The following is a 115,343-nucleotide window of genomic DNA, read 5'->3' as shown; positions in this document are numbered from 1 at the left end:
GAGAAGTCAGACTCCTGATTGCTGGGGAGGTATTGCAGGACTTCTGGTTCCAGAATGTAGGTGCCGGTGTTGACAGTATCGGAGAAAATTTCGCTAGAAGAAGGCTTTTCTAAAAACCGACGAATTCTCTGTTTTTCATCTGTAATTACTACGCCAAATTCAATCGGGTTAGGAACTTGGGTTAAAATCAGGGTTGCTTTTGACTTCTGTTTTTTGTGAAATTCAATTGCTTGGGTTAAATCAAAATCAGTAATGCTGTCGCCGCTAATGACTAAAAAGGTTTCATCTAGTAACTCAGCAATGTTCTTGACGCAACCAGCCGTACCTAAAGGCTGGTCTTCTTCAATCGCATAGGTGATCTGCACTCCAAAGTCGCTGCCGTCCTGGAAGTAGTCTCGCATGACATCAGGGAGATAGTGCAGAGTGGCAATAACCTCTGTAATCTGATGCCGCTTGAGCAGATTGATAATGTGTTCTGCAATCGGTCGATTCAGAATCGGCACCATCGGTTTGGGAAGATCGCACGTCAGCGGTCTCAGCCGCGTTCCCGAACCGCCAGCCATCAGCACTGCTCGCATAAGTCCTCCTGATTCTTTGTTATGGTACGGGCGTGACCTTGATGATTTGAGTTGACCTAAGTCTTGTCTTTTAGTCTCCTATACCCTTGAAATTTAAGGTATCCCTCATAAGATTAGAGTGCAGCCTTGACTCTGGGCAAATCCTTTGAGGCTTTCATTTTAAAGCAGATGTTAAATTTAGCGGCGACTCCCTAATTATCTCGTTGATTGCTGGTATCTGCTGGCTCCTCGCTCCAGAAAATTGCTTTTGTTACATCTTGAGGGTGCAGCTACAACTCAACCTCGGATAGGTTAGAACTGAATCAATGCTACTTTGCCGTGTAGCCGGAATCAATTGCGTAGTCTAGCTTACACTTGAGAGATGAAGCAGAATGTTCTAATCTTCTGGAACTGCCCAAGGTGGATGTCTCAAACAGTGTTGGAAAGATTAACAGTTGCTGGTGGCGACAAAAATGCAGTCAGTTTTAATGGGTTAATGAGGATTGTTTGAATGGGTACGTTATTAGGCTTATTATTTCTAGGGGCTTATGGATACGGCGGATGGAGATTCTGGAAGGGGTTCCGCCGAACGAATTTCAGCCAAGGTCGGCTTGTTCTGGCTCTCTTATGGCCTGCTTTGATAATTGGCAATAAATCCTATCGTCAGAACTTTAGAAAAGCACTCAAGGGATAGAAGAAGGATAAAGGGTGAGGGATGAATCAGAAACAATGAATTCTTCATCCTTTGAGCAACGCCTGTGGCTAATTGGGGGCACTCAGGAGAGTGCTGAGTTAGCAAAAGCGATCGCTCGTTTCCATCTACCCTGCATTGTTACTGTCACTACAGAAGCCGCTAGAACGCTGTATCCATCAATACCCTCCTTGCAAGTTTGGGTGGGCTATCTGGATGCAGCGCAGTTGGATTGGTTTTTAAAAGAGCAGGGAATTGTGGCGATTTTGGATGCGTCTCATCCCTATGCGGCGGAGATTTCCAAGATAGCGATCGCAACTGCCCAAAAGGAACAGATTCCCTATCTCCGCTACGAGCGTCCGGTTATTGATGCAAGCTTACAGAAGCAGCTGGTAATAGAGCTAGATAGTTTCGACACGCTTTTATCTGGAGACTACTTACAAGGGCAACGGGTGCTACTGACAATTGGTTATCGAAGCTTGTCCCGGTTCCGTCCTTGGCAAGAAAAGTCTACTTTATTTGCCCGAATTCTTCCTTCCGTAACAGCGCTGGAAGCAGCTTTACAATCAGGGTTTGCACCCGATAAACTGATTGCGATTCGCCCCCCCATCTCTACTGAATTGGAAACGGCACTTTGGCGTCAGTGGGACATTTCCCTGGTGGTGACGAAAGCATCGGGAACTGCTGGGGGAGAGGAGATCAAGCGCAGAGTTTCCGCAGAGTTAGGCATTCCTTTAGTTGCGATCGCCCGTCCAGAAGTTGCGTATCCGCAGCAAACCAGCGACTTGAAAACAGCGCTAGAGTTCTGCCAAGACATCTTTCGTCGAGTTTAGTCCGCCACAATCTTACCGAGCGTGAATCAAGCGACAATTAAAGAATGCTAGAACTACACTGCCACACCACTTACTCAGACGGCACCCTCACACCCAGCGAACTCGTTAACGCGGCGATGAGTGCCGGAGTCCGCGCCCTTGCCATTACCGATCACGATACGATGAATGGCTGGGATGAGGCGTTTGCTGCTGCCAAACTGCATAACCTGGAAATTGTCCCTGGATTGGAACTCAGTACCGTTCACAATAACTGTTCCTTACATATTTTGGGCTTTTACCCGGATGAACAGAAGCTGCGGGAACCTTTGGGCGATCGCCTAGAAGGACGGAAACGGCGATCGCAACAAATGATCGCTAAATTGGCAGAATTAGGCTACCCGATTCAGTTACCTGAATTAGGCGAAGGCATGGCACCAGGGCGTCCTCATATTGCGACTGCCCTCGTAAAAGCAGGTTATTTTCAGTCATCGCGGGAAGCTTTCGATCGTCTGCTGGGGGATGATAAACCAGCTTATGTGCATTACGAGAAATTCTCGATTGTTGAAGGGATTGCCATGTTACGTTCTTGCGGTGCCGTGCCTGTGTGGGCGCATCCCTACCTGTTCCGAGGCGGTGATGTTGCGGAAGTGCTGAAAGAATTGGTTGCTGCTGGGTTAATGGGCGTTGAGGTTTATCATCCCAACCACAGCGCCAAAGAAATTCAAAATCTCAAAAAGTTGTGCGCTGAATATGGCTTACTGATGACAGGCGGCAGCGATTATCATGGCCCCAGTCCCGATCCAAAAACTCCAGATCGCAGTACGCTGAATATGCTTCAGGTACCGTTAGATTTGCTTGAACCCATCAAACAAGCGGCGGCAAGTTTACGTTAATTTCTAATCGCTAATGTCACCCGAAACAATTAGCGATTACCCATTCCTTATTACCAATTACCAATGGCAAGTGCCATCCTGCAAGACTTTCTCAACGACTTGCACACCAAGTACAAGTCAATTCATGAAGGTGTATTGGCAAACTATATCCCGGAACTCGCCAAGGCAAATCCGGATTGGTTCGGGATATGTATTGTTACCGTGGATGGTCAAGTTTATGAAATCGGCGATTGGGAACAGTTGTTCACCCTTCAGTCGATTTCCAAAGCATTTGTATACGGAATGGCGCTGGAAGATCATGGGCGCGATTACGTTGTAAAAAGGGTGGGAGTGGAACCCACTGGCGATGCTTTTAACTCCATTATTAAGCTGGATGAATCCTCAAAGCGACCCTATAACCCAATGGTAAATGCGGGAGCGATCGCTACCACCAGTTTAATTAAAGGAGTGGGACCAACTGAGCGCTTAAACCGGATGCTGGATATGTTTCAGCGTTACGTTGGACACAACCTATTTATTGATATGTCCGTGTTCATGTCAGAGCGAACGACCGGGCATCGCAACCGAGCAATGGCGCATCTGATGCTCAATTTTGGCATGATCGACGCGAAAATTGACGAGGCACTGGATTTGTACTTTCAGCAGTGTTCTTTGATGGTGAATTGCCGCGATTTGGCAGTGATGGCAGCGACTCTCGCGAACAACGGCATGAACCCGATCACCCAGGAGCGTGCGGTTGATTCCCGTTATATCAGAGATATTTTGACAGTCATGTACACTTGCGGGATGTATGACTTTGCCGGAGAGTGGGCGTATAAAGTGGGTCTTCCCGCTAAAAGTGGAGTATCGGGCGGACTGATTGTGGTTGTGCCACAGCAAATGGGCATTGCAATTTTTTCACCCCCGCTAGACTCGCACGGCAGCAGCGTCAGGGGAATAAAGGTGTCTGAGGAACTATCAGAGAAGTTTGGGTTACATTTATTTGACTTGCAAACAGATAGATCCCGTTTGCTGGATACTTTGTGCAACAAGCAAGAAACTGAATCTGAATAGAACCGCCGCCATGAGCCTGGAGATAAATTCCACACCCAGAAGCAATATCAAGCTAAATTAAACTGACTGAGTGAGCGTTGAACCCGTTTTGACGGGTTACGAGCTTTCAGCCCAAACTTTAGTTTAGAGCCTTAGTTTAAGACTGAAATCAGTGCCATTCAACTGAACCTGAATAGCACCTATCTTTAGCCGAAATTCCGTAGCCTGAACCCTTGAAACGAAACCCAGCACCCCTTAGATTCCGCTGTCTTAGCTTAAAAGAGTAGCTTCTTGCGACGCATCAATCGCTTTAATTGCTTTGGTTTCCGAGGATTCTATACTCGAACCGTAGAGGTCTACAAATCTTTGAAAGAGCCACATTGTTTCATGATTTGAAACCCTATTTAAGCTGACCAACCGCTGTATATTTCTTTCAGCTAGTTTCTGTAGGTAAGGCAAATCTTCAAAGAGTGTCAAACAAGAGGCAAAATGCAAGATAAATTGCAATAAAGGTCTGGGCCACTCTAAGTCACTGTAAATGTCTACGAGGAACTTATGTTCGGTGTCGCTGAGCGGAATGGCATTGAAAATTACAACGATCCTTTTGCCATTGTAAACCGGAATGCTGAGTTCAACCGTATAGGGACTATGCAATGTTAAGTCCACTTCAACGATTGGTTGTCTCCAAATTCTTAAAGGATTGATTGGAGAATCTAAAACAGTTTGAAATTTCACCATTCCACCGATGGCTGTAGGCTGGAAATGACTCACATTAATAACCCGTAAATTATTCAGGCTAAAGTTGTGAATACTTTCCAGATGTTTTAAATTTAATAAATGATAGATTTGGCAGACGTAGGGAAAAGGTAGAATATATTCCTGCCCTATCATATGCTGATGCTGCTCTTGCAATTCAAGCATTCTATCTTGAACTGTAGATAAATATCCTTCATCTTGGTAAGGATTTGCATCGCCTTGGTAGTTTTGGATTGTGCCTAAACTATCGCCCGTTAAGTTTTGATCGGGTCTTAAGTACAGCCAACTTAGGAAGAAAAAAGAAGCTGTAAATAAGTGGATAACTTCTATTACTGATAAATAGCCATCAGCAAAGGAAGCAACCGTTCTATCGGTGAGTCCGAATAGCCAAGAGGGAATTCCAAATACCCAAATTCCATTCTTGAAGTTGGTGATAAATAGAGAAATCTCTAGGTATTGATTATTGTTTATGAGTTTAAAATCAGTGTTTTGAAGAATATTGCTAGACATAATAATTCAAAAGATTGAGATTTTTCTATTGATTTATGCTTGGCTTTAGCACTCCTAATGGTGCTTGGAAGCTTGTATAGAAGCGATCGCATTTGGGATCGTCTACTTCATCAAGTGCCAATGGCACTCGATACCCTCTGGAAAAACCCTCCGAATGCCACCTGTCTTAAACCTGCTTTTGCCTTGAGGTTGGCTTTAAAAGCAACCAACTTACAAAGAAAAACGTCGCCGTGCCTAGTTGCGCGATGTCAATGACAGAAAGATATCCATCTGATAATGAAGCAATACTTCTATCGGTAATCCCAAATAGCCAGAAGGAAATACCGAAGAACCATAGACCAATTTTGAAGTTTGCTAAGAAATTAGCAGCTTCTGTTGGTTGCTGGTTATTCATCTTTTCAGCCCTTTTTCTAAAAATACTGAATGGTCATCTAGCGATTAAAGGGCTTGAGGACTTTTGATAACTCCTGACATTCCCCTTGACACTTCTATGTTAAAAAATGTTTCTTTTACTTGCCATGCGTCCAAAGAGGGAGTTGTTAAAATACCAGAGAAATCGACAAAAGGCAAGAAAATGTATATTAAACTACTAAAAAAGCTATAACCTCGACAGCATAGAGGTTTAGTAGCCTTTAAGTCAGACAAAAAAAGCAGGAAAACTGAGTTTGAAGGGAAACAGGGAGATTCGTTGATAAAATCCTTGAGGACGTGATGCCGGTTTGTCGGTGTGAAGCTGAATGGCGATCGCAATTGATTTTGGAACTAGCAATACGGTTATCGCTCGCTGGAATCCAGCCCTCCAGCAACCAGAAACCGTGAGTTTACCTGGGTTATCGGTCATCGCTGGGCAGAATCCCCCCCTAATTCCCAGTTTGCTCTATGTTGAGGATGCGGCACTCTCGACGGTGGTGGTGGGGCAAGCTGTACGCGATCGCGGTCTCGACCTCACTAGCGATGCCCGCTTTTTCCGCAGCTTTAAACGAGGAATTGGGGCTGATATTCAAGGATTCCTCCCAGAATTAGATGGGCAGTTCGTTACTTTTGAGCAAGTCGGACAATGGTTCCTCAACCAGCTGATTGAGAAACTCCATACCGTTACCCCAGATGTAGGACAGTCTCTGGTATTAACGGTGCCAGTAGACAGCTTTGAAGCTTACCGCAAGTGGCTGGGGCAGGTATGCCAAACTCTTCCAGTAGAACAAGTGCGGATGTTGGATGAACCGACAGCCGCCGCTTTGGGCTATGGAATGAAAGATGGGGGTGTGGTGCTGGTGGTAGATTTTGGCGGCGGGACGCTGGATCTTTCCCTGGTGCGGCTGGATATGACAGAAACTCAGAAGCCACTGGGTTTTATTCTCAAATGGGGAAAAAAACAGCTAGCTGAAAAGTCCGGACAGAAGGCAAAAACTGCAAGGGTATTAGCGAAAGCTGGACAAAATTTAGGCGGTTCGGATCTGGACAACTGGGTTGTTGATTATTTTGCCAAAACTCAGGGATTGAAGCCGACCCCTTTGACGACACGACTGGCAGAACGGTTAAAGATTCAGTTATCTGTGCAAACCGAGGCGAACGAGGTTTATTTTAATGATGAAACTTTTGAGAGTTACGAATTAGAACTCAATCGCGATCGCTTTGAAGCCATCCTCACAGAACACCAATTTTTTGCTCGCTTAGACGAGTCAATGACTCAAGTGTTGCAGCAAGCGCGTCGGCAAGGCATCGAAGTGTCAGATATTGATGCTGTCTTATTAGTGGGCGGGACTGTACAAATCCCCGCCGTACAGACGTGGGTGCAGCAATACTTTGACTCCAGCAAAATTCGTTGCGATCGCCCGTTTGAAGCGATCGCGCAAGGTGCCCTGCAACTGAGTCAAGGCGTCGAACTGCAAGATTTTCTCTACCACAGCTATGGCATCCGCTACTGGGATCGCCGGAATAACCGCCACAACTGGCATCAACTGATTAATTCAGGTCAAGCTTACCCGATGAGCCAACCTGTGGAATTAGTTCTAGGTGCTTCGGTGGAAAACCAACCCAGCATTGAATTAATTGTCGGAGAATTAGGTGCTGAAACAGGTGGAACTGAAGTGTATTTCGATGGCGATCGCTTAATTACCCGTCGTCTGGGCAGCGACCAGACATCGGTACAACCCCTCAACGACCGCCAGGGTGCCCGTACCATTGCCAATTTGACACCACCAGGGTACCCAGGAAGCGATCGCATTAAACTTATGTTTCGCGTCGATCGCGATCGCTTCCTGCGAATCACCGTTGAAGACCTGCTGACCAATCAAACTTTATTGGACAATCAGCCGGTCGTTGAGCTGAGCTAGGTTTGATCCGGTTAATTACCCGCAATTAAGAAGAAACCCACCACCAACAGAGCGATCGCCTTTTGCTCCCGCTCCCACTCCGGCTCCGGCTCCCCTCCCGGAAAAGCGGGGAGGGGTTGGGGGTGGGGTTCTTTGATGACGCATTTGATATTACCCGTTACCCCTTAACGACGGACAACCACCTTTGTGCCATGTGAGGCGAAGCTGTACAACTTGCGAGCTTGAGCGACTGGCACATTGACGCAGCCGTGGCTAACTGGCGTGCCAAAGCGGTTATGCCAGTAAGCTCCATGAATGGCATAGCCGCCAGAGTAGTACATCGTGTAGGGTACATTAGGAACGTTGTAGTCTCTTCCTCGCATCCGAGCCGTGCGATGCTTTGATTGAATCCTGAAAGTCCCGACGCGAGTGGGAGTGGAGCGCTTACCACTGGAAATTCGGACAGAATAAACCCGTCTTCCACCTTCCCAGGCAATTAACCGTTGCTTTGAAAGGTTTACTTCAATCCAGCGCCGTTGCGATCGCCGAGCGCGAAGACTGTTACTGGCGACTCTTGTACGACGAACCCTGTTGCTGGCGACTCTTCTACGAACGCGAGCCTTGTTGCTGGCAATTCTTCTGCCTCGGCGAACCCTGTTGCTGGCGGCTGTTCTCCGAACTCGGATGCGCTTCCGCATGGCTCTGCGCGATCGCACTGATCTTCTCGTCGATGGCTGTTCGGCTGTCTCCCTTGCCCTGACTGACTTTGATGCTGACAGAGCGGGCGTTGACCAAGAAAACAAAGTCGCAAAGATCAGGGCAATACTTGCCCAGAAGGTTCCAGAACGACGTAACCAAGCAAAGCAAATTTGGCTTTTAATGACACACCTCACTTTCGGGTCTAGGAAAGTAGCTAAGGTTAGGTTTCCCTATCTGATAGTTAGCTAAAACCATCTTTAGATAGATTTTGGGAATCTATTCCAGATTTTTCCATAAAAGAGGGTTCTAGAGCCAAAAAAACTATTTATTTTTATTTACTTTCCTTCTTACTTATGGACAACGACGGGCGTCCCCACCGCAGCCCAGTTAAATAGCCATTTAGAATGATTAACGGCTACATTGATGCAACCGTGGCTAACGGGAGTTCCAAACCGGCGATGCCAATAAGCACCGTGGATGGCATAACCACCGTGGTAATACATCGTGTAAGGAACATTCGGAACATCATAATCAGCCCCGCGCATCCTGGCAGACCGATGCTTAGATTTAATCGCAAACGTGCCGGTGCGAGTGGGGGTTGAACGTTTGCCGGTAGAAACAACCACTGCATAGACGGGTTTTCCACCTTCCCAGGCAACCAGTCGTTGCTTGGACAGGTCAATCTGAATCCAGCGTTGATCGGATTGTTGCAATTCCTGCATTTTTGCAGCCACAATCGGCTGCTTTGTTTGAGCGATCGCGGGTGCGAAAGCAGCATCCAAAGCCGTAAGCGCCACCACCGCCCCAGCAAAAAATGCAACTGGGCGATGCAGCAAAGTAGCAGAAATGATGCTTTTCATGGCAAATCATCTCACTCGGTGGATCGGTTAGAAAAATTCAGCGAAAAGCTCTGATTAGCTGCTAGGAGCAACTAATGTCGGTCTTTTATTAGCTCAATCGTAACTCAGCTTGTCGGGTCATTCACCAATTGCATCAGAGTTTGAGCGCGTTTGGCGATCGCCTCCCATCCAGAGGACGAGGCATTGGCTTCCCAGTTTTGAGGAAATAAACTGCCGGAAAGTCCGACCGCGATCGCTCCAGCCGCGAGAAAGGCTTTAGCATTTTCTACCGTGACCCCCCCAGTCGGAATTAAGGGAATATGTCCTAATGGCCCTTGCAGACTTTTGATGTAGCTGGCACCGCCTACCGCTTGGACGGGGAACACTTTGACACAACTGGCACCGGCTTGCCACGCGGTGACAATTTCCGTTGGAGACAGCGCCCCCGGCACCATCGGCACGCCGCTATCCATTGCTATCTGAATTAAGATTGGGTCAACGTGGGGAGTAAAGACGAACTGGGCACCGGCAGCGATCGCGTCTTTAAGCTGTTCCCGATTTAATACAGTGCCCGTGCCAATCGTACACGCGGGTAATTGCGATCGCAAATTACCAATCAATTCTGCTGGGTTGTCGCTATTCCAAGTAATTTCAATCAACTGCATTCCCCCAGACGCAACCGCATGAGCCATTTGGCGACCCAGCTCCATCTGCGGTGCGCGAATGACTGCGATCGCACGGTGCTTTTGCACCTGCTTGAACCACGACTGATTATACATCCTCATTTTCTACCGTTAGGCAGATTAATTTTTGAACTTCTTGGATACTATTAGCTATTTCTGATTTAATTTTTACTTGTTTTTCAGCCCTTAGGAATACGCATTTGTTTATCTTAACTTGCTCTTAATTAATATTTCTTAATATTTCTAGCTATCAGTTACTGCCTAAAAAACTCAAGCTCAACCACCAAGTTACATTTTCAATAACTCAAGTTTAAATATTGAAATCCTTCGATTTAATTTTTGCAGGAGTTACTTAACGCGAGTTAATTCAGTCGCTAGGGAGATGGAAACACTTAATAAAATTAATAAAATCGCAAATATAGAAATAATTTTGAGGAAACAAAATCATGCCTCTTTTAAAACTCACTGACTTTGATCCAAACTACAGCGAGACGTTTGAAGGAGATGACCTTCATGGAATGGGGGTCTATTCAGAAAGTAGTACCGACGATAAAATTGGAACTGTTAGCGATGTTCTAGTTGATGAAGAAGGTCATTTTCGGTATTTAGTTGTTGACCTAGGCTTTTGGATTTTTGGCAAAAAAGTTTTACTACCAATTGGTCGTTCGCGAATCGATTACAACACGGATCGGGTTTACGCAATTGGCATGACCAGAGAGCAAGCAGAAGCTTTACCAGAGTTCAACGAAGCTACCAGGACTGATTACGACTATGAAGAACGGGTAAGAGGCGTTTATCGCACTCCCTCTACTGGAGCCTCTGCTACCTCTGCTAACGTTGATGCAGCACCTGTTGTTGATACCTCCTATGCAGCGGCTACGCCTAACATTGACGCTTACGATCGGAGTACCTACAACTATCAGCAAGAGCCGAATTTGTACGGACTGAACGATCGGGATCATCAAACTCTCAGACTGTACCAAGAGCGGTTGATTGCTAACAAAACTCGCGTTAAAACCGGGGAAGTTACGGTTGGTAAGCACATTGAAACCGAAACTGCACGAGTGTCAGTACCAGTTGAAAAAGAGCGAGTGGTGATTGAGCGAGTTACTCCAGCAGATGCTGGAACAGCCGTAACTCCTGGCGAAGCTGATTTCCGCGAAGGGGAAGTTGCCCGCGTGGAAATCTACGAAGAAACTCCTGACATTCACAAAGAAGCTTTTGTGCGTGAGGAAGTCAGAGTTAAGAAAGTTGTAGATCACGAAACAGTTGACGCAGAAGAAACGATTCGTCGTGAAGAGTTAGATGTGAATACGGACGGGAAAGCTACTATTAACCGCCCTACTAACTTACCTTCTGATCGGATTTAAGAAGCCCTCCAACGAGCGATTAAGTCACCGATGATTTAAGCGAGTAAAAACCATGCAGGCAGGGCAAATTATTAGCTCTGCCTGCACCTTTAGAGGTAGGGTTTTCCTACCACTAACTTGCACCTGATAACCTAATTTAGAAAGTCTTCATGTTTCTCAAAAACAAACAAACCGGCGATTTGATAGAAGTTCTCGATATTGAGGAGCTGTTCAACCCTAATAATGATGCAATTTCTGGGCGAGATCAAGCAGGGCAGGAGGAACAGGAAAAAGCTTCTTTTGAGAAGAAAGAATTAATTTTTCCTTCTGGAGAAAGCCTACCTCGCTGTTGGATGGATGCCAACTATACAACCACCTAATTTTCAATAAAACGCTTAAGCATTATCGGGTGTTTATTCGTCAAGTCTTGCTAGAAACTTTTGAGTTTAGGAAAAGGGCTGCAAATTTTGAAATGGCGGATATGGGATTGTATTACCATTGTCTTTTGTCGGTTGGGTAACGATTAGTCACACAACGCAATCGAAAATTCGTTACTAACAAAGCGAATATGCTCCTGGTAAAGATCCCCTTTCGCCATGCCTAATCCAAAATCTAAACTTCAAACTGGGATGATGACTTGCTTGTTATCTATATAAACACCCGTTCATAAATGGAATAAAAAATCGAATTTTGCTTCAAGATCGTTTAGGAAGTTTTTAAAATGAACCATCAAATGCTAGCACAAGGGCAAGGAGCAAGGCGAAACGATGTCAGAATTAATGTCTTGCTAAATAAATTGCAAAGTAAACTTAAATCTTTTGCAGTCAGAGATCGGGAAAATTTGCTGTTAGGAAAGGTGAAGGATGTAAATCTCGATTCAGACCGTCAGCTAAACTTAGTGATATCTCAAGAAGGGCTAAATCAAAATGCCCCATTATTTCTCATCCGAAGCAAGCATATCCAGCAGGTGGACTCGTCTACAAAAACTCTGTTTGTAGACATTAGCAAAGCGGAAACCCAGTATTTGCCTGAATATGTACCCTTAGAAAAAACAACGAATGTAGAGCCTTTAGAAACTTCACCAATCTCAACGAAAGCTGAGTGGGAAGTAACAGATGCCTCAACTGCTTCTTTCATAGCAACGCCAGATGAATTAAATAATCACCCAGAAGAACTGGAGCAAACTAGTATGCCAGAGGATGCTTCTAATACTTTTAGTACAGAGTCAGAAGTTGTCGAGGAAGAAATCTTCCGGTTGTTAGAAGAACGATTAGTCATTGACAGCAACAAACATAAAGTCGGTGAAGTTATCGTTCGCAAAGAAATCGAAACGCGCATGGTAGAGGTGCCAGTCCGCCGCGAAATTCTAATTGTTGAACAAATCAGCCCCGAACACAAACAGCTTGCAGAAATTGATTTAGGACAAGGAGAAATTCCTGGTCTTGAGCTGATTGAAGCAGCTATCGGCGCTAAATCTACAAGTATCGACGCTAAAACTACAAGTTTAGATACTCAGCCAACAGTTAGAGGTGAGTTTGATTCACCGAGAACAGCAAGTCGAATTTTAGATGCGATCGCGCATCAGCGTGGGCATGGGTGTGCCAAAGTCCGAGTGGAAATCATTCTAGAAGACGCAGAACATCAGGCAACTTACCAGGAATGGTTTGATCGCTGTTCAATCAAGCCATCGTCAAATGGAAAGTAACCCGGTTGAGATATAAAGTTTGAGACAAGTGCCTGGAGATTGGAAACGTGGTACTTGGGTGATAGGGAACTGCTAACTGGGAGCATCCCAATGCATCATGCGCCTCCACCCTGAAGGGTGGAGGCTTGCGAGGACAACGGCTGCCGAGAACAGACTAAGAATTTTAGCCTGCTCCCGGCAAACTTCGTTTATGTAGCCCCACGCTAGAAACGTGGGGGCGTATCTCAGCAATACAGGGCATGCTCGCTTGTAACATTCCCAATCTCCGATCGCAAACGCGATCGCCTACTCTTTTTGATTGCTCTACAACAGCTCCTTCCTTGCCCCCGAACTTCACAGAGATGGGGGAATTTTTTCCATTTGGTCTGCTATTTTGTTGTGCGTGCAAGAAGATAGGGAGGCTTTTATCGTTTTGCTTTGTACCTCGGTAAGGAATCAAGAGAACAATTCTCAGCCTACAAGGACTTGGCTGGAAATCGGAATTAATTAATTAAAGGGTAAAAAAGTTTGAGCAGGAAAGGCGAAAGTTATAAACTCTGTTTACCTTTATCCTCGATCCCTCAGTATTTATCCTGAATTCTTTAAGCTTTATTCCGACCTGTTATCGAGGACATTTTTGCTAATTGGCAGCTTTAATCTCTGGAAATTATAACCAAAACCGGCTGATTTCGCAGTGATCCCAAAGAAATTACAAAATTAATGAAGAAGTGATCTAATTTACCCATTCTCAGCCTCGCCATCGCTAGACTAAAGCTACAAAAGGAGAAAAAGCTATGGTTACAGCAGCGGCAGAAAGGTCATTGCACTTATCCAAAGAGCGATCGCTAATTCTCTGGTTCGATGAAGTTGGAATTATCGATATCCCTTTGGTAGGCGGAAAAAATGCTTCCTTAGGGGAAATGATTCAGCAGTTAACCCGCCAGGGAGTCAATGTTCCCAACGGGTTTGCCACAACGGCGTATGCTTACCGCTATTTCATTCAATCAGCGGGATTAGAAGACAAGCTGCGATCGCTCTTTTCTGACTTGGATGTTGAAGACCTCGACAACCTGCGGGAACGCGGAAAAAAGGCACGAGCATTGTTAATGCATACGCCTTTCCCTGAGGAACTACGGACAGCAATTACCGCAGCTTACCAACAGATGTGCAAGCTTTATGGCTCTGACATGGATGTAGCTGTTCGCTCCTCTGCCACTGCTGAAGATTTGCCCGATGCTAGTTTTGCGGGTCAACAAGAAACCTTCCTAAACGTTCAAACCGCTCCAGGAGTTTTGGCAGCTTGTCATCGATGCTTTGCCTCCCTATTTACCGACCGTGCGATTTCTTACCGCCACATCAAGAACTTCGACCATTTTGATGTTGCGCTTTCCGTCGGCGTGCAAAAAATGGTACGTTCGGATTTAGCCTCCTCTGGTGTCATGTTCTCGATTGATACCGAAACCGGCTTTAAAAATGCCGCCTTAATTACAGCCGCTTACGGATTAGGGGAAAATGTAGTTCAAGGGGCAGTCAACCCTGATGAATATTTGGTTTTCAAGCCCACTTTAAAAGATGGATTCCGCCCAATTATTGACAAACGACTGGGCAGCAAAGAATTCAAATTAGTGTGCGATCAGGGAGGCTGCAAAATCACTAAGAATGAGCGAGTTCCCGTAAGCGAGCAACGGAAATTTGCCCTCAACGATGACGAAATTTTGCAACTCGCCGAGTGGGCTTGCTTGATTGAAAATCATTACAGCGATGTCCACGGCAAGGATATGCCGATGGATATTGAGTGGGCAAAAGATGGCGTTACTAATGAGCTTTTTATCGTCCAAGCTCGCCCAGAAACAGTGCAATCGCAAAAGAGTAAAACAGTTCTGCGTAGCTATCATCTGGTAGGAGGGCAGCAGGCGGTACCTTTACTAACAGGGCGTAGCGTTGGAGAGGCAATCGGGCAGGGCAAAGCCAGGGTAATTCTCGATGCGAACAAAATTGATTTGTTCCAAGCCGGGGAAGTTTTAGTCACTGATAAAACTGACCCTGATTGGGAACCAATCATGAAAAAAGCTAGCGCGATTATTACGAATAAAGGGGGGCGTACCTGTCACGCGGCAATTATTGCCAGAGAAATGGGAATTCCAGCCATTGTGGGTTGCGGAAATGGTACAGATATTTTAAAAACAGGTCAAGAAATTACGGTTTCTTGTTCTGAGGGAGAAGAAGGACGGGTTTATTCCGGATTATTACCCTACGAAGTTCAAGAAATTCCGCTGGAGAACCTACCCCGCACTCGCACTAAAATTATGATGAATGTAGGCAATCCTGAAGAAGCATTTAGCCTCTCAGCGATTCCTAATGATGGGGTAGGATTAGCTAGGCTGGAATTCATCATTGCTAATCACATCAAAGCCCATCCTTTAGCTTTGATTTCTTACGACAAATTGGAGGATGTAGAAGCTAAAGAAAAAATTGCGGAAATGACGGTAGCTTATGAACACAAACCTCAATATTTTGTGGATAAGTTAGCTCAAGGAGCCGCCAGAATTGCCGCTGCTTTCTATCCCAATCCGGTAGTAGTGCGAATGAGCGATTTCAAGAGTAATGAATACGCCAATCTTTTGGGAGGCAGGCAATTTGAACCCAAAGAAGAAAACCCAATGCTTAGCTGGCGAGGGGCGTCTCGTTACTATGATGAAAACTATCGCGATGCTTTTGCTTTAGAGTGCCAAGCCTTGAAGCGGGTGCGAGATGAAATGGGTTTAACAAATGTTATCCCGATGATTCCTTTCTGCCGCACTCCCGAAGAAGGGCGCAAGGTGTTAGCAGAGATGGCGAAGCATGGCTTGGAACAAGGCAAAAACGGTTTGCAAGTTTACGTGATGTGCGAGTTGCCCAGTAACGTAATTATGGCTGAAGAATTTGCCGAAGTTTTTGATGGTTTCTCCATCGGTTCTAACGACTTAACGCAGCTAACGTTAGGTTTAGATCGGGATTCTGCGTTAGTGGCGCATATTTTTGACGAACGTAACGAAGCAGTGAAGCGGATGGTGAAGATGGCGATCGCTGCCGCTAAGAAAACTAATCGCAAAATCGGTATCTGCGGTCAAGCGCCCAGCGACTACCCGGAATTTGCTCGATTCTTGGTAGAACTGGGGATTGATTCGATCAGTTTAAACCCGGATTCTGTACTGAAGACGCTGTTGATGGTGGCGGAAGTTGAAGGGGTTTAACTCAATCGTTGCAACGACTGAACGTCAAGAAACCCGTTTTCCCCAAGAAAACGGGTTTTTCATGTAGCTGGAAATAAGTAAGCTGATAAGAATGCTCTCCTGCCACAATCTCTTTATGAAAAAATACTCATTTACCCAATTCTGCACTTGGTCGCTGTTTATTTTCCTCCTCTGTGCCTTGCCTGCTTATTCCCAAACAATCTCCAGCCCTCAAACGCAGCAAAGCTATACTGCACCCGAAGTTTTGCAACAACTTGCAAAGGTAAACGTCATTTATTTAGGGGAAACCCACGATAGCCCTGAAGATCACCAAGCTCAACTGGAGATAATTCAGGAACTCTATCGGCGAAATCGGAAAATTGCCATTGCAATGGAGATGTTCCAGCGTCCCTATCAAGGCGTACTCGATCGCTATCTGGCGGGGAAGATAACAGAAACTCAGCTAATCGAACAAAGCGAATATAAAAAACGCTGGGGTTTTTCTTGGGAATATTACGCCCCAATTTTGGGTTTTGCTAAGGAAAAGAAACTGCCTGTCTTAGCCTTAAATACTCCCAGCGAAGTCACCCGCAAAGTTGCCCGACAAGGATTAGCAAGCCTGACAGCCGCGGAACGGCGCTATATTCCACCAGATGCCGAAATCCGTACCGATAATCCTGAATATCGCCAAATGGTACAACAGGCTTTTCAACAACATCAAGTCGCCGGTCATGGTTCCAGCGCCAACTTTGAGCGATTTTTCACTGCCCAAGTGCTGTGGGATGAAACAATGGCAGATGCGATCGCGCAGTTTCTAAAAACCCATCCAGATTATCAAGTCGTCGTGCTGGCTGGACAAGCTCATATAGTCTACGGCTATGGAATTCCCAGCCGTGTTGCTCGACGCTTGGGCAATAAAATAATCCAGCGATCGATTCTACTCAATCCTACGGTAGAAGAGCCTGCACAAACTGATAAAGCGATCGCTGATTACTTTTGGGTAACAGTACCAGACAAGTGACTGAGCAATAAGTTATAAACGAATAAATTAAAGCTCTCTCTATGGATAGATTCTTAATCACAGCCATTCTAATAGCGATTCCTACATTTATTTACATCCGCATCGTGATTAGCATCGATCGGTTTGAGAAAGAACCGACACGCTACCTGATTGCGGCATTTTTGTGGGGGGCGCTGCCAGCAGTGGTGGGTGGCATCATTGTGCAATTAATTCTAAACGTACCCATCCAACTGATATTTGGTGCAGAAAGTCTTGGGGGTCAATTCATCACCACGGCTGTCAATGCACCCGTCACCGAAGAAATCCTCAAAGGCGCTGCTGTAGCAATTATTTACCTGTGGTATCGCAGAGAATTTGATGGCTGGGTAGATGGGATTGTCTATGGGGCGATGGCGGGTTTCGGATTTGCCTATGTAGAAAATATCCTCTACTTGCAGGGTACAAAGACGTGGGAAGAATGGGGACATCTGCTGCTGCTACGTGTCATTGTCTTGGGCTTCATGCACGGCTTTTGGACAGCCCTCACCGGCATCGGTTTTGGTTTGGCACGCCATCGCCATAACCTGTTTACGAAAATACTGCTAATCTCTGGCGGGTTGATTGCGGCGATGAGTGCCCATTTAATCCACAATGGCGCACTGATTTTAGCAAAAGCCAGCGGTGGTGCGACCCTAGCGATCGCTTTGTGGAATTACGGGTTCCTGGCAGCTTTAATGATTGTTTTAGGGTTTGTCGCTGCCGATCGCGATCGCAAAATGCTTAAAACATACCTTAGCGACGAAGTTCCAACTGTAATTTCATCTGCCGACTACGAAGCACTCTGTAAAAGGCGTTCCAACACCCTCGCGCGGTTGCGCGTAGCACCCAAACAACAACGCGCTTTCATTCAAACCGCAGCCGAGTTGGCTCAAAAGAAATTTCAATTATTTAAAATGGGCGAAGAAAGCGGTAACAGTACCGAAATCGCCCTACTCCGCAAACAATTAAAACAATTCAGAAATTAACGCCCTGTGCAACTTTTTCTTAGTTCTCAATTTATCTAGGATTGGGAGCTAAGAAATGTTTTAGATATCAATCAACGCTGCATTAGCAAAAACGGTCTCCAGAGACTTATGGGTAGCAGGCATTTCTACACTTGATATTGTTAATTTTCTTTACTTGCTGGGTATTTTTTATCAGCTTTGCTCTGAATTTATAATAGAAAATTCCTGCGCCTTCTCACTAGGAACCAAAGTCCAGCCTGTCCGGATTAACTTTTGGTAAGTTGCCCAACCCCTAGAAATTCCTGGTTCGCGGTAGTCGGGTACAGCGTATTGCGGAAAGGCTGTGTAAGGTCGCCAGGGTTCATTGGGTTGATTTTGCAAATACAAAATCTTCTCATCATCCGTCGCAGACTTAGGCAACCAGGACATTTGTTTAGGCATCAGAAAACTCCTTTCTCAAAAAAAGGGGTGAACCCTTGAGCAGATTTTCTTAGGGTAAATGCTTGGAGGAAGCTTCCTTTAACAATAGCTGTCTATACAGCTCAACTAAGAGTTGCTAAGACGGCTCAAAGTCGCTCGACTTGATTTGACCGGAAAATCTCTTAGGATGAACTGCTGCTCCAAGTAAAGTTGGATTTATTAATCGTTTACAATAACATACCTCTAAAGAACTCACAAAATTTTTGCTCCAATCAAGCTCGCGCAATGTAGTTATAAAACTTATCACTTTTTTCTTGACAATTTATGCAAAATAGCTAGTAGAAACTGGTAACTTAGCCTAGTTGTATATAGCGCCAATTGTGGAATAAGTTGTCTAGTAGCATTCATTCTTAACTCAACATCAATGCGATCGCTTTGACGCCGAACCGATTGAGACAAATTCTTCACGCCACTCCCCCAAGGTCTTTGACCTATGGCTATAATTACTTTTGCTCAAAGGTCGTTGCCAGTCGCTTTTTTTGGGGAACATTGTCTCGGTAGCACAGTTGAGTCTTAGCCAATCGGGTGAATTCCCTTTGACTTAGCTCTCGCATCAGCAAATGCGGCAATGCACTTAATCGGTGTAAATATATAACAAGCAAGATGTATTCAGTAAAATATGAAACATAAAATTGATATGAAGTTATGAAAAAACCGCGTAGATGATTGCCAAATTCGCAAAAACGGGAACGTGTAACCCTTCTGAAACTCTATAGGATCTATATAGGCTCTAATAAATCTAGGCACAAAACCATGCCTGGGGAATCGGACAAAATGCCCGACTGATGCTGGTCTGTCGGTAGTAAGTCCTTGTTCAAGGAGAAAGTTATAGCATATCAAAGTAAGCAAATGTCTTTTAGGGAAAAGAAGATTGCGATCGCACAACCTATGTCGGTATACGCGGCATCCGCTGCCTTGAAGATGGAAGAAGCGGGAAAATGGTGAGCGTAGCTTCTTAAAGGTCTTCTACAGTCCAGAAAACTTGTGAGCGATCGCATTCGTAACTGAAGAAGATAGAAGAAGCTAATCGTAGCACTGTACTTTGCAACGCGGCTAGTTATGATGAGCAGATTAAAACGCAGAATGTCTAGAGAGTTTGATATGCGGCTTAAAGCACAAACTCTAAAGCTTCTCAAAGCCAAAGAAGCGTTGCAAGCTGCATTAACCCGGTGTCAGCAAACAGAGGCGAAGTTGCACGAAGCTGATGAAGAGTTGGAAAAGCGCGTCAGAAACCAGACTGCGGAACTGGCGCAAGCTAACGAACAATTGCAACATGAAATCAATCAGCGCCAACAAACTGAGGCACTGCTGCGCCAAAACGAACAGATGTATCGGCGAGTTCTGGATGCGACGGGTGAAGGCATTTGGATAATCGATGCTGAGGGAAAAACGACATACGTTAACCCGCAAACCGCCGAAATGCTCGGCTATTCAAGTGAGGAAATCCTGGGTCGTCCTGCATTTGATTTCCTCTTTGAGGAAGACCTTGCTGAAGCACACTCGTATTACCAGCGGATGCAGCAAGGAACCCAAGAACAGCATGAGTGGCGTTGGCGTTGCAAAAACGATCGAGAGTTGTGGGTATTCGCTAGAACCAGTCCCCTCTTTGGCGAAAATGGTCAATTTCAGGGTGCGATCGGCATATTCACCGATATCAGCAACCGTAGGCAAGTGCAAGAGGCACGCACAGAAAGCGACAGGTTCTTCCAGGCAACATTTAACCAAGCTGCTGTTGGCATCGCTCACGTCAGCATCGACGGGCAGTGGTTACTGGTTAATCAAAAACTCTGCGATATTGTGGGTTACACGCCAGAGGAACTGCGAGAGCGCACTTTTCAGGATATTACTCACCCCGACGATTTGAATGCGGATCTTGAACACGTCCGCCAAATGTTGGCGTCAGAGATTCAGACCTATTCCATCGAGAAGCGCTCCATCCGCAAAGATGGTTCTCAAGTTTGGATTAATTTAACTGTGTCGCTGGTACGCGAACCAACGGGTGAGCCGAAGTATTTCATTTCGGTTATTGAAAATATTGACGAACGTAAGCGAGCTGAACAGGCATTAGAACAATCGTTAAAGGAATTATCAGACATCAAGTTTGCTTTAGATAAAGCGGCGATCGCAGTAGCAACTGACGAGAAGGGAACGATTAACTATGTTAATGATAAGTTTTGTCAAATCTCTAAATATGCCAGAGAAGAATTGATTGGACAAAGTCATCGTTTGATCAATTCTGGATTCCATTCAAAAGAATTCTTTCAAAATCTTTGGGCAACGATTTCTGACGGAAAAATTTGGCAAGGGGAAATTAAAAATAGAGCGAAGGATGGCACTTGTTACTGGGTCGATACTACGATTGTGCCGTTTCTAAATGACCAAGGAAAACCGTTCCAATATTTAGCAATTCGATTCGATATCACGAAACGCAAGCAAGCAGAAGAGGCACTGCAACAAAGTGAGGAGCGATTGAGACTAGCTCTGGAAGCTGCACAAATGGGCATTTGGGACTGGAACATCCTCACGAATCAAGTGACCTGGACTGACAACAATGAAAAGCTATTTGGTCTGGCTCCAGGTAGCTTTGAGAAAACCTATGACGCCTTCTTTGGATACATTCATCTGGAAGACCGCGAATCCGTACAGCAAGCAGCAATTCGTGCCTTGGAAGAAAATCAGGGCTACGAACAGGAATTTCGCATTGTCTGGCCTGATGGCAGCATTCGTTGGATGATGATAAAAAGCCAGTTGCTGTGCAACGAAACGGGCAGAGCGGTGCGGATGATTGGCACTACTCTGGATATTACCAAACAGAAGCTCGCACAATCCGCCTTAACGCAACAGACTGAGCGACAGCGATTGGTAGCAGCGATCGCTCAACGCATTCGCCAATCTTTAGACTTAGACGAGATTCTCAATACAACCGTCATTGAAGTCCGAGAATTGCTCCAGACCGACCGGGTAATCGTTTACCGTTTCCAGCCAGACTGGAGTGGAGTCGTGATGATGGAATCGGTCGGTTCTGGGTGTAAGTCTCTCCAGGGAAGCACCATCTCAAAACCACTAGGAGACATTTATGTCCAGCGCCACCAACAAGGGGAAATCACCGCGATAGAAGATATTCATACCGCACATTTAGATAAATATCATTTTGACCTACTGGCTGAGATTCAAGTCAGAGCGACTTTGATAGTCCCGATTTTGCAAAGAGGCAGGGACGAAATCTTCACCGTCGCGGAAAATACGGGAGCAAATGCGGTGTTTTGCACCACTTCCCCTACGCCTATTCTGTGGGGGTTGCTTTGTGTCCATGAGTGTTCGCAACCCCGACAGTGGCAGCAATTAGAAATTGACTTACTGACTTCATTGGCGAATCAGTTAGCGATCGCCATTGAGCAAGCGGCACTGTTTAAGCAGGTGCAACAGATGAACTCGAATCTGGAACGCCAAGTGCAAAAACGTACTACCCAGTTGCAAAAAGCACTCGGCTTTGATGCGGTGCTGAAACGCATCACAGACAAAGTCCGCGATAGTCTGGACGAAAGCCAAATTTTGCAAGCAGCGGTTAGGGAGTTGGCACTCTCTTTCAACATGAGCAGCTGCCATGCTTCGCTCTACAACTTGGAACAAGAAACTGCCACGATTTGCTACGAATACGCCGCCTCAATGCCTTCCTCGAAGGGTCGCGTCTTGCAAATGGCTTCTTTTCCGGAAATTTATCGACCCCTCCGGCAAGGGAAGCATTTTCAATTGTGTTCCTTCTCTGGCAACTCTATCCACGGTCAGGCATCGATGTTAGCTTGTCCGATGTTCGACGATCAAGGAGTCCTGGGGGATTTGTGGTTATTCCATCACCCAGATTATACGTTTAACAATCTGGAGATTCGGCTGGTCAAACAGGTAGCCAATCAATGCGCGATCGCCATTCGTCAAGCCCGACTTTATCAAACATCCCTTGCCCAAGTGCAGGAACTGGAGAAACTCAATCAACTCAAAGATGACTTCCTCAGCACGGTTTCCCACGAATTGCGGACTCCTATCGCCAATATGAAAATGGCGATCCAAATGCTCAAGGTTTCTCCGACAGGCGATCGCTCTCAGCGCTATCTACAAATATTGCAAACAGAGTGCAACCGAGAAACTGAGCTAATCAATGACCTTCTAGACTTGCAACGGCTAGCAGCTGCGTCTTATCCCAGCTTTCTTGCCACGGCAATCGATCTACCAGAGTGGTTGCCGAATATTATTGAATCATTTCGCTCCCGCATACAGGAACGCGAACAAATCTTACAGGTTGATATTCCCTCAGACTTGCCCACCCTAGTCTCGGAATTAGCCAGCATGGAGCGGATTTTGACAGAGTTGCTCAATAATGCGTGCAAGTATACCCCACCGGGAGAACGCATTACAGTAACAGTTCGTGCCGCTTCAGCAATGATGCAAATCAAGGTGAGCAACTCTGGGGTCGAGATTCCGCCTGAAGAGCTACCCCGCATTTTTGACAAGTTTTACCGCATTCCCCGTGCCGATCGCTGGAAGCAGGGCGGAACTGGTTTAGGATTAGCGCTGGTGCAGAAACTCACCCAACATTTAGGCGGCATTCTTCGAGTCAGGAGTGCTTCTGAAGAGATAACGTTTACTTTAGAGTTACCGCTGACGCATTCAATGCCTGGTAATGGGTAATCTGTCCGGTTTCCATAATAAAAGAACCCCACCCCGCTTGCGAGGAGGGGAGCCGGAGCCGCAGGAGATGGCGGGGTGGGGTTCCGGAGAATTACGGCGAATTAGCCAGATTTGACATAGCGGATAATGGAATACCTCTCACCAATTAGCTATTTGCCGAATTGTTGTGATTTGCTGGGCATATTCTGCATCATCTAAAACAGGTTTTGCATCCTCAAATGCGATCGCGCTTGCAAGATCGATCCACGACTTGCAACCTCCATATTCCGGGCGGTAAGCGATAATCTGCGCTTGAGTCAGTTTGTAAGTGCGTAGTAGCAGCACATAAATCGGCTGACGCGGCTTCCATTTGAGGCGATCGCTGACAAATTGCTCGTTCCAAATATGGTACGGTAGCAGCCCTCTCACCGCTGATTCTTCACTCACAGGCAAAATATCAGTAATTTCAGCCCAAGCACCGATTCGGATGGTTTCTGGATGCCAACCGGAGGCGACGGGTTGCACCAGATTGGAATATTCCGCTTTCAGCAAATCGGGCTGTTGATGTTCATAAGTCGGGTAGAGCAAAACTTCTGTTTCGGCAACGGTGAAGCGGTTGTTTTCCTCGCGGATGCCGCCTTTGCGTAGCAGCATAATCGTTTTGCCTTGTTCTAAGGCATCGACAGCAACCGCCCATTCTTTGAGGGCGTGAGGTGTGGTTTTCGTGGTCGTCGTAGATTGCATAAGTCTCGGATATTCTAATTCCAGGCTAACAGCGACCACACGACAGGTCAGTTAACATCGTTACTTTGATGCTGATTTGATGTTGAAAATCAACCAAGCGATCGCATCCCCTTCCCCCAAGTGTTGCCTAATATGAAGACAGAAGCCGATAAACCAGGATTGACGCATGGAAAAACGACACTTAGGCACTTCTGACATTCAAATCTCTCCGATTGTCATGGGTACATGGCAAGCTGGCAAAAGGATGTGGGTGGGAATTGAAGACGCCGACACGATAAAAGCAATCCGGGTGGCATTTGATGCCGGTATCACTACAGTTGACACCGCTGAAGTTTACGGCGAGGGGCATTCTGAGCAGATTGTCGCCCAAGCGCTATCAGACGTGCGCGACCAAGCGGTTTATGCAACCAAGGTGTTTGCCAATCATCTCAAGTATGACCAAGTGATTGAAGCGTGCGATCGCTCTCTCAAAAACCTAAAAACCGACTATATCGACCTATACCAAATTCACTGGCCCTCTGGGGTGTTCAAAAGCGAAATAGTCCCCATTGAAGAAACCATGAGCGCCCTCAACCATCTGAAGGAACAAGGTAAAATTCGGGCAATTGGCGTTTCTAATTTCTCCCGCGCCCAATTGGAAGAAGCCGCCCAGTATGGACGCATTGATAGTTTGCAACCGCCGTATTCCCTATTTTGGCGTTGGGTGGAGAAGGATGCCATGCCTTACTGCGTTGAAAACAAGATTTCAATTCTGGCTTATTCGTCTCTCGCTCAAGGATTATTAACTGGAAAATTCGGCTCCGATCATCAATTCGATCCAGCGGATAATCGTGCGAAAAATAAGCTTTTTCAAGGGGAGAACTACCAACGCGCCCAGCAAGCTTTGGATAAACTGCGTCCGATTGCCGAAAGCCATCAGTGTAGTCTTGCTCAACTAGCATTGGCGTGGTTAATTGCCCAACCGCAAACGAATGCGATCGCGGGTGCGAGAAATACCCAACAAGTCGTAGACAACGCTAAGGCGGATGATATTAAACTATCGACTGATGAATTGCAGGAAATTGATGCAATTGGGCGGATTGTCACCGATCGTCTAGACGATAGCCCCGTCATGTGGAATTGGTGATCGGAACGCAGAGAATTTTTCGCATCAGAATTTTAGGGAGTCAGCCGTGAAAGTGCTGTATCGGGATGAGCCAACAGTAGCGATCGCGGTGGCTTTCTCCTATTTTCTCTTATTTAATTAGCAGATTTAAAAATAGAAAATTGCTTTTGGCGAACCATCACCTTATTTTTCTTACGGTAATAATTCGTAACTGCTGGCGCGAATCGTGTATCTCTATTGAAGAGATAGCGTTTCTGGTTAAATTATGGCAAGTTACCGCTCTGCTTTTTGGGTCAATAGTTTCTCTTTCCTAGCAGTTATTGCTTTAATTGTCTATACCCAATTCTTGGGTTCTCCAGCAGGAATACTATTCGAGCCGCCGCGTGCCCCAGCCGATCCAAATGCGGGTTTGTTAACTCATACGTTCCAATTATTATGTGCGGTACCGCCCATTGTTTGCACTTTTAGTTTTGGATTGCTGAGAACGATTCAACGACAACAAACCCGAAATTCATTTATTCTGTATTCGGCAATCATAACTGGAGGGTTTCTCATTAATGAAATTTTTCGGATTCACATTATTCTTTTAAGAGCAGGAATTCCCAAGTTAATAACCATCGTCGTATATGCGATAGCGACCTTGGGATACGGATTAGCCTTCAGGCGGAAAATACAATCAACGCCCTACATTCTGCTACTCAGTGGTATCGGTTTACTGTTCAGCGCGATCGCTGTAGATTCGCTAAAGTTAAGCGGCGATGTAGTTCCCGTCTTGCTAGAGGGTGTCCCAAAGTTGTTCAGCGAAATTAATATTGCACTTTATTTTTGGTCTGTCTGTTACGGAGAGATATTGCGATCGCGCAATTCTTAACCCTGCGTGACCTCAACATAAATATGCTCTAACCGTACAGGTTGCCGAGCAATCGAATCGAGAGGAATTCCATCAAAACAGGAAATAATTTCCTTTAGTTCTAGATGTTCTGGTAGCCAAAAAGCTAAATCATTCCCATAACGCCGAGGAGTGAAATTATATTTTTTAGCGCGAGCGATCGCTTGCTCCTCCTCCGGCGTCTCCACCACCACAACTTCCACTGCTGGCACTAATTTCCGCAGCTCTGTTAAACTTCCCTCCGCCAAAATACTACCCCCTTTGAGAATCCCGATTTTTTGACAAAGGCGTTCGGCTTCATCTAACAAATGAGTTGTGAGCAGAATTGTAATCCCCTGATTTTTCAGATTCCGAATTAACTCCCAAATTTCGTAACGCGCTTCAATATCCAACCCAGTCGTAGGTTCATCCAGAACGATCAGCTTAGGCTGATGTACCAAAGCAACCGCAATGTTTAACCGCCGCTGCATTCCACCACTCAACGTTTCCACCGGACTTTTTGCTCTATCTAATAAATTAACAGCCACTAAACTTGCTTCTACCTGTTGACGCCGCTGCTGATTTGTTAGGCCATAAATCCGAGCAAAGAAATGTAGATTTTCCTCACAACTTAGAGTTTTATAAAGTAAATTTTCTTGCGGCGCAACCCCTATCAGATTTTTTGTTGCGTTTGAGACAGGTTGGTTATTAATCTTAATTTCTCCACTATCCGCTTTCAGTAAATTACAAATTATATTAATCGTTGTGGTTTTTCCCGCTCCATTGGGTCCCAGTAAACCGTAAATTTCTCCGGGGGGAATATGCAGCGTTAATTCCTGTAAAACAGCTCGCGTTCCGTAAGATTTATTTAGCTTCTCAATTCGTAGCACAATATTCCCTAATTGATTACAAGCTGAACGATATTCTTTAAACACAGAAGTATGGCAAAAAATCGCCAACTACGCTGAGAATAAAATTAAATTTTGCTGGCTTTTGCGTAAAGCTTAGCGTAACCCCACGTTAAAAACTATGTATACATCCCTATTTTTAAACAATTACAGTCTCCTTTCAAGACTCAACATCCGCTGGTAGGACAGCCATCCTCCTACAACCATTAAAATTGCAAACACGCATAAAAAACAAAAGTGAGATGCAATTTCTCCCAGTCCACTGCCATCAGCAGATACGCCGATTAGGGCTTCATTCATGTGATAAATTGGATTGAACTTAGCAATTTTTAGCAGTGTCTTTGAAAACAGCGAAGTCGGTAAAAAGGCACCTCCTAAAATTAATAAAGGCACCCCAAATGCTGCCACCAAAGCATTGACATCCTCTGTGCGACGAGCAAACTGCGTACCGAGAATAAACCCAACACCAACATAGGAAATAATACTCAAAAAAATAATCAGAATTCCTAACAGAATAGAACCCTGAAACTGAGCATTCCAAAAAGCAGCAATCGTGTAAACTAAAATGGCTTGACCGACACCAATGCAGCTGTGAGCTAAGAAAATTCCTAAGAAATAAGACGTTCCGCTAAGCGGTGAGATAAAAAGACGTTTGAGGGTTTGCTGTTCTCGCTCTGCAACCACAGTTGCTACACTACCACCCAAGCAACTAAAAAATAGTGCAGCACCCACCAGTGTTGAGGGAGCAGCCTTTTCAAAAGCCTCAGCCATAGACAACTTGGCATTTTCTGCCAGAATAACCCCATTAATCAGCAAAACAGAGACTGGAAAAATACACCAAAAAATCAGGCTGCGTCGCCGTCGTAATAATTCAATCAAAATTCGCTGGCAAACTGCCAGCGTTTCACGCCCGTATTTCATGGTGAGAAGTTACCCCTATACCAGATAAGTCAATTATTAAGGTACGCTTTTTCGCAACCTATCTGTAGACGCACGGCTACTTAATATGTTCGGCTCGCTGCTACTAGGATATTAAAATACTCATGCTTTCCCAAGCCTCCGCCACGGTTTTTCAACCAGATATGCTAGACTTGCTGCAACTATTAAATCGATGATGAGTGCTGTAGCGGGAGGGGCTAGGTTGATTCGGTGAGCTTATGCCGATGCTACTTTAATAACTTTAGCTAGGGAAAAATCTGTACAGAATGTAAGTGGGCGATACTGGATTTGAACCAGTGACCCCTTCCGTGTGAAGGAAGTGCGCTACCACTGTGCTAATCGCCCTAGACTTTTAAGTGTATCACAGGCATTCACCAGCCAACAACCCTTTTAGAGAAAGGAAGTGCCGAGTAATCTACAAGTAACCAAAGTTTGCTCGAAGGGATTTACTTGGAATATAGGATTGCTGACTCCGTTGCAAATAGCGATCGCAATCTAACGATACCTTGCAACCAGATGCTAAAGCTGGGGGTCAAAGCTGCAATCCATTGTTGAGCCGGATGAGCGGTGACTCATCCAAGACTACATCAGATTTTGCATCATTACTCTGAAAAACCTGCCAATTGGATAGTAAGAGTTATTAGAGTTTTAGTACCTTGTAAGATTGATTTTGAAAAGCGACAGGAAACGCAGAAGGGTGAGCCGTTGGAACGATCCAATAGTTAATTATAAAGCGGGATTGAAGTCGTTTAATATCCTCGTCCCGAAGGTTTTTATACAGACTTTTAAGTTTCTTTACAGCCTTAGTAGACTCTTCCTTAGTAATATCAAAACCTAGCGCATTCAGGCGTTCTGCCCATGCTTGTACATACGGTCGATCCCAAAGTATTGCTGAACCATCTTTCCAAGTTACGAAAACCGGGCGCTTTGCCAGACTCCGAAACTCATCCCAACCTGGCAAGCGCGAATCAGAGATCAACTCTACTAGGAATTGTGCATCTATGGAAGTATTTGCACTTGTCCAGTTAATAACTTCTTCCATAGAGGATGAAGGTCGCCTGATCAAAGCTGCATCAAAACTTCCAGTCTGTGATATACGATATCGAAAGCTCTTAAATCCGACCAGAAAAACCATCAGTGTTAGCAACAAAGCCACACGGTTAGTACTCCCCTGACCAAGAATGTAGTACCACACGGGTCGGAAAGTAAGGGCGATTAAACAAACTGCAATAATGTATGTTCCAACCAATTGATGCCAAATCAGAATGCTGGAGGCGAAGACTATTGCGGCAAGAATCCACCTTGCTTTCCCTCTACTTACTTCCAGTTGAATAGCACATACTGAAACTAATGCTATTCCAGCAAAGCAATACCACAAGTCAGTAGCTCGTGTAGGGTGCATAACTATCATTGAAGGTGATTTAGCAATATAAGCAGCCACAAATGCATAAAGCACCCAAATAACGCTCATCCCAGCCCAAATTACACCATGTTTAAATAGCTTCTCTACCCTCTGCCGATTCTGATAAAGAATAGCGAACAGTAATATAATCAAAATTCCAAATTCAGCGAAGCTTTGGCTGCTCCAAGTAAGCGGATAAAGATGATCGGGAAAACGCAATCTACTAGCCGCCAACCACAGTTGTTTATCAACGGCTTCTCGACCAAAGGCAGCCGCAGTGAGATATATAGCTGGTGAAGCTAATAGTATAAATAAACCGAAGAATAACATCCATTTTTTCCAAGCTCTCCGGTAAGTAGCGTCTAGTAGAAACACTGCTCCCAAGTATGTTAGAGCGTAAACTCCATACATACTATTCAGGTTAAATCCGATGGCTAGCCAAATAGCACACGGCAGGGGTCGTTCTTTATAAAATGAAGCTATTGCTAATAATAAAAAAGGTATAGAAAAGCCTGTTTGCTCAAAGTAGACTGCAATTATGGTGCCAAAACCAATAATCGGACTGATTGCTAATGCGAACAGTGCCATTGCACCAACAACAGCCAGTTTAGATTTGGGTGCAAAAGCTTGAGCGAGTTGCCCTGCTGCGTAGATAACTAAAATTCTTTCAAATAAAAATAGTGTCAGCAGTAAGGGTTCTAGTGGGATAAAGCGATGAAGCAATGCTACTGCATACCAAAGTGTGGAAGAGTAGTAGGGTAGAGTGGCACCAAATGGATCGTTTGGGTAAAGAGAAGGATTGTTCAGGAAATGAACAAGGGGTATCTGGAGCGCTTGGTTTTGAATATAAACGCCATATCCAGTTTGAAGTAATGAACAGAAGAAGAATATTAATGTGTAGATAGGGATAGATAGTTCTGGATCAAATACCGATCCTCTTTTGTGAGTTGATGGGAGACTTGTGCTTGCACTGGACATATCTGGTCTTATAGGAATATTTGTTTGCCATTTATAATAACTCTTATTTCGTAAGTGTGGCGAAATAATTATATTTTTAAGAAAAGATTTATTAGGTAGCAAGCATTTAATTAAAAATATTAGCTTTATTTATTAAATTTGTTACAAAGTAACGAGTAAAGCCTGCTTTACATTTCTCCAATAAAATTTTAAATCTGATTAAGTCAAAATGTTACTTTCTATCAGTCACTGGTCACAATAATCTCACATCTAATTTTAATAAGGGCGAGCGCTTTATCTCGCAAATAAGAGCGATCGCGCGATAATTCTAGGCTTTAACCTTCTCCTCGGCTTTCTAACCAAGCAGCCAAATCTGCGACATCCGAAAAATCTAATAACGCCTCGGCTAAATCTTCTAGCTAATTGCGGGATAACTGGCGAATTCGCTCTTGCAACTCAGGCTCAACTGTACAGATTCGGCGATTGAGTCGGCGCATAATCACTGCCAACTCTCCTTCTTATCTTCCTCGTTCTATACCTTGCTGCATCCAACTGGTGACGATTTTCATCACTACCTCCTGTTGTGCTGGTTCCAATTTAGCTATTTCTGCTTGAAAAATTTCTTCTTCTACTGCATTTAGCTGGAGATAAGTGTCAACAAAACCAGAAACCATCGGTAAGCAGTTCTTTGAATAAACGATCGCGGTCAATCATGTTAAGATTGCCCCGCCCATTAAGCGCTGGTAACGATAGTCTAATTCAGCTTTTAATAAGGGCGATCGCTCTAAGTTGGCATCTTGTGCCATCACTCTCTCGGCGGCATCCCGCGCGATATTCAATACTTCCTGATCTTCCACCAAACTTGCCAAGGCAAAATCTGGCACCCCAGACTGGCGAGTTCCCAGCACTTGACCGGGACCGCGCAGCCGCATATCCATCTCTGCAATAAAAAAGCCGTCTTGGGATTGTTCTAATACATTGAGCCGGTAACGAGCATCTGCGGTTTTGGTACTGCTCATTAGAAGGCAGAAAGATTGAGCAGCACCGCGACCAACGCGCCCCCGCAACTGGTGTAACTGCGATAAGCCAAAGCGTTCGGCATTCTCAATCATCATCACCGTCGCATTGGGTACATCCACGCCTACTTCAATCACCGTGGTGGAGACAATGATTTGAGTCTGATTATCGCGAAACCGGGTAATTGCCTCATCTTTTTCCGCTGAAGTCATGCGACCGTGCAGCAATCCGACTTGGAACTGAGGAAAAACACTTTCTGAGAGGCGCTGATGCTCCTCCACTGCCGAACGCACATCCAACTTTTCCGATTCTTCAATCAGGGGCAAGACGATATAAGCTTGACGCCCTTGAGCAACTTCGCGGCAGATCAAATCGTAGGCATTGGTGCGTTCTTTGCCCGTGAGTACGGTCGTATGAATTGCTTGCCGACCGGGTGGCATCTCATCAATCTGGCTCACATCCAAATCTCCATGAACTGTCAGCGCTAAAGTGCGGGGAATTGGGGTAGCGGTCATGGTTAATACATGGGGTTGTTCGCCTTTTTGCTGCAACAACGCCCGTTGTTCGACTCCAAAGCGGTGTTGTTCGTCAATCACGACTAACCCCAACTTATGAAAATTGACTTTCTCTTGAATCAGAGCATGAGTCCCTACTAATAGAGGCAGTTCGCCGGTTTCTAGATGGGCATGAATTTGGCGGCGTTTGGCAGTTTTGGTGGAACCTGTCAGCAGTTCTACAGGCAAGTACAGAAGATTAAACCAACTGACTAACTTGCGATAGTGCTGTTCTGCCAAAACTTCAGTAGGAGCCATCAGCGCCGCTTGGTAGCCGGATTGAATCGCGGCGAGGATTGCAATGACTGCCACGACCGTTTTCCCAGAACCGACATCGCCTTGCACCAACCGATTCATCGGGGTGGATGATTGCAAATCGTTGAGGATGTCGTTGAGTACCCGCTGTTGGGCACCCGTTAATCGAAAGGGCAAGACTTGGTGGAATTGTTCAATCAGCTTCCCTCTGGGAGCCAAGATAGCGCTGGACTGCTTTTGGCGTTGGGCTTGGCGACGGAGGAGGAAACCCAGCTGAAGGTAGAAAAACTCATCGAAGACTAAACGGCGACGGGCGGCTTCCTTGGCGGCGCTGTCGGCAGGAAAATGGATATTTGCGATCGCATCCGACAACTTCATCAATCCATACCCATCCCGTAAAACCGCGGGTAAAGGATCTTTCAGATGGGTGGCGGCGGGGAGAGCAGCAATGACCGCCTGTCTCACCATATCTGCCGCTACGCCCTCTGTTAGGGGATACACCGGCACGACTCGACCAATGGTGTGGGAGTCAATCGGGTCTCCAGGGTTTGCCAAAACTTCCAGTTGTGGATCGTCCAAAGTCAGACCATATTGACTTTTTTTCACCAAGCCAGAAGCCGCCACGACTGCGCCTTGGGGATATCGATTTTTTATCCCTTCTTGCCAGCCGCGATTGCTGTAGCGAGAACCGGCAAAAAAGCGGCTGAGGCTGATTTGACCCGTGCGATCTTTCAGCACCACCTGCATTATGGTTAATTTCTTGTTTTTTGGGCTACTAAAGCAGGTACAGCGCTTCACCGTTCCTATCAATGTCACCGTTTCACCCGATTCCAGCTCAGAGATATTCACCTGACGCGCATAGTCAATGTGGTCGCGGGGGTAATAGAAGAGGATATCCCGCACCGTATGCAGATCCAGCTTGGCTAAATACCCGCCTTTTCTAACTCCCACATCTGGCAAACTGGTCAGCGGTTGGTCAAGAGAAATCGCTGCGTTGGACTGGACGAGGGGCGTGGTGCGTGGGGCTTGAGTATCGGGGGATGGGGGCGATTTAACTGTCTCTACTTGCTGCTGATTTTCTTCATTTCGCTGATGCGATCGCGATCGCGCTTGCCTCTCCATGACTTGTTGCATCTGATGGAGAAATCGGCGCGTTTCCAAGACCAAGTGTTGTCGCTGGGAGAGGGTGAGGTTCGGGTAACGGGCAAACTGAGACGCCATCTCTTGCCACCGATGTCGCTCGATTAGCGGCAAAAAAGATGGGGTTTTTCCGAACTCCAGACTTAAGAATTCACTGAAACGATATTGTTTCCCCATTAAGTCTGTAAAGCCCCGCTCTGCCTCGACTGAAAGGGCTTTCTGCAATCGCAGCCAATCCGGTGATTCTATTTGCATCTTCTCTCCCCTTTTTTGTTAATTGCTAGTAGCGAATGGCTGATTACCCGCCAATAGCCGTCCTCACCCGGATATTGTCAATCCTTACGACGATTCCCATTATTCTTCAAACCAACAGGCACGCCAAGCCGCTTCTGCCGCAGCCACAGTGCGCTCTCGTTGCTTCTTCTGAAATTCTCGGCGCAGGGTGCTAAGCCGTGCGCTGAGGGTCCGAATCTGGTTGCGTCCTGCCATTACCGTTGAATCAGCAAATTCAATCTCAGATAACCGCAGATGGATGGCGATAATCGGTATTAAAGGAGAGTTTTGTAAAGTCGGGAGATTTGACGTTTCTACCGGCTCATTTTCTATTTGAACCACAAATTTTAAAAGATTGGGGCGTCCCACCACAGGCTCACCAGATGGCTCCGCTCTAACAGCAGCTTCCAGAACAGCTTCCGGAAAGTTTTTCGGTAATATCCCCACTTCCTGTAGTAGACGATTGCTTTGGCAAGAAAGAGCGAGCAAGGTTTCGCTCATGGCGTTTTCCACCGCTTCCTGCCATCGAGCCAAATCCTCTGGGTTGTTTGTCGGGACGTTAGAAAAGGTAAAGCGACTGGTTGAGCGATCGCGATCGCTATTGAGACTTGGGGTGTCGAGAGTGTCTTGTGGTGCTAGCATCTCGATGGCTAAGTCATCAGTCGGGGTAGGGAAATCCTCTTCTGGAGAGGGTTCTTGGGATAGTCCCCCGCGCGATGTTTCCGCGGGACGGCTTCTTTCAAGGTTTCGCAGTTGGGGTTGAGCAAGCCTTGCCTGTTGCTGAAGGTTCTGTTGCAATTGTTGTCGTTCTCTAAGAGACAGGCTGAGAAACGCTTCCGGATAGACTTGGGTGCAAAGATAATAACTCGCCACGATCAACTGCTGCCGCATGGCTTGTCCTAAGGCAGTCAGATAATCGTTGTAGGTATCGTGGAATTCTATAGCGATCGCTTTGATTGCTTCTTCCAGCGCTGCCATATCCCGCTCAATTTCCTCTACTCTTCTCGCCATTGCTGCTTACATCTGTCAATCGGGACGGTACGGGCGTACAGATGTACTTCCCTACTTTAGAATACCGATTCCTCGTCATTCGGTCATTCGGTTATTCGTCTATCGGTCAGGAGCAACAGACGAATCCCTATTAACTAACGACTCATAATAACGCGATGTAGAACTAACTTTGAGATCGACCCTAAACCACTTCCCTGGTATCAAAGAGCCTCTAATCGCCCCTCTCCTTGCCGCCGATACCCTACTCCCCTATAACCTTTGAAATGCCTACCTAAAGAGCTTTAAAGCGATCGCCTTTGTGATAATTTATTCGTGAAACGGTATCCGATAGATAGGCAGTAGTGTCAGGGCGTGGCAAAAAAGCTACCGATTCTCCATTTCCCTCCCTGTCGGTTCGCTGAAATTCACCGATTTAGCCGCCTCTATTCTGATAACGCTGCTTCTCCAATCAACGGCAGCGTCACCGTAAAACTCGTGCCGACTCCGACTTCACTCATCATTGAAATCTCGCCCCCATGTGCCTCCACACACTTTTTGACCATCGCTAATCCCAACCCAGTGCCAGGAATTGTGCCGACGTTTCTAGCACGATTGAAAGGATGAAACAGCCGAGGTTGATCTTCTTTGGGAATGCCAATTCCTTGATCTTGAATCTGAAAGATGACTGTTTTCTCGTGGCTTCTTAGTTCAAAACGCACTGTGCCGCCTTCCGGTGAATACTTAATCGCGTTAGCGAGTAAATTATCTAAAATATGCCGCAGTAGGGTTTCATCCCATAACGCCTCTCCCAAGTCCTCTTGACAAGTGAAAATAAGTTGATATTTGTCAAGTGTAAAGAGTTGCAACTCTTCGACCAATTTGTGACAGAATGATTTCAAATCAAGGGGAATCAGTTGGCACTGAAGTTGCCCTGAATCAGCTTTCCCGATAAACGTAATTTCATCTAATAGCTGAGCCAGATTTTTAATTGCTGAACGAATCAGTTTGAGATGAGTATGTTTTTTCTCATCGCTCAGTTTTTGATCGTAGTCTTGGAGCAATCCAGCAGAAAGGAGAATCCTATTCAGAGGATTGCGGAAATCGTGAGAAAGCATAGAAACAAATTCAGATTTAGACTGATTGATTTCTTTGGCTTTCACTAGCTCAGCCGTTCGTTCCTGAACTCGGATTTCTAACGCCTCATTAACTGTTCGTAATGTTTCCGAAACCTGCTTTCGCTCAATTGCATAGCACAAAGAGCGCACTAGCACCTCTACATTAACTTGGCGCTTAACCAGATAATCTTGTGCCCCCTGTCGGACTGCTTCTATCGCTAATTCATCGTCATTCGTATTTGTCAGTACAACAATCGGTAAGCCAGAAGCGTGGCTGTTTAGGGGAGCTAGAGAACACAAACCTTGACTGTCAGGTAGGGTCAGATCCAACAAAATTACATCAAAGCAATCTTCATTGAGTCGATTGATCGCTTCCCTCAATCGTTTGACATGAACCAGACTAAACTGTTTGAACTTGGCTTGTTTCAGAAGCTCTTGCAGGAATCTGGCTTCTGCCAAGTTATCCTCAATCAACAAGATTTTTATTGAGCTTCCAGGCATAATTTTCTGGGATCTCCCCTCCCCTCCTGTTCCCGCTCGGCAACTGCTTGCATTTTAACAAGATACGAAAATTTCTTGTCATCATTCCGATGGCAGGGTAACAGTTTCCAGCCAAAACTCTTCAATTCCTTTAACAATTTTAAAGAGCTGGCTGAGGTTGCGGGATTTGGTGATGTAGCAATTTACGTGCAAGTCATAGCTGTGGAAAATATCATCTTCATTTTTAGAAGTTGTCAGCACTACTACTGGGATGCGTTTCAGCTTGGGGTCGGCTTTAATTTCCGCCAAGACTTCTCGACCATCCTTCTTCGGCAAGTTCAAATCCAGCAGAATCAGGTCAGGGCGAGGTGCATCAGCATACTCGCCCTCTTGGCGCAAGAAAGCCATCGCATCCACACCATCTCTGACTGTCACGACTTGGTGTGGAAGCGAGCTATTTTTTAAGGCTTCTTGGATTAAGCGGATATCGGCTTTATTATCCTCGACTAAAAAGATTGTTTTGTGGTTTTCTTCCGTTTCTACGCTCACGATCGCGTCCCCCTACTGGAATCGTAAAGTAGAATGTTGCACCCTGACCTAATTGGGACTCGACCCAGATGCGCCCTCGGTGACACTCAACAATCTTTTTGCAAATTGCTAAACCCATTCCTGTACCTTGATACTCATCCCGCGTATGCAGACGCTGAAAGATAACAAAAATGCGATCGCTAAACTGCGGATCGATGCCAATCCCGTTATCCCGTACTGAGAATAGCCACGCATCCTCTAGTCGAGAAGCTCCTACATGGATTTCTGGCGGTTGCTCGCTGCGGAACTTGATAGCATTGCCAATCAGGTTCTGGAACAGTTGCATCAACTGGGTGCTATCTGCCATAACCGTCGGCAAGGGATCGTGAGCGATCGCAGCTCCCGTTTCCGAGATGCGTCCTCGCAAATTAGCCAAGGCACGGTCTAAAGCCGTGTCCACCCCTGTCATTTCAAACTCGATAGCCTGCATATCCACCTTAGAGTATGCCAGCACGTCATCAATTAGCGTCTGCATTAAGCTGACTCCCTCAACAGTGAAGCCAATGAATTCCTTCGCGTCTTCGTCGAGTTGCTCTAGATAGCGCATCTCCAAAAGTTGTACGTAGTTCGCTACCTGATTGAGTGGCTCTTGCAAGTCATGGGAGGCGACGTAAGCAAACTTTTTCAGCTCAGCATTGGAACGTTCTAAATCTTGAGCTAATTGGGCAAGTTCATCAGCTTGGCGCAGCACAATGTTAATAATTGCCTTTCTGAGTTCAAGTGCAGCTTTAATTTCTACCTGTTTCCAGGGTAAAGACGTTAAGCGAACCGTTTCTTTCCACAGATCAAATGATTTGCGAGGACACAGACGAATATTTCCCTCTGACTGGTTTACTTCAAACGCCTTATTTGGGTCGCCACCCCAATTCACGGTTTGAATTACTTCCGGTCGAAACCACAAAACATAGTTATTCTTAGAAATCGGAATCGCTAATAAGCCACTGGCAACGTTTTTGAAACTTTCTGCATCTGGATAAATCTGAGGTAAGGAATCGCTATAGAAGACTTCTTCCTCGACGTTATTCTTTAGCCATTGGACTAAAAAGTTGAGTTCTTCTTCTGTGGGAGTCTCACCAACCATCGTGCAATCCCCACCAAAGCACACGGCGGCACCTTTAGCGTTAGCAAGCTCCAGCAGATTCGGCTGGTGTTTAACTAAACCATCAATAAAGTTTTCTTCTTGAGACATATATTCAACCAAGGCTGATTGGATATATGTCAGCTTCATGCGATAGCCGTAATCTTCAGTTTCTTCTCTGGTTGAGATTTCTGAAAAGATGACGCGCCCCAAGAATTCGCAAGCTTTTCGCAGCTCATAAGAAACATACTTGGGGGACTGATGATGGCAAGCAATCAGTCCCCAAAGTTTTTGATCTTTCATCAAAGAAATTGTCAGAGAAGCACCCACACCCATATTGTGCAAGTACTGGATATGACAAGGAGACGCGCTTCTGAGAATAGAGTTCGTTAAATCAAGCGGACGCTGATTAACTGGATTAAGAATCGGAAAAAGTTCAGCAGATTGAGAAGTGGCATCCGGGATTAACCTGATCCAATTCGAGGTAAATAACTTTCTAGCTGGTTTAGGAATATCTGATTCTGGGAAGTGGAGACCTAAGTAAGGCTCCATACTTTCTAGTTTTTCTTCAGCGAGGACAGATCCATGCCCATCGTCATCAAACTTATATAGCATCACCCTGTCAAATCCGGTGACTTTTCGCACCTCTTTCACAATGATTTGACAAAAGTCACCCAGAGTTGATGTTTTTTCTAACTGGTTGATAGAGGCTCTGGCTAGATGATAAAAGCTTAAGAAGGGGATATTTTCTTGGGAAATCGCAGGTTCTAATTCCAAAATTAAAAATCCATCTGCATTCCGGTGGAAAATGCCATCAAAGACTAAATACTCATCGCCTTTTCTTCTAGCCCAAATCTTGATAGGGTTGATAAAGTCAAGATTTTCTTCTAATAGTCCTGCTTTAATTCTGTCTACTTGGAATGGATCGAGAACTTCTTCTAATTTATTTTGCAGCATATTTTCGGGGGAGATTCCGAAAACTGTGGATATATTGCTGCTAACTTGTAATATTGTTAACTCAGGTTCTGCGAGAACGAAAATTATTCCGTGAGGCTGAACTTTACTAGCATTATGAATGGGTGCTTCTTTCAAGCTAGTTATATTAATCCCTGGCACTTGTAAATTGATTTCCATTACGATCCTTCCTTTTTTCTGGAACTATCAGAAGTAGATTATCTATAGGATTGAATACCCTAAAAGGATTTCCCGCACCAGCTAAATGTCCCTTTCGTAGCGCTGTATTACTGGCAAATAGTCAGCTCGATCCTGAACTCCAAGATACAATTCTTGTCTATTTAGGGGCTAAAAAATTTCGTTACTTTTCTAGTGAGTTTGCACTCGTCAACGGTGTTTCGCAGTGTCCCCTTAATCTGCTCGCGCTCAAAAGTCTAGCACAAGGATCGAGGCAACACTCCTAAGGAGGATGTTAAGAATTCCACCAAAACAAAAAGTTTTTCTGCTTTTAGTGTTTCTGTCTTTATAAAGGGTTTCCAAGGTGTTAATTTGTTGAGATATATAGAATGGGGATATCGTGCCTACAAGCGCTGAAAATCTCTTGAAAATAAAGATAAAAAAAGACAGGTTTCCATCATGGAAACCTGTCCTTCCTAGGGATTCAGCCAGAAAACTTGCTGATTAATTGCCGCCCATTTGAGCTGCAACTTCCTCAGCAAAATTGCTTTCTTTCTTTTCCAGTCCTTCACCGAGAATAAATCGGACGAAGCGACGGACTTGGATGTTTTCACCTAGCGTCGCAATATTTTGCTTGATCAACTCTTCCACCGTGATACTTTGGTCACGAATGTAGGGCTGATCGACCAAGCTCAACTCTTGCAGGCGTTTGTCAATTCGACCCTGAACAATCTTTTCTTTGATGTTCTGCGGCTTGTTGCCTAGGTCATCCCGGCCCATTTCGATTTCTTTTTCCTTCTCAACGATTTGAGCGGGAATGTCGCCAACCTTCACGTATTCAACGTTGGGGCAAGCTGCAATCTGCATAGCTATGTTCCGCACCAGAGTTTGGAAGGCTTCGTTGCGGGCGACAAAGTCTGTCTCGCAGTTCACTTCCACCAGGACGCCGACTCGACCTCCGGTATGGATGTAGCTGCCGACCAGTCCTTCTGAGGCTTGGCGATCGCCTTTTTTCCCAGCGCTAACCATTCCCTTTTGACGCAGCCATTCAATGGCTTTGTCCATATCGCCATCGGTTTCTTTTAGCGCTTTTTTGCAGTCCATCATGCCGACACCAGTTTTTTGGCGCAGCTCGTTCACGAGTTTTGCAGATATTTCCGCCATTTCCTCAGTTCCTAACTAAGAATTGATGTTTCTAACGCTGAATTATCCCTCGGTTTCTTCCTCCTCTTCATCAGGAACCGAGTCGATTTCCTCGTATTCGATATCGTCTTCAGCGCCTTCGTAATCTTCGTAATCCTCTTCTGCTTCTGCGTCTAGCTGACCGTGACGACCTTCATAGATAGCGTCTGCCAACTTACCCACTATTAGCTTAATGGAGCGGATAGCATCGTCATTGGCTGGAACGGGAATATCCACTACATCCGGGTCGCAGTTTGTATCCAGCAGCGCGACGATAGGAATCCCCAGTTTTTGGCATTCTTGAACTGCATTATATTCCCGACGCTGATCCACGATCACGACGATGTCGGGAACTTTCCGCATCTGCTTAATACCGCCGAGGTATTTCTGCAATTTGGTCATTTCCCGGCGCAGCATCGAAGCTTCTTTCTTGGGCAGTAAGTCGAGGACTCCGGTTTCTTCCCGGCGTTCCAAATCTTTTAGGCGCTCTACCCGTGTTTTAATTGTCGTCCAGTTGGTGAGCATTCCCCCCAACCAACGTTGGTTGATGTAGTAAGAACCACAACGAGCGGCTTCTTGAGCCACAATTCCTGCGGCTTGACGCTTGGTACCGATGAAGAGAACCTTCTTGCCCTGTTCTGCGGCGGTTCGCATATAGGTGTAGGCATCTTCCATCAGCTGGGCAGTCTGAACCAAGTCGATGATGTGGACGCCATTGCGGGACGTATAGATGTATGGAGCCATTTTTGGGTTCCACCGGCGGGTCTGGTGCCCAAAGTGAACACCCGACTCCATCATCTGAGCCAAAGAAACAACTGACATATTTATTTTCCTTTCGGGTTAATCCTCCATCCAGGCGTATTTCCAGCGGAAACACCCGAAACCCTGAATGTGCGGAATGTACGAATTTAGACAACTCTTCCAGTTTATCAGAGTTATAAGGGCTTTGATGGGAAAATTTGCAGGAAAAACATTGAAAAATAGGCTAGCACAGTTGCGGTAGCCGATTTCTAGACATTTGGCAAGGAAAATATTAAAAGATTAGCGATCGCGCAAAATAAATCGCTTGTTTGCATCGTTGGCAGTACAAGGGTGTAAATTAGGCTTTTTGCCTCGCTTCAGCGTAGGCTGCATAAACACCTTGAACGTTATACCAATTGAGGAAAATTCGGGCAATTTCTAAGGCTAATTGGGGCTTACCTTGATTAATTAGCCATTGCAAAAAGGGTGCCATTGTGCGCTCGTTGAGTCTGCCACCGATGGAAAGAAGACCCCAAAGGATGCGGTGAAGGAGGGTCATTTGAATCATCATTTTGACATCCCAGGTAGGATGCTTTTGATAGAATAAAACGCCCATCCGTCCCCGTTGGATTTCTCGATCGATCATGGGGGGAATTTGTTCTAAGGCAAAGGGGGGATGCCAGTGATAGCCAACGGCGGCTGGACATTTAATCAGTTTTAAACCCAGCTGTTTGAGCCTGATGCCGAGTTCTAAATCTTCCCATCCGTAAAGTTGAAAGCGGGTGTCAAATAATCCAGCTTTTTCGAGCCATTTACGAGCGATCGCTACATTCCCTGTAGCAAAGTAAGCAGCGGAAAAATCCGTGATTTTGTAAGGTTCCGAGGTGGGATTCTCGAAGTTATTGGTATTGATCACCCAACCGTAGGTGAAGAGGCGATCGCTTCCGAGATTCTTTTCTCCCTCAACTAAGGCGTCGGCGTGTGCTTGGAGAAAATGCTCGGTAACAACTAAATCGCTATCAATAAAGATAATCGTGTCACCCTGAGCCTGTTCTACTCCCAGATTACGGGCGGCGGCTGGCCCTTGATGGTCTTGCAAGAGCGATCGCACGTGAGGAAACTCTGCGGCGTGTTGGGATAACCACTCCAACGTGCCATCCGTCGAACCATCATCCACCAGCACCACTTCATAGCCGCTGACGACGCTACCAGCACTCAACTGCTGGTGTTCCATTGCTCTAAGGCATTTTTCTAGAATCGGCTTGCGGTTATAAGTTGGAATGACAACGCTAAAAAACACGATTTCCCCCGGATGACAACACTTTTAGTATCTCTCAAAGAACTGTAAGCCAAGAAACAGAAAGCATTTTCATCTATCCCCTGGTGCCCCAGATGACTATGGCTGAAGATTAATCTGTGCTATTCCTGACAAGACTTGGCATAGATTAGTTGCATAATAAGAACTCGTTGTTTTGCAGAAGTGAGAGATCAATGGGTCGTGCTACCAAAGTTGTGCTGGCATATTCAGGGGGAGTCGATACCTCCGTCTGCATCCCATACCTGAAGGAGGAGTGGGGAGTTGAAGAGGTGATTACCCTGGCGGCGGATTTGGGACAGGGAGACGAACTAGAGCCAGTCCGGGAAAAAGCGCTAAAATCGGGTGCCAGCGAATCGCTGGTTGCCGATGCTACAGAAAGTTTTGTCAAAGATTATGCGTTTCCAGCGATTCAAGCGAACGCTCTCTATGAAAATCGCTATCCCCTCCAGACTGCTTTGGCACGTCCGCTGATTGCCAAACTTTTAGTCGAAGCGGCTGAAAAATACGGTGCGGATGCGGTGGCGCATGGCTGCACGGGGAAGGGCAATGACCAAGTTCGGTTTGATGTATCGATTGCAGCGCTGAACCCAGATTTGAAGGTGTTGGCACCAGCGCGGGAATGGGGGATGAGCCGAGAGGAAACCATCGCTTATGGTGAGCGTTATGGGATTCCTTCGCCCGTGAAAAAGAAATCTCCCTACAGTATCGATCGCAATTTATTTGGTCGCAGCATTGAAGCGGGACCCCTAGAAGATCCTTGGACGGAACCGCTAGAAGAAATTTATGCGATGACCAAAGCGATCGCTGACACGCCCAATGAGCCAGAATACGTTGAAATTGGCTTTGAAAAAGGCATCCCGATCTCCCTCAACGGTGAAGCTTTGCCGCCTGTCGCGCTAATTACGAAACTCAACGAAATTGCAGGAAATCACGGCGTTGGGCGGATCGATATGATCGAAAACCGCCTAGTGGGTATCAAATCGCGGGAAATCTATGAAGCCCCGGCTTTAATGGTTTTAATTCATGCCCACCGCGACTTAGAAAGTCTCACCTTAACCGCAGATGTGACCCACTACAAGCGCGGTATCGAAGAAACTTATACTCAGCTAGTTTATAACGGTCTTTGGTATAGTCCGCTCAAAGCCGCCCTGGATGCCTTCATTCAACAAACACAGGAGCGGGTATCGGGAACGGTGCGAGTTAAACTTTTTAAGGGTAACTCGATGACTGTGGGGCGTAAATCTGAGAAGTCCCTTTACAGCCCAACGTTAGCAACTTATGGGGCTGAAGACCAGTTTGACCATAAAGCTGCTGAAGGCTTTATCTACGTTTGGGGATTACCGACTCGCGTTTGGTCGCAAAAAGCGAGAGGTTAGTTTGAAAGTTTTGAGTTTTGAGTTTTGAGCTTTGAGTGAGAAAACACATTCTTTTCATTCAAAACTTAATCGCTCATCACTCAAAACTTTTTCTAATCTCCCTCGATTGAACGCTTGGCTTCGCGGGACTCTAGCCACAGAGGAACGGCAATCCAGGCAATCAACAGGAATAACGCGATTAAACCAAATTGAGCGACCCACACAACTAATTGTTCTAGGGGTACCAGTCGCCCTGCGAAAAAGGACAACGTGACCATTACCGATGCCCAAGCAGTCGCCCCAGCTATGTTATAAGCCATAAACTTGAGGAAGGGCATTTGGGCAATTCCAGCGAGAGGACTGGCGACAATTCGCAGCACAGCCAGGAAACGACCGAGAAACACTGTTTTTCCGGCGTTCTCGCTCACTTGTTGCTTGAGTTGTAAGAGTTTTTCTTCGCGGATGCGGAAAAATCCCCCAACTTTCACCAGCAGGGGCCAGCCGCCTTTTCTGCCAATCCAGTAACCGCAAGTACCACCGACAACTGCACCAGCGATCGCACTCCCTAGCACGAACCAGTAACTCAGTTCCTTACTTCCCGCCAAGAAACCCCCGGCGAGCGTGATTGTTTCACCAGGGATGGGAATGCCAAGATTTTCCAGCAAAATCCCCAAAAAAACTGCCCAGTAACCGTAGTGGTGGGCAATTTCTTTGATATTTTCTACAGATACAAACTCTAAAGACATTTATCTGGGTCTTTACATAGATTCATACTTCTATCATAGTGGCTCGATCCGCTCAGGGTGTCAATCAGGGCGGGAAATCTTGAGATTGTTATCGAGACGGCTACGGGCGAGGATTTTGCCCCTAGCACTCAAGGGCGATCGCACTCCTCTTCATCGGCAAATAGGCAGCCCAATATCTTTCTTGAGGAAATAAGGATTAAACAGGCGAGTTTACGTCTTTTTCGATTTGCTGCTTCGCCTTAAAAAAACATTTTCAGCAGGTATACCGACGGACAGATGCCAAATTTTAATTTTATTCTTATTAAGACTGTTAAAAAGTAATGATCGTCAGGACTCAAACCAAAAACCAGTTGTGAGTGAATTTGCAACTGTGGCTGAGTGAGGACTTCTCTAGCTTTACCCTTGAGGAGAGGAACCCTAAGATAGAGGTATTTTGTTTCTAATATTATTTTATGTCTAAAGACTCAATAAAAGTGCTTTTAATTGAGGATGACGAGGATGACTATATTCTGACGCGCGATCTCCTCTCAGAAATTGAGCGAGAAAAGTTTGATCTCGAATGGGTAGATAGTTATGATGCTGCTTTAGAAAAGATTCAGATGCATCAACATGATGTCTATTTAGTGGACTATCGTCTTGGCGCACACAACGGCTTGGAATTGTTACAAGAAGCCATTTCAACTAATTGTAAAGCGCCGATCATCTTGCTGACCGGGCAAGGAGATCGGGAAGTAGACTTTGCAGCAATGAAAGCGGGAGCTGCCGATTACTTAGTTAAGGGGAAGATGGACGCGCCGCTATTAGAGCGGGCGATCCGCTACTCGATCGAGCGAGTCAAAACGTTAGAGGCGCTGCGGGAGAGTGAATCGCGGCTAGAGAATATTCTTGGCTCGCTCGATGACAGCGTATGGTCGGTTTCAGCCATCACTAGGGAGCCGATTTACATCAGTCCGGCGGCGGCGGAAATTTATGGTCGTCCAGTCTCCCAGTTTTTCGAGCGCCCGAACCTCTGGCTGGAGGTGATTCACCCAGAGGATCGAGAACGAATAGAAGCGATGACGCAAGCGTTACTCCAAGTCGGTGCAGCAGACGAAGAGTATCGTATTTTTCGACCGGACGGGGAAGAGCGTTGGATTCGCAATCGCGCTCATCTAGGGCGTGACGCGAATGGGAATGTCATCCGAATCGATGGTTTGGCTGCCGATATTACCAAACGCAAGCAGGCAGAAGAAGCCTTGCGGTCAGCTATGCGCGAAAACAGCCAGCTAGCGGCGGCGATCGCTAACCTGACAACTGGAGTTACAATCACCGATCCAACTTTACCTGACAATCCAATTATCTTTGTCAATCCTGCTTTTACTGCCATCACCGGCTACTCGGCGGCGGAAGTGATGGGTTCTAATTGCCGCTTTCTACAAGGGAAAGATACCGATTTCACTGTTGTGAAAGTGATGCGAGAAGCGATCGCATCAAGGCAACCGATTATGTGTGTAGTCCTGAACTACTGCAAAGATGGGACACCGTTCTGGAATGAACTCACCATCAACCCAGTTTTTGATAACGAAGGGAAACTCATCAACTTCATCGGGTTGCAGAACGACATCACGGTTCGTAAGCAAACCGAAGAGGCAATTGAACGACTGCGCCACCAAAACGAACTAATTCTCAACTCAGCGGGTGAAGGAATTTATGGTTTGGATATTCATGGAAACGCCACCTTTGTTAATCCAGCTGCTGCGAGAATGCTGGGATGGGAAGTTGAAGAACTCATTGGCAAACCCTTGCATTTTATTTGCCACCATTCAAAAGCCGATGGCGCTCCTTATCCGCGAGAAGCGTGTCCAATTTATGCAGCCTTTAAGGATGGCACAGTTCAACAAATAGAAGAAGAAGTCTTTTGGCGAAAAGACGGTACGAGCTTTCCCGTTGAGTACATCAGCACCCCCATTCGAGAAAATGGTCAGTTGGTGGGTGCAGTCGTTACCTTCCAAGATATTACCGAGCGCGTAGGGGCAGCTACCAAGGCTGTCCAAACCCAGGAGGCTTTGCGTGAGAGTCAAGAACGTTATGAACTCGCCGTTTCTGGTGCTAACGACGGACTTTGGGACTGGAATTTAAAAACAAACGAAATTTATTTTTCTCCCCGCTGGAAATCCATGCTGGGCTGCGAGGAGAGCGAAATTAGCAATACGCCTGATGCCTGGTTTGAGCGAGTGCATCCTGAGGATATCGAGCAGTTGAAAGGGCAGATTTCTTTACATCTGGAAGGGCTGACCCCCCATTTTGAGAACGAACATCGCATACTACACAAAGACGGAACATACCGTTGGATGCTAATCCGGGGGATGGCTGTACGAGACACGAATGGGAAAGCCTCTCGCATGGCTGGCTCTCAAACTGACATCACCGAGCGCAAGCAAGTTGAGAAACAACTCCTCCATGATGCTTTTCATGACGTGTTGACAGGCTTACCAAACCGAGCCTTGTTTAGGGATCGGTTGGGACAGGCAATTGAACGGTCAAAACGAACCAGTGACTATTTCTTCGCCGTCCTTTTTCTAGATATTGATCGCTTCAAGGTGATTAATGACAGCTTGGGACACATGATTGGCGATCAATTGCTGGTAGCGATCGCGCAGCGGTTGAAAACTTGCGTGCGAGGTGGCGATACAGTTGCGCGGCTAGGCGGAGATGAATTCACCATCCTGCTCGAAGATATCAAAAATATCAACAATGCCACTGACATTGCCGAGCGCATCCACTTAGAACTGATGTATCCTTTTAAGCTCAACGAGCAAGAGGTATTCACGACAGCAAGCATCGGCATTGCCATCGGGGGTGGTTCGCAAAGCGCCCCAGCAATCGGATATGACTGTCCGGAAAATCTCCTGCGCGATGCTGACACCGCAATGTATCGTGCCAAATCAATGGGGAGAGCGCGTCACGAAGTCTTTGATACCACCATGCATACCCGCGCGGTGGCACTCTTGCAACTGGAAAACGACTTGCGGCGTGCGATCGAGCGGGATGAATTTCAGCTTCACTATCAACCCATTGTGTCATTGACAACTGGCAGGCTTGACGGGTTCGAGGCGCTTGTACGCTGGCAGCATCCGGAGCGCGGTTTAATCTCTCCAGCGGAATTTATTCCCATTGCCGAAGAAACAGGTTTAATTGTTCCCATTGGCCTGTGGGTACTCTACAATGCATGTTACCAAATGTATGATTGGCAGCAATTTTATCCAGAATTACTATTAACAATCAGTGTTAATCTTTCCAGCAAACAGTTTTTACAACCAGATTTAGTCAAGCAAATCGATCAAATTTTGCGGGAGACTCGCCTGGATGCGCGAAGCTTGAAGTTAGAAATTACTGAAAGTGCAGTTATGGAAAACGCAGAATCGGCAATCAAAATGCTTTTCCAACTAAAAGCTTTAGGCGTGCATCTGCATATTGATGACTTCGGCACTGGCTATTCATCCTTAAGCTATCTGCATCGGTTTCCCATCGATCAGTTAAAGATTGATCGTTCTTTTATTAGTAGAATTGGGGCGAAAGACGACAGTTTAGAAATTGTCCGTGCTATCGTGACCCTGGCTCATACTTTAGAGTTAAATGTGACAGCAGAAGGGGTGGAAACAGCCGAGCAACTCTCCCAACTGAGAGAAATGGAATGCGAATATGGGCAAGGATATTTTTTCGCTAAACCCTTAACTCAAGAGTCAGCAAAAGAATTAATTGTTACAACACAGCAGCTTACCACCGATTTCAATTATTTTGCCTCAATCTTTGCAAAACCTCAATAATCTTATGTGCGCTGAGTAGATGACTGAAATTTAGTATTGCTTAATGTTAGGTTTTGCCAAGGCGAAACCTAACTAGGCATTCTGCAAAACTATATTTTATAGTGTTGAGTTTTCCGCTTCATTTTCCTTTAGTGGCAATTCAACAATCTCAAACCAGTATTTTCCCAAAGCTTTCATCACAGAAACTAGAGATTCAAATGTGACTGGCTTAGCAATGTACGAGTTTGCGCCTAAACCGTAAGAACGATAGATGTCTTCCTCAGCCTTTGATGTAGTCAGCACGACGACTGGAATAGGTCGCAGTTCGGGATCGGCTTTAATCTCCTGGAGAGCCTCCCGCCCATCCTTTTTAGGCATATTCAGATCCAGCAGAATTAAACCTGGACGGGGCGATTTTATTAACTGAGTATACTTACCCCGATGGTAAAGATAATCCATCAGATCCTCACCATCTACAACAAAGTGTAGATCGTTAGCGAGTCGGCATTCTTCTAATGCATCCTTTGCTAGCAGCCGATCGTCTTCATCATCGTCAGCCATCAAGATGGTAATTAATTTTCCAGCTTTATTCACAGCGTTTTACTCACACCAAATTCCAGTACTTTCGCATAATTTGCAGTCGCGAAAAAAGGCTTGCTTTCTGAGATTGATCAGCAAAAATCTAAAATTTAAAATTCCAAAATCTATCACCTAGATTGCTTAACAGGTAGCGTGACAATGAATGTCGCCCCCTCCCCTAATATGCTTTTTGCTGTGATAGTACCACCATGACGCTCGACTATTTTACGGCAGATCGCTAAACCAACTCCCGTTCCTTCATACTCGTTACGACCGTGCAGGCGTTGGAAAACTGTGAAGATCCGATCCAGATACTTTTCGTCAAAACCAATGCCATTATCTTCAACCATAATTTGACACATGGGACGAGCTGATAAGTCTTGTGTCCAAAGCTGCTCGTCCTTCTCTAGTAATTGACTCCAAATCTTGACGACGGGTGCTTCTTCCTGACGCCGAAACTTCAGCGCATTGCTAATCAAATTCTGTAATAATTGCCGCATCTGCGACGGATCAGCATCAATTGTTAGCAGCTCGCCAATTTCTACTTGTGCGCCTACCTTCTGGATATGCACCTCCAAATCAGACAAGACCTCTTGTAGCACGTTGGTGATATTGACACGAGTAAAAGGCTGAGCTTTGCTTGTCACCCGCGAGAAGGCTAGGAGGTCATTAATAAGAGTTTGCATCCGTTGCGCCGCTTTTTGCATCCGCTCCAGGTAGTCCTTCCCCTCATTAGTTAGGGATTCTCCGTATTTGAGTTTGAGGCGATCGCCAAAGGCTTGAATTTTCCGCAATGGTTCCTGCAAGTCGTGGGAAGCGACGAAGGCAAAGTCTTGCAATTCCCGGTTGCTTTGTTCCAATTTGAAGGTATAAGCTTTTAATTTTTCCTCTGTTCGCTGTCGTTCGGCAATTTCAGCTTCAAGTTCTGTATTAATAATTAATAATTTTTGGGTACGTTCTTGCACCCGTTCTTCGAGCATTTCGTTGACGCTTTTGATTTCTGAAAATTTTTGATTAAGTGTCGCCGCCATCGACTTGAAGTTGCGAACTAGAGCGTCCAGTTCTGTCACCGGACTATTAGGCCAATCGATCAATTCTTGCTCTGAAAGTTTATGAGGCAGGTTTGTCGTTACTTGCGCTAGTTTTGAGAGGGGACCAACTAAGCTGCGGCTTAGAAGGGTTGCAAAAATAAGCGCGATCGCTGAAATTAGCATCAAAATCGCTAAACTATTGGTATGAACGCGCTCTATATGGCGGACGTCTGGTGTCGCAGACAATTCTGCAATGAGAGTCCAAGGAAGTTGGCTATCAATCGGAGTCTCTTGCACAAAGAACGAATTGTTCCAACGCACCATGACAAGCCGACTGCCACTTATCGGTAGCCACTGATAAGTCATCGGCGCAATTGGACGAATTTCACCATCCTTACGACGATCAAATGTTTGCATTGCTACTCGCTTAGACAGAGTACTAGCAATTACAGATTTTCTGCGATCGACGAGAGTAATTTGCAGTCCCCGCTCGTCAACATTTGATTTTAGGAGTTCGTCAATACCGTTCAAATCGAGTTCTGCAATGACTAAACCACGGAAGCGATTATCTCTTAGCACGGGTACGCTGAGAATTACCTTTTGTCCGTTCACTACATCCGATAGAGTAGGTTGCAGAGTATTATTTATTTCCTTAAAGTAGGGTTTAACAGCAAGATTCAATCCAATAGTGGACTCTCCCGCTTCATTCTGTCGTGGTGAAGATGTAATTGCTTTACCTTCGGCATTGACTACATAAATCTCATGGAAATCTGGAAATGTCCGTCTAGCAAATTCTATACTTGACTGCAATGCATCCAATTTGGTAGGCTCATCAGCAGCAATCCGAGCAAATTCTTGAACTGCCTTTAGATGTTGCTGATGCCAAGAACGCATTTCAACAACTAAATCTATAGAAGCCGCCTTGAGTTCTGCATTAGCTGTTGTCTTGATGTTATCAATTACGCGGCGGCTGTCTAAAACCATAAGAATTAGAGTAGGAAAGAAGACAAAAGCTACTAACAAATTAAAAACAGTTTGTTGCAAAGAAAGCGTGCTAACTGCTTGAGGACGACCTAGCCATTTATGAATCGGTAAATGAGTCAGCATCAAGCTAGCAATTAAAGCATTGAAAATCCCGTTTACAGGCTGCTTTAACAAGATAATCAACGCTTGTGTAGTATCTACGTGCAAGATAATGGCGTAAAATAGCCAAATGAGAGGCATCCCGATGAACAGCCAGAAAATTCCGTCTAGCAGCACGATATTCTGACGTAGACGATGAAACAATAAACTAACAAAGAATGCTTCAGCGGTAAAGGTAATTACCGTGTAGGGATGATGCCAAATAAAATAGGTACAAATGCCAGAAATGAAGCCTGCAAAAGTACCCCAACCTGTACCGTACAAAAATACTATAATCCAAACGGCAATGCTGCCAAATAGGAAATCTATATCGAAAAATAATGACCAACGGAAATAATTACCTAAATATCCGGCGGCGATTAAAATACTTAGTCCAAAAGCGGCTTTGTTTCGGGCGTAAAACGGTGTTATTTTTGGGAGATAAGGACTTAAATTCATAACTACGGCTTGGTTTTCTTGATTGATGTTGAGCCAGATAAATTCTGTTAGAGCCAGTCGCTTTACTCACAAACTGGACTTCTTATTACCTCCCCTTTTTTGAGTGTAGTGGTGAGTGAGGGCGGGGAGATAGGTAAGATGATATGTATCTTCGCAAAACTAAAAAGGCATAAGAAATATTAAAGATTCCTAATTATCATGGCTAATATTTCATAAATTAATTCAGATTAATATGTTAATTATTAAGAAATGTGGTTTAGAGCGATCGCTTACCTAATCCCTACTACCATCTCCACCCGTTTCTCACCAGTTCTCTTCATTTTTGCCTACTTGCTAAGGGATCATTGCTGCAAGAAGCTAAAAAAGCATTAGTTTATTAATTACTGCAATAACTCTAAAACAGCTCAGATTCTTAGCCAATTGTTACGCGGGTCGTCTGTATCTGAGCAATTATTGACAAGTCAACGATTTTTCTGAGTAAGTTCGACTCTATGCAGTCGCCTGAATTGCCTAAATGCAACAAAACGGCTACTGAGGCAAGCAGTAGCCGTCGCGTTAAAGTTTGTAAAACAGCGTAGCTTAGCGCAATCTGACTTAGATATTTTCAAGTTGGCACTAACTCGCCGGGACGCAACCGCGCCCATTTGCCGGTTTCCCGCTTAAAGCTGAGACAACCCACAACATCCCATTCCATCTCAATCATTTCCCCCTCGGTGCGGATATTGACATTGATGGTGGGTTCAGTGGCTTCAAAATCGGGGTCTTTAGTTAGATGAGGCACCTGATGCTGAATTTCTACCGCATGATAGGTGGTGCAGCGGTCTACGTATTGGCAGTTAACACAAATACACATAGGACAGCCTCCAGAGGCTTTTCTGTTAATCTAGCTCAGGCAACACGTCTATTAATTACCTATTGGGTTGATTTTTATTGCAATGTGTCTTTGAGGCGAATAAATTCACAGACACACAAACGCTTGTTCCTGTGCGTGGACTCGGAAAATTATCTAAATGGGGTAAGTATACAGATGCACTTAAACACAGACACCTCTACCCTATCGCCAAAAACTTGGCCTTTTAGCCTGGAATTGCTCCCGGAACCCGCTTATATGGTGGGGGGTGCTGTGCGAGATGCTTTGCTGGGACGCCGCCGCGAGTACCAGGATCTAGATTTTGTCTTACTGGCGGATGCGGTAAAAACAGCGCGGAAGATTGCCAGTCGCTACAAAGCGGGGTTTGTGTTGTTAGATGCCCAGAGACAGATTGCCAGAGTCGTATTTGAGCAAGCAACCGTTGATATTGCACAAGCCGAAGGGTCAAATTTAGAAATCGATTTGCAGCGGCGCGACTATACAATGAATGCGATCGCATACAATCCCTACACTGGCGAACTCATCGACCCTCTTAGTGGCTATGCAGATTTGCAACAGGGCATCATTCGGATGGTTTCCCCCAAAAATCTGCAAGATGACCCTTTACGGCTATTAAGAGGGTACCGCCAAGCCGCCCAACTCAGTTTTACGATTGAGTCGGATACCCAATCAGCAATTCGACAACTTGCACCTTTACTGGGGCAAGTATCGGCAGAACGAGTGCAAGCAGAGTTTGCCTATCTCCTTAACACTTCTGAAGGCACTCCTTGGATAATTACTGCCGTTGAGGATGGTTTACTCGCAACTTGGTTTCCCAGTGCCTCAAGCCCCCAACCGTTCCCGAACCCTCCCCTGCAAACGGAGGGAACAATCGCGAGGTTAATAACTCCACCTCTTAGCCCCCTCCCCGTTGACGGGGAGGGGGTTTGGGGGAGAGGTTCCGAAAATGTCTCTACAATCTTGCCAGCAGTTGAAAGTTCCGCTGTAATGCTCGGAGAAACATGGCATGAGTTAGCAATCTTTTTATCTAGCTTGGTAGGCGATACCTTAAAAACTTCTTGGTTGGGCATTGCGAAGCTGGCGATATTGTTATCACCCGTGCCGGAAGCTGCTGAAACTCAATTATTGAATTTAAAATACAGCCGCGCTGAAATTCGCGCTATTACCACTGCACTCAAATTATTGCCGCAGCTGCAACCATCTCAGATGTCTTTAGGAGAGCAGTATTTATTCTTTCGGGAGGCAGGACAGGTTTTTCCCGCCATCGTCGTTCTGGCTGTAGCCACTGGGATATCTGTCGCAGAATTGACACCCCTCATCAACCGCTATCTGACTCCTGACGACCCTGTTGCTCATCCCGCGCCCCTCGTCAGCGGCAAAGATTTGATCCAAACTTTCAATCTCCCATCTGGGCCACAAGTTGGTAAATTTCTCACCGCGATTGGAATCGCACGCGCTGAAGGTAAAATCTCTACCCCCGCAGAAGCCATAAAATTAGTTTCGCAACTACTGGAAGAGCCGTAAAACTTTTACAATACTTTTTGAGAATTATTTGGGTGTTATGAGTGGTTTGGTGAAAAATTTGATGTCTTGCAGACTCAAGCAAAAATGTAGGGTGCTAGGAGCAGCACCCTACAGTTCTTGTTGCTAAGGCGATTATTTGTGCCTTGCCTTATCTAAGCAACTGTACCTAACGTCCTACTGACGAGTTAGGTTTAGGAGTTCTTTCGGGGACGCCAATAAGTCAACCGCCACGAAGAAAATTTTGCCTTGAGGATCGAGTAAGAACCGCCACGCAATGTTCATGCCAACGCTGGCACCGAACCAAGGAGTTTCTACTTTCCCTGTGACTTTATGCTGGGTATAGCCATCTTCTATGCGCTCAGAGACGCCTTTCTGTGGCATCATCTTGAGTCCCTGACATTCTTCGCGCATATATGCAGAAATCGCTGCACGACCGACAATTGGCTTCTGGAAGGGCGGTTGCAATGCTCCCTTTTCCGCAAATAGAGACACAGCCGCCTCAAAGTCAAATGCGTTCATGTTTTGAATATAGTTCAGCACTGTAGGCTCACTGATGCCATCAATATTGATCTTCGGACGGGAAGCTAGGGCGGTGGGTGCTATATAGGGATCTTCGGGTTTTGCGTAATCGTTGAGAGCCGGATCAAATCCCATGTTGATGACGGTATTCCGCAAAACTGTGATTTGCTGACCCGGATCGAGTTTCTTGATGGTTTCCAGCACTGCTGCGGCTTCCGGGGTCATTTGATATCCCGTTGGGATGGGAGCGACAATACCCTGTGCCATCAACTCTCCTAACTCATACCAAAAACCCAACTTGGTATTGACGCTGAAAGAAGAATAGGAACGGCTGATGGGAGTGTCAGCACGGTTAGCAAGATCCTCCATCACTTTCGTTTGGGCGGCAGCTGGCATCTGCTTAATTTGGGCTAGTAAACCTTCCGCTAGTATCATGCGGGCGGCTCCTGTGGCGGCGCGAGTAATTGAAACACCCATTTCGGTGTAGGCAAACCAGAGTAATGCCAGTTGATCGTCAACGCTGAGCTTATCGAAAGCTTCCGTGGTAGCTGGAACCGCATTAGCAATCTGAGTTCCAGGGAAAATGCCCTGTGCGGACTCAATCGTATAAGTCGTGGATGAAGTCATGGATGCATTATTTAGATTCGTTAAAACTATTAATCCAGAAACTTCTGGGTTACGAATCTTTGTCTCCTGTCTTAAAACATATAACAAAACATTACAGAATGTAAAGTTTTCTTTACATTGGGGGAGACAGAGATCGCACCATCTAAGGCTGCCAAGAATCGGATTTATTCATACAGGGTCTAGGGTTGATGGCAATTTCCATCCCCCAAATGTTATGAAACGGTTTGTAAATACTGGTGTTTGATGAACGCTCTCGCCTTGAAAATCACTAGCAGCTAATGGCAGACAAGCAGAGATCGCAACTTTGGGCAATTTGCTCTTTTGCCGCAACAGAGTTGTATTTGGCTATGTAACGTTAAATCGGGCAATGCTAAGAAATCGCTGCTAAAAAACTTTCTCCGGGTAGCGATCGCTGCTTATCTTAGATAATTTGCCGCCATGCCCTAGCATTTGAGAGTAGCTGCTCAATCAAAGGAGCCTTTGCCTGGACGTAGCCCTCTCGATCTAGCCGGAATTGTACCGCTAACTCGCGCTTCAAAGCATCATATTGCTTCGCCTTCTCTGGGTGCGCCCTGAGAAAATCGCAGAAGATTAGCTGGTTTTCCCAAACCTGATTCCCTCGTTTCACCAGATGGAGATGGTGAGTGCGGGGCATCCCTTTGCGAAAAAAGTGCCGTCCTGGAACACCCAACTCACCTTGGTAGAGATAGCCGAGTGTTTCGACAGATGTAATCTGATCGACGCTGGGTGGTAACTCCTCCAAGCCTACGAGAATATCAATGATTGGTTTAGCTGCTAATCCTGGCACTGAGGTACTGCCAATATGGTGGATGTCCAAGACGGCATTACCGAGGGCGTGGAGAATCTGGAGTTTTTCCTGCTCAAATTGGATAGGCCAATTGGTATCGTAATCAACCACTTGGATCAAATCTTCCATCGGTTTAAATTAACTCCTTAGCGATCGCTCCTACCAGATATTTGCTGGAGGGTTTCTAAAAAACTTTCTCCCGGCAAGCTTCGCATTTCCATCTGTTGATTAATCTTGATAGCAGCAGCTAATCCAGAATTCATCGCCCCTTCTACCAAGTTTCCCTCACACCAATCGCCACAACAAATTAGAGGCAACGGTGTCCCAGCGTCCAGGCAATCTTGATGCAAAGGACGACTGGGAAAAGCATAGCGCCAGCGATGGATTTGAAACCATTCGGGAGAATCTAGCCACGGAACAAGTAACTGTGCAGCACGGGATAACATCTGGCGTGCAACTGGGTTTAAATCTTCGGCGTCCAGGTAACGGTTTGCAAATTCAGCGGTGCTGTGCAAAACAAAGACTGGCATCTGGGGATTGGGGCGTTTGCTGCTGTCTAAACCAATCCACGCTAAGTCAGAGTCGTGTGTAACATCTAGGTGTAACGGGAACTTCCCCGTCTCTGCATTACTTAAATCTTGCTGTCGAGAAGCTGGATAACCCGCCATGACACTGAGACAGAGATCAAACTCCACAGCCCGTAAACTATCTAGAAATTCAGTTGGTATGGTTTTGGCTAAGGGTTCCAGTAGCATCAAAGCTTGAGGCGCTGGAATTGCCACGACAACAGCTTTAGCAATTAATGGGTCGGCTTTCGGCTCAAAAGTGAAATGCCAAGTTTTCTCATCAGTTGGGGTAATTGCTTGAACCCGTTGATTCAGCCGCATTTCTAAACCTGTGGCGAGGAATTTAGCGATCGCATTCATCCCCATTGGTGCCACATAACGGGGACGGATCGAGGATAAATTCGGCTTTGCTGGTTCCCGGCAAACAGGATTCGTCCAGGCTTGAACAATCCCCGGCTTTCCTTCAAAATCGCTTTGCTTCACCCGCAAAACATCAATAAACTTCTCAGTTAACTGCCCTTGGGGTTCTAAATAACGCAAGCCATGATCGGCACAAGTCCCCTGCAATCGGCGCGTTGCCACCCTTCCCCCAACGCCACGAGATTTGTCAACGACGACCACTTTATATCCAGCTTGGTGCAACTGTTGAGCAACGGTCAGTCCCGCGATACCCGCACCAATGACAGCGACATCAAACACTACGGATAACCCTCAGTCTTCAAGTATATAGAAGTAGAATAAGGGACAGCACCGAATCTGGGGTCTGGGAGGAATTGAAGTTGGACGAGCTGAGAGCCGCGCTGGAATTAGCCACAGAAGAAGAGTTACAGCAACTGACAGATATTCTATTTCGCCGCAAGTTTAACCCCTTAGATTACGTTCAGACACCTGACCCGATCGACATTCAAAGCCAAGATCACGAAGATTGGTTGGATGCGATCGAGCAGAGATTTCGCTTTTTAGCGGCGGATGGAGTGACAGTTTTGCGAGGACGCACGGGTGAAGTAACTTATCGCCAAATTTTGATACAAGTTTGTCGATATCTAAAAATTCCCTATTCTGCAAAACTTTCAACGACTGATTTAGAAGCAGAAGTATTTCTCAACCTGATGGGTCGGGCGTGGAAGCAAATGCCACGACACGAACAGAAAGCGTTAACGGCCAGAGTACAGCGATCGCTAGCCAAGTCTCAACTCTCCGAACCCCTGCCAGTGCAGTTGCAACACGACCCAATGGCTTTACTCGTTAAGGGCGGTAGTGCCCTTGCCGTCAGTTCCATTGTCCAGCCGCTGCTGCTACAACAACTTGCCCGTCAGTTTGCGATTCATTTTGCTAGCTATCAAGTCGCCAAAGAAACTGTTATCCAAGGCAGTGCTGCTGCTGCTGCACAGTTCCAAAATTACGTGGTACTGCAAACAGCTAAGCGTGGGATGGCGATGAGTGCTGCCCGTTATGGTGCCATCCGCAGTGTATTTGCGTTGGTGGGACCTGCGATGTGGGCGTGGTTTTTTGCTGATTTGGGCTGGAGAGCGATCGCGACTAATTACGGTCGGATTATCCCTATCATCGTTGCCTTAGCGCAAATTCGCCTAACTCGTGCCGAATGCTGGGAACCTGCTTAGGAGTCAAAAGTTAAAAATTAAAAATGAAGAAATCCCCGTTTTTAATTTTTAATTTCCCATTTTTAAGTCGGCATCCTGACCCCAGCTTGCAAGCCTCTTGGCACTATGCTCAACTGGGGTTTCTGATTTTTCCCTTGATTCCTATTCTGGGTGCTGTCGGAATATTTATTGGATTAGTTGGCACCTGGAGAAAAAAATATCCCACAATTATCCGACGCCCTCTCAATCGCGGATTCGCTATCTTTTGCACCTGGGTAATTATTTCAGCTAGCTTCGCCCCTTTTCCTTTAGAAGCCTTGCTGGGATTGTTTAATTTCCTCCCCTTTTTCATCTTTTTTGCTGCCTATAGCGAACTCATTCAGACACCAGCACAACTGCGACGGTTAGCTTGGATTTTGGTGGTGCCTTCTGTACCCGTGGTCATTCTCGGCTTCGGACAGATATTCTTGGGTTGGGCTAGCCCAGCGCTATTGGAAGGTATTGTAGGTTGGGCGCTACAACCCAAAGGCAATCCCATCGGGCGGATGGCTTCGGTGTTTATGTATGCCAACATTTTGGCAGCCTATCTGCAAATTGTGTTTATTTTGGCACTGGGATTGTGGATTGAAGAAAGCAAAAAGCGATCGCCCCAATCTCCCCGCTTACGCACCGCCACGCTAGAACAAAGGGCGGAAGCAAAAGCTAAAACAAAATATATTTTTCCCTTTCCGTTTACCTGGCGAATTGGGTTTCTGAGTGTAGCGGTAATTGGAAATGCTGCTGCACTGATTTTGACGAATTCCCGCAATGCTTGGGCGATTGTCGTTCTTAGCTGCCTTGCCTTTGCCTTCTACCAAGGTTGGCGTTGGCTAATCGCCGGAGTGGGGGCGATCGCTACTAGCATCCTCTGGGCAGCTTTTGGCCCTTCACCCGTGCGCGAATGGCTTCGCACGATTGTCCCCTATTACTTTTGGGCGCGACTCACCGACCAAATGTATCCAGATCGACCCGTGGCGCTGTTACGGACAACTCAGTGGCAGTTTGCTTGGTCGATGACTCAGCAACGTCCCTGGACTGGCTGGGGTTTAAGGAATTTTACACCCCTCTACGAGGCACAGATGAAAGTCTGGCTGGGACATCCTCACAGCTTGCTGTTAATGCTAACGGCTGAAACTGGCATCCCCGCAACCATTTTCTTCTGCGGTTTAGTTGGCTGGGTGATGGTTCAAGCTACCCTACTATTGGCAGAGATGGGACTAATCTCGTCTCCACAAAATAGGTTAATTCTTTTCAGTTATTTAGTCGCTTTTGGTGCCTGTACATTATTTAATGTAGTAGATGTAAGTATATTTGATTTACGGGTGAATACCTTGGGATGGTTGCTATTAGCAGCCATTTGCGGAGCAGTTTATCAAAAGAGAGCGATCGCATCCTTTCCCGCACTACAATAATTGAAACCCACTCTTAACCAAGCAGAGTGAAGCTGTGGTGACTCAAAATAGGGAAAATCCGAATAATGAAGGTCGCCGGATGCCGTATCAAACAACCTTGGCGACCAGTCATTACGCCTTGCTAGGGCTGCACCCTTCGGCGTCCCCGATCGAAATTCGACGGGCATATCGAGAATTAAGCAAACACTACCATCCCGATACCACAGAATTGCCTGCTAACATAGCAACGGCTAAGTTCCAGCAGCTAAACGAAGCCTATTCCACTCTCAGCAATCCACAACGGCGACTGGCTTATGACCTAAAAATTGGCTATTCCCGCATTAGCGTAATTCAAGCACCGCCAAACTTGAATTCTTCGGTTTCCCAAGCAAAAAAGGCATATTCTTCCTCAGCCTATTTAGATCCAACCGATCGCCCCCTCTCTCCAGGAGAGATTTTTGTCCTATTCATTATGGGTTTAACCTTTGTGGGTTGCCTATTGTTAGCGATCGCCATTGGCTTAACGCGAGGAGAAGCCGCCTTCCAGGTTTCCGGGTTACAAACCCTGCAACCAGTCGAGCAGCAGGCGACTCCTCATCTTCCTGTTCATCCTCATCATCTATTTAAACCTGTGGCATCTGGGTCTCGCCTTGCCCCACTCATCCCTCAAAACAAGCGAGTTAATTCAATCTACTTGCCGGATGACAGATAATTTGGGACAATCCGCCCCTAACCGAATTAAAACGACCTATGACTCTTCCCACTGCTGATACACCCCTCTATAACCATCCCTTACCTGATATTGAACAGTGGCTCAAAAAGATGGGATGTCAACAAGACCGAACTCAGCTGCACTGTTGGCACATTGCTAGACCTTTTTGGAAAGCAGAGCTGTCTCTAGATGTGGAGGAGCTAACCGTGCGCTATCTAGAAGCGGGTGAAGGCGGACGAGATATCCTGCGCTCCTTCAAATATTCTCTGACTCGCCAAGATGTAGAAGACGCCGTCTTTGCAGGCCCTTAGAAAGAGTTTTGAGTTTTGAATCTTCAATTCGAGAAATCAGTCAAAACAGAGACGCGAGCTATCGCGTCTCTACAAATTTACTTATACTTTGCCGAAACGGCGATCGCGCTGTTGATACGCACACAAAGCCCGGTGAAACTCCGCCCGGTCAAAATCAGGCCACAGTGTCTCTGTGATATAGAGTTCCGCATAAGCTAATTGCCACAGCAGGAAGTTCGAGAGGCGCATTTCCCCGCTGGTGCGAATCAGCAGGTCGGGATCGCCAACTTTAGCAGTATAGAGGTGGCGTGAAAACAAAGCTTCATCAATTTCATTAGGCTGTAAAACCCCTTCCTGCACCTGAGTCGCGATCGCTCGACAAGCTTGCAGAATTTCCTGGCGTCCCCCATAATTAGTTGCCACAGTAAACTGAATGCTGGCATTGTGCTGAGTTTCAGCCATTGACCGCTCAATTTCTACCTGGAGACTTCGCGGTAAATCGGCTAAATTTCCCATAAAGTTGATTCGCACATTCTCCTGCACCATTTCCCGGAGTTCCTGCCGCAACACCCCCTCAAACAAGGTCATTAAAAAATCAACCTCTTCCAGCGGTCGTTTCCAATTTTCCGTAGAAAACGCATAAGCAGTCAGCGCTGGAATTCCCCAATCCTTACAGCAGCGCAGTAAATCCTTCAGCGCATAGACCCCCCGCCGATGACCCATAATTCGAGGTAGCCCTTGGCGTTTGGCCCATCGACCATTTCCATCCATGATTACTGCCACATGTTTGGGCAGGCGGTCTCGATCGAGGTCAGCAGGCAAATTTTGTAAGACAGTTGATTTTGAAGTCATTTCTTGTCACGAGAACCCGGTGGTGGAAGACGAAGCAAACGCGAAACCAGTGCCTTTCCCCGATCGCTAATCTGACGTCCCAAACTGCGTAGACCGGGGGCGACGGCCCTCTCTTCGCTTGACGTGGAGAATCGCGTCTCTAAGAGTTCTTTCAGTTTACTGCTGGTTAGGGGGCGATTCAGTCCCCCCCTCTCCGCTAAAGAAATAGAGCCGGTTTCTTCAGATACAACGATACATAGGCAATTTTCGACCCGCTCCGTAATTCCCATTGCTGCCCGGTGCCGCGTCCCCAGCTGCCGCGACGCCGTGCGCTCAGAAAGGGGCAAAATCACCCCAGCGGCAACAATGCGGGAGCCACTAATGAATATTGCGCCGTCGTGCAGGAGCGTAGATGTTTGAAAGATAGTTTGTAGGATTTCCTTAGAAACCTCAGCATTTAATTTGACGCCTTGAACGGAAAAATCCCGCTCATCAATTGGCCCGGTCGTTTCCAGTACGATCAAAGCACCCGTGCGGTTTTGGGACAATTCCTTGACCGCATCCACAATTTCATCAATAACACTATCTGCTTTGGGAATCGCTCGTCGGGAGGGTTGCAGCAACTGCATCAGTTCTCCCCTGCCCAATTGTTCCAGAAACCGACGAAATTCTGACTGGAAAATGACAGCCATCGCCACAGCCGAGCCAACTACCAACTTTTCCAGGACAAAACTCAACAGTACCAGCCCCAGGCGATTACTCACGGCTGAGGCTAGCATTAAGACAATCAAACCCCGTACCATCCACAATGTGCGACGCTCCCCGATAAAGAGTAGCACCAGATACGTGAGGATGAGAACTAAAACAATATCAATGCTTTGAAGCAACAAGGTCGAAGTTCCGGGAGGGTCTTGACCGGGACCCAAATTCATTGAACCTTATCAGATTTGCTGAAGTTTGCTGGATACGGGCGAGTTTAAAGGCAGAAGGCAAGAATGTAAAAAGCAAGGAGAGCAGTTAGCTATTGGCTTGAATTAACTGTTTAGAGTCTAAATCTAGTGTACCTGTGGTTACGTCCCAGCTAAACAGTTAATAGCTAATTACTGCTTCTATTTTTTACTTTCTTTTTCCCTTAAAGCTCGATTTTAGCTGAAGCGCCCCCTTGGGTAGTAGCGAATTAGGTAGTGAGTCGTAGGATTTTCCGATGACTAACATCTTCCATTAATCGACTATATAGCGGTTTTCCATTGCGTTCAACACACATGGTAAGAGCGTTTGCGTGAGCTGTGCGCCCCTACATAGCCCTCATGTCAAAGAGCATGAGAGCTATGTATATGTATTCCCCTACCCTCTCCTTGACGAAAGGGGAGAAAAGCCTCCCTCCTTTGATTGAGAAGAGACTAAGCGGCAGGGATTTTAGTTGACCGCATTGGTGCAAAAAATTCCCAATCTAACTAACTACTAATCGCTCAGGTAGACGATCCTGCCGAATTACATCCTGGTAGGTTTCCCTCTGCAAAATCAGATTAGCTTCTCCTCGACCTACTAAAACCGCTGCCGGACGAGACAGGCGATTGTAATTAGAAGCCATGCTGTAATTGTAGGCACCTGTGCCCATGACGACGAGAATATCTCCCGGCTCAGTTTTCGGCAGCGATGCTTCTTTGATCAGAATGTCTCCAGATTCGCAGTGTTTACCGGCAAGGGTGACAGTTTCTGTCAAGGGTGCCGACATCCGGTTGGCAACAACGGCTCGATACAGGGATTGGTAGGTGATGGGACGGGGATTGTCAGACATTCCGCCATCAACGGATAGGTAGGTGCGGATGTCGGGAACGACTTTTGATGAGCCTACGGTGTAGGCGGTGACGCAGGCAGTCCCAATGAGCGATCGCCCTGGTTCGCACAATAATTTAGGTAAGGGGATTTGTTGGGATTGGCAGGCTGCGGTAATGGCATCGCTGACAGTTTTTACCCACTCGTCAATACTGGGAGGATCGTCTGATTCGGTGTAACGAATTCCTAAGCCACCCCCGACATTTAACTCTTTGACGGGCAATCCATTGGTGGCTGCTTTTTTAAACCACTCCACCAGAACCCCCGCGAGATCGTGATGGGGTTGGCGTTCAAAGATTTGGGAGCCGATGTGGGCGTGCAACCCGATACAATCCAAGGTTGACTGCTGGCTGATAAAAGCAAAGACTTCCTCTAATTGGTTAGGATCGAAGCCAAATTTGCTATCGAGGTGTCCGGTGCGGATGTATTCGTGAGTGTGACATTCAATGCCAGGGGTGAACCGCAGCATGATCCGGATTTTGGATTTTGGATGATTAGAGGGGTTAACCTCTGATTCCTTAGGCGCTTGTCCCGATTCCAAAGCCGCGAGGGTGCGTAGCTCTAACCAGTTGTCTACTACAATCGTGCAGCCGGTTTCAACCGCTAGAGTCAGTTCTTCACGGGATTTGTTATTGCCGTGAAAATAAATTTTGTCGGGACTGACGCCAGCTTGCAGCGCCGTGTAGAGTTCGCCGCCAGAGACGACATCGATCCCCAAGGCTTCACTCGCAGCGATCGCGCAAACGGCTAGGCAACTCCAGGCTTTAGAAGCATACAGCACCTGCGATTCCCCGCCGTAATAGCGGCTCAAACCATCCCGATATTGACGACAAGTTGTCCGCAGCGTTTCTTCGTCCAAAATATAAAGAGGTGAACCAAATTGCTGCACGAGTTTCGTGACGTCACAACCCCCAATCTCCAGGCAGTCGCGGCTGTTAACCCCAGATGTCAGGGGCAAAAGTTCTTGATTGGGTGAGCGATCTACACTGATGCGCTGATTTGCGTCTGTACGGGTTGTAGGGGTAGGCGGTAAATATTGCCGTCCAGAATTTTGAATCCCGACTGGTTGAGTCGATAGCATGATCTAATAGTTGTCCTTGGATGCTTAACAAGCGTGAATGCGTCTTGTTTTTCAGTCTACAATTGAAAACTGTGACTTTTTTGCAACTTCAACCTCTGACAGCAGAGCAGCTCTTGGCGGTAGTAGAACTAGACCAACTGTGTTTTGGTCAACTCTGGACTCTAGACGGTTACAAGCGAGAGTTAGAAAGTCCCAATAGTGACTTGCTAGTTATAGAAGAATTTCGTGGCAAGGAGCGAGAGGTAATCGGTCAATCCACTCAGTACGTGGGGGAAAACTCCGCCCCGACTGCATTGAGTACGGAAGGAGATCCGCCTCTAGAGCGATCGCTCGTGGGCATCGGATGCCTCTGGGCAATCTTAGAGGAGGCACACATTACAATTTTGGGAGTGCATCCCAACTATCGGGGTCAGGGTTTGGGGCAGGCACTACTTTATGCCCTGCTCAAAAAAGCCTGGAAGCGCCGGTTGGAGTGGGCAACACTAGAGGTGAGAGCATCGAATCGACCTGCCCAGTCGCTCTACGAGAAATTTGGGTTTCAGGAAGTTGGTAGGCGTCGGCGTTATTACAAAGACACTGGCGAAGATGCTTTGATTTTGTGGCGAAGCGGTCTTCAAGCACCCGAATTTCCGCAAACCTTAAGCGACTGGCATTCCTCAATTCGCGATCGCTTCCGTTACTCTCATCGGCAGTTCTTAGAAGCCGATGAAGTGAAAGAATAGAAGGTTGACGGTTATAAGGTTCGGTTATAAGGTTGTAGGGGACATGGTGGTTCAACTGGCGTTTTTTGCCAATGTGTCAATTTACTCACTTTTTTGCCCCGTCAATTTTCTAACTTTAGATAGTAGCGAGATGTAGCAATCGCTGGGGTCTACTAACAAAGTTAGAAAAATCTTGCGGGATAGATTTCATCTATCTTCAATGTGACAGCCGGATAAAAACCCTATGCTAGAATCACCATTACAGGCACGCAGCAGGGGAAACTAAATCCGCCATGTTTGAACGCTTCACAGAAAAAGCCATTAAGGTAATCATGCTGGCCCAGGAAGAAGCTCGTCGCCTGGGACACAACTTCGTCGGTACGGAGCAGATCCTCCTGGGTCTAATTGGAGAAGGAACCGGCGTCGCCGCCAAAGTCCTGAAATCTATGGGCGTCAACCTCAAGGATGCTCGGATTGAGGTGGAAAAAATTATCGGTCGCGGTTCTGGCTTTGTGGCGGTAGAAATTCCGTTCACCCCCAGAGCCAAGCGCGTCCTGGAGTTATCTCTAGAAGAAGCTCGCCAACTAGGGCATAACTATATAGGGACGGAACACCTGCTACTGGGTCTGATCCGAGAAGGAGAAGGGGTTGCCGCCAGAGTGTTGGAAAACCTAGGGGTTGACCTCACAAAAGTGCGGACACAAGTGATTAGAATGCTGGGAGAGACGGCAGAAGTCTCTGCGGGGCAAAGTAGCGGGCGCACCAAGACACCGACATTAGATGAGTTTGGTTCTAACCTGACCCAGATGGCAGCGGAAGGCAAACTCGATCCAGTAGTCGGTCGGGCGAAAGAAATCGAACGGGTAATCCAAATCCTGGGACGCCGCACGAAGAACAACCCAGTGCTGATTGGGGAACCCGGAGTTGGTAAGACCGCGATCGCTGAAGGGTTGGCGAGTCGCATCGCAAACAACGATGTACCCGACATCCTAGAAGAGAAGCGCGTAGTCACACTGGATATTGGCTTGCTGGTAGCGGGCACCAAATACCGGGGTGAATTTGAAGAGCGCTTGAAAAAAATTATGGATGAAATCCGCTCAGCGGGGAATGTCATCCTAGTAATCGACGAAGTTCACACCCTGATTGGTGCAGGTGCCGCAGAAGGTGCCATCGACGCGGCAAACATCCTGAAACCTGCCTTGGCGAGAGGGGAATTGCAGTGCATCGGCGCAACCACGCTAGATGAGTACCGCAAGCACATCGAACGGGATGCCGCCCTTGAGCGTAGATTCCAGCCGGTGATGGTAGGTGAGCCGACAGTTGCCGAAACTATTGAGATTTTATATGGATTGCGCGAACGCTACGAGCAACACCACAAACTAAAAATCTCCGATACAGCCGTGGAAGCTGCTGCCAAGCTTTCAGATCGTTATATTTCCGATCGCTACTTGCCGGATAAAGCAATTGACCTGATTGATGAAGCCGGAAGCCGCGTGCGCCTGCTCAACTCTCAGTTGCCCCCCGCAGCGAAAGAATTGGATAAAGAACTGCGTCAGGTTCTCAAGGATAAGGATGACGCAGTCCGGAGTCAAGACTTCGACCGGGCCGGAGAATTGCGCGATCGCGAAATGGAAATCAAAGCCGAAATTCGCGCGATCGCTCAAAGCAAAAAGACCGAATCCGACAAACGCGATGATGTTTCCCCCGTCGTTACCGAGGAAGACATTGCCCACATTGTCGCCTCTTGGACTGGAGTGCCGGTGAACAAGCTCACCGAATCCGAATCCGAGAAGCTGCTGCACATGGAAGACACGCTGCACAATCGGCTGATCGGTCAAGAAGAAGCCGTCAAAGCAGTTTCCAGAGCCATTCGTCGGGCACGGGTCGGGTTAAAGAACCCCAACCGACCGATTGCCAGCTTTGTATTCTCAGGGCCAACGGGTGTAGGTAAGACGGAACTCGCAAAGTCTTTGGCTACATACTTCTTCGGTTCGGAAGAAGCGATGATTCGCTTGGATATGTCCGAATACATGGAGCGCCACACGGTTTCCAAACTGATTGGTTCACCTCCAGGCTATGTCGGTTACAACGAAGGCGGTCAGCTCACCGAAGCAGTACGTCGTCGTCCTTACACCGTGGTGCTATTCGACGAAATCGAAAAAGCCCACCCGGATGTATTCAATATGCTGCTGCAAATCTTGGAAGACGGTCGCCTGACCGATGCCAAGGGACGCACGGTAGACTTCAAGAACACGCTGTTGATTCTTACCTCCAACATCGGTTCTAAAGTGATTGAGAAAGGTGGCACAGGGCTTGGCTTCTTTGATACCCAAGAGAACGAAGCAGAGGCACAATACACCCGCATTCGTTCCTTGGTGAACGAAGAACTGAAGCAATACTTCCGCCCAGAGTTCTTGAACCGTCTCGACGAGATCATCGTCTTCCGCCAATTGACAAAGGACGAGGTGAAGGAAATCGCCGACATCATGCTCAAAGAAGTGATTGGACGATTGAGCGAACAGGGAATTATCTTAGAAGTCACGGAACGCTTCAAGGATCGTCTGGTGGAAGAAGGATACAACCCCAGCTATGGTGCCCGTCCGCTGCGTCGCGCTATCATGCGCCTGTTAGAGGATAGCTTGGCTGAAGAAATCCTCAGCGGTCGCGTCTCAGATGGAGACACGGCAATTGTGGATGTCGATGAAACCACCAAGGAAGTGAAAGTGCTGCAAGGTCAGAAGCGAGAATTGCTTCCCCAAGCGGCTGAAAGTTAAAGATTAAAAATTAAAAATGAATTTGTCCACGATTCATTTTTAATTTTTAGTGTTATGCGGTAGAGAAGCGATAGTTTCTCTACCGTTTTTGTATGTAGCGGGTGCTTGATTAGAGTATTGGCTCATTTCAAGAAAGATTAAGAATCAACAATAGGCTTCTTGCAAAAATACCGAACTTTTAATTTTTAAGAAACAGATGAACTCAGATAGCGAAGCGGCTTCCCGTTCCCCGAAAGATAGAGTAAGTTTTTGGAATATCTAAGGAAAGCAAAAATTCTATTGAAAAAGAGTTGTCCATTTTTAATGCAAGCATTTTTAATTTCTAATTGATTAGTGTGTCTTACCTTGCCCGCATTCTGGTTTATCCAATCAAATCTCTAGATGGTGTTTCCGTTACCAAAGCAACCATCCTGAAAAGTGGTGCATTACAGTATGACCGAGAGTTTGCTATCTGTGATGCTCAAGGTCGATTCGTGAATGCCAAGCGCAATCCTAAAGTTCACTTACTGCGGACTTCCTTTGACATTGATACGGATACTGAGAAGATTACTCGTGTCTGCTTAGAAGTCCAAGGAAGAGAACAAACCCACATTTTTCACATCGATCGGGAACGGACTGAATTAGAAGCTTGGTTAAGCAACTATTTCAACTTTCCTGTAAAACTCTGCCAGAACATAGTATCGGGCTTTCCAGATGATACTAATGCCTCCGGTCCAACAGTCATCAGTACCGCCACGCTGGAAACAGTTGCCTCCTGGTTTCCTCCCCTGACAGCGGATGAAATGCGGCGACGCCTGAGAGCAAATCTGGAAATTGAGGGTGTCCCGGCATTTTGGGAAGATCGGCTGTTTGCTGCGGAAGGGGATGTGGTGCCGTTTCTAGTGCGAGATGTGCAGATAAATGGAGTCAATCCCTGTCAGCGTTGTGTGGTGCCGACACGAGACTCTCTAATAGGCGAGGTTTACCCTAATTTTCAAAAATTATTTGTGCAAGCGCGGAAAGAAACTTTGCCAAGTTGGGTAGATTCATCCCGGTTCAATCACTTTTATCGACTCTCGGTGAACACGCGCATCCCTGAATCGGAAGCCGGTAATATTTTACAGGTGGGAGACGAAGTAGAAATTCAAACAGTTAAAAATTAAAAATTAGAGATTATATGGCAGAGACAGGAAACAAAGATCAACAGCATCCCCTCCAAGGACGCGATCGCCAACTCGTTAACAGCCTCTTAACCGGGGAGATGAATGATTTCAATCTGGCGGAACTCGCCCGTCTACGCATTCGTTATCGTGGCTTTCCAGGGGCAAGGGAGATTCAACAAGACCTGGATATGATTCTCCGCCAGTGGAACTTGACAGAAGATGCACTCTTTGAAAAAACTCGTCAGATTCATGCCACAAGTATTGTCTATAAAAGTCGCAGCAAGCGGCAAGATGAAGAAGATTGGAATTAGCGTGCTAGAGCAAATCTCGTTTGGATACAGTATCTTTAAAACCCAAATGTTTTTGCGCGAATGCTTCACCCCTACATAATTCCAACAGGTGTAGGTGATGCATTGCCTTGTAAGGACGGGGGAATCATTGAAAGCTTCTCTTCTTCTAGCAAAGAGCATGGAACTGAGGCTTGCTAATTCTTATCTTCAGAGTCAGCTAGTGGCTGAATAGATTCTTCCTCCCAGTAAGCGGAAGGTAACGCCTTTCCGATTGGTTCGCGCTGTACAGACTTTAACTGCTTCTTTTGGGCGATGGGTGTCAAAGAAGGCGATGCAAGAGGGAGCAAAGAATTATTCTGCTGCGTTCCGATCCCGGTTCCCGGATTGACTGCTGGCAATCCGGGTTCTAGAACCTCAGCCACTTGAACTTGCTGCTGTAGGTCTTCTGTCGAAGACACCAAATTGCTGAGTCCATTCACCAAATTTCGCAAATTGTTACGGAAAGCTTCATCTCCTGTCAAATCATCCAGGTCAGATGTAATTTTCTGAGCATTTTCAAACGTCATCCGCGCTGAGTCTAAAGTTTGTTGCAATACAACCAAATTCGTTGGACTGTTAAGAGCGGTGGAAAGATCGCGAAAGTTAGCAGATGCTTGCGCTGCATTGATGGACGCCTGCGCCGCATTTGCAGACACGAGTTCTAAGTTACGCCGTAGTTGTCCACCTCCAAACTGGTTGACTTGCCCTGTTAGGTTACTTGCACTCAGGCGCAGCTGTTCGCTGGCTTGGCTAAAGTTGTTCAAGGTACTGACGAGAGTCGAGCGGTTGCCTACGACCAGACTATTCATATTATCGACGAGCCGATTTACCTGGGTGGCAGTCCCGCTATATTGATTCGCGGTCCTAGAAATCTGATTGGCTGCCAAAGCAACTTGATTGCTGGTTTGATTGGCAGCACTCGTCACTGAATTGGCTGCGACTGAGAAGTTTTTAATTTCTTGTTGCACTGAGCGACTCAAACCCGTGAGTTCGCGGGTAAGTTGAGATACCCCAACGGCGGCGACGCTGGTATTTTTAGCAACTGAGTTGAGGTTGGCAAAGAATGCGGGGTCGCTGTAGAGATTGGCGATGCGGGTGGTGCTGCGAAGCAGTTCATCAAAACTGACCCCAATTTGACCTTGCAGACGATCCTCGTCACAAACAATCAGGCTAGACTGGCATTGCGGATCGAGCGGATTCGCTACCTTCGCGTCTGGCTGGAAGGGCTTCAGGGGAGTAATGTCAATCGAAGTTTCGCTGAGCAGACCGGATTGATTGGCTTCAACGACGACATCACGCGGAATCAGTAAGTCAGCCGGTGCAATTTCCATCACAACATCGACGCCATTCGAGCCTGGGTTGATGGCAGTAATTTTCCCAACATTGACGCCGCGATAGCGGACGGGTGCGCCAGCTTGCATCCCGCCAGCATTGACAAATTCTGCCACGACTGTGTAGCTACGGCTACCGGGGTTCATCCCGCGTATCCACAAAATCAGACCCCCAAACAAGAAAAGGGACAGCAGGATTAACAAACCGACGGAGCCTTCTCGAACCGTTCGCGATCGCATCTGTTCTCCTCATACCATTAACAATTAAGAATTAAAAATGCTTACATCAAAAATTCTGCCTTTTTTAATTTTTAATTTTTAATTGATTTTAGCCGATGACGTGAATTGGGCCGGTTACACTTCCACTAAAAAATTGTTGAACGATAGGATTTTGAGTGGTATCAATCTCGCTGACGGCACCTTCCCACTGTACCTGTCCCTGATAGAGAAATACCACTCGGTCAGCAGTTCGGCGAATGGTGCTTTCCTGGTGCGTCACCATAACATAACTGCTACAACTGTCTGGTATTTGCTGCAACTGACGAACTAAATCCTCAATCACTGTCGAAGCAATAGGGTCAAGACCAGCAGTAGGCTCATCATAGAGTAAAACTTCAGGGTTGTCTTGGGGATGGTCTGGATTGGACATAATCGCACGGGCAAAGCTCACCCGCTTTCTCATTCCACCCGATAATTGCGAGGGGTAGCGATCGCTAACCCCTGGCAACCCAACCATCTCTAGCTTTTCCTCCACCAATTCTCGTATCCGCCGACGTGACAGTTTAGAACGCTGAAACAGCAGAAAGCCGACATTCTCTTCCACCGTCAGCGAATCGAATAAAGCCGCTTGTTGGAACACCATCCCAATTCCAAGGGGATCTTCGGCATCTTCGATTAAGCCGCGACGTCGCTTTCCCAGGATATAAACTTCACCAGAATCAGGAGCCAGAAGTCCCGCAATAATCCGCAAAATCGTCGATTTACCAGTCCCGGAGGGGCCAATAATTGCCAGCGCATCGTCCCGATAAATTGTCAGATCGACCCCATCTAAGATGACATTGTTGCCAAAGGATTTAGAAATTCCCTTTAGTTCGATGAGTGGCTCTGCCATAGAAAGATTGGGGATTGGTAAAAAGTTTTGAGTTTTGAGTTTTGAATTAAAGAACTCTTTTATAACTCAAAATTCAACGCTCATAAATTAAAACTTTTAATTTTAATTTATGGGCGTTGAATCGAAAAACTCTCTAATCACTCAACACTCAACACACTCTCAGTCCTGATTACCGAACACCCTGACGAACTCCATTCGCTGTAGCTGTGTTGGTTTCTGCTGAGGACGTTTCCAGTCCAAAGACGCGACCAAACACTTTTTCCACCTTGTAGCCGGAATCAATGGACTCCAAGGGGTCTTTGCGGAGCCGGTGACGCAGACACAGGGTGATGACGCGGTGGATATCGTCTACGGTGACTTCAGTGCGTCCTTCTAGGGCAGCGATCGCGCGAGCGGCTCGGTTCGTAACCATATCGCCCCGTAAGCCGTCTACATCCAACTCCGAACAAACTTCGGAGATTTTCACCCGCAAGTCATAGTCCATCGTCACCGAGGACAGGCGTTCTTGAGCGCTGACGAGCTTTTGTTGCAATGCTTGTTGCTGCGGAAGATATTTTTCCAGAAACTTCGGGGGATTTTGGTCAAACTCGGCCCGTTGCTCTACAATTTCCACTCGCAGCGCCGGTTCCTTCACCGTGCGAATTTCTGCGTGCATTCCAAAGCGGTCAAGCAGTTGAGGTCGCAGTTCGCCTTCTTCCGGGTTGCCGGAACCGACTAGCACAAATCTCGCCGGGTGACGGATGGAAATTCCTTCCCGTTCGACGGTGTTCCAGCCGCTTGCCGCTGAGTCGAGCAGCACATCGACTAGGTGGTCGTCAAGTAGGTTGACTTCATCTACATAGAGAATGCCCCGGTTGGCTTTCGCGAGGAGTCCGGGTTCAAAGGCTCTGACTCCTTGGGATAAAGCTTTTTCAATGTCGATAGTGCCGCAGACGCGGTCTTCTGTCGCACCGAGCGGCAGGTCAACCATCGTCACTTTTTTGTGGGCGACGGGAATTTCTTCCTGTTTCGCCAAGCGATCGCGCACGCTGTCGCTCATCAAATCGGGATCCCTGGGATGACTATTAAACGGGTCATCGGCAACGACTTCGATTTCTGGCAACAGGTCAGCCAAAGCCCGGATCGTGGTGGATTTGCCCGTTCCGCGATCGCCCATAATCATCACGCCGCCAATGTAGGGGTCAATCACATTCAGCAGCAAGGCCAGTTTCATCTCTTCCTGACCCACGATAGCAGTGAAAGGAAAAACGACACGGCGTGCCGTAGGGGACGCTGAGGCTGTCGGACTCACAGAATTGTTACCCATCTTATTATTCACCGCCTTTCATTGTGCCACTTTTCGCTTCATCCGAACCGAAAATTCCGAATCCATTGAAGATGAGTGAATTCAGAATTTTGCCAAACGGCATGGGTTCAATTTTTCTGAAGCGATCGCATTTTTTAGGCAAATCTTCATCTAAAACATTTTCCAAACGATGTCAATCCCCCTCACCTGTAGCACCCACATCCTGACTACCGCCTGACTACCGGATGATGTTTACGCGGGAGCGCTAGGAAGCCGTTTCAACTCCTGTAGCACCTCTGTAGCTGACTGGTAACGAGTCACAAAGTGGAAGTGCACCATCTTATCCAAAATCTCGGCAAATTCGTCTCGCACTGAGGCAAATTCGCGCCAATTAATGTTGCCGGTGTTCCGGTCAGTTTCCAGCTTGCTGGGAGGTATCCCCGTCACAGCTTCCACCCCAATCATGCCCAAGGCGTAGATATCACTGCTGAACCTAGGGTGTCCGTCGTATTGCTCAGCCGGAGTATAACCACGGGTGCCGATAGCAATGGTGCGGTTTTCCTGTTCGCTTTCTTCTTGGGGCTGAATCTGTTTCACGGCACCAAAGTCAATTAAAACTAAGCGACCGTCTTTTTCCCGGCGAATAATATTACTCGGCTTAATATCCCGGTGGATGACTTGGTTTTCATGGATAAATACCAGAATTTCCAAAACCCCGCACAGGATTTCCACCACTTGCGCTTCCGGTAGGCGCTTATCTATCAATAGTTCATCGGTGAGCGGATGACCTTTAATAAATTCTTCAATTAAATAGAATTCTTCGTTTTCTTCAAAATAGGCGAGTAACTGCGGAATCTGAGAATGGTGCCCCAAGCTCTCCAGAATGGCGGCTTCTGTAAAAAATAGCCGTTTTGCCAATTTCAAGAATTTTTCATCCCGAAGCGCAGGCATTAAATGCTTAACCGCACACTGGGGCTTACCAGGTCGCATGGTATCTTCGGCTAAATACGTATGACCAAACCCGCCCGAAGCCAGAGGTCGAAGAATCTTGTAGCGTCCCATCAATAGAGACGGTCGCAGGGAGTCGCCGTACTTTACGGGAGAGGAATCTAATAATCGCTGGCGCTCCAGTCGCTCAGGTTCTGTAATTACATCTAAGCTAGGCTGCCACGGCTGAGTCTCATCATCATCATCATAATCATCGCGATTAGGCAGAACTGATAGGGGAGCTGGCGCGATCGCAGTTGCTACCTCTGCTTCTTCCTCAGTCTGTGGTTCCTGATTCTTCTGTTGGAGAAGTGCTTGCATCTGTGCCAGGTTGAATTGCTGTTCCTGAACCAGAAGCGCGATTTTTTTCTGATTTTGTTCGGCTTGGTGAGCGCTATAAGCCACGACACCAGCAGCCGTTCCCACCAACGCGATCGCAGAGGGAACCACTGGCACCCATCCCGCCTGGGTAAACAGCACCCAACACGTCCCAAACAGGACACCCAGCGCGGCTCCCTGTCCCAGTAACAAGTGCCCTGGATGCCGCAACCGCAAAGCCATCAACCCGCCAGTTACAGACCAACCCAATACCCACAAAGCTTCTCCCCAATCCGACCAGAACCAAAATAAACGACGCCCATCCAGGACAGCACTGAGCATCTGGCTTACCAGATGGGCATGAGTGACAACTCCAGGCATTTTCCGATTTCCCTTCTGTGAGCCGCTGTAGGGAGTATAGAAGGCATCCTTAATGCTGGAAGCAGTAACCCCGATGAGAACGATGCGGTCTTTTACCCAGCTAGGGTCAAACTGACCGTTGAGGACTTGACTCATCGTTACCTGGTTAAAAGGACGGTTGGCAGAGCGGTAATTGATGAGGATTTGGTACCCCTGCGCATCCATGCCTTGATATCCTCCATCGTTAGCCTCTAGAGGTTTGAAGACAGTGTTGTTCCAACGGAGAGGTGGGGTGTCTGAAGCAACGATTCCTTCTTTTTGTAAGTAACGTTGTACCAGTTGGAAGCTAAAGGAGTTCGGGTTAGGGCAAGGTTTGTAAACGGATGGAGAGACAAATAACAAACCCCGGCGGATAACGCCATCAGAATCAGCCTTTCCGATATCGGCAAAGCCAGCCTGGTCATCAGCAATATTGGGTGGTGGTGGAATGCCGGGGCTTTCCGAGTCTTTGACGGCACACACCGGAACGATGCGGCGATCGCTACTCATCAGCTTGGAGAATGCCGCATGACCCGGTTCTACGGGCAAATCGCGATAAATATCTAGCCCGACAGTACGCGGCTCGTTTGCCAGCAGTTTTGCCAGCATCTGATGCATTCGTTCGTCAGACAGGGGGTATTGCTTGTAGGTTTGGATGTCTGCTTCAGTGACAGCAACTACAAGGATGCGGGGATCTAAATCTTCGGCTGGTCGTAACCGCATCATCTGGTCATAAGCACTCAGTTCCAGCGGCTCCAGCAGACCTTGTTGCCGGACTCCCAGCACTAAGAGGGAGACCACCACACTGACCACAAGTGCTGGTTGTCCCAAGATTAAGGCAGCAGTGCGTCTTAGGTGCGATCGCACTGTATGGAAATTCCCCTTTGAAAGCCGATCTATCACAGGAACGTTGTCAGGTTAGAAAGTAAAAAGCTTAATTAAAAGGTTGGAATGGTTAAAACTTACCGATCTTAACAAGCGATCGCTACGACGTATGGGAATACTTACAGCGTACAAATTTGCTTGCGTTACCCTAGCCCTGCTGTCCGATAACAGCCTGCTTTTGCCACTTCAAGCCTGCATGGCTTTTAGAAATAAATGCCTCCTGTCCCTATTTGCATTCTAGTGTTCGTAACTGACTGTGAGTATCGCTCTGCCGTTTCGATCGCTCGGTTATTTTCCTTTAGTCTTTTGTCACTCTAGTCCTTCTTTACCATACTTAAGTCTTGGTGGTAACTTTCTTAAGTGGTTATTTTGCGTGTTCTTTCGCTTGAGGTACATTCATCGCTAGTTTCGGTGTTGGCAGATTCTTTAGCAATTGAGCGTGCGAGGGGAGAGACGGCAAAGTTGGTAGTAGACAGTAGAAAAATAGACTCATTGCTTCTAGTTTTTCCTCTAAAAGAAGGATTTTTAAGCTAAAATCGGTCGCATTGCTAGGAATAATGAGAATTTTTGTCTGCTCCTGAATTCGGATTTTTTATTAGACGTTAATCTATACTCTCTTCTGGCTTTGTTGACGGCTAAGCTTTTTACAGTTTCAATTTAATAATTCAGCCAATATTGAAACAAAATTAACAATTAAAAATAATTTCCTTGGAGCTATAAGCGTATTTTATAAAAATAATCCTACCTATTTTGTCCTCATGCAGGCAGATAAGATTCACGCTCCTCAATTCTCTTGATTTCAGCGCCAAGCTGGCTTTCTCCCCAATAGTTTGGAGAGGACTGCGATAAATGGTAGTCAATCGGGCAAAATGTTAATTTTCGCAGGTTCCAGCTACTTAAATTGATTCGCACTCACTTCAGACTTTCCGGTTGGGTTTCGCACAAAGACGAAACCCAACACCTCCCTTAGTTTTTGTTGGGTCACTCTCTCTTGAAGACTCCGTCTACATGACCTCAAACCAACCTACAATGATAGATAAGCTGGGTGAGAGGATTTATTAATCCGTGTCCGATGCTTCAGAGCGAATTAGGTGTACGTTTTGTTCCCAATTAACCCCATCAAAAGGCACAATGCGAAAGCGAGACACCACATCCTCATCCAGACAACGCACGTTGACATCAATAGATTCGGGATGGGAACGGGGACGATAAAAAGGGTGAATCCCACAAATACGGCAGAAGGTGTGCTTAGCAACACCCGTGTTGAAGGTGTAGGTTGTCAATAAGTCTGCACCGCTTAGCAAGGTAAAACGTTCGGACGGCACAATTAGATGTAAAAATCCCTTCTTCCTACAGATGGAACAGTTGCAGTCATCTGCCTTATGTTCGTCAACGATTACCCGAAAGCGGACTGCGCCACAGTGACAGCCGCCTTCGTAGGTAATTGGTTCTTCTGTTTGTGCGCTCATATTAGTCATTCACGGTTAGCAGAGTTTGGTTGATTTCCAGTTCCTAGTCTATTGTTAATGACTATTTTCTAGCACTTCTCTCGCAAATAATGGTTAAAGTGTAGAGAAAAGCGTGGTTCGCTACTTTTAGGACCGCTCTACAACTATAATAAATTAAACATAAATATATATTTCTTTATGAGATTAAAAGTAAATATTGTTTAGTATAAACAAAAACCAATTTTAAAATCAGTTAGGAAATTCTAACGTAAAAGAGCCATTACTTAGGTTTTCTCAGGAGGTAATGTTTTTTATCGAGCTGCAATGAGTTATTATAATTGCTGGCTCAAATATCTATGATAGACATAGCCTTTTTAGAAAGCGAACGATTGAGTTGGTATAGCATTTAACATTACATAGCCATAACTGAGGCATTCAAACCCATCAAACAACTTGCTATTTAGTCCATTAAATTAGTTTTTTGATAAACAAAGATAAAAATTTAGTCCCTCTATCTCTATGAAAAAAAAGGGGTAAGAGATTACAAAATGGACGCAAATCACCAGCCAATTGGGCATGACTATTTACAAGGTGAAGGTGCTTCTGGAGAGTTACAACAAACTATTGCGGGTGCAGATGTAGAACGTCCCCAACTTGAGGAAGAACTGCGGAACACGAGAGCTGAACTAGAAGCATACCGAACACTGTACAACAAGACTCCCTGTATTCACTTTACTTTGGATTCAGAAGGAGTCGTTGTTGGGGTTAATCAGTTTGGAGCGGCTCGTCTTGGTTATAGCGTCCAAGAGTTGGTTGGAAAAACAATTTTCAGCACTTTTGCTCCTGACGAGCGAGAAAAGTTAAAAGCTGAGTTTGCTCAGTTTTTGCAACAAGCAATTCAAGAAGCATTTGAGTTGAGTTCAGGGATCGAGTTAAACGCTTTGGTTACTAGTTGGGAATTGCGTGCCTGTTGCAAAGACGGCAGCATTTTTTGGGTAAATGTTACCGCTAGCATTGTACGAAGAACGAATACGGATAGAGTTGTCCTTCTGGTTTGCGATGACATAACTGAGCGCAAACAAGCACAGGAACGTCTACATTTACTGGAGCAGGTTCTCCGTGATTGCTGCAATGGCATTGTCCTTACCGACTCCAATCAACCAGATAATCCAATTATTTATATCAATCCAAGTTTTGAGCGTTTAACAGGCTACTCTGCTGAGGAAATCATAGGGTACAACTGCCGCTTCTTGCAGGGCGCTGACACTGCTCAGCCAGCACTTGATGAGCTACGAATGGCGATTAGGGAAGCGAGAGAATGCCATGTCACCTTACGCAACTATCGCAAAGATGGCACCCTTTTCTGGAACGAACTCTATCTTTCCCCAATCGGGAGTCCACAAGGGAATCTAATCGGTTTTGTGGGGATTCAGACTGACATTACCGAGCGCAAACAGGCAGAAGAGGCACTAAGCAAAAGCGAAGCAAAAAATCGCGCTCTTATAAGTGCCATCCCGGATTTGATCTTCCGAATTAGCAAAGATAGCACTTATTTGGACGTCAAAGCAGCTAGAGACTTTGATACGTTCTTACCTGCTCAGGAATTCTTAGGTAAAAAGTTAGACGAGGTTTTGCCCACAGAAGTCGCTGAGAAAGCCAAATACCATGTGGAGCAAGCACTTTCTACGAACGAAATCCAAATCTTCGAGTATCAGCTTCCCAAAAATGGCAATTTGCACGATTACGAGGCGCGGCTTGTTGTCAGTGGGGAAGATGAAGTTTTAGTCATTGTGCGCGATATTAGCGATCGCAAAGCCGCTGAAGAGTCACTGAGACAGCAAACCGAGCGGGAACGACTGCTGAGGGCGATGCTAGAACGCATCCGTCAGTCTTTAAATTTAGACGAGATTCTCAACACGACGGTGTCTGAAGTCCGGCAATTTCTCGCCTCCGATCGAGTGATCGTTTTCCGCTTTCAGCCGGACTGGAGTGGAGTCGTGGTAGTGGAGTCTGTCGCCAACGGTTGGACTCCGATCCTGGGAACAACAATCCACGATCCTTGCTTTGAACAAGTCTATGTCCAGTACCAACAGGGTCGCACTAAAACTATAGAAGATATTTATACAGCCGAGTTGAGTCAGTGTCACATCGATTTACTACATCGGCTTCAAGTTAGAGCCAGCTTGATCGTCCCGATTCTCCAAGGAGAGGAATTGTGGGGACTGCTAATTGCTCATGATTGTTCGCAACCCCGACAGTGGCAACAGTTGGAAATTGATTTGCTTTGTTCACTGGCAACCCAGGTAGCGATCGCAATTCAGCAAGCCGAACTCTACAACCAAATGCAACAGCAAGCTCAGCGCGAGCAAGCACTGAATCGGTCTATTTCTGAAATTCGTAGCTCTCTAGAATTAGAAGTAATTTTTGCCACAGCCACAACGGAAATTGGTCAGCTTTTGCACATCGACCACGTTTCCATCCTGCAATATCTTCCGCAGCGGCAGGTTTGGCTGAATGTGGCACTTTACTATCAAGGTTCCAGTTTGTCGAGCAGGCTGGGTATGGAATTTCCAGATGTAGACAATTTGTTGGGAAGGCAACTCAAGCAGTTACAAGTGGTTTCCATTCACGATACTCAGACTATCGAGGATGAGGGGAATAAGCCTCTAGCAGAGGCTTATCCGGGTGCTTGGTTGTTGGTACCGATACACTTTCAAGGAAACCTCTGGGGAATCTTAACACTATCGATGGAAGGTCGTCCTCGCTACTGGCAAGACTCAGAGGTAGACCTGGTTTGTGCCTTCGCGGCTCAACTAGCGATCGCGATTGGGCAATCCACCCTGTTTAAGCAGGTGCAGCAGCTGAACGCCAATTTAGAACGCCAAGTGCAACAACGCACAACCCAACTGCAAAAAGCGCTTGGCTTTGAAGCCGTGCTAAAACGCATCACCGACAAAGTCCGCGATAGTCTCGACGAAAGCCAGATTTTACAGGTAGCCGTTCGAGAGTTAGCGCTTTCATTTAATATGGGCAGCTGTCATGCTTCGCTCTACAACCTGGAGCAAGAAACTGCCACAATTTGCTACGAGTACGCCACCTCAATGCCTTCCTCGCAGGGTCAGGTGATGCAAATGGCAGACTTCCCGGAAATTTACGCTCCTCTACGACAAGGTAAATGTTTCCAATCTTGTTCAATCAGTCCCGACTTTGTCCGGAGTAAGGTGGCGATGTTGGCTTGCCCGATATTGGACGATCAAGGAGTGCTGGGGGATTTGTGGTTATTCCATCGCCCAGACTATACCTTCAAAAAACTAGAGATCCGGCTGGTGCAACAAGTGGCGAATCAATGCGCGATCGCAATCCGTCAAGCCCGATTTTATCAAGCATCCCTGGCACAAGTAGAGGAACTAGAAAAACTCAATCGGCTCAAAGATGAATTCCTCAGCACCGTTTCTCACGAATTACGTTCGCCCGTATCCAACATGAAAATGGCGGCTCAGATGTTGGAAATCACCCTCAAGCGCGAGGGTGTCTTGGATGCCAAAATAGCAAAACCCCCTACAGAGGTCAGCAAAGTCAGTCTCTACTTGCAGATATTGCAGAAGGAATGCAAACGGGAAACCGATTTAATCAACGATTTGCTTGATTTACAACGCCTAGAGGCCGGGACGCGACCCTTGGATTTAGACGTCATCGAACTTCATCTCTGGTTGCCCCAAATTGTAAAACCTTTTCAAGAGCGTGCCCAAAACCGCCAACAAATCTTGCAGGTTGACATCCCCTCTCAATTACCTCGCTTAGTCTCTGATTCATCTAGTCTGGAACGCATCCTCGCAGAGTTGCTCAACAATGCTTGTAAATACACTCCCCCAGGAGAAAAAATTGTCCTTACCGCCGAAGCGAAATCGGGAACCCTTCAATTGAGTGTCAAAAATTCTGGAGCTGAAATTCCTCAGAGCGAACTAACCCGTATTTTTGATAAATTTTACCGAGTTCCCAATGCTGACCCCTGGAAGCAAGGCGGAACTGGCTTGGGACTGGCACTTGTGAAGAAACTGACAGAGCATTTAGGAGGCGAAATCTGGGTTGAGAGTGGATCGGGTCAAACCGGCTTTATTATAGAGCTACCGATTAATTTTGCTTATAGTTAACTTTCCCCGACGCCTTTCCCAACCCCAAGAGAAACACGAAGGCATCTCACCCCTGCGGTGTGGCAAATCTAGCGATTCTGGTTTGGATGCACTACGGTTTAACTCTATCCCGTCCGCAGAAAGGGGTTCAATATCCCCGCTGGGTGAATAGCGAGGGGTTGAGGGCGAAGTTCCAAGTGTATTGCACGCCAGAGTGAGAACCGCTATAAAGTACGGATGTCAATTCGTCGCTTCTTAAATCTCTACAATTTTTTTTTAGCTGGACAACTGACATGATGTGGTTTTGAATGTAAGAGCATATACGAGGTCGTAACAAACGCCTCCCTATCCCATCTACTTCAGTTGCTAATTTAGTTGCTAAGTTAACCCGATTTGAGTAGGGTGTTAAGTTATGATTCTCGGAGTGCATCAGTTGCGACTATTTGTGGTTCAGTTACCGTTGAAAAGCAAGAGCGATGAGTGAAAAGAGTACAGCATTTCTGGCCGGGGCTGCCTTCGCCGGAATTGCAGCTTTCGTCTTGCTTAGAACTGGCGGGAATCCCAGTCAAGCCAACCTGCCGACTTACCTGCCCTCGCCACCGCAGCCAGGACAGCCCTACGGCACGATGCAGCAGCTGCCGCCTCCGCCTCCGACTGCGGCTGGTGTCTCGCCGGATACGACTCCCTATTGCTTACAGCAGCAGAGCGAAACTCAAAGGCTAAAAGATCGGCTCGAACAGCAACAAAGTGAAACCGAGCAGGTGAAAGCCCAGCTGCGGAATCAGCAAATGGTGATTGAGGCTCTGACTACGCAGGCAAAAGCAAATGTCTATCCTCCGCCGGTCAACCCAACCCAAGCCTTGCCTCCTGTTCAAGAGCAACAGCCCCTAAATCCCATGCTGACAGGCATCCTCTGGGCAGTAGGAGGCATGGTTCTCACTGTCATTAGTGGGGTTGTGCTGGCAGCAGCCTTTGCGTTGCTGTCGCAACAGCAGCGTCCTCCCCGGACAGTACAAGTGATTCACCCCATCCAGCCCCCTCCGCCAACCTTATCCCACAGACGGCGTTCTGAGTTTCTGCCCCCGCAGCTAGAAGGTAGGCGGAATGACTCCATCGACTACGACAGGTAGACAAACGTTGACCGCTTCTGAGCTATCTAGCAGAATGTTGTGTCATTGCCGCTAAGGTTGAAGTGCGGATAAATCCGAAGCCACCAGATGGTCAATCAATTCAATTACCCCAGCACCGCGATCGCCCTTCGTGACAAAATCGGTAATCTCTTTGAGCATGGGCAGGGCGTTGGCGACGGCGACGCCACACTCGCACAGGTTCAGCAAGGCGCTATCGTTTTCGGCATCGCCAACGCCTACGGTGTTGTGCGGCGATAATCCCAATTCGCTCAATGCCACGCTTAAGCCAGAGGCTTTGTATCTTCCAGGCAATTGAATGCTATAGTTGCTTTGATTTTAATGGGAATACGCGGCGTTACTGCTCGTACAGGTAGAGATAAGTTAGTTTTATCAATTTAAAGTGCCTGACTTAGTTGTTGAATTTCTCTACTGGCGTATTTCAAGGGTTGTTTTTGACAGGTTCTAGCCCGCAGTTGCAGTAAGCGATCGCCCAATCTTCTTGCGCCTGCACAACTAAGACGCGCATGGCTGACTCGTCGCTAGCAATGTCTTCATCTATCGGTGATCGCTCATTTTTTTCGAGTCGAGTTTTAAACCCAAAACTGCCGAGTGAGGTCAGCATCGCCCCAATGTGCCTGAGAAGCGAATGGATATACACAACTAACGCCCATTGAGCGCGTTAGTTGCCTTTTGCAACGGCACTCTGAATCTAGGGCAGATATCCCGATAAAAAAGTGCCACTTGAGGGACACCTGGCAATACTTTTTCAATCGCTTCAATTCCCTTTAAGTTGCCTGGGTAATAGAGTAGGGTTAAGCCTCAATGAAATATTTTTTAAAATGTCAGCTTGACTTTCTTCTCTAGTCATTACAGCGTCTTGCTTGCGATCGCTTCCCTCGTTCCAGGTAAACTTAAACGAGACGTAATTTCAGCCGCTATGCATCAACGAGTTTGTTTAGTTGATAGCAATCCTTATTCATTCATGAACTAGGATTGCACTAATTACTCCTTTTTGACATTCAATATGATATTTTGCGGCTTTTAAATACCTTGAGAGCGACAAGAGCCGACTTCCTTTGCATCCCTCTTAAGTTCTCTTCGCCAAGGATATTTTTTCAAAGAGGTGCATATCAAACGGAAAATGCTATAAATTCAAACTAAATCTTTAGGATAGAAAAACCAGTCCCTCTTTTTTTTGTCGTCAGCTAAAAGCCTTAATAGATAACAACTATTGGGCTTGCATCCTCCAGCAATGGGTGGATGATTGAAAATTCTCAACATATATTAGGGATATGACAATTCTGTAGCTATCTATGAGCTACTGCATCAATCCCTGCTGCCCCAAACCTAACGATCCAGCCAACGCCAACAACCGTATTTGCCGCAATTGTGGCTCAGAGTTGCTGGTACAAGGGCGCTATCAGGTCATGCGCCTACTGAGTGACAACAGTGGCTTCGGCAATATTTATGAAGCCTACGAGGGCGCAACCCCCAAAATCCTGAAGATCCTCAAAAAAGATCACAACACGAATGCCAGAGTCGTCGAGCTATTTCAGCAAGAAGCCATTGTATTAAGCCAGCTGAATCATCCCGGCATCCCCAAAGTTGAGCCTGATGGATACTTCCAGTTTTATCCCAGAAACAGCCGAGAGCCAGTGTATGGCATCATCATGGAGAAAATTGATGGTCCCAACTTAAAAGAGTGGATGCAACAACAGGGCGATCGCCCTCTCGATCAGCGGCTAGCTCTTGACTGGTTAAAACAGCTCGCTGAGATTTTACATCTTGTCCACCAAAAAAACTATTTCCATCGTGATATTAAACCCGCAAATATCATGATGCGCTCCACAGGGCATCTGGTATTAATTGACTTTGGCACCGCCAGAGAGATGACCTATACTTACCTTGCGGAAGTCGGCGGCGCAGGCAGTGTCACGAGGATTAGTTCTGCTGGCTATACACCTCCAGAGCAAGAAAAAGGTCATGCTGTACCCCAGTCAGATTTCTATGCCTTGGGCAGAACTTTTGTTTATCTGCTGACTGGCAAACTAGCAACAGATCGCGCAATTTATGAACCTTTAACGGACAAATTTAATTGGCGCAATCATGCACCGGGTATTTCACCCTTACTGGCAGATTTTATTGATAAACTGATGGCTCCTACCGCAGGAGCGCGGCACAAAAATACTCAAGAAATTTTAGATGAACTCGCTAAAATTTCACAGTCTTTATCTAGACATAAACCTTCTCCTAATTTTAGTCTGATTGGTATCGGGGCAATTGTTGGGATACTTCCACCTTGGCAGCCTTCATTAGCCCCAACGCTCATTGTTAGTAAGAAAAATAAAAATAAATGGTTGGTGGGGGGAGCCGTTGCTTGCTTGGTCGGATTAGGAGGATATGGAATTTGGCAACTATCTTACCAAGACGCGCCCAAAGTTATCGCTTATGAAAATCTTTCGGGAGTTAAAACGCTTCATGGGCATGAAAGCCAGGTAAATTCTCTGGCGATTAGCCCGGATGGACAAATTTTAGCCAGTAGCAGTGCCGATAAAACAATTAGAATTTGGAATAAGTCTACAGCCAAAGAGAATCGCATCATAAAAGGGCATGATAGCTACATAAATTCTCTAGCGATTAGCCCAGATGGAAATACATTAATAAGTGGCAGCGCCGATAAAACAATTAAAGTTTTAAATGTCTCCACTGGTCAAGAAATCCGTAGATTAAAGGGACATTCTAACCCTATTAATTCTGTTGCGATTAGCTTTGATTGGCAGACTCTAGCCAGTGGCAGCGCCGATAAAACAATTAAAATTTGGGATATTTCTACGGGTAAAGCAATCCGCACGCTTCAGGGTCATTCCCAACCTGTTAATTCCGTTGCAATTAGCCCAGATGGGGAGACTTTAGCCAGTGCTAGTGCCGATAAAACAATTAAAATCTGGGATGTTTCTACTGGCAAAGCAATCCGCACACTTCAGGGTCATTCTCAACCTGTTAATTCCGTTGCGATTAGCCCGGATGGGCAGATTTTAGCCAGTGCTAGTGCTGACAAAACGATTAAGATTTGGGATTTAAACACTGGGAAACAAATTCACACCCTCACCCGGCATTCTAACTATGTGAATTCGGTTGCGATTAGCTCAGATGGACAAACTTTAGTCAGTGGCAGTGCGGACAAAACAATTAAAATTTGGAATCTTTCGACGGGTGAAGAAATTCGCACGCTTACCGGGCATTCTAGCTGGGTTAAATGTATTGTGATTAGCCCGGATGGACAGACGATTGCTACTGGCAGTGGTGACAGTACTATCAAAATTTGGCAGGTGCCGATCGCAGATGCCCGATGACTCACGGGGATATGGGCAGAGGCGGCTGTTAGATGTTTATCAGCGTCCCTTGTGCGATCGCGCTACAATCTAGCACTATAGGAACTTGTTAACAGTATTTTATCGATATTTTCCTAGATATAAATAATTTTTTTATAGTTTATCTGTCTCTATTTAGATAATTATTCAAAAGTTAAATCATTATTCATGGTTTAGCGCTAAATCAACTATAGCAGTTCTCACTTGAGTGCAGTATAGACTCGGAACCTCACCCCCAGCCCCTCTCCGTTCACGGAGAGGGGGGAATATTGAGGAATATTGAACCCCTCCCTGTGAACGGGGTGCGGCAGGGGTGGGGTTAAACCCTACTACATCCAATAGAGAATTGCTATAACCTTAGAAATAAATTATGAATATATTTATTTTTATAATAGAAGCTGTGTTATCTAGATACTGACCATAGACAGAGTCAAAATTATGAATTTTTAATTAAAATCAACAACATTTTGTAAGCGGAAAATAGGAATGAATTTTCAAACATCGGTATCAACAGCATGGGGGAAAATTCAGGCAATGATCGATGGCCTGATTGTCATGCTGCCCAATATTGTATTAGCACTAATCGTCTTCACACTATTTTTTTTTGCAGCAAGAGCGATTAAGGCGACGGTCAGACGGCTTACCAGAAGGCATCGACAAGCTCGGAATCTGGGTCTGGTGTTAGGTCGTTTGTCGCAGGGAATTATTATTTTAATTGGTCTATTTGTAGCATTATCCATCGTTATCCCGACATTTCAAGCCGGAGATTTAATTCAACTGCTAGGGATTAGTGGGGTCGCAATTGGTTTCGCGTTCCGCGATATTCTCCAGAATTTTCTGGCTGGTATTTTAATTCTGTTGACCGAGCCATTCCAGATCGATGACCAAATCGTATTTAAAGACTTTGAAGGAACGGTTGAAAATATCCAGACGCGAGCCACGACGATTAGAACCTATGATGGTCGTCGCATCGTGATTCCAAATTCTGAGCTGTTTACAAACTCGGTAACTGTGAACACTGCTTTCGAGAACCGCCGCCTTCAGTACGATGTGGGTATTGGTTACGGCGACGATATTGACCGGGCAAAACAACTGATTCTGGAAGCGATCGCTAGCGTCGATGGTGTTTTGGAAGATCCAGCTCCCGACGCCCTTGTAGTGGATCTAGCTGACAGTACCGTGAATATCCGCGCCCGTTGGTGGGTACAGCCGCCACGACGTGCAGATATTCTCGATAAGCAGGATCAAGTTCTCGCTGCGATTAAAAATAAGCTCACGGCTAACGGCATTGATATGCCCTTCCCGACTCAGCAAATCCTGTTCCACGACCAAACCGAAGAGACAGATGGCGATCGCGCTCGTCAGCGTGAAGGATGGCCTGCTGGGAATCAAGAAGTGCCAAAACCCCGCAGCATCGGCGGTTCGCTCAGGAAGCTGGCTGAAATGCGTGCCCAAAGAGACGGGAATGGTAGCCATAGAGACGAGAACCCCGATCGCCCTCACACTGCCGACGATAATTAATGAAAAATAACTGATGAAAAACATCAAGCTGGGCAAACTTTGGGACTCGCTCCACTCCAGCTACTGGTTCGTACCAACGCTGATGGCGCTCAGCGCGATCGCCTTGGCATTCGGAATGTTAAGCCTCGATCGAGCAGCCAAATCTGATCCGATAGAGTCGTTGGGCTGGATCTACACCGGCGGGCCAGATGGGGTGAGAACGCTGCTTTCAGCCGTTGCTAGTTCGATGATTACCGTTGCGGGTACTGCCTTCTCGATTACAATTGTTGCCCTCACCCTCGCTTCCTCCCAATTCGGCCCGCGACTGATGCGTAACTTCATGCAGGATACGAGCAATCAAGTCGTCCTGGGCACGTTTATCGGTACGTTCATCTATTGCTTGCTGGTACTGCGAACCGTGCGGGGAGAAGATTACGATGTGTTCGTACCGCAAATCTCCGTCACGATGGGCATGGTGCTAGCGATCGCCAGTATTGGCGTCCTGATTTACTTTATCCATCATGTCTCAACCTCAATGCAGGCATCCCATATCATCAGAGAGGTTGGCAGAGAGTTGGACAATGTCATCGATCGCTTATTTCCGCAGAAGATCGGGCAGGGTAAATCAGCACCAGAGCAGCGGTCGGTGGCGGAAATCCCCGCCGGTTTTGAGGAGGAAGCGACTCCTATCTTGGCGAAAGAGAGCGGTTATCTTCAGGCAATTGATGACGAGCTGTTAATGAAGATCGCCACCTCAAAAAACCTCCTCCTGCGTCTGAAATATCGCCCCGGCAAGTTTATTGTGGAAGGAAGCGAACTGGTGATGATTTGGCCTGGAGAACGGGTGAATAAAAAACTCACCCAGCAGTTCAACCAAGCATTTATTTTTGGCGAACAACGCACCGAACAACAGGATGTAGAATTTCCCATCGATCAGTTAGTTGAAATTGCCGCTCGCGCCCTTTCTCCTGGCATCAACGATCCGTTTACGGCGATCCAGTGTATTAACCAGATGACCGCTGCACTTTGCCGTCTGGCGGAGAAAGATTTTCCCTCGCCCTACCGCTACGACAAAGACAACAACCTGCGAGCGATCGCAAATCCGGTGACGTTTGCAGAGTTAATTGACGCCGCCTTTAACCAGATTCGACAATACAGCAAATCGGATGTAGCAGTGAAAATTCGATTACTCAAAGCGATCGCTCTCATCGCCACCCACACCCGCAACCAGAAAGACCGGGCGGCGCTGCTACGTCATGCCCAAATGATCGAGCGCAGTAGCTGTGAGGAAGTATCGGAGGAATTAGACCGAAAGGATATTGAGGAGCGATATTTGGCAGCGGTGAAAGCGCTAAAGGAGTTTTAAATGACGCTGCTCATATTTAGCTTGAAATTTAGCTTGAAAATAACTTAACTTTCCGATTGCGGCGCTTCCAGAACGCTGACATCAATTAAAGGTGTGACGTTAAACCCTTTGCCAAGTAATTGCCTTTGAATTGCGCGAGTCATGCGAGAGCGAATCTCTTCGGAAGACTCAGTAACACCCGCCTGACGCTGAACATAAATGGTACCCAACAACGTATTCTGACCTTTGATATTCGAGGGGGTGAACCGAACATTGGCTTCCACCAGTTTCGCCAAACCGCTATCATTCACCACCTTCTGGATTTGGGCAACGGCACGCTGTTCGCGGCTGCCGCGCTGAAGCTCCGGAGAGCTGGAAAACTGCCAAGTCAGCAAGCCAAAAAGCGCTACAGCAGTCGCTGTAAAGGCAGACGGAAATATCCAGCGCTTGCCACGGTTATAGCGGGCACCTTGAGCAGACAGACCATAGGCGCGGAACATCAGGGAGGCGGATAGATTAATCCCAACCAGTTGTAGCAACAGCACAAAGACGCCGTTTACAGCCATATCCCAGCGACCCATTGCGCTTGCCATCCCCACCATTCCGGCAGGCGGTGCCAGCGAAGCCGCAACCAGCATTCCGACCGCCGCCCCAGAGACGAGGCTACTTCTTTCCGATTGGACAAGATTCAGAGCGCCTGCCGCACCTGCGACCAGTGGCAGCAGCACGGCTACTGCCGAAACCGTACTGGTTGTGTTCATGGAGGATGTCACCACTTCCTGTCGCAGAATCAAGGTGAGTGCCCCAGTGACTAGGATTGTTACCGCCAGGGCTGAAAAGTATCGTAAAATGCTCCGTCCGAGAAGTTCTCCATCGCCGCGTGCCGTAGCGATCGCTGTATTCATCGCTGGCCCCGCAAACGGTGCAATCAGCATGGCAGCAACGAGAAGATAGCTAGTATTCGTGAACAAGCCGATCCAGACCACCACACCCGCCGCCGCTGCATAGCCCAGAAACCCTTTCCACGAGCCAACGCTTTGCAGCCCTGAGAGGAAAATTTCGATGGGACTGCGTGCCTGCACATCTGTCACCTGCTGCGCTGCTTTAAAAGGCGGTGGCTGCAAGGCGATGACTCCACGCGGAAGCAGCGTGATATGCAATTTTGGTACCGCTTGCAACTTTTCGAGTAGTTCCTCAACCTTCCCATTCGAGACGTGAACGATGACCACGTCTAACGATTCATCAGCTCCAGTCGCTTCAAACAGGGAAAGATTTGCTCCATCACAAGCTTGGGCAATATCCAGAACTGTTTTCCCACACCCACGGGGAACCTGTACAAGTAGTTGGCGCATTGCGGCTAGCTATATAAGTCTGCGTGCCTCGTAACCATCTCGCACAGTATGGAAGTTCGCTCTCTAGCTAGAGGAATATTTCACTACTTTTCTACTAATCTCTGCTGGGGTTTTCTATGCACCTGGATATTTGCCCACAGTCTGACCGCTGTACCCTTGGCTCAGCTTTACGGCAAGCGCTTTCAAAACCGCTGTGGGAGTCATTAAAAATCTTATGAGCAATCTGAGTCCATCTGAAAAACGGGAACTCAAAAAAGAACAAGGTGAGGTTCTGCAACAGTTGGAAGACTGGCTAGAAACACCCATGCTATTGCTCGGCTTTGGGTGGCTGGCGTTGTTGGTCGTCGAACTGATCTGGGGCTTAAATCCCCTGCTGGAAATCATCAGCAACGTCATCTGGATCGTTTTTATCCTAGACTTCGCCTTACGATTGGTTCTGGCTCCTTACAAATTTATCTATTTCAAGCAAAACTGGCTTACAGCCCTCTCCTTGCTGTTGCCAGCGTTGCGCGTCTTCCGAATTACCCGCGTGTTTCGCTTACTGAGAGCCAGCCGGGGGCTGCGACTGGTCCGTGTCATCAGTTCTCTGAATCGCGGTATGCGATCGCTCCGAGCCAGCATGAGTCGTCGTGGTTTTGGCTACGTCATCGCGCTGACGCTGGTGGTAACGCTGGTGGGAGCCGCAGGGATGTATGCTTTTGAAAGCAATACCCCTGATGGGCGCGGACTGAATGACTACGGTGCTGCACTGTGGTGGACAGCAATGATTATGACAACGATGGGATCGGAATACTGGCCTCAGACTCCAGAAGGTCGGGTACTCTGCTTGATCCTATCGTTATATGCTTTTGCAGTGTTTGGCTATGTAACGGCAACCCTCGCCACCTTCTTTGTCGGACGCGATGCGGAAGACGAACAAGCAGAAGTAGCAGGTGCTAAATCTATCGCCGCGTTGCATGAAGAAATCGTTGCATTGCGGGCTGAGATTCAGGCGCTTTCCCGTCAGAAACCAGAAGCATGATATGAAATTGAATTAATTGCTTCGTTTATAGTTTGTTAGTAATGACTAATTGGGGAAAAGTTTTAAGTCTTGAATTAAAAAACTTTCTTCTAACTCAAAACTCAATACTGCAAACTCTCTTTACCCATGACCCATTTATGAGGAAAAAGCAATGCTGAGTAGCAATTGGCGAGGGTATAGAATCGCCGCTTGGGTTGGACAGTTTTTACTCGCGATCGCGATCGCCGTTGAATTGTATCACCGGAACTGGGTGGGTTCATTTACACTCGCCTGCTTCCTGGCTGCTTCGTTTCTGTTTGTGACCCTCGAAAATCAACTGCCAACGTTGTTTGATTTTCTGTTTGTTATCGCAGCCTTGATCAATGCGGGTGGCTGGGTTTGGGGTTTATTTTACCCACCGGGACCCTACGATGAAATTGCTCATGCCTTTACAACCTTTTCCGTAACGCTGGCGCTGAGTTTTCTCGTGTATGAGTCAATGCTGACTCCGTTCCGCTACCACCGACTGCTGTATATCTTAACGATCTCTAGCTTCGGAATCGCCATCGGCGCTCTTTGGGAGATATTTGAATGGGTGGTGCAAGTGATCAATGACCTTGATGACACCATCGTGGATCTGATTATGGACACCATTGGAGCTTTAACCGCAGCACTGGTAAGCGTGTGGGGACTACAAGAGCGAGTCCATCCAAAATCAACTGTTGAAGATCAATCAGTATCGCCAAAGCGCCGCCGTTAAAAATTTTTAATGAGTTGTAAGCCATGAGTCATTAGTCATCAGCAATAAACCAAAGACCCAGAGGTGGGGGAAATTCTTACTGATTATGCACCCACTTGAGCAGCCCTAGAGCAGTGACAACATTTACAAAGTGACCGGCAATCCCATTAAAATTCGCTAACACCACAAAAACATCAAGCGCTCGAATGATTTTGTAGGGGTCGGTGATTGCCACACCTGGAGGTTGGGATACAGATTTTGCTAGTAACACTCCCATACTCGCTCCACCACCCAACAGACATAACAAAATCCCCACCAAACCTGTAATTAAAGCCAGTCGCAGGACTTGAACGGTATCGGCTTTGGAGGGATGCACAGCCGAATTAGGATTTGCTAAACCTTTAGCGATGCGAGTGTAGCGGAAAGCTAAAAAGACACCGAATAACAGTGCGAAAAGTCCACAAATTGCCCAAAATATACCGACTCCCAGGGCAGGATTTGCTTCATTGGCAAAGTTACGGCCAGAGATAGCAAATAATAAAGCGATGCCAGAAGCAACTGCCAATCCTAATTCGACCCAGAAGGCAATCCAGCCTACGAGACGAAAAATATTGGAGATTTTTTGTTTAGTTGGGGAAGGTGAGTGGGTGTCTGAGTGAGTTTGCATATCTGTCTCATGTTGCAAAAAGGAGCTGATACCCCACACCAGAACACTACCTCTACTGGCTCTGGTTATACGCCCACCTAGAGAGAGAACCGATCCCTTGCCTAAAGATGAAAATTTATCAGTCAATCAACCTGTTTAAAACTTGAAGAATCAGAAAAATCGGCTAAGCGGAGGACGCCTTAGTGCCCAAATCCTATCAAGCTAAAGAGCAAGGGCGCTGATTTCAGAGCCGCTATTGACGAGTGGCGTGTCTTTTTAGTCAAGATATTCATTCTAAAAAATATTCCCTCTTCTCAACTAAGATGCTGTTGGCAGTTGCAGAGTCTTCGGTATTCAATCCTGATGTACGCTTGCTGTCTGCAATCCTTGCAGTCGCGTTGGCTCTGGTGCATCTCTACTCCGGTAAACTGCGCTTTCTTGATGCCACCCCTCGCAGTATCTGGCTTTCTATCGGGAGTGGCGTATCTGTCGCCTACATTTTCGTCCATATCCTCCCGGAACTGAGTCAAGCACAGGAGACGGTTAAGGAGACGTTGGACGGGGGGTTTGCCTTTCTGGAACACCACGTTTACCTGGTGGCACTCATAGGCGTCAGCGTGTTTTATGGACTGGAGCGAGCTGCTACACTGTCGCGCCAGCGCAACCAAAAGGCGGGAAATGGAGATGTTACAGAAGCTGGGGTCTTCTGGCCGCACATCGCTTCATTCGCCGTTTACAATGCTTTGATCGGCTACCTGTTAATCCACCCGGAGGAACCGGGTTTTCAAAGTCTTTTTCTGTTTTTCTTCGCGATGGCTTTGCATTTCGTGGTCAACGACAACGGCTTGCGCGAACACCATAAGGATGCCTATCACGAGAAGGGGCGCTGGATACTGGCGGCGGCGATTATCGTGGGATGGGTCATTGGGAGCGGAACCGAAATTCACGAGGCAGCGATCGCTGTCTTGTTTGCCTTCCTCGCCGGAGGAGTCGTCCTGAACGTGCTGAAGGAAGAACTCCCGGAAGATCGCGATAGCCGCTTTTGGGCTTTCGCTCTGGGTGCAGGTATCTATGCTGCGCTGCTGCTGGAACTGTGAAGCGGTGCCGATCTTTGTTTGCAACCAAAGCGTCTTTGCAAACAAAAAAATCGGGGCAGTTCTAGAAAATATCCTAGAACTGCCCCAATTTTTTGACGCTCAATGAGCAATTAGCGAATTATGCGATCGCTGCCATCTTTACGTCGTTATTCGCCAGAACCTCTTGCAGTTCCTCAGCGTCTACCGTTTCCTTTTCAATGAGCATTTGAGCCAATTGATCCAGGATGTGGCGGTTATTCACCAACACTGCTTTGGCACGATGGTAAGCTTGATCCACCAAATTGTGGACTTCATCATCAATCGTCGCCGCAGTTGCTTCCGAGAAATCCCGCTCGGCGGCAATGTCGCGTCCCAAGAACATATTGCCTTGCTGACGACCTAAAGCAACTTGTCCCAAGCGATCGCTCATGCCAAATCGCATCACCATTTGACGCGCCACACGAGCCACCTGCTGCAAGTCATTCGAGGCACCCGTTGTCACTTCTTCTTCACCGAAGATGATTTCTTCAGCAAGCCGACCGCCCAAGGCGACTGCCATCTGATTTTGCAGATAAGAGCGGCTGTACAGACCAGAATCCATCCGGTCTTCACTCGGTGTAAACCAAGTCAAACCACCCGCACGACCGCGAGGGATGATGCTGATCTTTTGCACCGGGTCATAATCTGGCATCAAGGCACCGACGAGAGCGTGACCCGCTTCGTGATAAGCCACCAAGGTTTTGCGCTTCTCGCTCATCACCCGGTCTTTCTTCTCTGGGCCAGCTAGCACCCGGTCGATGGCATCATTGATTTCATCCATCGAGATTTCGGTCAGGTTGCGACGAGCCGCCAGAATCGCTGCTTCGTTCAGCAAGTTGGAGAGGTCAGCACCCGTGAAACCAGGGGTACGACGAGCGATCTTCTCCAGATCCACATCCTTCGCCAGCGTTTTGCCACGGGCGTGAACGTTGAGAATCTCCAAGCGACCGGCATAATCGGGACGATCCACGACCACCTGACGGTCAAAGCGACCCGGACGCAGCAGTGCTGCATCAAGTACATCTGGGCGGTTCGTAGCAGCGATGATAATAATTCCCGTGTTGCCCTCGAAACCGTCCATCTCGGTCAGCAACTGGTTGAGGGTTTGCTCCCGCTCATCGTTACCGCCGCCTAAACCTGCACCCCGCTGACGCCCCACGGCATCAATTTCATCGATAAATACGATACAGGGAGCATTTGCCTTGGCTTGTTCAAACAGGTCGCGCACGCGAGATGCACCGACACCGACGAACATTTCTACAAACTCAGAACCAGAGATAGAGAAGAAAGGCACACCTGCTTCCCCAGCAACTGCACGAGCGAGCAGCGTTTTACCCGTTCCCGGAGGTCCAACTAGCAGCACGCCTTTGGGAATTTTTGCTCCAATGGCGGTGAAGCGGTCGGCGTTCTTGAGGAAGTCAACGACTTCATTCAGCTCTAGCTTGGCTTGGTCAATGCCAGCGACATCCCCAAAAGTTACTTGGGTTTGTGGCTCCATTTGGACTCTGGCTTTGGATTTGCCAAAGTTCATCGCTTGAGAGCCTGGGCCACTCTGAGCGCGGCGTAGCAAAAAGAATAATCCAACCAGAAGCAGAACGGGGAAGAAGAGACTGCTCAAGGCGCGGAACCAGAAGCTGTCATCGCTCTGGGGCAAAACTGAAATGTCTACACCCTTGGTGGACAGAATGCTAATCAGGTCTGGGTCATTAGGCAGGTTAACGACGATCTTGCTGCCGTCTTGTGCTGTAACAAGCGCCTTAGTGCGGTCGGCACTAAGACCAACTCTTTCAATCCGACCGTCTTGAACTTCCTGAATCAGCTTGCTGTATTTCCAGGTTTCCCGACTTTGGGGTTGTTTGTCTAAAAATGCTGTTCCTAAGGCGATTACAACTATTGCTAGCAGCGCATACAGCCCTGCATTTCTCCACCGTTTGTTCACCGAGTTTCCTCCTAAGCTCTAGGATATGGGGACGCTTTGAATTTTTATTTGTATTAACTTATGTTAACCCGTCTCAGAATTCCTTGACACGGTTGGTTCATAGAAACCTTCAACAACGTCATCTATCTTCATCGTAACCGTCGCCACAAAAACAACCATCCTAGCCGGAACAATCTACTCCCACACCCTAGAAATGGGGCTACACAACATAGTCCCCCACCCTAGAAGGGTGGGACTACACAGACAAAGCCTGCCTACGCGGGCTTTGTCTCCTAGCCTGTAAAGACAGGGTTCGTTTGTGGAGTCGCGACTTCAGTCGTCGAGCTTTTTACACTCAGGGGGAAGCTTGATGGGTGTGGTAGCGCTGAAATAAGCTCTGCAATTGCTCTAGGCTGCTGTGTAACGGGTCAAAAGTCAAAGTACCTTCTTGGCAAAGAACGGTATGAATCGGAACGACTTGCACCACGCAATTACTATAAGCAAGAACTGACAATCCTTTCACAAAGTCAGCATCCCAAGGCACTTGCCCAGGGGTTAGATTCTGACTTGCCAGCCAGTTGATCAGTTGCGATCGCGCTATTCCCGGCAAAATTCCAGCATCTAGAGGTGGCGTCCACCACTTACCATCCCGCCATCCCCAAAGATTGCCCGTACTGGTTTCTAACCAATTTCCCTTATCATCGACCAAAATTGCTTCTGTCGCTCCCATCTGCTGAGCTTTTCCCAATGCCAGCCAAGCAGGCAGGTAGTTCCCCGTTTTATGTTCGGGAATTGAGCGGCAAAATAACGGCTCTGCCGCTAACCAACTTTTAACACCATATTTTTGTCTTTCTGTCAAATCATCGGGAAAAAACCGCCCGCTAATCCACTCTCGCCCATCGGGAAATAGAGTAATTCTGAGAACGGGGAAGTGTGGGATTAACGCTTCTGCTTGTTGCCGTAATTGTTCCCAGTCTGGCTGCTGCCAGTCAAACGTTTGCAAGCTGCAACAGAGGCGATCGCAATGTCCCTTCCAGTTAGTCAGCGGACTCTCCAACGACTGCTCATAAACCCGCAGCGTTGTAAACACCTTCGCTCCATAAAGCAACCCCGGATCGTCAATCGCTAACTCCAGGGTTCCCGACTCAATCAGGTTGCCGTTATACCAGTACATCTCATCACCTTTGGGTGAATACAATATACTTCAAAATACTACAAAAAGGCGACAAACGCTACACAAACGTCCTTTTGTACGTGCAACGCGAGACTTTTGAAACCCGCTTCGGTCGGGTTTAGTCTGTATAGATGCGAATTCTCTTCGCCCTTTTTACAGGCTGTATAGTGACTTTTTATTGGATGTGGAGACAGATCGGATTAGTGTCGTTAAAGAGGCAAAGCTAAACCTGACTTGCTTTTTCCGCTCAATCTAAATTGGCAATGCTGATGGTCAAATGCTAGATCGTTGAGTAATCTTTCTCTGTAATCCTGCAATCGGGAAAGTTTTGCTCAGTGACACGAAATTGTCTCGACGCAATTTAATTTTGCACTGTACATCAACGTTGAAGAGGTGATTGATGAGCAAAGATTTTCTGAGTTTCCAGAATGGTTTCAACTCAGGTGGGAAGGAGCTATTCAACCGAAATTTATTAATAATTGACGTGATTAGGTGGATTCCATCTTCATGACGATGAACCTTGTGTCAAAAAAAGCTAATAATACAAATTACTTATTGTTATGACTTTTAATAACTCTACCAGGACTGACAAAAGAAATTCCTTGGTTGGATGCAGCACTAATCATAACGGCTTCAACGACAGGCTCAGAAACTTTCTTTTTAGCTATCCACTCAACAATAAAGTTAGCTCCTAACCCCCCAGTGGTGTCACTTCTCGCTACAACAAAATCTGTAGAAGCTAGAGAACCAAGTTCCACAGGGCGATCTAAATAGTGCTTGATTAATTTTCCCTCTGTATCATAGTAGCGCACTGAAGTGACAATGATGGGATTGCTCAAATCCGTATTGCGAATACTAAGAGTGGCTGATAAATATAAAACTTCCTTCTGGTTTTCGTAATAAATATGAGAATAGATAGGGACATAGATAGTTTGCCCCATCGCTATCTTACTATTGTCATCCAACGTTACCACCCTGAGTTGGGGTTGAGTCACCTGACCCATATTAGATTGTGGCTTCTGTGGAATCCCCGGTAAACTGCAAGAGGCAAGGACAATGAGTGCTAGGGTCGAAGAAAAATACAAATAAAGCTTCATTAGAGGTAATTGTTAGATTATTAGAGGTAATTGTTTGATTTTACTAACTGTGATTAATTTTCGATGCTACCCGGTAGCCTGGCTTTTAAAGTCAGGGTATTTTTTATGTTTTGGTTCCAATTGGGGCTAAAAAATTTTGCCTTACAAACGACTGTTTGTGTACACTGCCAAATTAAATGATGTCGAGACAATTTCGGGTCACTGAGCAAAACTTTCCCGATTGCAGGATTACACAGAAAAATTACTCAATGAGCTAGCATTTGACTATCAGCGTTGCCAATTTAGATTGAGCCGAAAAAGCAAGTCAGGCTAAGCTTTGACTCTTTAACGACACTAATATGTCTCCACGTCAAATAAAAAGTCGCTGTACAACTACTGGCGATAGCTATACTTCAAAATGCTACAAAAAGGCGACAAACGCTACACAAACGTCCTTTGGTACGAGCAACGCGAAACTTTTGAAACCCGCTTCGGTCGGGTTTAGTCTGTATAAATGCGAATTCTTTTCGCCCTTTTTACAAGCATTGGGATGCTCCCGATCAAAACGACCATTCATGGTTTGGATCGTTTAGTGCTGCTTTGACAGAAGCTAAGTTGGCAATATCTTTAAAAGGGCTTGACTTTGCTATTTCCGTAATTGAGTTCAAGGCTAGAGCTAATTGCTCGTTATTGCCTGTTGTAATTGCTAGATCGACGACACCGAACAAAGCGCGAAAGTTTTCTGCACGTTCATCAAACGAACGGTCAAGGTATGCCATTAGCAAGTCTCGCTGGGCATTAATCTTGGCTATTATTTCTTTTTCCCAAGCGTCAATATCGCGTCGCTTAGTGCGTTCCTCCTCAGCCACCTTCTTGTATTCCGTGTAAGCTGAGACAATATCACGTAGACATTCAGCGGGCCTAGTGAATTCACCAATGCTTTGTGCAAGCACTTCTACAGAAACTCTTTTAGCCGACACGGCTAATTACCTCACAGCTTACAATATTTTGCTTTGATAGTGGCAGAAGAAGGATTTAGGTTGCCTTTAGTATCTAAAACTGGGGTTTTCATGATTTCTACAAGTGCCTTCACTAAAAGTCCTACCTGTTGAAACTTGCTAGCATCCCGGTTTGTTTCAAAGGATTGGGATTCAAGTTCATTAAGACCTATAACAGCACGATTATTCAAGTCTTCCACTAAGTTGCTTAACTCAGCGATCCGCCGTTTCACTTGTTGCAGAAACTCTTTGGCAGCATCAATCTTAGCAATCTCAGTGCTAACATTGGCTTCGTATTTTCGTGCTTTTGTTAAAGCTTTCTCACCTTGACCAGCAAGCACGAAGCCACCAATCATCAAGGCTGGACCAACCGTAATACCTCCCAGGACAAGCGTGCCAAGTGCCATGCCACCGCCACCAGCAGCCAGTGAACCACCGCCCAGCCATGCTAGGGTGGCATTCCAAGCAGCAGCACCACTAAGTCCTGCAATAGCCGTTCCGGTACTTGCTGTCCCAAAAAGTCCTACAAGCCCTACTGCGCCTTGACCAGCCGCCGCTGCTGCCCCAAGAGCTGTAATACCACCTTGGGCAAACTTTTCAGCTTCCAAAGCAGCAGCTTCATATTCTTTGAGCTGCTGAACAGAAACGCCTTCTAGCCCAGCTAAAAACTCCATCTCGCTTTCAGAAGCCTGCCGACCAATCCGCTTGATGAAATTAACAAATCGCCCAACTGTACGCACCTTAATATCAATCTGGAGTTGACCATAAGCTTCTGCAAGTTCTTGGGTGGCTTCCCAGTCAGTTTGCAACTTCTTGACAGCACGCTCGTGTCTTTTTTGAGCGCTCTTGCCAATTTTCTCAGCATCCTTCATGTCAGAAACACCTTCAATACCTTTGACCGCGCCATAAGCGGCAGTAGCCAAGGCAGCAGCACCCAGGATAATTGGTATCACAAATATCATTAAATACTCCTGAAAGTTAGTTAGTTCGATGCTGGATATTTCATAAAAATTACCGTTGCCAATACAACCAACTTGAATCCAGCAATATCAAAAACATAAAGGTAAAGAAAAGAATAAGCCATCCGAATAAACACGGGCATTTCTTACAGAGAATTATGTTGATAAAATGAAGATGTAAGTAATTCTCATCAAGGCAGCATAAACACAAGGATTACCTGCCTGGGCAGGTAATCTCGTAATGCGATCGCCCTTGACCTCAGTTACAACGCGATCGCCCTTGACCTCAGTTACAACGCGATCGCCCTTGACCTCAGTTACAACGCGATCGCATCCCCAACTAGGAGACTATATTGAAAGAATTTCTAGCCAAGCTAGCGATTGTCGCAGCGAATGCCGCGGCCTCGACAGGCTTCGTGACGTGCTGCTGGAAGCCTGCCAAAATCGCACGCTCGCAATCCTCGCTTCTGGCATAGGCCGTCAGTGCTACCGCTGAAATCTGTCCTCCTTGCTCTGGCGTCATTGCTCTAATTTTGCCGATCAACGTGTAGCCATCCTCATCGGGCATCCCAATATCGCTCACTAAGACATCTGGTTTTACCTGTTGCAGCGCTAAGAGTGCCTCCTGTACCGATGCTACTGCTGTTACCCTCGCCCCATACTGTTCAAGCGCGATCGCGAGAAAATCTCGGCTATCAGCCTCGTCATCTACAACCAACACCTGTAACCCTTCCAGTACAGTGCTGAAGCTTGATGAAGGCTGTGTACTAAGTGGGGCTTCTAGCTCAGGCTTGAGTCCTTTCAACTCAGTCTTCATCATCAGCGGCAGTTTCACCGTAAAGATTGCCCCTTGCCCCTCCCCAGGGCTGTCAACACAGACAGTTCCGCCGTGTAGTTCGGTGAGGTGACGAACAATTGCCAAACCCAAACCAAGCCCTGTTTGCGATCGCGTGCTGGTACTATCAGCTTGACGGAAGCGCTCGAAGACATAGGGCAGAAAGTCAGCCTCGATTCCTTTGCCTGTATCGCTCACCTCAATCTGGGCATAAGAATCAGTGCAATCGAGCTTGATTTCCACTCGTCCCCCGGAGGGTGTGAACTTGATCCCATTCGAGAGCAAGTTCCAGATAATCTGCTGCAAGCGGTTTGGATCGCCGACAATCAAACCAACGGCGGGATCGAGTACCGATTCCAGTCGAATGCTTTTAGCTGCTGCGGCTAGATGCACCGTCTCCATCGCCGCTTGAACAATTGAGATCAGATTAACCGGGCACACATTCAAGGAAAGTTTGCCTCGAATCATCCGCGACACATCCAGAAGATCCTCAATCAACTCTGCCTGTAACTTAGCGTTGCGCTCAATGGTTTCCAGGGCGCGAGCAGTCGTTGCTGCATTCAACTTCTGAGTGCGAAGCATCCCCGACCATCCGATAATTGGGTTGAGGGGCGATCGCAATTCGTGAGAAAGTACCGCCAAAAACTCGTCTTTCATACGGTTCGCCGCCTCTGCCTCGGCGCGTGCCGCTTGTTCGCTAGCCAACAGTCGGGCACGTTCTTCCTCCGCTCGCTTGCGCTCCAGTTCTGCCGTCGCACGGGTGGCAAAGATTGTCAGCAGCGATTCTGCCAGATGGAGATTCTCCAACGGTTTTCGAGCCATCACCCCCACTAATCCCAACACTCTTCCTGTGGAGCCTAAAAGCGGAGTTGCGATATAGCTGTCAACGTCCATCTCGGCAAGCAAAAAATTACCAGGAAATTGCGCTTGGAGATTGCGGGGATAGCAGCATAGCTTTCCTTGCTGAATCACCTGTTTGCAAGGTGTATTCAGCAGTGAATACTCAATATTGTCTGCAATTTCATGCTGGGCATAGAGAGCAATCGTGCTGACTTTATCTTCGTCTTTCCCCGCCAGTTCCCCAATAAAAGCGAAATCAACATCCAATGCCTTGGTGAGGTGTTGCGCCAGGGAGTAGAAAAACGCCTCCCCTGTCGCTGCCGAAACTCCCTTCGTCACCTCAATGAGGGCAGCATCCATCTGGGCAATTTTGTGTGCAGCCAGCCGCAACTCTAGCTCATCAACCACCATCGCCGCTAGGTCGGCAAGGGTTGCTCGCTGTTCTTCACTTAATTCATGGCGCGGCTTGCTATCTACAAGACAAAGGGTGCCAAGATTAAAGCCATCCTTCGCAATTAGGGGGGCACCTGCATAGAAGCGAATCCCCGGTTCGCTAATTGCATAGGGCTTACAAGCGAAGCGGGGGTCATTTCTGGTATCTGCAACCACGAAAACATCCTTAGACAAAATCGCGAAGCTACACATTGTTGCTTCACGATTAATTTCGCGGGTATCAAAGCCGTAGCAGGATTTAAACCAGGCTCGAAATTGGTCAACTAAAGAAACTAGGGCAATGGGTACGTCAAAAAGCCGAGCCGCCAGAGCCGTAATGCGGTCGAAGCTTTCTTCGGGAGGTGTATCGAGAATGTTGTAGCGACGCAGTGCCGCTAGGCGTTCTATTTCGTTAGGCGGCAGGGGAACAGTGGTCAAAGTACCTCCAGAAGACACTTCTTAAATATGGCTTGGGGCAGCTAAGATAGCTTTGCGTGCCTGTCAAAGAGCGCTATATTTTATAATTATTTAAATTTTAGGGCAATCTCAAGCAAAACCCAATAATTTACCACAATCCGGGTAAACAATACTGCAATTATTAATACTTTTAGCAATTCCGAAGCGCGATCGCGATTGAAACCATCTAACAATGCGATCGCTTACCTGCTACTAACTGCAATGGAACATCGTTGACACAATCTACTCCTAAAAGGACAAGACTGTTTCAGAAACATTTACTGACTATGCTATAACCTTAAAAAAATCTCAAGGATAAATCGAGTATTATCTTTTGGATGTAATTCAGCGTCTGAGTCAAAGTTAGAGGTTAAAGTTTAATGGATAAAAAGAAATGGCAGTGGTTTCAAGTTACCTTCCAGTTAAAAGGATCGGTCATTCCGGCAGTCTTGCCCAGAACCCTAATCTGCGGGCTATTTGGCTTAATTATTTCTGTTCTTCACCATTTTAAATTAGCTGTATCTTTGCCAATTTTAGCTAGCTTAATTCCTAATATTGTTTTAGGTTTATTACTGGTTTTTCGGACGAATACAGCTTACGAGCGGTTCTGGGAAGGTCGGAAATGTTGGGGTAGTATCGTGAACACTGTCCGCAACCTGGCTCGTCAAATTTGGGTATCGGTTGACGAAAACGAACCGAAAGATAGAGAGTCGAAAATAGCTGCTTTACGGCTTCTAGTAGCTTTTTCAGTAGCGACTAAATTGCATCTTAGGTCAGAGCCAGTCAACAGTGAACTAGAAGATTTGATGTCTGAGTCTCGCTACTTTAAGCTAAAGACAATGAACAATCCACCACTAGAAGTTGCGTTTTGGATTGGAGATTATTTACAAGAACAACATGGTCGAAATCGCCTGAATGTTTATCAAATGAATTCTTTGCAAAATTTGATTAATCTACTAGTAGACAATTTAGGGGCTTGTGAACGCATTCTCAAAACTCCAATTCCAATGGCTTATGTAATCCATCTCAAGCAGTTACTGTTAATCTATTGTCTATCTTTGCCGTTTCAAATGGTTGGACAGTTGCATTGGTGGACTGGGCTAACGGTTTCTTTAATTAGCTTTACATTGTTTGGAATTGAAGAAATTGGGATTGAAATTGAGAATCCTTTTGGGCACGATGCCAATGACCTTCCTTTGGATGCGATTTGTGCCACAATGCGGCGCAATATTGAAGATTTAATTTCTCTAGCCCCTAGTGTTAGGGATTGGAAGACCACAAAAATTGATAAAGCAGGATAGGAAAAAAGCCTGCTAGCGATCGCAGAAGACGAATCCGATTTTACTGGATGTCTACAACAGAAACAAATATTCCTACTCGCCTTCAAAAGCGATAGGGAGATTCATTGTGGAGCATCCTCAAGGGAAATTAGGTCGCGCGATCGCTTCAATGTTGCTTAAGATACATGACGATTTTGAGAAGGTTGGTATCATGTTTAAGAAATTAAACTCTGCCCAAAAGGAAATCTTCAATGAATGGTGCATGGCTCATAAAATTTAGTGTAGTTTTATACTTTATAACAGCGGCTGCACTTCTGGCAGAATTGATAAATTTTCATCCATTTTCAGGTGCCCCAGTAGTGACTAGCGAAGAGCAAGTACAACCGATTGCTGTAGATTATCAACTTTGAAGGGTGACACACCAGGGGAATGCCATTACAGAGGATGGTTATATAAATTTTTACAAAAAAGATGCGTTTCACTACCCACTCTCGTTAGCGATCGCAACTTGATTCCATCATTCTTCTCTGGAACCAGGTAATAATACTTAGTCCAGTTACCTTGCAGATTTCTGCAATAAAACCGTAAAACAGGCGAAAGAAATCCGCTGTTGTAGATTGGCACGTATCGGGATGCTCCCAAAGGAAAAGCGATCGCTTTAAACGAAAAGCGATCGCTTTTTTCTCACCTCAAGGAGTCATTAAACCAAAGCGGCTTGCTTCAACTGTATCCCGTCAGGTAACTTCCCGCTACGCAACCATTCATCCATTTCTGAAGGAATATTAGCGGATTTGAGTTGTTCCCGCAGTTCAGCGCCTTCCAAAACTTCTTTTTGCAAAAGCATCTGTGCCAGCTCTTCCAGTAAATCCCGATTCTTGTCTAAGATTTCTAAAGCCATGTGGTGCGCTGCATCAATCGTTTCCTTCACTTGGCGGTCAATCTGCTCAGCCACCACGGGACTCACTGAACGACGCGGATTGCTGTAACCCTCGATGAACTGTTGCTGCGGCTTCTCAAACGCCACGGGTCCCAATTCATCGCTCATGCCGTAGAGAGTAATCGCCCGTTCCGCCAAATCCGTTGCCTTTTGGATGTCATCACTCGCACCCGTAGACACTTTCCCAAAGATTAACTCTTCCGATGACCGTCCACCTAGGAGAGTGGCGATTCGACCGCGAATTTCATCTTCTACCATCAAAAAGCGGTCTTCCTCTGGCATCTGGAGCGTGTAGCCTAGGGCACCGACGCCACGGGGGACGATAGAGATTTTCTCCACTTTACCGGCTCCCGGCATCAAAGCCGCGATAATCGCATGACCGACTTCGTGATAAGCGACAGTCTTTTTCTCAACATCATTCAGAACGCGGGATCTGCGCTCCAATCCAGTGACAACACGCTCAATTGCTTCGTTGAAGTCTGCCATCATCACAGCGTCGCGGTTCTGACGTGCTGCCAGTAGCGCCGCTTCATTCACCAGGTTGGCTAAATCGGCACCGGCAAACCCAGGTGTGCGACCCGCGATCGCTACCAAGTCTACATCATCTGCTAATTTGACATTTCGGGAATGGACGCCGAGAATGGCTTCTCTACCCACTTTATCCGGGCGGTCTACCACCACTTGCCGGTCAAAACGACCCGGACGCCGCAGAGCTGGATCTAGCACTTCTGGGCGGTTCGTGGCGGCGACGATAATCACCCCGGTATTCCCATCAAAACCATCCATTTCGGTGAGCAACTGGTTAAGGGTTTGTTCGCGCTCATCGTTTCCACCGACAAAGCCTCCAGCACCGCCACGAGATTTACCTAGCGCGTCTAGTTCGTCGATGAAGACGATGCAAGGTGCTTGTTTTTTGGCTTGTTCAAATAAGTCACGGACTCGTGCAGCGCCGACACCGACGAATAGCTCGATGAATTCGGAGCCAGAGATACTGAAGAAAGGAACGCCCGCTTCACCCGCGATCGCTTTTGCTAAGAGTGTCTTTCCAGTTCCCGGAGGTCCCACCAGCAGCACGCCTTTGGGAATTTTTGCTCCCAATCGGGTGTACTTCCCGGCATTTTTCAAGAAATCCACAATCTCTAGCAGTTCTAACTTGGCTTCATCGACACCCGCCACATCACTAAACTTGATGCCGGTGCTGCCTTCTGAGTAAATCCGTGCCTTGCTTTTCCCAACCGTCAGCGCTGCGCCACCTGCGCCTCCACCCCGGTTCATCAACCATCCCCAAATTCCAAAGAAAATCAGGGGAGGAACAACCCAACTGAGGAGGGTTCCAATCCAGCCATTGTTGTTGGGTGCAGGTGCAGCAAACTTTACGTTATGTTCGCGCAGGATCTTGGGTAGATCCAGATCGATTGCCACTGGCGTGGTGACGAATACCTGATCTGGTGCGGCTTGCTCTCCCGTGGCATCGGATTTAAGCGCATACTCGATCCGGTCATTGCTCACAACTGCCTGCTCAACTTTACCGCTTTCTACCTGATTGATAAAGTCGCTGTAGGGTACCTGCGGCAATTGAGAGCCAAAACTCGGAATGATAAAGTTTAGCAGTAGAAGGATAGTGAACAAAATCAGGAAGCTGCCGCCAAACTGCTTTGTTCTAGAGGCTTTGGGCGATCGCTTATTATTATTTTCAACAGGCATTGTAGATACGAACCTCTTAAAAGTTATAAAGTTTGAAAGGTTGCTTTCAGATGTCTACCGAGTGAAAGCTAAATGCACTCTTGGCTTCAGTAAGCTTTTAGAGCATCGAAATTGGTAACTAGGGTGAGGCTCTAAAAGCTATTGTAAAAAAGGGGATGCGATCGCCTGGGTTCGGTGTCTACCCCTACAAGCATCCGTATAGCCGTACTTTAGTCTTTGTTTATTAAGTTGTATGACAACTCAGGTTGGATTCATTCTTAAAGTGCTAGTCGCCTCAGCGGCACTGTCAATCTTAATTAAGTACGGTGGTCCCTATTTATCAATTCCAGCATCCCCAGCCCTAGTGCTGATGGTTGTGTTTCTGCCAACGCTGATTATGGCTGTGACCTTCTGGCAGCGATCGCGACAATATCGCCAACTGGACTAAGTTGTATTTTAAGTATCAATGAATACTTATCTGACTAGAGCGGTTTACATAAAAACACTGAAACAGTTGACGCTTGGCAGCTATTCAAACCTTACTTTCAACCCATGCGAAAGTTGCCAAAATCGGCTAATCTAGCTGCATTAAACGGCAATTACAGCCTATGTCAGCTCGGAGTCAACACCTGTGAATCTAGGTCAGTGGATTGGCTTATTCGTCTTAGTCGTTTCTCTTTATGTTTTGTGGCAAATTCGGCAGGTGTTGCTGTTGGTGTTTGCCGCCGTTGTGTTGGCGACTGCCTTAAACCGATTGGCGCGGCGGCTGCAACGATCGGGAATGAAACATGGCATCGCGATCCTGGCGTCGATTGTCTTATTATTAGCTCTGATTGTCGGGTTTTTTTGGCTGATTGTGCCGCCCTTTACCGTCCAGTTTCAAGAACTCACAGAACGGGTTCCTAGAGGGTTTGAGCGCTTGAATCTTTGGGTAGATCGCCTCAGAACGGGTCTTCCTAGCCAGCTGACACCGTACCTACCCGATGTGGAGAGCATAAGCCAACAAGTACAGCCCTTAATCAATCGGCTATTGGGCAGTTCGGTCGCCTTTTTCTCCAGCTCTTTAGGGATTATCCTCAACGTTTTGCTGGTGCTGGTTTTAACCGGAATGTTCTTAGCAAATCCCCAAGCTTACCGCAAGGGATTTGTGCGGCTATTTCCTTCTTTTTATCGGCGGCGCGCGGATGGGATTTTGGATCAATGCGAGGTGTCATTAGGGCGATGGCTTGGAGGCGCTCTCATTAGCATGAGTGTAGTCGCACTGATGAGTATGATTGGCTTGTCGGTTTTGCGAATCCCGTCGCCGCTGGCTCAAGGGATTTTGGCGGGGGTGCTAAATTTGATTCCCAATCTTGGCCCGACGATTAGTGTCATCCCACCAATGGCGATCGCGCTGTTGGAGGCTCCTTGGAAATGCTTGGCTGTGTTCGGTCTTTACTTTTTTATTCAGCAGGTTGAAAGCAATTTCTTAACACCCTACGTTATGGCTCAACAGGTGTCGCTGTTGCCAGCCGTAACGTTACTTGCTCAAGTATTTTTCGCCACATTCTTTGGATTTTTAGGGTTGGTCTTGGCGTTACCGCTAACCGTTGTTGGTCAGATTTGGTTCAAAGAAGTCTTATTCAAAGATGTTCTCGATCAATGGCGCAGTCAGCGCGAAGCAGATTTTGATCCAGAGGGTATAGCAACGTCTCATGAAGCTGCTGAATTTGAGCGAGAAACTGTGGTGTTGCCGGAAGGGAAGTCATCCATTAATGACAAGCCTAATTTTGATAACGAGAATCAGGCGAATGTTAATGATGTGACTGATAAAGGGAAGAAGTAGCGATAAGTAGCGATCGCGATTAGTTAGTAACCTCCGATGAGAAAATAATAAGACTTTCTCCAATTGCCCTCTTGGAATACGACAACACTTGCAAGTATCTCGCTGAGAACTACCCAGATGAATTTGCCAAGTGGCTACTGTCATCTGAAGTTTCAGACATCCAGGTAATCAAAAGCGAACTCAGTTTGGAACCGATTCGCGCCGATTCTGTCATCTTCCTGCAAGTCGCCAACCAAATCTTGCACCTGGAATTTCAAACCTCGGCGCAATCAACTCCGCCCCTCGACTTCCGGATGCTCGACTACTACACGCGGCTGAAGCGGCAATATGGGTGTGAAATTGTGCAGATAGCAATCTTTTTGCAAGCCACTACCTCAGAACTCGTCTTTCGACAGCAGTACACAGACACAAACACCAGACATCAATATCGAGTCATCCGTATGTGGGAGGAAGATCCCACCCCACTGCTAGCAAACCCGGCTCTCCTACCCCTGGCAACCTTAGCCCGCAGCGATTCACCCAGAGCCTTATTAGAGCAAGTCGCCACTGGGGTCGCTAGGATCGAGAAAACCACCGAGCGACAGAATATCCTCGCTTGTGCCGGGGTTCTTGCTGGTTTGCGGTTTAAAAAAGATTTGATTCAACAACTATTCCGAGAGGAAATTATGCAGGAATCTGTTATCTATCAAGACATTCTCCAAAAGGGCGAGCAACGAGGTCTGCGACAAGGAGAAGTGGCGTTAATTTTGCGGCAGCTCAGGCTACGATTTGGTGACATCAATCCCGAACTGCAAGAACAGATTCGCGGTTTATCGATTCCTCAATTAGAGGGATTGGCAGAAGCGCTGTTAGATTTCTCCAGCCAAACTGATTTAGTTAGTTACTTGGCGGCGATAGACTCATCGGCAATCTGAACAGCAACACATACCGTTAACCTCCCAAAAGCGTCGCCCCACGAGGCATCGCAATAGTGGAAACTAGGGATGAGCAAAAGTCCGACCCTTCAACCTTCCCTATGCGAACCCTTGCCGAAATTAACGACAAAATCAGCCACCAGCGTGCAGTGGTGTGGACAATAGAAGAATTAAAAGCACGGGTGGCAGAAGTGGGAGTCACCCAAGCTGCGAAGCAAGTAGATGTCATTACCACCGGCACTTTCGAGCCGATGGAGTCTTCGGGGGCGATTATTAACCTGGGACACACCGATCCCCCAATTAAAATTCGCTCCTGTTGGTTAGATGGGGTTTTAGCCTACTCTGGCTTTGGGGCAGTAGATCTGTATCTGGGAGCAACCCAGATGGTGGAATATCGGAGTACCGGCGAACCCCTAGACGGCGAGGAATCCAGAGAACGCGGCGGCGGTCATGTGATTGAAGACTTAATTGCCGGGAAAACGGTGCAACTACGCGCCATTGGACAAGGGACGGACTGCTACCCTCGTGCTTCCTTTGAGACAACCATCACCCGCGACACGATTAACCAGTTTTATCTATATAATCCCCGCAATCTATACCAAAATTTTATCGTCGGGGTGAATGGAGGCGATCGCCCGCTTTATACTTACCTCGGCCCGCTGCAACCCCGTCTCGCGAATGCCGTCTACTCAAACGCTGGGGCAATTTCTCCCCTCCTGAACGATCCAGACCTGCAAACGATCGGGATTGGCACTCGGATTTTCTTAGGCGGCGGCGTTGGCTATGTAGCGTGGGAAGGCACCCAACACTTCCCCTTACAAAAGCGGTTGCCAAATCGAACGCCTGTTGGTCCGGCGGCTACCCTTGCCTTAATGGGAGACGCCAAACAAATGAATTCTCGCTGGGTGCGCGGCTGTTACTTCAAAAATTATGGCCCTTCTATGATGCTAGGCGTTGGTATCCCACTGCCCGTTTTACAAGAGCAAGTCGTCGCCAATTGTGCCGTGCAAGACAAGGAGATCGTTGCGCCGGTTGTCGATTTCTCGATTCCTCGGCGCGTCCGTCCCACTTTTGGGCTTGTGAGTTACGCCCAGCTGAAGACGGGACGCATCACAATTGAGGGCAAACCCGTGCGGGTTGCCCCCTTAGTCAGCCTATTTTTTTCTAATCAAGTAGCGCTGGAGTTGAAGCAATGGATTGAGGCGGGGACATTTACCCTCACCGAACCTGTTGCCCCCATTCCACTGGATCGCTCATTTTTACCCCAAGACCGATGGGGTTCTCAAATTTCCCTAGATTAGTCATTTGTCATTCGTTATTCGTTATTAGGTGTAACTCATCACAGTGACTCATGACTAACCGCCAGTTTATTCTGGCGGCGGGGAAGAGCGCTTAACTGGCTTTGGCAAGGGTTCCTTGCGTTTGGGGGATGGGGGCGCGATCGCTGCGGGTCTTTCTCCGCTTGGACGCACGGGACGCTCTCGGCTTCCTCCTCCTGGCTTTCTGTTGGGAGGACGCCCACCTCCACCGCCTCGAAACGGCTTCTTGCCCGGAATCTTTCTAGGAGGCAGGCGACCAATATCCTGGCTCTCCTGAATTACCAGGGAGTTCCCCTGTCGCTGCACCTGCAAATCCATGAAATGACCGACTGCCTTTTCTTGAACCACACCATTGAGTTTCAACTTGAAAAACTTGGGTGTGTCTTCCTGCTTGCGAGGAGACTGCTTAATCTTGACGATGATGCCTTCTTCTTCTTCTCGCGACTGAAAAATCACTTCCCCGCGAATCGAAAAATAGCCATCGTTCGCCGCCGACTCTTCACTTTGAATATGCGTGGGTTCGGACGATTCTGCTGCTTCCGCTTCTGGGTCAGACGACGGCTGGTTCAGCCTTTCCGGCTCCCAAACGCCCACAATCTGGACGTGCAAGTTGCCGTCTTCTTGTCGCATCCGGGGATAGACAACCCATAAATGTTCCTGCTCTAAGTTCAGGTGATTTTTGACTAAACTCATCACCCGACCTAATAGCACGGCATCGATGGCTGTTCCATCGCTTGCCAGCAGCATTCCTCGCGTAAATTGCTCGTCGGAGGACGTGTACTTACCCTTTACTAGGCCAATGGCCCGGTATTGCATGGGTTCGCTAGGGGGAGGAATGGGTTGCTGTCGTGTGACAGCAGGATTCTCTTCAGTTGTTTGTTCCAAATCGCTGTTTGACGCTGTATCCGCTGGCGTTGGCGGACTGGATAGGGGTGGTGGTTCTGGCTTAGGATCGCCAGAAGACTGGGATAATTCGGAGAACCGATTTACAGAAGGACTCATAATACTCCTCGCGGCGGAGACACATCCCCTTGGGGGGAGTCAGTCAGCTCATTGTACTGAATGCGGTGATACGACTGGTAGATCCGTAATGTTTTTGCACTCAGCAAAAACACTTACACCTTATCAAGTTCGGTTCGATGCTGCCACTATTTTAAAATGTGGAGACAGTGATGCGGTTTGCCAAGTGTGACAGTGGAAAATAAGATTGTGTTTGATAATGGCAATAGAGTTCAGAGCAGTCGTGTGTCCCAAAAGCGCAATCGCTGGTTTATTAATCTAGTCCTAGGGCTAGGCGTGTTAATCTTTGTCGGATTATCCATCATTCCGTTGGTGGGTATTGTTTTTGACGGCAAAGAGCCTACTACTGGGGCAACCCCAACACCGACTCAGACGGCAGGGGTAGCTAATCAAGCGGAACTGGAAGCGCAAGCGAAAGGTTACGAACTGGTTTTGCAGCGAGAACCACAGAATCAAACGGCGCTGCGGGGGTTGTTAGAAGCACGGCTAAAAATGCGCGATATCAAAGGCGCGATCGCACCTTTGGACAAACTGGCAAAGCTGAATCCCGATCAAAGCGAGTACGCAGTTTTACTTGCACAAGCTAAACAGCAAACAGGAGATCGCGAAGGGGCTGCCCAAACTTATCGCTCGATTTTGACTTCTAAACCGGGAGATATGAACGCCCTGCAAGGTCTTGTGAGTCTTCTGGTACAACAAAACCGTCCGGAAGCAGCGATTGGCTTGCTGCAAGACACGTTGAAAACTGCTCCCCAAGTGAATCAAGTTCAACCTGGTAGCGTCGATGTCACTTCGGTGCAGTTGGAGTTGGGCAAGGTTTACGTTGAGCAAAAGCGCTATCCGGAAGCGATCGCTATCTACGATGACGCCATCAAAGGCAATCGACAGGATTTTCGTCCGGTGCTAGCGAAGGCACTGGTGCTGCGAGAACAAGGCAAAATCGCCGAAGCTAAACCCCTATTCAATACGGCGATCGCTCTAGCTCCAGCTAGAGTCAAAGACCAAATTAAACAACTGGCGGCTGACGCACCCGCACCCACGGCTGCGCCCACGACTTCACCTACGACTTCGCCTTCTGTATCTCCCAGCCCTACGCCTTAACCTGGGTCTTAAGAATTAAAAATGCTTTCATCAAAAAACAGAATTTTTAATGCAGGCATTTTTAATTTTTAATTTCCTTCCAATAAGGCGAGCGCTCCAAACAGCAAAAACAAGCCGCCCCCAATTGTTGTAATTAATCGCTCGGAAATTCGTCCGGCAATCATCCGACCCCCCAGAACAGCGATCGCTGCACAAATACTATGCCCCGCAATAGCCCCAGCCGTAACCCCTACAGCCGACTGGGACGCAGCTAGAGCAATTGTGGCAATCTGAGTGCGATCGCCCCACTCTGCTACAAATGTCAGCATAAAGGCTTCGAGGACAATCGCCCAAGGAGTTTTCTTTTTTGGCATTTTCGACTCAGCTTCTTTAACCGTGGCGATCGCTTCTTCGGCTTCTTCACAGTCTGGTCCCGCTGGCATCTGGCTTGCTTCGTACAATAACTTCACCCCGAAGCCAACAAAAAAAATAATTTCTGCAATATGAAGATAATGCTTGGGGAGTAGAGACGCCACTTGTCCCAAGAGAACCGACAGAACCGTCATTGCTGCCAATGCCGCCACAACTCCTGCAAATACCAGTCGTCGGGAGTGGCGCATTGCCAGAATTACCGCAATGAAAAAGGTTTTATCGCCTAATTCGGAAAAAGTGATGAATAATAAACCGGCAGTAAAAGCTGTCAGCATCCTCTCAAGCTCCTCAGAATGTTCTACCTATCGCATCTGAGTGAGCTTTCTGGAGGGTACATGGGACTTCACCAGCAGCTCACATCGGATGTGAACTCGGTGAAGGTCTCGCTCCCAAGGTTTGAAACTATTAGTTCAGCGACTAGGCGCTTATTTTTAGTTTCTTTCGCTTGTCACCTGAACCAGGCTCATCGCCAGTATGTTGATTCAGATGGGCTAGCATCATTCTTTGCTAGCAGCTACTCCCCTTCATTGTTAAGTAATTATACATCTAACTGTGGGTAGAAGAAATTAATAAATCTACATAAATTTGTTTGGGGAGTGTCATGGCAGGCGATCGCAATATATCCCCCATTCGCAGCCAGCACGCCTGTGGGCAGGTGGAAAGTCGGCAGGTTATGAACTTGCAAACTTTCCACCTAATCACTTAATACTTCCGTTCCTTTGGCTCAAACATAGTAATGTTTACCGGGCGATCGCGCAAATCGATCCCGGCTGGAGAATAGAAAGCCATCGTGTGCTTGAGGAAATTCTCATCGTCACGCTCAGGATAATCTTCGCGGTAATGAGCGCCTCGACTTTCTTGACGGTTGAGCGCCGATGTCAGAATCATTTGTCCGACAATAATCAAGCTGCGGAGTTCCAGCGCCTCGATGACTTCAGTATTCCAGAGTTTACCTTTGTCATCCAGGTAAATATCCTGGGATTGCTGCTGAATCTGTTGCAGCTTGTTCAAACCTTCGCGCATCAATTCCTCGCTGCGGAAGACACCGCAATACTCAGTCATGCAGTCTTGGAAGGCTTGACGCACTTGGTTAATCCGGTATTGACCCGATTGTTCTAGTTGCGCTTGGATTTTGCAGTGAGCTTCTAGCAGATAGGGTTGCTCATCCAGTTCGGGCAGCTTGCGGTTTTGGACAAATTGCGCGATCGTTGCCCCCGTTTTTCTGCCATAAACCACACACTCCAACAGGGAATTACTGCCCAATCGATTTGCCCCGTGAACCGAGACACAAGCAGCTTCTCCAGCGGCAAAGAAAGCGTCAATTAAACCATCTGGGCCACTTTTCACCTGACCGCTGGTATTGACGGGGATGCCGCCCATTGAATAGTGAGCCGTAGGGCGCACGGGCATCGGTTGATCTACGGCATCGATGCTGAGTAATCGGTGAGCTTCTTCCCAAGCAAAGGGAACCCGACTCATAATTTTTTCTCGCCCCATGTGGCGCAAGTCGAGATAGACAAAGGGACCACCGGCGCTGCCATCGGGATGAACGCCCCTTCCGGCACGAATTTCTCGCGCGATCGCTCGTGAAGTAATATCGCGGGGAGCGAGTTCCATGCGACTGGGGGCATAAGTCGCCATGAAGCGATCGCCCTCAGCGTTGATCAAATACGCGCCTTCACCCCGCACAGCTTCCGAAATCAGCACTCCCACCGGATACAAGCCCGTCGGGTGAAACTGCACAAACTCCATATCTTCCAACGGCACCCCGGCGAGGGCAGACATCGCCAACCCATCCCCCGTCGAGGCGTAGTCATTCGAGGTGGTGTTAAATACCCTGCCATAGCCGCCCGTGGCGAACATCACCGCCTTCGCCCGTACAACCTCAATTCGCCCGTCCAGAATCTGGTACATCACCACACCCTTCGCCTGGGCGTCTTCCAGAATCAGCTGCATCACGTACCACTCATCGTAGATGCGGACGCCGTGACGCCTGAGATTATTCACCAGTTCGTGCAGAATCGCGTGACCCGTCTTATCCGCTGCATAGCAAGTGCGCCGGTGAGAATGCCCCCCAAAAGCCCGCTGGGCAATCCGACCATCCGGCAATCGGGAAAACAATACTCCCATGTGTTCCAGGTCGATGATCGTGTCTGGAGCCTCGCGGGTGAGGATTTCCACCGCATCCTGATCCGCCAGGTAGTCAGATCCCTTTACGGTGTCAAAAGCGTGGTCTTTCCAACTGTCTTCAGGGTCTACATTCTTCAGCGTTGCCGCCATACCCCCCTGCGCGGCGACCGAATGGGAACGAATCGGGTGAGTTTTGGCAATCAGCGCTACATCTAAGCTGGGTTCTGTGCGGGCAATCTCTAAGGCGGCGCGACACCCCGCTAATCCACCTCCCACAATCACGACATCGTGTTCAAGCATCTTTAAGATCCGCTCTTTGGAATTCTTACATCCATGCTGACGCAAATAAAAACTTCCCCACCACAAAGCGGGGAAGTTCTTCATAAATTTCTTTTTAGTCCTAATACCAGTCCTCAGTCCTCAGTCCTCAGTCCTCAGTCCTCAGTCCTCAGTCCTCAGTCCTCAGTCCTCAGTCCTTAGCCCTCAGTTCTCAGTGTTGACCAAAGACTGATGGCTCTTCAACTGGTTACTTGGGCAGGGTTTTGGTTGGGTAAACTGCCACCAACGGTCTCAGTGGTGTCCTGGATATCCATTGCAGAAACCTCAATGTGGTTAAACAACGTGGTCACGAAGGCAAAGAGCAAGAAGGGCAAAGACAGCACTAGGATGAGTCCGACAGTCATTAGGGCGTAAATTTGCCGAGTGGTACTCCACAGCGCTAGTGCAGAGGCGAGACTAATGAAGATGACAATCAGCCAAACGATGATTTGCCCATAGATATCGCCAAAGGAGAGAGTACAGACGAAGCGATACTTTTGCATTTTATCCATGACGTTTCCCTTGCAACATTCCTTTAAAGTTCTAGGTTAAGGTTCTGACACGGGCTTGGCAGATTTCTAAATCTTTTTACAAGAGTTGCAATATAGCTTTACAATCTACCCCAGTGTGCCGAACGGTTGCTACTCACTGCGTTCCAGCCATAGCGATCGCTCTCGAATTTAAAATCATTATCCTTCCTAGCCGCATTCTAAGAATGATTATCGGAAGGTGATTCTTCTTTTTATACAGCAGATTGCAAGTTCATGAAGTACAGTAGCAGCAGTTTGTGAACCAGTTGCGTAGGTGTTTTGGATTGACTAAATCAAGTGCAGTAGCAAGCAAAGTATCAACCATTTTTGTTGTGGTTGGAGAGAACTGTCGTAAAAAAGACTTAAGGTGTGACCACCAAAGCTCAATCGGGTTGAAATCTGGAGAGTAGGGTGAT

At 47.0% G+C, this 115,343-nt stretch carries 92 protein-coding genes, 1 tRNA gene and 2 pseudogenes (1 of these 95 running past the window's edge); 40 read left to right on the top strand and 55 right to left on the bottom strand.

Annotation, left to right across the window (positions count from 1 at the left end; all coding sequences use genetic code 11):
* Positions 1-578, bottom strand: partial view of a mannose-1-phosphate guanyltransferase gene (locus NDI44_RS18590; protein ID WP_190412085.1) — the start only. Its footprint begins 1,960 nt before the window's first position; only the first 578 of its 2,538 coding nucleotides appear in the window; the start codon lies at positions 576-578; its stop codon lies off the left edge, out of view.
* Positions 579-1,286: 708 nt separating this feature from the next.
* Here NDI44_RS18590 and NDI44_RS18585 point away from each other — a divergent pair.
* The 3 genes from NDI44_RS18585 to glsA all read left to right on the top strand — a co-directional run bounded on the left by NDI44_RS18585 (position 1,287) and on the right by glsA (position 4,006).
* The gene (locus tag NDI44_RS18585) at positions 1,287-2,081 is read left to right on the top strand and encodes a cobalt-precorrin-6A reductase (protein WP_190412084.1); all 795 of its coding nucleotides are present in this window, start codon (positions 1,287-1,289) and stop codon (positions 2,079-2,081) included.
* A 44-nt stretch (positions 2,082-2,125) separates the two neighbouring features.
* A complete protein-coding gene (locus NDI44_RS18580; RefSeq protein ID WP_190412083.1) occupies positions 2,126-2,953 on the top strand; it encodes a PHP domain-containing protein in 828 nt (275 codons plus the stop codon).
* A 63-nt stretch (positions 2,954-3,016) separates the two neighbouring features.
* Entirely contained in the window at positions 3,017-4,006 is a 990-nt protein-coding gene (gene glsA / locus NDI44_RS18575) for a glutaminase A (RefSeq protein ID WP_190412082.1), read from the top strand.
* Between the two features lie 249 nt (positions 4,007-4,255).
* Here the strand turns inward: glsA and NDI44_RS18570 are convergent, their stop codons facing one another.
* Positions 4,256-5,251, bottom strand: coding sequence for a hypothetical protein (locus tag NDI44_RS18570; protein ID WP_190412081.1), 996 nt, complete (start codon positions 5,249-5,251; stop codon positions 4,256-4,258).
* A gap of 166 nt (positions 5,252-5,417) precedes the next feature.
* Complete coding sequence (locus tag NDI44_RS18565) at positions 5,418-5,645, bottom strand: hypothetical protein (RefSeq protein ID WP_190412080.1); 228 nt, start codon at positions 5,643-5,645, stop codon at positions 5,418-5,420.
* 343 nt (positions 5,646-5,988) lie between these two features.
* Between NDI44_RS18565 and NDI44_RS18560 the strand changes: the two genes are divergently transcribed.
* On the top strand, positions 5,989-7,584 hold the full coding sequence (locus NDI44_RS18560; RefSeq protein ID WP_190412079.1) for an Hsp70 family protein: 1,596 nt from the start codon (positions 5,989-5,991) through the stop codon (positions 7,582-7,584).
* A 15-nt stretch (positions 7,585-7,599) separates the two neighbouring features.
* On the opposite strand, the gene NDI44_RS18555 is transcribed toward NDI44_RS18560, so the two are convergent.
* The 4 genes and pseudogenes from NDI44_RS18555 to NDI44_RS18540 all read right to left on the bottom strand — a co-directional run bounded on the left by NDI44_RS18555 (position 7,600) and on the right by NDI44_RS18540 (position 9,880).
* Positions 7,600-7,728 (bottom strand): hypothetical protein, encoded by a 129-nt coding sequence (locus tag NDI44_RS18555; RefSeq protein WP_277877541.1) that lies wholly within the window; start codon positions 7,726-7,728, stop codon positions 7,600-7,602.
* Positions 7,729-7,748: 20 nt separating this feature from the next.
* Positions 7,749-8,111, bottom strand: a pseudogene (locus tag NDI44_RS18550) (L,D-transpeptidase); the annotation flags it as partial.
* 498 nt (positions 8,112-8,609) lie between these two features.
* A complete protein-coding gene (locus NDI44_RS18545; protein WP_190412078.1) occupies positions 8,610-9,122 on the bottom strand; it encodes a L,D-transpeptidase in 513 nt (170 codons plus the stop codon).
* A 104-nt stretch (positions 9,123-9,226) separates the two neighbouring features.
* On the bottom strand, positions 9,227-9,880 hold the full coding sequence (locus NDI44_RS18540) for a bifunctional 4-hydroxy-2-oxoglutarate aldolase/2-dehydro-3-deoxy-phosphogluconate aldolase (protein ID WP_190412077.1): 654 nt from the start codon (positions 9,878-9,880) through the stop codon (positions 9,227-9,229).
* Between the two features lie 350 nt (positions 9,881-10,230).
* On the opposite strand from NDI44_RS18540, the gene NDI44_RS18535 reads away from it, so the two are divergent.
* From NDI44_RS18535 to NDI44_RS18510, 6 genes are all read left to right on the top strand, one after another.
* A complete protein-coding gene (locus NDI44_RS18535; protein WP_190412076.1) occupies positions 10,231-11,154 on the top strand; it encodes a DUF2382 domain-containing protein in 924 nt (307 codons plus the stop codon).
* A gap of 149 nt (positions 11,155-11,303) precedes the next feature.
* Complete coding sequence (locus NDI44_RS18530) at positions 11,304-11,513, top strand: acetyltransferase (protein ID WP_190412075.1); 210 nt, start codon at positions 11,304-11,306, stop codon at positions 11,511-11,513.
* 341 nt (positions 11,514-11,854) lie between these two features.
* Positions 11,855-12,838, top strand: coding sequence for a DUF2382 domain-containing protein (locus NDI44_RS18525; RefSeq protein WP_242037033.1), 984 nt, complete (start codon positions 11,855-11,857; stop codon positions 12,836-12,838).
* Between the two features lie 773 nt (positions 12,839-13,611).
* A complete protein-coding gene (gene ppsA, locus NDI44_RS18520; protein WP_190412074.1) occupies positions 13,612-16,050 on the top strand; it encodes a phosphoenolpyruvate synthase in 2,439 nt (812 codons plus the stop codon).
* 115 nt (positions 16,051-16,165) lie between these two features.
* Positions 16,166-17,050, top strand: coding sequence for a ChaN family lipoprotein (locus tag NDI44_RS18515; protein ID WP_190412073.1), 885 nt, complete (start codon positions 16,166-16,168; stop codon positions 17,048-17,050).
* A gap of 41 nt (positions 17,051-17,091) precedes the next feature.
* Positions 17,092-18,054 (top strand): PrsW family intramembrane metalloprotease, encoded by a 963-nt coding sequence (locus tag NDI44_RS18510; RefSeq protein WP_190412072.1) that lies wholly within the window; start codon positions 17,092-17,094, stop codon positions 18,052-18,054.
* A 171-nt stretch (positions 18,055-18,225) separates the two neighbouring features.
* On the opposite strand, the gene NDI44_RS18505 is transcribed toward NDI44_RS18510, so the two are convergent.
* Complete coding sequence (locus tag NDI44_RS18505; protein WP_190412071.1) at positions 18,226-18,474, bottom strand: hypothetical protein; 249 nt, start codon at positions 18,472-18,474, stop codon at positions 18,226-18,228.
* A 1,122-nt stretch (positions 18,475-19,596) separates the two neighbouring features.
* Here NDI44_RS18505 and NDI44_RS18500 point away from each other — a divergent pair.
* Entirely contained in the window at positions 19,597-23,196 is a 3,600-nt protein-coding gene (locus NDI44_RS18500; protein ID WP_190412070.1) for a PAS domain S-box protein, read from the top strand.
* A gap of 138 nt (positions 23,197-23,334) precedes the next feature.
* Here NDI44_RS18500 and NDI44_RS18495 read toward each other — a convergent pair whose 3' ends face one another.
* Complete coding sequence (locus NDI44_RS18495; RefSeq protein ID WP_190412069.1) at positions 23,335-23,919, bottom strand: DUF1802 family protein; 585 nt, start codon at positions 23,917-23,919, stop codon at positions 23,335-23,337.
* Between the two features lie 166 nt (positions 23,920-24,085).
* Between NDI44_RS18495 and NDI44_RS18490 the strand changes: the two genes are divergently transcribed.
* Complete coding sequence (locus tag NDI44_RS18490; RefSeq protein WP_190412068.1) at positions 24,086-25,045, top strand: aldo/keto reductase; 960 nt, start codon at positions 24,086-24,088, stop codon at positions 25,043-25,045.
* A 244-nt stretch (positions 25,046-25,289) separates the two neighbouring features.
* Complete coding sequence (locus NDI44_RS18485) at positions 25,290-25,895, top strand: hypothetical protein (RefSeq protein WP_190412067.1); 606 nt, start codon at positions 25,290-25,292, stop codon at positions 25,893-25,895.
* On the opposite strand, the gene NDI44_RS18480 is transcribed toward NDI44_RS18485, so the two are convergent.
* The 14 genes and pseudogenes from NDI44_RS18480 to NDI44_RS18415 all read right to left on the bottom strand — a co-directional run bounded on the left by NDI44_RS18480 (position 25,892) and on the right by NDI44_RS18415 (position 41,942).
* A complete protein-coding gene (locus NDI44_RS18480; protein ID WP_190412120.1) occupies positions 25,892-26,782 on the bottom strand; it encodes an ATP-binding cassette domain-containing protein in 891 nt (296 codons plus the stop codon). The genes NDI44_RS18485 and NDI44_RS18480 overlap by 4 nt on opposite strands.
* A 165-nt stretch (positions 26,783-26,947) precedes the next feature.
* A complete protein-coding gene (locus NDI44_RS18475) occupies positions 26,948-27,721 on the bottom strand; it encodes an ABC transporter permease (RefSeq protein ID WP_190412066.1) in 774 nt (257 codons plus the stop codon).
* A gap of 291 nt (positions 27,722-28,012) precedes the next feature.
* A tRNA-Val gene (locus NDI44_RS18470) sits at positions 28,013-28,084 on the bottom strand.
* 295 nt (positions 28,085-28,379) lie between these two features.
* Positions 28,380-30,119 (bottom strand): DUF6798 domain-containing protein, encoded by a 1,740-nt coding sequence (locus NDI44_RS18465; protein WP_190412065.1) that lies wholly within the window; start codon positions 30,117-30,119, stop codon positions 28,380-28,382.
* A 314-nt stretch (positions 30,120-30,433) separates the two neighbouring features.
* Positions 30,434-30,607: pseudogene (locus tag NDI44_RS18460) on the bottom strand (DUF4351 domain-containing protein).
* 9 nt (positions 30,608-30,616) lie between these two features.
* Positions 30,617-30,772, bottom strand: a complete 156-nt coding sequence (locus NDI44_RS18455; protein WP_242029173.1) for a hypothetical protein — start codon at positions 30,770-30,772, stop codon at positions 30,617-30,619.
* Positions 30,773-30,808: 36 nt separating this feature from the next.
* Positions 30,809-33,319, bottom strand: coding sequence for an ATP-dependent DNA helicase RecG (gene recG / locus NDI44_RS18450; RefSeq protein WP_190412064.1), 2,511 nt, complete (start codon positions 33,317-33,319; stop codon positions 30,809-30,811).
* Positions 33,320-33,418: 99 nt separating this feature from the next.
* Entirely contained in the window at positions 33,419-34,348 is a 930-nt protein-coding gene (locus NDI44_RS18445) for a hypothetical protein (protein ID WP_190412063.1), read from the bottom strand.
* Positions 34,349-34,770: 422 nt separating this feature from the next.
* The gene (locus NDI44_RS18440; protein ID WP_190412062.1) at positions 34,771-35,943 is read right to left on the bottom strand and encodes a hybrid sensor histidine kinase/response regulator; all 1,173 of its coding nucleotides are present in this window, start codon (positions 35,941-35,943) and stop codon (positions 34,771-34,773) included.
* A gap of 81 nt (positions 35,944-36,024) precedes the next feature.
* Positions 36,025-36,471, bottom strand: a complete 447-nt coding sequence (locus NDI44_RS18435; protein WP_190412061.1) for a response regulator — start codon at positions 36,469-36,471, stop codon at positions 36,025-36,027.
* A complete protein-coding gene (locus NDI44_RS18430) occupies positions 36,419-38,722 on the bottom strand; it encodes an ATP-binding protein (RefSeq protein ID WP_190412060.1) in 2,304 nt (767 codons plus the stop codon). The genes NDI44_RS18435 and NDI44_RS18430 overlap by 53 nt, the downstream gene beginning before the upstream one ends.
* Before the next feature lie 501 nt (positions 38,723-39,223).
* Positions 39,224-39,883 carry a translation elongation factor Ts gene (gene tsf / locus NDI44_RS18425; protein WP_190412059.1) on the bottom strand — a complete coding sequence of 220 codons (660 nt, stop codon included), beginning with the start codon at positions 39,881-39,883 and terminating at the stop codon, positions 39,224-39,226.
* 42 nt (positions 39,884-39,925) lie between these two features.
* Positions 39,926-40,723: a 30S ribosomal protein S2 gene (gene rpsB / locus NDI44_RS18420; RefSeq protein ID WP_190412058.1), complete on the bottom strand. Its 798-nt coding sequence runs from the start codon at positions 40,721-40,723 to the stop codon at positions 39,926-39,928.
* A gap of 277 nt (positions 40,724-41,000) precedes the next feature.
* Positions 41,001-41,942 (bottom strand): glycosyltransferase, encoded by a 942-nt coding sequence (locus tag NDI44_RS18415; RefSeq protein WP_190412057.1) that lies wholly within the window; start codon positions 41,940-41,942, stop codon positions 41,001-41,003.
* A gap of 191 nt (positions 41,943-42,133) precedes the next feature.
* Here NDI44_RS18415 and NDI44_RS18410 point away from each other — a divergent pair, with 191 nt between their 5' ends.
* Positions 42,134-43,336, top strand: coding sequence for an argininosuccinate synthase (locus NDI44_RS18410; protein ID WP_190412056.1), 1,203 nt, complete (start codon positions 42,134-42,136; stop codon positions 43,334-43,336).
* 92 nt (positions 43,337-43,428) lie between these two features.
* Here the strand turns inward: NDI44_RS18410 and NDI44_RS18405 are convergent, their stop codons facing one another.
* Positions 43,429-44,061 carry a DedA family protein gene (locus NDI44_RS18405; protein ID WP_190412055.1) on the bottom strand — a complete coding sequence of 211 codons (633 nt, stop codon included), beginning with the start codon at positions 44,059-44,061 and terminating at the stop codon, positions 43,429-43,431.
* A gap of 452 nt (positions 44,062-44,513) precedes the next feature.
* Here NDI44_RS18405 and NDI44_RS18400 point away from each other — a divergent pair, with 452 nt between their 5' ends.
* A complete protein-coding gene (locus tag NDI44_RS18400) occupies positions 44,514-47,867 on the top strand; it encodes an EAL domain-containing protein (RefSeq protein WP_190412054.1) in 3,354 nt (1,117 codons plus the stop codon).
* 96 nt (positions 47,868-47,963) lie between these two features.
* Here the strand turns inward: NDI44_RS18400 and NDI44_RS18395 are convergent, their stop codons facing one another.
* The 3 genes from NDI44_RS18395 to NDI44_RS18385 all read right to left on the bottom strand — a co-directional run bounded on the left by NDI44_RS18395 (position 47,964) and on the right by NDI44_RS18385 (position 51,890).
* Entirely contained in the window at positions 47,964-48,407 is a 444-nt protein-coding gene (locus NDI44_RS18395) for a response regulator (RefSeq protein WP_190412119.1), read from the bottom strand.
* 146 nt (positions 48,408-48,553) lie between these two features.
* Positions 48,554-51,037, bottom strand: a complete 2,484-nt coding sequence (locus NDI44_RS18390; RefSeq protein WP_242037032.1) for an ATP-binding protein — start codon at positions 51,035-51,037, stop codon at positions 48,554-48,556.
* A gap of 604 nt (positions 51,038-51,641) precedes the next feature.
* Positions 51,642-51,890 (bottom strand): Ycf34 family protein, encoded by a 249-nt coding sequence (locus NDI44_RS18385; RefSeq protein WP_190412053.1) that lies wholly within the window; start codon positions 51,888-51,890, stop codon positions 51,642-51,644.
* Between the two features lie 174 nt (positions 51,891-52,064).
* On the opposite strand from NDI44_RS18385, the gene NDI44_RS18380 reads away from it, so the two are divergent.
* Positions 52,065-53,432 (top strand): CCA tRNA nucleotidyltransferase, encoded by a 1,368-nt coding sequence (locus NDI44_RS18380; protein ID WP_190412052.1) that lies wholly within the window; start codon positions 52,065-52,067, stop codon positions 53,430-53,432.
* A 174-nt stretch (positions 53,433-53,606) separates the two neighbouring features.
* Here the strand turns inward: NDI44_RS18380 and NDI44_RS18375 are convergent, their stop codons facing one another.
* From NDI44_RS18375 to NDI44_RS18365, 3 genes are all read right to left on the bottom strand, one after another.
* Positions 53,607-54,578: an orange carotenoid protein N-terminal domain-containing protein gene (locus tag NDI44_RS18375; RefSeq protein WP_190412051.1), complete on the bottom strand. Its 972-nt coding sequence runs from the start codon at positions 54,576-54,578 to the stop codon at positions 53,607-53,609.
* 421 nt (positions 54,579-54,999) lie between these two features.
* Complete coding sequence (locus tag NDI44_RS18370; RefSeq protein ID WP_190412050.1) at positions 55,000-55,515, bottom strand: GrpB family protein; 516 nt, start codon at positions 55,513-55,515, stop codon at positions 55,000-55,002.
* Positions 55,516-55,532: 17 nt separating this feature from the next.
* Positions 55,533-56,651 carry an FAD-dependent oxidoreductase gene (locus tag NDI44_RS18365; RefSeq protein WP_190412049.1) on the bottom strand — a complete coding sequence of 373 codons (1,119 nt, stop codon included), beginning with the start codon at positions 56,649-56,651 and terminating at the stop codon, positions 55,533-55,535.
* An 80-nt stretch (positions 56,652-56,731) separates the two neighbouring features.
* Here NDI44_RS18365 and NDI44_RS18360 point away from each other — a divergent pair, with 80 nt between their 5' ends.
* The 4 genes from NDI44_RS18360 to NDI44_RS18345 all read left to right on the top strand — a co-directional run bounded on the left by NDI44_RS18360 (position 56,732) and on the right by NDI44_RS18345 (position 60,006).
* Entirely contained in the window at positions 56,732-57,574 is an 843-nt protein-coding gene (locus NDI44_RS18360) for a YaaW family protein (RefSeq protein ID WP_190412048.1), read from the top strand.
* 23 nt (positions 57,575-57,597) lie between these two features.
* Entirely contained in the window at positions 57,598-59,004 is a 1,407-nt protein-coding gene (locus tag NDI44_RS18355; protein WP_190412047.1) for an O-antigen ligase family protein, read from the top strand.
* A gap of 79 nt (positions 59,005-59,083) precedes the next feature.
* Positions 59,084-59,695: a J domain-containing protein gene (locus NDI44_RS18350; protein WP_190412117.1), complete on the top strand. Its 612-nt coding sequence runs from the start codon at positions 59,084-59,086 to the stop codon at positions 59,693-59,695.
* Positions 59,696-59,733: 38 nt separating this feature from the next.
* Positions 59,734-60,006, top strand: coding sequence for a DUF3143 domain-containing protein (locus NDI44_RS18345; RefSeq protein ID WP_190412046.1), 273 nt, complete (start codon positions 59,734-59,736; stop codon positions 60,004-60,006).
* 81 nt (positions 60,007-60,087) lie between these two features.
* Here NDI44_RS18345 and NDI44_RS18340 read toward each other — a convergent pair whose 3' ends face one another.
* The 3 genes from NDI44_RS18340 to lysA all read right to left on the bottom strand — a co-directional run bounded on the left by NDI44_RS18340 (position 60,088) and on the right by lysA (position 63,733).
* A complete protein-coding gene (locus NDI44_RS18340; RefSeq protein ID WP_190412045.1) occupies positions 60,088-60,837 on the bottom strand; it encodes an isoprenyl transferase in 750 nt (249 codons plus the stop codon).
* Positions 60,834-61,748: a diadenylate cyclase CdaA gene (gene cdaA / locus NDI44_RS18335; protein ID WP_190412044.1), complete on the bottom strand. Its 915-nt coding sequence runs from the start codon at positions 61,746-61,748 to the stop codon at positions 60,834-60,836. Before cdaA ends, NDI44_RS18340 begins: the two co-directional genes overlap by 4 nt.
* A 518-nt stretch (positions 61,749-62,266) precedes the next feature.
* Entirely contained in the window at positions 62,267-63,733 is a 1,467-nt protein-coding gene (gene lysA, locus NDI44_RS18330) for a diaminopimelate decarboxylase (protein ID WP_190412043.1), read from the bottom strand.
* A 71-nt stretch (positions 63,734-63,804) separates the two neighbouring features.
* Between lysA and rimI the strand changes: the two genes are divergently transcribed.
* From rimI to NDI44_RS18310, 4 genes are all read left to right on the top strand, one after another.
* Complete coding sequence (gene rimI, locus NDI44_RS18325; RefSeq protein ID WP_190412042.1) at positions 63,805-64,455, top strand: ribosomal protein S18-alanine N-acetyltransferase; 651 nt, start codon at positions 63,805-63,807, stop codon at positions 64,453-64,455.
* Between the two features lie 272 nt (positions 64,456-64,727).
* Entirely contained in the window at positions 64,728-67,208 is a 2,481-nt protein-coding gene (locus NDI44_RS18320) for an ATP-dependent Clp protease ATP-binding subunit (RefSeq protein ID WP_190412041.1), read from the top strand.
* A 335-nt stretch (positions 67,209-67,543) separates the two neighbouring features.
* Positions 67,544-68,350: an MOSC N-terminal beta barrel domain-containing protein gene (locus tag NDI44_RS18315; protein ID WP_190412040.1), complete on the top strand. Its 807-nt coding sequence runs from the start codon at positions 67,544-67,546 to the stop codon at positions 68,348-68,350.
* A gap of 14 nt (positions 68,351-68,364) precedes the next feature.
* On the top strand, positions 68,365-68,661 hold the full coding sequence (locus NDI44_RS18310) for a DUF3288 family protein (protein ID WP_190412039.1): 297 nt from the start codon (positions 68,365-68,367) through the stop codon (positions 68,659-68,661).
* Positions 68,662-68,834: 173 nt separating this feature from the next.
* On the opposite strand, the gene NDI44_RS18305 is transcribed toward NDI44_RS18310, so the two are convergent.
* The 6 genes from NDI44_RS18305 to NDI44_RS18280 all read right to left on the bottom strand — a co-directional run bounded on the left by NDI44_RS18305 (position 68,835) and on the right by NDI44_RS18280 (position 76,464).
* Positions 68,835-70,250 (bottom strand): MlaD family protein, encoded by a 1,416-nt coding sequence (locus NDI44_RS18305; RefSeq protein WP_190412038.1) that lies wholly within the window; start codon positions 70,248-70,250, stop codon positions 68,835-68,837.
* Between the two features lie 88 nt (positions 70,251-70,338).
* The gene (locus NDI44_RS18300; protein ID WP_190412037.1) at positions 70,339-71,121 is read right to left on the bottom strand and encodes an ABC transporter ATP-binding protein; all 783 of its coding nucleotides are present in this window, start codon (positions 71,119-71,121) and stop codon (positions 70,339-70,341) included.
* 169 nt (positions 71,122-71,290) lie between these two features.
* On the bottom strand, positions 71,291-72,412 hold the full coding sequence (gene bchI, locus NDI44_RS18295; protein WP_190412116.1) for a magnesium chelatase ATPase subunit I: 1,122 nt from the start codon (positions 72,410-72,412) through the stop codon (positions 71,291-71,293).
* Between the two features lie 19 nt (positions 72,413-72,431).
* Positions 72,432-72,593, bottom strand: coding sequence for a hypothetical protein (locus NDI44_RS18290; RefSeq protein WP_190412036.1), 162 nt, complete (start codon positions 72,591-72,593; stop codon positions 72,432-72,434).
* Positions 72,594-72,658: 65 nt separating this feature from the next.
* Positions 72,659-74,977, bottom strand: a complete 2,319-nt coding sequence (locus NDI44_RS18285; protein WP_348235305.1) for a CHASE2 domain-containing serine/threonine-protein kinase — start codon at positions 74,975-74,977, stop codon at positions 72,659-72,661.
* 1,076 nt (positions 74,978-76,053) lie between these two features.
* Positions 76,054-76,464 (bottom strand): GFA family protein, encoded by a 411-nt coding sequence (locus NDI44_RS18280; protein WP_190412114.1) that lies wholly within the window; start codon positions 76,462-76,464, stop codon positions 76,054-76,056.
* 527 nt (positions 76,465-76,991) lie between these two features.
* Here NDI44_RS18280 and NDI44_RS18275 point away from each other — a divergent pair.
* Together NDI44_RS18275 and NDI44_RS18270 are read left to right on the top strand one after the other, a co-directional pair.
* Positions 76,992-80,594: a GAF domain-containing protein gene (locus tag NDI44_RS18275; protein ID WP_190412035.1), complete on the top strand. Its 3,603-nt coding sequence runs from the start codon at positions 76,992-76,994 to the stop codon at positions 80,592-80,594.
* Positions 80,595-81,049: 455 nt separating this feature from the next.
* Complete coding sequence (locus tag NDI44_RS18270) at positions 81,050-81,703, top strand: heterocyst differentiation related protein (RefSeq protein WP_190412034.1); 654 nt, start codon at positions 81,050-81,052, stop codon at positions 81,701-81,703.
* 51 nt (positions 81,704-81,754) lie between these two features.
* On the opposite strand, the gene NDI44_RS18265 is transcribed toward NDI44_RS18270, so the two are convergent.
* Positions 81,755-82,015, bottom strand: a complete 261-nt coding sequence (locus tag NDI44_RS18265; protein WP_199300356.1) for an HAD hydrolase family protein — start codon at positions 82,013-82,015, stop codon at positions 81,755-81,757.
* Positions 82,016-82,142: 127 nt separating this feature from the next.
* Positions 82,143-82,325 (bottom strand): hypothetical protein, encoded by a 183-nt coding sequence (locus NDI44_RS18260; protein ID WP_190412033.1) that lies wholly within the window; start codon positions 82,323-82,325, stop codon positions 82,143-82,145.
* 691 nt (positions 82,326-83,016) lie between these two features.
* On the opposite strand from NDI44_RS18260, the gene NDI44_RS18255 reads away from it, so the two are divergent.
* The 3 genes from NDI44_RS18255 to NDI44_RS18245 all read left to right on the top strand — a co-directional run bounded on the left by NDI44_RS18255 (position 83,017) and on the right by NDI44_RS18245 (position 87,940).
* Positions 83,017-85,056 (top strand): serine/threonine-protein kinase, encoded by a 2,040-nt coding sequence (locus NDI44_RS18255; protein WP_190412032.1) that lies wholly within the window; start codon positions 83,017-83,019, stop codon positions 85,054-85,056.
* 504 nt (positions 85,057-85,560) lie between these two features.
* Positions 85,561-86,595, top strand: coding sequence for a mechanosensitive ion channel family protein (locus tag NDI44_RS18250; protein WP_190412031.1), 1,035 nt, complete (start codon positions 85,561-85,563; stop codon positions 86,593-86,595).
* A gap of 13 nt (positions 86,596-86,608) precedes the next feature.
* On the top strand, positions 86,609-87,940 hold the full coding sequence (locus NDI44_RS18245; protein WP_190412030.1) for a DUF2254 domain-containing protein: 1,332 nt from the start codon (positions 86,609-86,611) through the stop codon (positions 87,938-87,940).
* A gap of 44 nt (positions 87,941-87,984) precedes the next feature.
* On the opposite strand, the gene NDI44_RS18240 is transcribed toward NDI44_RS18245, so the two are convergent.
* Positions 87,985-89,271: a DUF389 domain-containing protein gene (locus NDI44_RS18240; RefSeq protein WP_190412029.1), complete on the bottom strand. Its 1,287-nt coding sequence runs from the start codon at positions 89,269-89,271 to the stop codon at positions 87,985-87,987.
* 214 nt (positions 89,272-89,485) lie between these two features.
* Between NDI44_RS18240 and NDI44_RS18235 the strand changes: the two genes are divergently transcribed.
* Complete coding sequence (locus NDI44_RS18235) at positions 89,486-90,292, top strand: ion transporter (RefSeq protein WP_190412028.1); 807 nt, start codon at positions 89,486-89,488, stop codon at positions 90,290-90,292.
* A 151-nt stretch (positions 90,293-90,443) separates the two neighbouring features.
* The gene (locus NDI44_RS18230) at positions 90,444-91,031 is read left to right on the top strand and encodes a hypothetical protein (RefSeq protein ID WP_190412027.1); all 588 of its coding nucleotides are present in this window, start codon (positions 90,444-90,446) and stop codon (positions 91,029-91,031) included.
* Positions 91,032-91,107: 76 nt separating this feature from the next.
* Here NDI44_RS18230 and NDI44_RS18225 read toward each other — a convergent pair whose 3' ends face one another.
* A complete protein-coding gene (locus tag NDI44_RS18225; protein WP_190412026.1) occupies positions 91,108-91,677 on the bottom strand; it encodes a DUF3611 family protein in 570 nt (189 codons plus the stop codon).
* A gap of 302 nt (positions 91,678-91,979) precedes the next feature.
* Here NDI44_RS18225 and NDI44_RS18220 point away from each other — a divergent pair, with 302 nt between their 5' ends.
* Complete coding sequence (locus NDI44_RS18220) at positions 91,980-92,753, top strand: hypothetical protein (protein ID WP_190412025.1); 774 nt, start codon at positions 91,980-91,982, stop codon at positions 92,751-92,753.
* 118 nt (positions 92,754-92,871) lie between these two features.
* On the opposite strand, the gene ftsH3 is transcribed toward NDI44_RS18220, so the two are convergent.
* The 6 genes from ftsH3 to NDI44_RS18190 form a co-directional block, all read right to left on the bottom strand.
* Positions 92,872-94,710, bottom strand: a complete 1,839-nt coding sequence (ftsH3, locus tag NDI44_RS18215) for an ATP-dependent zinc metalloprotease FtsH3 (RefSeq protein ID WP_190412024.1) — start codon at positions 94,708-94,710, stop codon at positions 92,872-92,874.
* Between the two features lie 334 nt (positions 94,711-95,044).
* Positions 95,045-95,863: an aminotransferase class IV gene (locus NDI44_RS18210; RefSeq protein WP_190412023.1), complete on the bottom strand. Its 819-nt coding sequence runs from the start codon at positions 95,861-95,863 to the stop codon at positions 95,045-95,047.
* 548 nt (positions 95,864-96,411) lie between these two features.
* Positions 96,412-96,960 carry a DUF3124 domain-containing protein gene (locus tag NDI44_RS18205; RefSeq protein ID WP_190412022.1) on the bottom strand — a complete coding sequence of 183 codons (549 nt, stop codon included), beginning with the start codon at positions 96,958-96,960 and terminating at the stop codon, positions 96,412-96,414.
* A gap of 539 nt (positions 96,961-97,499) precedes the next feature.
* Positions 97,500-97,919, bottom strand: coding sequence for a hypothetical protein (locus NDI44_RS18200; protein WP_242037031.1), 420 nt, complete (start codon positions 97,917-97,919; stop codon positions 97,500-97,502).
* Between the two features lie 11 nt (positions 97,920-97,930).
* Positions 97,931-98,899, bottom strand: coding sequence for a hypothetical protein (locus tag NDI44_RS18195; protein ID WP_190412021.1), 969 nt, complete (start codon positions 98,897-98,899; stop codon positions 97,931-97,933).
* 337 nt (positions 98,900-99,236) lie between these two features.
* Positions 99,237-101,441, bottom strand: coding sequence for an ATP-binding protein (locus NDI44_RS18190; protein WP_199304801.1), 2,205 nt, complete (start codon positions 101,439-101,441; stop codon positions 99,237-99,239).
* A gap of 398 nt (positions 101,442-101,839) precedes the next feature.
* On the opposite strand from NDI44_RS18190, the gene NDI44_RS18185 reads away from it, so the two are divergent.
* Together NDI44_RS18185 and NDI44_RS18180 are read left to right on the top strand one after the other, a co-directional pair.
* Positions 101,840-102,760, top strand: coding sequence for a bestrophin family ion channel (locus NDI44_RS18185; RefSeq protein WP_190412019.1), 921 nt, complete (start codon positions 101,840-101,842; stop codon positions 102,758-102,760).
* Positions 102,761-102,990: 230 nt separating this feature from the next.
* The gene (locus NDI44_RS18180; protein ID WP_190412018.1) at positions 102,991-103,149 is read left to right on the top strand and encodes a hypothetical protein; all 159 of its coding nucleotides are present in this window, start codon (positions 102,991-102,993) and stop codon (positions 103,147-103,149) included.
* A gap of 290 nt (positions 103,150-103,439) precedes the next feature.
* Here the strand turns inward: NDI44_RS18180 and ftsH are convergent, their stop codons facing one another.
* Positions 103,440-105,380, bottom strand: a complete 1,941-nt coding sequence (gene ftsH / locus NDI44_RS18175) for an ATP-dependent zinc metalloprotease FtsH (protein ID WP_190412017.1) — start codon at positions 105,378-105,380, stop codon at positions 103,440-103,442.
* A 232-nt stretch (positions 105,381-105,612) separates the two neighbouring features.
* Between ftsH and NDI44_RS18170 the strand changes: the two genes are divergently transcribed.
* The 4 genes from NDI44_RS18170 to NDI44_RS18155 all read left to right on the top strand — a co-directional run bounded on the left by NDI44_RS18170 (position 105,613) and on the right by NDI44_RS18155 (position 109,399).
* Entirely contained in the window at positions 105,613-105,807 is a 195-nt protein-coding gene (locus tag NDI44_RS18170; RefSeq protein WP_190412016.1) for a hypothetical protein, read from the top strand.
* Between the two features lie 183 nt (positions 105,808-105,990).
* Positions 105,991-107,184 carry an AI-2E family transporter gene (locus NDI44_RS18165; RefSeq protein ID WP_190412015.1) on the top strand — a complete coding sequence of 398 codons (1,194 nt, stop codon included), beginning with the start codon at positions 105,991-105,993 and terminating at the stop codon, positions 107,182-107,184.
* Between the two features lie 71 nt (positions 107,185-107,255).
* Positions 107,256-108,098, top strand: a complete 843-nt coding sequence (locus NDI44_RS18160) for a DUF4351 domain-containing protein (RefSeq protein WP_190412014.1) — start codon at positions 107,256-107,258, stop codon at positions 108,096-108,098.
* 101 nt (positions 108,099-108,199) lie between these two features.
* A complete protein-coding gene (locus NDI44_RS18155) occupies positions 108,200-109,399 on the top strand; it encodes a homocysteine biosynthesis protein (protein WP_190412013.1) in 1,200 nt (399 codons plus the stop codon).
* A gap of 66 nt (positions 109,400-109,465) precedes the next feature.
* Here NDI44_RS18155 and NDI44_RS18150 read toward each other — a convergent pair whose 3' ends face one another.
* Positions 109,466-110,419, bottom strand: coding sequence for a hypothetical protein (locus NDI44_RS18150; RefSeq protein WP_190412012.1), 954 nt, complete (start codon positions 110,417-110,419; stop codon positions 109,466-109,468).
* Between the two features lie 243 nt (positions 110,420-110,662).
* Between NDI44_RS18150 and NDI44_RS18145 the strand changes: the two genes are divergently transcribed.
* Positions 110,663-111,538, top strand: coding sequence for a tetratricopeptide repeat protein (locus tag NDI44_RS18145; RefSeq protein WP_190412011.1), 876 nt, complete (start codon positions 110,663-110,665; stop codon positions 111,536-111,538).
* Positions 111,539-111,606: 68 nt separating this feature from the next.
* On the opposite strand, the gene NDI44_RS18140 is transcribed toward NDI44_RS18145, so the two are convergent.
* The 3 genes from NDI44_RS18140 to NDI44_RS18130 form a co-directional block, all read right to left on the bottom strand.
* Entirely contained in the window at positions 111,607-112,224 is a 618-nt protein-coding gene (locus NDI44_RS18140) for a TMEM165/GDT1 family protein (protein WP_190412010.1), read from the bottom strand.
* Between the two features lie 263 nt (positions 112,225-112,487).
* Positions 112,488-112,643, bottom strand: a complete 156-nt coding sequence (locus NDI44_RS18135) for a hypothetical protein (RefSeq protein WP_190412009.1) — start codon at positions 112,641-112,643, stop codon at positions 112,488-112,490.
* Positions 112,644-112,651: 8 nt separating this feature from the next.
* The gene (locus NDI44_RS18130) at positions 112,652-114,379 is read right to left on the bottom strand and encodes a succinate dehydrogenase/fumarate reductase flavoprotein subunit (protein ID WP_190412008.1); all 1,728 of its coding nucleotides are present in this window, start codon (positions 114,377-114,379) and stop codon (positions 112,652-112,654) included.
* A 33-nt stretch (positions 114,380-114,412) separates the two neighbouring features.
* Between NDI44_RS18130 and NDI44_RS18125 the strand changes: the two genes are divergently transcribed.
* Complete coding sequence (locus NDI44_RS18125; RefSeq protein WP_190412007.1) at positions 114,413-114,559, top strand: hypothetical protein; 147 nt, start codon at positions 114,413-114,415, stop codon at positions 114,557-114,559.
* A gap of 38 nt (positions 114,560-114,597) precedes the next feature.
* On the opposite strand, the gene NDI44_RS18120 is transcribed toward NDI44_RS18125, so the two are convergent.
* Entirely contained in the window at positions 114,598-114,909 is a 312-nt protein-coding gene (locus NDI44_RS18120) for a hypothetical protein (RefSeq protein ID WP_190412006.1), read from the bottom strand.
* Positions 114,910-115,343: the final 434 nt, after the last annotated feature.

Origin of the sequence: Trichocoleus sp. DQ-A3 (assembly GCF_039961975.1) — a bacterium.
GTDB lineage: Bacteria > Cyanobacteriota > Cyanobacteriia > Cyanobacteriales > FACHB-T130 > FACHB-T130.
The sequence above is the reverse complement of the archived record's forward strand: the minus strand, read 5'-3'. Positions and strand labels throughout refer to the sequence as shown.

What these genes read in the sequence shown, in the direction of transcription:
- NDI44_RS18140 (WP_190412010.1), bottom strand. Translation starts at nt 112,224, where the DNA reads ATGCTGACAGCTTTTACTGCCGGTTTATTATTCATCACTTTTTCCGAA.
- NDI44_RS18260 (WP_190412033.1), bottom strand. Translation starts at nt 82,325, where the DNA reads ATGCTGACCTCACTCGGCAGTTTTGGGTTTAAAACTCGACTCGAAAAA.
- NDI44_RS18375 (WP_190412051.1), bottom strand. Translation starts at nt 54,578, where the DNA reads ATGACTTCATCCACGACTTATACGATTGAGTCCGCACAGGGCATTTTC.
- NDI44_RS18350 (WP_190412117.1), top strand. Translation starts at nt 59,084, where the DNA reads ATGCCGTATCAAACAACCTTGGCGACCAGTCATTACGCCTTGCTAGGG.
- NDI44_RS18430 (WP_190412060.1), bottom strand. Translation starts at nt 38,722, where the DNA reads ATGGAAATCAATTTACAAGTGCCAGGGATTAATATAACTAGCTTGAAA.
- NDI44_RS18205 (WP_190412022.1), bottom strand. Translation starts at nt 96,960, where the DNA reads ATGAAGCTTTATTTGTATTTTTCTTCGACCCTAGCACTCATTGTCCTT.
- NDI44_RS18400 (WP_190412054.1), top strand. Translation starts at nt 44,514, where the DNA reads ATGTCTAAAGACTCAATAAAAGTGCTTTTAATTGAGGATGACGAGGAT.
- NDI44_RS18560 (WP_190412079.1), top strand. Translation starts at nt 5,989, where the DNA reads ATGGCGATCGCAATTGATTTTGGAACTAGCAATACGGTTATCGCTCGC.
- tsf (WP_190412059.1), bottom strand. Translation starts at nt 39,883, where the DNA reads ATGGCGGAAATATCTGCAAAACTCGTGAACGAGCTGCGCCAAAAAACT.
- NDI44_RS18485 (WP_190412067.1), top strand. Translation starts at nt 25,290, where the DNA reads ATGGCAAGTTACCGCTCTGCTTTTTGGGTCAATAGTTTCTCTTTCCTA.
- NDI44_RS18155 (WP_190412013.1), top strand. Translation starts at nt 108,200, where the DNA reads ATGCGAACCCTTGCCGAAATTAACGACAAAATCAGCCACCAGCGTGCA.
- NDI44_RS18385 (WP_190412053.1), bottom strand. Translation starts at nt 51,890, where the DNA reads ATGTGTATTTGTGTTAACTGCCAATACGTAGACCGCTGCACCACCTAT.
- rpsB (WP_190412058.1), bottom strand. Translation starts at nt 40,723, where the DNA reads ATGTCAGTTGTTTCTTTGGCTCAGATGATGGAGTCGGGTGTTCACTTT.
- NDI44_RS18540 (WP_190412077.1), bottom strand. Translation starts at nt 9,880, where the DNA reads ATGTATAATCAGTCGTGGTTCAAGCAGGTGCAAAAGCACCGTGCGATC.
- NDI44_RS18250 (WP_190412031.1), top strand. Translation starts at nt 85,561, where the DNA reads ATGAATTTTCAAACATCGGTATCAACAGCATGGGGGAAAATTCAGGCA.
- NDI44_RS18300 (WP_190412037.1), bottom strand. Translation starts at nt 71,121, where the DNA reads ATGGCAGAGCCACTCATCGAACTAAAGGGAATTTCTAAATCCTTTGGC.
- NDI44_RS18180 (WP_190412018.1), top strand. Translation starts at nt 102,991, where the DNA reads ATGAATGGTGCATGGCTCATAAAATTTAGTGTAGTTTTATACTTTATA.
- NDI44_RS18240 (WP_190412029.1), bottom strand. Translation starts at nt 89,271, where the DNA reads ATGCGCCAACTACTTGTACAGGTTCCCCGTGGGTGTGGGAAAACAGTT.
- NDI44_RS18530 (WP_190412075.1), top strand. Translation starts at nt 11,304, where the DNA reads ATGTTTCTCAAAAACAAACAAACCGGCGATTTGATAGAAGTTCTCGAT.
- NDI44_RS18440 (WP_190412062.1), bottom strand. Translation starts at nt 35,943, where the DNA reads ATGCCTGGAAGCTCAATAAAAATCTTGTTGATTGAGGATAACTTGGCA.
- NDI44_RS18255 (WP_190412032.1), top strand. Translation starts at nt 83,017, where the DNA reads ATGAGCTACTGCATCAATCCCTGCTGCCCCAAACCTAACGATCCAGCC.
- NDI44_RS18340 (WP_190412045.1), bottom strand. Translation starts at nt 60,837, where the DNA reads ATGACTTCAAAATCAACTGTCTTACAAAATTTGCCTGCTGACCTCGAT.
- NDI44_RS18355 (WP_190412047.1), top strand. Translation starts at nt 57,598, where the DNA reads ATGAAGAAATCCCCGTTTTTAATTTTTAATTTCCCATTTTTAAGTCGG.
- NDI44_RS18310 (WP_190412039.1), top strand. Translation starts at nt 68,365, where the DNA reads ATGGCAGAGACAGGAAACAAAGATCAACAGCATCCCCTCCAAGGACGC.
- NDI44_RS18195 (WP_190412021.1), bottom strand. Translation starts at nt 98,899, where the DNA reads ATGATATTTGTGATACCAATTATCCTGGGTGCTGCTGCCTTGGCTACT.
- NDI44_RS18510 (WP_190412072.1), top strand. Translation starts at nt 17,092, where the DNA reads ATGGATAGATTCTTAATCACAGCCATTCTAATAGCGATTCCTACATTT.
- NDI44_RS18585 (WP_190412084.1), top strand. Translation starts at nt 1,287, where the DNA reads ATGAATTCTTCATCCTTTGAGCAACGCCTGTGGCTAATTGGGGGCACT.
- NDI44_RS18230 (WP_190412027.1), top strand. Translation starts at nt 90,444, where the DNA reads ATGCTGAGTAGCAATTGGCGAGGGTATAGAATCGCCGCTTGGGTTGGA.
- glsA (WP_190412082.1), top strand. Translation starts at nt 3,017, where the DNA reads ATGGCAAGTGCCATCCTGCAAGACTTTCTCAACGACTTGCACACCAAG.
- NDI44_RS18390 (WP_242037032.1), bottom strand. Translation starts at nt 51,037, where the DNA reads ATGAATTTAAGTCCTTATCTCCCAAAAATAACACCGTTTTACGCCCGA.
- NDI44_RS18475 (WP_190412066.1), bottom strand. Translation starts at nt 27,721, where the DNA reads ATGAAATACGGGCGTGAAACGCTGGCAGTTTGCCAGCGAATTTTGATT.
- NDI44_RS18150 (WP_190412012.1), bottom strand. Translation starts at nt 110,419, where the DNA reads ATGAGTCCTTCTGTAAATCGGTTCTCCGAATTATCCCAGTCTTCTGGC.
- NDI44_RS18170 (WP_190412016.1), top strand. Translation starts at nt 105,613, where the DNA reads ATGACAACTCAGGTTGGATTCATTCTTAAAGTGCTAGTCGCCTCAGCG.
- recG (WP_190412064.1), bottom strand. Translation starts at nt 33,319, where the DNA reads ATGCAAATAGAATCACCGGATTGGCTGCGATTGCAGAAAGCCCTTTCA.
- cdaA (WP_190412044.1), bottom strand. Translation starts at nt 61,748, where the DNA reads ATGAATTTGGGTCCCGGTCAAGACCCTCCCGGAACTTCGACCTTGTTG.
- NDI44_RS18535 (WP_190412076.1), top strand. Translation starts at nt 10,231, where the DNA reads ATGCCTCTTTTAAAACTCACTGACTTTGATCCAAACTACAGCGAGACG.
- NDI44_RS18305 (WP_190412038.1), bottom strand. Translation starts at nt 70,250, where the DNA reads ATGCGATCGCGAACGGTTCGAGAAGGCTCCGTCGGTTTGTTAATCCTG.
- NDI44_RS18395 (WP_190412119.1), bottom strand. Translation starts at nt 48,407, where the DNA reads ATGGCTGACGATGATGAAGACGATCGGCTGCTAGCAAAGGATGCATTA.
- NDI44_RS18370 (WP_190412050.1), bottom strand. Translation starts at nt 55,515, where the DNA reads ATGGAAGATTTGATCCAAGTGGTTGATTACGATACCAATTGGCCTATC.
- NDI44_RS18405 (WP_190412055.1), bottom strand. Translation starts at nt 44,061, where the DNA reads ATGTCTTTAGAGTTTGTATCTGTAGAAAATATCAAAGAAATTGCCCAC.
- NDI44_RS18235 (WP_190412028.1), top strand. Translation starts at nt 89,486, where the DNA reads ATGAGCAATCTGAGTCCATCTGAAAAACGGGAACTCAAAAAAGAACAA.
- NDI44_RS18120 (WP_190412006.1), bottom strand. Translation starts at nt 114,909, where the DNA reads ATGGATAAAATGCAAAAGTATCGCTTCGTCTGTACTCTCTCCTTTGGC.
- NDI44_RS18185 (WP_190412019.1), top strand. Translation starts at nt 101,840, where the DNA reads ATGGATAAAAAGAAATGGCAGTGGTTTCAAGTTACCTTCCAGTTAAAA.
- NDI44_RS18410 (WP_190412056.1), top strand. Translation starts at nt 42,134, where the DNA reads ATGGGTCGTGCTACCAAAGTTGTGCTGGCATATTCAGGGGGAGTCGAT.
- NDI44_RS18570 (WP_190412081.1), bottom strand. Translation starts at nt 5,251, where the DNA reads ATGTCTAGCAATATTCTTCAAAACACTGATTTTAAACTCATAAACAAT.
- NDI44_RS18345 (WP_190412046.1), top strand. Translation starts at nt 59,734, where the DNA reads ATGACTCTTCCCACTGCTGATACACCCCTCTATAACCATCCCTTACCT.
- NDI44_RS18380 (WP_190412052.1), top strand. Translation starts at nt 52,065, where the DNA reads ATGCACTTAAACACAGACACCTCTACCCTATCGCCAAAAACTTGGCCT.
- NDI44_RS18280 (WP_190412114.1), bottom strand. Translation starts at nt 76,464, where the DNA reads ATGAGCGCACAAACAGAAGAACCAATTACCTACGAAGGCGGCTGTCAC.
- ftsH (WP_190412017.1), bottom strand. Translation starts at nt 105,380, where the DNA reads ATGCCTGTTGAAAATAATAATAAGCGATCGCCCAAAGCCTCTAGAACA.
- NDI44_RS18545 (WP_190412078.1), bottom strand. Translation starts at nt 9,122, where the DNA reads ATGAAAAGCATCATTTCTGCTACTTTGCTGCATCGCCCAGTTGCATTT.
- NDI44_RS18465 (WP_190412065.1), bottom strand. Translation starts at nt 30,119, where the DNA reads ATGTCCAGTGCAAGCACAAGTCTCCCATCAACTCACAAAAGAGGATCG.
- NDI44_RS18500 (WP_190412070.1), top strand. Translation starts at nt 19,597, where the DNA reads ATGTCTAGAGAGTTTGATATGCGGCTTAAAGCACAAACTCTAAAGCTT.
- NDI44_RS18220 (WP_190412025.1), top strand. Translation starts at nt 91,980, where the DNA reads ATGCTGTTGGCAGTTGCAGAGTCTTCGGTATTCAATCCTGATGTACGC.
- NDI44_RS18125 (WP_190412007.1), top strand. Translation starts at nt 114,413, where the DNA reads ATGCTGACGCAAATAAAAACTTCCCCACCACAAAGCGGGGAAGTTCTT.
- NDI44_RS18505 (WP_190412071.1), bottom strand. Translation starts at nt 18,474, where the DNA reads ATGCCTAAACAAATGTCCTGGTTGCCTAAGTCTGCGACGGATGATGAG.
- lysA (WP_190412043.1), bottom strand. Translation starts at nt 63,733, where the DNA reads ATGCTATCGACTCAACCAGTCGGGATTCAAAATTCTGGACGGCAATAT.
- NDI44_RS18565 (WP_190412080.1), bottom strand. Translation starts at nt 5,645, where the DNA reads ATGAATAACCAGCAACCAACAGAAGCTGCTAATTTCTTAGCAAACTTC.
- NDI44_RS18245 (WP_190412030.1), top strand. Translation starts at nt 86,609, where the DNA reads ATGAAAAACATCAAGCTGGGCAAACTTTGGGACTCGCTCCACTCCAGC.
- NDI44_RS18445 (WP_190412063.1), bottom strand. Translation starts at nt 34,348, where the DNA reads ATGGCGAGAAGAGTAGAGGAAATTGAGCGGGATATGGCAGCGCTGGAA.
- NDI44_RS18525 (WP_242037033.1), top strand. Translation starts at nt 11,855, where the DNA reads ATGAACCATCAAATGCTAGCACAAGGGCAAGGAGCAAGGCGAAACGAT.
- NDI44_RS18490 (WP_190412068.1), top strand. Translation starts at nt 24,086, where the DNA reads ATGGAAAAACGACACTTAGGCACTTCTGACATTCAAATCTCTCCGATT.
- NDI44_RS18130 (WP_190412008.1), bottom strand. Translation starts at nt 114,379, where the DNA reads ATGCTTGAACACGATGTCGTGATTGTGGGAGGTGGATTAGCGGGGTGT.
- NDI44_RS18515 (WP_190412073.1), top strand. Translation starts at nt 16,166, where the DNA reads ATGAAAAAATACTCATTTACCCAATTCTGCACTTGGTCGCTGTTTATT.
- NDI44_RS18210 (WP_190412023.1), bottom strand. Translation starts at nt 95,863, where the DNA reads ATGTACTGGTATAACGGCAACCTGATTGAGTCGGGAACCCTGGAGTTA.
- NDI44_RS18225 (WP_190412026.1), bottom strand. Translation starts at nt 91,677, where the DNA reads ATGCAAACTCACTCAGACACCCACTCACCTTCCCCAACTAAACAAAAA.
- NDI44_RS18320 (WP_190412041.1), top strand. Translation starts at nt 64,728, where the DNA reads ATGTTTGAACGCTTCACAGAAAAAGCCATTAAGGTAATCATGCTGGCC.
- NDI44_RS18580 (WP_190412083.1), top strand. Translation starts at nt 2,126, where the DNA reads ATGCTAGAACTACACTGCCACACCACTTACTCAGACGGCACCCTCACA.
- NDI44_RS18455 (WP_242029173.1), bottom strand. Translation starts at nt 30,772, where the DNA reads ATGGTTTCTGGTTTTGTTGACACTTATCTCCAGCTAAATGCAGTAGAA.
- ppsA (WP_190412074.1), top strand. Translation starts at nt 13,612, where the DNA reads ATGGTTACAGCAGCGGCAGAAAGGTCATTGCACTTATCCAAAGAGCGA.
- NDI44_RS18270 (WP_190412034.1), top strand. Translation starts at nt 81,050, where the DNA reads ATGAGTGAAAAGAGTACAGCATTTCTGGCCGGGGCTGCCTTCGCCGGA.
- NDI44_RS18275 (WP_190412035.1), top strand. Translation starts at nt 76,992, where the DNA reads ATGGACGCAAATCACCAGCCAATTGGGCATGACTATTTACAAGGTGAA.
- NDI44_RS18495 (WP_190412069.1), bottom strand. Translation starts at nt 23,919, where the DNA reads ATGCAATCTACGACGACCACGAAAACCACACCTCACGCCCTCAAAGAA.
- NDI44_RS18555 (WP_277877541.1), bottom strand. Translation starts at nt 7,728, where the DNA reads ATGCGTCATCAAAGAACCCCACCCCCAACCCCTCCCCGCTTTTCCGGG.